70 protein-coding genes are annotated in these 81,345 nt (G+C 51.2%); 27 read left to right on the forward strand and 43 right to left on the reverse strand.

The window, feature by feature from the left end:
- Together BLR50_RS06445 and BLR50_RS06450 are read left to right on the forward strand one after the other, a co-directional pair.
- The coding region (locus BLR50_RS06445; protein ID WP_143008057.1) for an integrase core domain-containing protein at positions 1–280 on the forward strand (280 nt) is incomplete at its 5' end.
- A 174-nt stretch (positions 281–454) separates the two neighbouring features.
- Entirely contained in the window at positions 455–904 is a 450-nt protein-coding gene (locus tag BLR50_RS06450) for a DUF4489 domain-containing protein (RefSeq protein WP_092639753.1), read from the forward strand.
- 452 nt (positions 905–1,356) lie between these two features.
- Here BLR50_RS06450 and pulA read toward each other — a convergent pair whose 3' ends face one another.
- From pulA to BLR50_RS06465, 3 genes are all read right to left on the reverse strand, one after another.
- Complete coding sequence (pulA, locus tag BLR50_RS06455; protein ID WP_162840350.1) at positions 1,357–3,576, reverse strand: type I pullulanase; 2,220 nt, start codon at positions 3,574–3,576, stop codon at positions 1,357–1,359.
- A gap of 105 nt (positions 3,577–3,681) precedes the next feature.
- The gene (locus tag BLR50_RS06460; protein WP_092639757.1) at positions 3,682–4,485 is read right to left on the reverse strand and encodes an alpha/beta hydrolase; all 804 of its coding nucleotides are present in this window, start codon (positions 4,483–4,485) and stop codon (positions 3,682–3,684) included.
- A 214-nt stretch (positions 4,486–4,699) separates the two neighbouring features.
- Positions 4,700–5,326 (reverse strand): hypothetical protein, encoded by a 627-nt coding sequence (locus BLR50_RS06465; RefSeq protein ID WP_092639759.1) that lies wholly within the window; start codon positions 5,324–5,326, stop codon positions 4,700–4,702.
- A 236-nt stretch (positions 5,327–5,562) separates the two neighbouring features.
- Here BLR50_RS06465 and BLR50_RS06470 point away from each other — a divergent pair, with 236 nt between their 5' ends.
- Genes BLR50_RS06470 through BLR50_RS06480 form a run of 3 tightly spaced genes read left to right on the forward strand, consistent with a single transcriptional unit; the run spans position 5,563 to position 6,897 of the window.
- Complete coding sequence (locus tag BLR50_RS06470) at positions 5,563–6,402, forward strand: DegV family protein (protein ID WP_092639761.1); 840 nt, start codon at positions 5,563–5,565, stop codon at positions 6,400–6,402.
- A 59-nt stretch (positions 6,403–6,461) separates the two neighbouring features.
- A complete protein-coding gene (locus BLR50_RS06475) occupies positions 6,462–6,686 on the forward strand; it encodes a YdbC family protein (protein WP_092639763.1) in 225 nt (74 codons plus the stop codon).
- Between the two features lie 28 nt (positions 6,687–6,714).
- Complete coding sequence (locus BLR50_RS06480; protein WP_092639765.1) at positions 6,715–6,897, forward strand: hypothetical protein; 183 nt, start codon at positions 6,715–6,717, stop codon at positions 6,895–6,897.
- A gap of 59 nt (positions 6,898–6,956) precedes the next feature.
- On the opposite strand, the gene BLR50_RS06485 is transcribed toward BLR50_RS06480, so the two are convergent.
- From BLR50_RS06485 to BLR50_RS06495, 3 genes are all read right to left on the reverse strand, one after another.
- Positions 6,957–8,129, reverse strand: coding sequence for a permease (locus BLR50_RS06485; RefSeq protein WP_092639767.1), 1,173 nt, complete (start codon positions 8,127–8,129; stop codon positions 6,957–6,959).
- Between the two features lie 123 nt (positions 8,130–8,252).
- Positions 8,253–8,564 (reverse strand): ArsR/SmtB family transcription factor, encoded by a 312-nt coding sequence (locus BLR50_RS06490; RefSeq protein WP_162840351.1) that lies wholly within the window; start codon positions 8,562–8,564, stop codon positions 8,253–8,255.
- A gap of 93 nt (positions 8,565–8,657) precedes the next feature.
- Positions 8,658–9,341 (reverse strand): DinB family protein, encoded by a 684-nt coding sequence (locus tag BLR50_RS06495; RefSeq protein WP_092639771.1) that lies wholly within the window; start codon positions 9,339–9,341, stop codon positions 8,658–8,660.
- Positions 9,342–9,511: 170 nt separating this feature from the next.
- Between BLR50_RS06495 and BLR50_RS14780 the strand changes: the two genes are divergently transcribed.
- From BLR50_RS14780 to BLR50_RS06520, 4 genes are all read left to right on the forward strand, one after another.
- Positions 9,512–10,942: a collagen-like domain-containing protein gene (locus BLR50_RS14780; protein WP_205408675.1), complete on the forward strand. Its 1,431-nt coding sequence runs from the start codon at positions 9,512–9,514 to the stop codon at positions 10,940–10,942.
- Positions 10,943–11,062: 120 nt separating this feature from the next.
- On the forward strand, positions 11,063–14,029 hold the full coding sequence (locus tag BLR50_RS14705; protein WP_278277984.1) for a collagen-like domain-containing protein: 2,967 nt from the start codon (positions 11,063–11,065) through the stop codon (positions 14,027–14,029).
- A gap of 118 nt (positions 14,030–14,147) precedes the next feature.
- The gene (locus BLR50_RS06515; RefSeq protein ID WP_092639773.1) at positions 14,148–15,260 is read left to right on the forward strand and encodes a tetratricopeptide repeat-containing glycosyltransferase; all 1,113 of its coding nucleotides are present in this window, start codon (positions 14,148–14,150) and stop codon (positions 15,258–15,260) included.
- Positions 15,244–16,338 carry a tetratricopeptide repeat-containing glycosyltransferase gene (locus tag BLR50_RS06520; RefSeq protein ID WP_092639775.1) on the forward strand — a complete coding sequence of 365 codons (1,095 nt, stop codon included), beginning with the start codon at positions 15,244–15,246 and terminating at the stop codon, positions 16,336–16,338. Before BLR50_RS06515 ends, BLR50_RS06520 begins: the two co-directional genes overlap by 17 nt.
- An 89-nt stretch (positions 16,339–16,427) precedes the next feature.
- Here BLR50_RS06520 and BLR50_RS06525 read toward each other — a convergent pair whose 3' ends face one another.
- Positions 16,428–16,871 (reverse strand): chemotaxis protein CheX, encoded by a 444-nt coding sequence (locus tag BLR50_RS06525; protein WP_092639777.1) that lies wholly within the window; start codon positions 16,869–16,871, stop codon positions 16,428–16,430.
- 484 nt (positions 16,872–17,355) lie between these two features.
- Between BLR50_RS06525 and BLR50_RS06530 the strand changes: the two genes are divergently transcribed.
- The 3 genes from BLR50_RS06530 (at position 17,356) to BLR50_RS06540 (ending at position 19,997) form a co-directional block, all read left to right on the forward strand.
- Positions 17,356–18,438: an HD-GYP domain-containing protein gene (locus BLR50_RS06530; RefSeq protein ID WP_092639779.1), complete on the forward strand. Its 1,083-nt coding sequence runs from the start codon at positions 17,356–17,358 to the stop codon at positions 18,436–18,438.
- Between the two features lie 127 nt (positions 18,439–18,565).
- Positions 18,566–19,348 carry a ParA family protein gene (locus BLR50_RS06535; RefSeq protein WP_092639881.1) on the forward strand — a complete coding sequence of 261 codons (783 nt, stop codon included), beginning with the start codon at positions 18,566–18,568 and terminating at the stop codon, positions 19,346–19,348.
- The gene (locus BLR50_RS06540; protein ID WP_092639781.1) at positions 19,329–19,997 is read left to right on the forward strand and encodes a late competence development ComFB family protein; all 669 of its coding nucleotides are present in this window, start codon (positions 19,329–19,331) and stop codon (positions 19,995–19,997) included. The genes BLR50_RS06535 and BLR50_RS06540 overlap by 20 nt, the downstream gene beginning before the upstream one ends.
- Before the next feature lie 152 nt (positions 19,998–20,149).
- Here the strand turns inward: BLR50_RS06540 and BLR50_RS06545 are convergent, their stop codons facing one another.
- The 16 genes from BLR50_RS06545 to BLR50_RS06625 all read right to left on the reverse strand — a co-directional run bounded on the left by BLR50_RS06545 (position 20,150) and on the right by BLR50_RS06625 (position 37,206).
- Positions 20,150–21,268, reverse strand: a complete 1,119-nt coding sequence (locus BLR50_RS06545; protein ID WP_092639783.1) for a hypothetical protein — start codon at positions 21,266–21,268, stop codon at positions 20,150–20,152.
- Between the two features lie 301 nt (positions 21,269–21,569).
- Entirely contained in the window at positions 21,570–23,219 is a 1,650-nt protein-coding gene (locus tag BLR50_RS06550) for a peptidoglycan D,D-transpeptidase FtsI family protein (protein ID WP_092639785.1), read from the reverse strand.
- Positions 23,220–23,299: 80 nt separating this feature from the next.
- A complete protein-coding gene (gene purD, locus BLR50_RS06555; RefSeq protein WP_092639787.1) occupies positions 23,300–24,562 on the reverse strand; it encodes a phosphoribosylamine--glycine ligase in 1,263 nt (420 codons plus the stop codon).
- A 42-nt stretch (positions 24,563–24,604) separates the two neighbouring features.
- The gene (locus BLR50_RS06560) at positions 24,605–25,771 is read right to left on the reverse strand and encodes a phosphoribosylaminoimidazolecarboxamide formyltransferase (RefSeq protein WP_162840353.1); all 1,167 of its coding nucleotides are present in this window, start codon (positions 25,769–25,771) and stop codon (positions 24,605–24,607) included.
- A gap of 264 nt (positions 25,772–26,035) precedes the next feature.
- On the reverse strand, positions 26,036–26,749 hold the full coding sequence (locus BLR50_RS06565) for an IMP cyclohydrolase (protein ID WP_092639791.1): 714 nt from the start codon (positions 26,747–26,749) through the stop codon (positions 26,036–26,038).
- A 41-nt stretch (positions 26,750–26,790) separates the two neighbouring features.
- Positions 26,791–27,258 (reverse strand): GNAT family N-acetyltransferase, encoded by a 468-nt coding sequence (locus BLR50_RS06570; RefSeq protein WP_092639793.1) that lies wholly within the window; start codon positions 27,256–27,258, stop codon positions 26,791–26,793.
- Positions 27,259–27,281: 23 nt separating this feature from the next.
- Entirely contained in the window at positions 27,282–27,884 is a 603-nt protein-coding gene (gene purN / locus BLR50_RS06575) for a phosphoribosylglycinamide formyltransferase (protein WP_092639795.1), read from the reverse strand.
- A 49-nt stretch (positions 27,885–27,933) separates the two neighbouring features.
- Positions 27,934–28,968, reverse strand: a complete 1,035-nt coding sequence (gene purM / locus BLR50_RS06580) for a phosphoribosylformylglycinamidine cyclo-ligase (protein WP_092639797.1) — start codon at positions 28,966–28,968, stop codon at positions 27,934–27,936.
- Positions 28,969–29,061: 93 nt separating this feature from the next.
- The gene (gene purF, locus BLR50_RS06585) at positions 29,062–30,492 is read right to left on the reverse strand and encodes an amidophosphoribosyltransferase (RefSeq protein WP_092639799.1); all 1,431 of its coding nucleotides are present in this window, start codon (positions 30,490–30,492) and stop codon (positions 29,062–29,064) included.
- A gap of 151 nt (positions 30,493–30,643) precedes the next feature.
- Positions 30,644–31,354 (reverse strand): phosphoribosylaminoimidazolesuccinocarboxamide synthase, encoded by a 711-nt coding sequence (purC, locus tag BLR50_RS06590; protein WP_092639801.1) that lies wholly within the window; start codon positions 31,352–31,354, stop codon positions 30,644–30,646.
- Between the two features lie 26 nt (positions 31,355–31,380).
- Positions 31,381–31,884: a 5-(carboxyamino)imidazole ribonucleotide mutase gene (gene purE / locus BLR50_RS06595; protein ID WP_092639803.1), complete on the reverse strand. Its 504-nt coding sequence runs from the start codon at positions 31,882–31,884 to the stop codon at positions 31,381–31,383.
- A 416-nt stretch (positions 31,885–32,300) separates the two neighbouring features.
- The gene (locus tag BLR50_RS06605) at positions 32,301–33,239 is read right to left on the reverse strand and encodes an SPFH domain-containing protein (RefSeq protein ID WP_092639807.1); all 939 of its coding nucleotides are present in this window, start codon (positions 33,237–33,239) and stop codon (positions 32,301–32,303) included.
- Positions 33,240–33,344: 105 nt separating this feature from the next.
- Positions 33,345–33,791 carry an NfeD family protein gene (locus tag BLR50_RS06610; RefSeq protein WP_092639809.1) on the reverse strand — a complete coding sequence of 149 codons (447 nt, stop codon included), beginning with the start codon at positions 33,789–33,791 and terminating at the stop codon, positions 33,345–33,347.
- A gap of 239 nt (positions 33,792–34,030) precedes the next feature.
- Positions 34,031–35,659 (reverse strand): chaperonin GroEL, encoded by a 1,629-nt coding sequence (gene groL, locus BLR50_RS06615; protein ID WP_092639811.1) that lies wholly within the window; start codon positions 35,657–35,659, stop codon positions 34,031–34,033.
- A gap of 30 nt (positions 35,660–35,689) precedes the next feature.
- A complete protein-coding gene (locus BLR50_RS06620; protein WP_092639813.1) occupies positions 35,690–35,974 on the reverse strand; it encodes a co-chaperone GroES in 285 nt (94 codons plus the stop codon).
- A 269-nt stretch (positions 35,975–36,243) separates the two neighbouring features.
- Entirely contained in the window at positions 36,244–37,206 is a 963-nt protein-coding gene (locus tag BLR50_RS06625; protein ID WP_092639815.1) for a diacylglycerol/lipid kinase family protein, read from the reverse strand.
- A 239-nt stretch (positions 37,207–37,445) separates the two neighbouring features.
- Here BLR50_RS06625 and BLR50_RS06630 point away from each other — a divergent pair, with 239 nt between their 5' ends.
- Positions 37,446–37,892, forward strand: a complete 447-nt coding sequence (locus BLR50_RS06630; protein WP_242871703.1) for a GtrA family protein — start codon at positions 37,446–37,448, stop codon at positions 37,890–37,892.
- A gap of 279 nt (positions 37,893–38,171) precedes the next feature.
- Here the strand turns inward: BLR50_RS06630 and BLR50_RS06635 are convergent, their stop codons facing one another.
- The 9 genes from BLR50_RS06635 to BLR50_RS06675 form a co-directional block, all read right to left on the reverse strand.
- Positions 38,172–38,936, reverse strand: a complete 765-nt coding sequence (locus tag BLR50_RS06635) for an amino acid ABC transporter ATP-binding protein (protein WP_092639819.1) — start codon at positions 38,934–38,936, stop codon at positions 38,172–38,174.
- 108 nt (positions 38,937–39,044) lie between these two features.
- Complete coding sequence (locus tag BLR50_RS06640) at positions 39,045–39,749, reverse strand: amino acid ABC transporter permease (protein ID WP_092639883.1); 705 nt, start codon at positions 39,747–39,749, stop codon at positions 39,045–39,047.
- 27 nt (positions 39,750–39,776) lie between these two features.
- Positions 39,777–40,553: an amino acid ABC transporter substrate-binding protein gene (locus BLR50_RS06645; RefSeq protein WP_092639821.1), complete on the reverse strand. Its 777-nt coding sequence runs from the start codon at positions 40,551–40,553 to the stop codon at positions 39,777–39,779.
- Between the two features lie 216 nt (positions 40,554–40,769).
- Positions 40,770–41,015, reverse strand: coding sequence for a D-alanine--poly(phosphoribitol) ligase subunit DltC (gene dltC, locus BLR50_RS06650; protein ID WP_092639823.1), 246 nt, complete (start codon positions 41,013–41,015; stop codon positions 40,770–40,772).
- Positions 41,016–41,019: 4 nt separating this feature from the next.
- The gene (locus tag BLR50_RS06655; protein WP_092639825.1) at positions 41,020–42,507 is read right to left on the reverse strand and encodes an AMP-binding protein; all 1,488 of its coding nucleotides are present in this window, start codon (positions 42,505–42,507) and stop codon (positions 41,020–41,022) included.
- Complete coding sequence (locus tag BLR50_RS06660; protein ID WP_092639827.1) at positions 42,485–43,345, reverse strand: VanW family protein; 861 nt, start codon at positions 43,343–43,345, stop codon at positions 42,485–42,487. Before BLR50_RS06660 ends, BLR50_RS06655 begins: the two co-directional genes overlap by 23 nt.
- Positions 43,346–43,512: 167 nt before the next feature.
- Positions 43,513–43,872, reverse strand: coding sequence for a VOC family protein (locus tag BLR50_RS06665; RefSeq protein ID WP_092639829.1), 360 nt, complete (start codon positions 43,870–43,872; stop codon positions 43,513–43,515).
- A gap of 19 nt (positions 43,873–43,891) precedes the next feature.
- Positions 43,892–44,518, reverse strand: a complete 627-nt coding sequence (locus BLR50_RS06670) for a response regulator (protein ID WP_092639831.1) — start codon at positions 44,516–44,518, stop codon at positions 43,892–43,894.
- Complete coding sequence (locus BLR50_RS06675) at positions 44,515–45,606, reverse strand: sensor histidine kinase (protein WP_242871704.1); 1,092 nt, start codon at positions 45,604–45,606, stop codon at positions 44,515–44,517. The genes BLR50_RS06670 and BLR50_RS06675 overlap by 4 nt, the downstream gene beginning before the upstream one ends.
- A gap of 210 nt (positions 45,607–45,816) precedes the next feature.
- Here BLR50_RS06675 and BLR50_RS06680 point away from each other — a divergent pair, with 210 nt between their 5' ends.
- From BLR50_RS06680 to BLR50_RS06690, 3 genes are read left to right on the forward strand one after another with little or no spacing between them, the layout of a single operon-like run.
- Positions 45,817–46,755 carry an ABC transporter ATP-binding protein gene (locus tag BLR50_RS06680; RefSeq protein WP_092639833.1) on the forward strand — a complete coding sequence of 313 codons (939 nt, stop codon included), beginning with the start codon at positions 45,817–45,819 and terminating at the stop codon, positions 46,753–46,755.
- A gap of 13 nt (positions 46,756–46,768) precedes the next feature.
- Positions 46,769–47,911, forward strand: a complete 1,143-nt coding sequence (locus BLR50_RS06685) for an ABC transporter permease (protein ID WP_092639835.1) — start codon at positions 46,769–46,771, stop codon at positions 47,909–47,911.
- Positions 47,898–49,058 (forward strand): ABC transporter permease, encoded by a 1,161-nt coding sequence (locus BLR50_RS06690; RefSeq protein WP_092639837.1) that lies wholly within the window; start codon positions 47,898–47,900, stop codon positions 49,056–49,058. Before BLR50_RS06685 ends, BLR50_RS06690 begins: the two co-directional genes overlap by 14 nt.
- Before the next feature lie 65 nt (positions 49,059–49,123).
- On the opposite strand, the gene glgA is transcribed toward BLR50_RS06690, so the two are convergent.
- The 8 genes from glgA to glmU all read right to left on the reverse strand — a co-directional run bounded on the left by glgA (position 49,124) and on the right by glmU (position 62,753).
- Positions 49,124–50,809 carry a glycogen synthase GlgA gene (gene glgA / locus BLR50_RS06695; protein WP_341465413.1) on the reverse strand — a complete coding sequence of 562 codons (1,686 nt, stop codon included), beginning with the start codon at positions 50,807–50,809 and terminating at the stop codon, positions 49,124–49,126.
- Positions 50,810–50,961: 152 nt separating this feature from the next.
- Positions 50,962–52,089 (reverse strand): glucose-1-phosphate adenylyltransferase subunit GlgD, encoded by a 1,128-nt coding sequence (glgD, locus tag BLR50_RS06700; RefSeq protein WP_092639839.1) that lies wholly within the window; start codon positions 52,087–52,089, stop codon positions 50,962–50,964.
- 146 nt (positions 52,090–52,235) lie between these two features.
- Positions 52,236–53,447, reverse strand: coding sequence for a glucose-1-phosphate adenylyltransferase (locus tag BLR50_RS06705; protein ID WP_092639841.1), 1,212 nt, complete (start codon positions 53,445–53,447; stop codon positions 52,236–52,238).
- A 65-nt stretch (positions 53,448–53,512) separates the two neighbouring features.
- Positions 53,513–55,498 (reverse strand): 1,4-alpha-glucan branching protein GlgB, encoded by a 1,986-nt coding sequence (glgB, locus tag BLR50_RS06710; protein WP_092639843.1) that lies wholly within the window; start codon positions 55,496–55,498, stop codon positions 53,513–53,515.
- A 415-nt stretch (positions 55,499–55,913) separates the two neighbouring features.
- Positions 55,914–56,933 carry a hypothetical protein gene (locus BLR50_RS06715; protein ID WP_092639845.1) on the reverse strand — a complete coding sequence of 340 codons (1,020 nt, stop codon included), beginning with the start codon at positions 56,931–56,933 and terminating at the stop codon, positions 55,914–55,916.
- Positions 56,934–57,240: 307 nt separating this feature from the next.
- Entirely contained in the window at positions 57,241–60,720 is a 3,480-nt protein-coding gene (gene mfd / locus BLR50_RS06720; RefSeq protein ID WP_092639847.1) for a transcription-repair coupling factor, read from the reverse strand.
- Between the two features lie 42 nt (positions 60,721–60,762).
- Positions 60,763–61,368: an aminoacyl-tRNA hydrolase gene (gene pth, locus BLR50_RS06725; RefSeq protein ID WP_092639849.1), complete on the reverse strand. Its 606-nt coding sequence runs from the start codon at positions 61,366–61,368 to the stop codon at positions 60,763–60,765.
- Between the two features lie 14 nt (positions 61,369–61,382).
- Positions 61,383–62,753: a bifunctional UDP-N-acetylglucosamine diphosphorylase/glucosamine-1-phosphate N-acetyltransferase GlmU gene (gene glmU / locus BLR50_RS06730; RefSeq protein WP_092639851.1), complete on the reverse strand. Its 1,371-nt coding sequence runs from the start codon at positions 62,751–62,753 to the stop codon at positions 61,383–61,385.
- A gap of 414 nt (positions 62,754–63,167) precedes the next feature.
- On the opposite strand from glmU, the gene BLR50_RS06735 reads away from it, so the two are divergent.
- From BLR50_RS06735 to BLR50_RS06780, 10 genes are all read left to right on the forward strand, one after another.
- Complete coding sequence (locus BLR50_RS06735) at positions 63,168–63,497, forward strand: hypothetical protein (protein ID WP_092639853.1); 330 nt, start codon at positions 63,168–63,170, stop codon at positions 63,495–63,497.
- 35 nt (positions 63,498–63,532) lie between these two features.
- Positions 63,533–64,579 carry a V-type ATPase subunit gene (locus BLR50_RS06740; RefSeq protein ID WP_162840352.1) on the forward strand — a complete coding sequence of 349 codons (1,047 nt, stop codon included), beginning with the start codon at positions 63,533–63,535 and terminating at the stop codon, positions 64,577–64,579.
- A 50-nt stretch (positions 64,580–64,629) separates the two neighbouring features.
- Entirely contained in the window at positions 64,630–67,362 is a 2,733-nt protein-coding gene (locus BLR50_RS06745) for a V-type ATP synthase subunit I (protein WP_092639857.1), read from the forward strand.
- A gap of 90 nt (positions 67,363–67,452) precedes the next feature.
- Positions 67,453–67,887 carry an ATP synthase subunit C gene (locus BLR50_RS06750; RefSeq protein ID WP_092639859.1) on the forward strand — a complete coding sequence of 145 codons (435 nt, stop codon included), beginning with the start codon at positions 67,453–67,455 and terminating at the stop codon, positions 67,885–67,887.
- Positions 67,888–67,935: 48 nt separating this feature from the next.
- The gene (locus BLR50_RS06755) at positions 67,936–68,244 is read left to right on the forward strand and encodes a V-type ATP synthase subunit F (RefSeq protein WP_092639861.1); all 309 of its coding nucleotides are present in this window, start codon (positions 67,936–67,938) and stop codon (positions 68,242–68,244) included.
- 62 nt (positions 68,245–68,306) lie between these two features.
- A complete protein-coding gene (locus BLR50_RS06760) occupies positions 68,307–68,894 on the forward strand; it encodes a V-type ATP synthase subunit E (RefSeq protein ID WP_092639863.1) in 588 nt (195 codons plus the stop codon).
- 58 nt (positions 68,895–68,952) lie between these two features.
- A complete protein-coding gene (locus tag BLR50_RS06765) occupies positions 68,953–70,701 on the forward strand; it encodes a V-type ATP synthase subunit A (protein WP_092639865.1) in 1,749 nt (582 codons plus the stop codon).
- 154 nt (positions 70,702–70,855) lie between these two features.
- On the forward strand, positions 70,856–72,256 hold the full coding sequence (locus BLR50_RS06770) for a V-type ATP synthase subunit B (RefSeq protein ID WP_092639867.1): 1,401 nt from the start codon (positions 70,856–70,858) through the stop codon (positions 72,254–72,256).
- Between the two features lie 41 nt (positions 72,257–72,297).
- The gene (locus tag BLR50_RS06775; protein WP_092639869.1) at positions 72,298–72,918 is read left to right on the forward strand and encodes a V-type ATP synthase subunit D; all 621 of its coding nucleotides are present in this window, start codon (positions 72,298–72,300) and stop codon (positions 72,916–72,918) included.
- A 225-nt stretch (positions 72,919–73,143) separates the two neighbouring features.
- Entirely contained in the window at positions 73,144–74,391 is a 1,248-nt protein-coding gene (locus BLR50_RS06780; RefSeq protein ID WP_092639871.1) for a cation:proton antiporter, read from the forward strand.
- Positions 74,392–74,479: 88 nt separating this feature from the next.
- Here BLR50_RS06780 and BLR50_RS06785 read toward each other — a convergent pair whose 3' ends face one another.
- Positions 74,480–75,343, reverse strand: a complete 864-nt coding sequence (locus BLR50_RS06785; RefSeq protein WP_092639873.1) for a hypothetical protein — start codon at positions 75,341–75,343, stop codon at positions 74,480–74,482.
- Positions 75,344–75,485: 142 nt separating this feature from the next.
- Positions 75,486–79,019 (reverse strand): pyruvate:ferredoxin (flavodoxin) oxidoreductase, encoded by a 3,534-nt coding sequence (gene nifJ / locus BLR50_RS06790; protein WP_092639875.1) that lies wholly within the window; start codon positions 79,017–79,019, stop codon positions 75,486–75,488.
- A 532-nt stretch (positions 79,020–79,551) separates the two neighbouring features.
- Between nifJ and BLR50_RS06795 the strand changes: the two genes are divergently transcribed.
- Positions 79,552–80,907, forward strand: coding sequence for a hemolysin family protein (locus BLR50_RS06795; RefSeq protein WP_092639877.1), 1,356 nt, complete (start codon positions 79,552–79,554; stop codon positions 80,905–80,907).
- A gap of 184 nt (positions 80,908–81,091) precedes the next feature.
- Here BLR50_RS06795 and BLR50_RS06800 read toward each other — a convergent pair.
- On the reverse strand, positions 81,092–81,345 hold a 254-nt coding region (locus tag BLR50_RS06800), incomplete at its 5' end, for an integrase core domain-containing protein (RefSeq protein ID WP_143008058.1).

Raw genomic sequence — 81,345 nt, forward strand, 5'->3', positions numbered from 1 at the left:
TCGTTTCTCCAGCAGCAAGCGAGATAGTTTTACCCTGTTTGAACAAACGGCACTGAAACTGGGTATCAGACATAAACTTATTCGTCCTTATACACCCCGACACAACGGCAAGGTAGAACGTAGCCACCGTGAAGACCAAAAGCGTTTCTATGACATACACCACTTTTATTCACTCGCCGATTTTGATGTGCAGCTAGCTGCACATCAAAATCGTTCCAATAACATACCGATGCACCCTCTTTGCTGGCTTTCGCCACTTGAAAAGCTTGCTCTTTCCTAACACTGTCCAAGATGTTTGACAAACCTACAAGTGCCCACATCGTGTCCTGTCAAGCCAAGTGGGTTCTCTTCAATTTGCAGCACCGAATATCTATATATCCGACACATTTCGAGTCACTTATGAATAGAATAGAGCGAAGGACGTTCTTCAATTTAAGAAAACAAGGTGAACATTATGCCGTGCAACAACACTTTTCCCCGCCGTCAGGTGGCACTTAACGCAGCCAGCGGTGCAGTAGGCCCCCTGCCTATTATAACCACCCTGTTTGCCGAGCCCCTAAACGTAGTTTCCACCACCATTGATACCCGGAATATCGGCTTTTCCAACATCCTGTTACACTTTTCAGGTATTGTAAACCTGCCGCTGGGTATCTCGGTAACCCTTAACTTCCAGATTCGCCGTTCCAGCGAAAACGGCACTGTTGGGGTAGGTTCTACCTACACCTTCTCCACTCTGGTGGATGTGCTGGAGGCAGAGGCCTTCTCGTTCCAGTTCCTGGATGCCGATGTGGAACCCGGCTTCTACACCTATTCTGTTCAGCTATCTACCAACTCCATTATCGACATTACTCCCGGTGCCTCGGTTCAGAATGCAGTACTCAGCGCTCTGGCAGTTGCCGACTAGCCATTGCGCATAGGCCGAAAAGCAGCATCAAAACTGCTGCTTAAGGCTGTTAGGGTGTAGTTTAAAAGCATCGCGCTGCAGAGCTGATGGGAAAAACACATAAAACGGGATAATAAACAACAAACAGCGGCATTTTAAAACCTAGGTTTTAAAATGCCGCTGTTTGCGAAAACTTGCATGGAAGAATGCAAAGTGTGAAATAATCAGAGATGTCGTTGTGCTTTGCCTGTTAAAATATAAATATAAGCATAGTGATGGTTTTTTCTTCGATGCAGCCTGCAACAGGTGGCCAATGTCCCTGTCTGTTTTTGTATTTATAAAATCATATTTAGTCATACCGGTCTAATTACTTCTCTTGGCAGACCGGCAGCGACCTTTTTCGACAATTATAACATAAATATATTCTTGTTTCAATTAGTTGTACTGTTAAAAGGTAAAATTTTATTCTAATCTTACTGTTCTTTTACCAGAATCATGGCGCTGATCGGCGGCACAGCAGCCTCGCCGTTTGAAATCATATACAACGGGGTATTTCCGGCATGTGTGCCATCCGCATATACGCCGTACTGTTCCCCCGGGATGTCGGTTTCGGTGGTGAAGCGGCAGATAAAGGCTTCGTTTGTGGGGTTGATGATGACGACGATACGCTGGGCCGTATCTCCCGCGGCATCGGCGGTAAGCCGAAAACAGATGCGATTCTCCGGCTCGGTATACATAAACTTTAAGAATTTTGCGGTATCCTCGGCAGTGGTCATACGCAGCGCCTTGTGGGCACGCCTAAAGCGGATAAGCCCCTGATAGTACTCAAATACTTCGTGATATCGCTGCTTATTGCTCCATGTAATCTCGTTTACACTGTCGGGCGAGCGGTAGCTGTTATGCTCCGGCGTTCCGTCCGGCAGCAGCTTGCGCCTTAAAAATTCCTCTCCCGCATGCAGAAAGGGGATACCCTGTGCGGTAAGCACCAGCACCGCCGCCAGCTTGTTAAGGCTTATCAGTTCCTTTTCGCTCAAATCGGGGTTTGCCAGCATCAGCTTATCAAACAGCGTGTAGTTGTCATGGCAGGATTCATAGGTAACCGTTTGGGTGGGGCGCTTGGCAAACGGCGGCTTATCGGGGCGGTACATCACATGCGGGTGTGCGGTAGCGCCTACAATCCCTGCCTTAATAAGCTCTGAAAAACCCCCGTAGGTATGTGCGGCAAGACACCCGCCAAGGTAACCGCGCTCCTCCGAGCGGAAGGCGCTTCCCTTGATGGCGTCTCGGTAATCGTCATTAAACAGCGCTATGCGATCGCTAAGCTTCTCGGCATTATACTTGGTGGCGGCGAGATCTCCTCTCAGTGCGGACGGGCCGCCCTGCCAGCCCTCGCCGTAGGCCAGTATGCGGCTGTCGATCTCATCCAGCTTGTGACGGATATAATTCATGGTTTGAATGTCGTGCACACCCATCAGGTCAAACCGGAAGCCATCAATGCCGTATTCCTCCACCCAATAGAGCAGCGAATCGGTCATCAGCTTGCGTACCATGCTGCGCTCGCTGGCAAGCTCGTTGCCGCAGCCCGAACCGTTGGAAAATCTGCCGCTGGTCTTGCGATAGTAATAATCGGGCATTACAAGGTTGAGCGGCGAGGTTTCGGTAAAATAGGTATGGTTGTACACCACATCCAGCACCACGCCGATATTGTTGCGATGCAGCGCTTGGATAAGTGTCTTTAGCTCAAAAATGCGTGCGCTTGGGTCGGCGGGGTTGGTGCTGTAGGAGCCATCGGGCACAAAATAGCTAAAGGGATCGTACCCCCAATTGTAGCCGCCCGCAGCAAGATTCTCCTCATCCACCGTCGCGTAATCCATAATCGGCATCAGGTGAACATGGGTAATACCCAGTTCCTTGAGGTGTGCTATTCCGGTTTTCACCCCAAGCGGGCCCTTGGTGTTCTCCTCGGCAAAGCCAAGGAATTTACCCTTGTGCTCTACGCCCGAATCGGGAGATACCGTAAAGTCGCGCACATGTACCTCGTAAAGCACAGCATCGGTGGGGTTGTGGGGCAGAACATGGCTATCCTTTATCCATCCTCTGGGGTTGGTTTCGGAAAGATTGAGCACCACACCCAGCTTTGCGTTTTCGGTGGAGGCCTTGGCATAAGGGTCTACACACAGGGCGGTTTTCTCCGCCACCGTTACGGCATAAGCATAGCAAATGCCGTGCAGGTCCCCTTCTACCGTTGCCTGAAAAACGCCCCTTGCGCCGCGCGAAAGCTGCACACGCTTAAAGGGCTGGGAACCGGCCCGGGCGTAGAGTTGCAGCTCCACCTCGCTTGCAAGCGGCGACCAAAGCCTGAATGTTGTGCTCTTTTTTGTATACTCGGGGCCTAATGGGCCCCCGTAAAAGTAACGGGCATCAAACTCCGGTGTGTCAAACAGCGAATAGCCTGCCCGGGCAATCATCTCCTGCGCACCGCCCATGTTTACCTTTACAACGCTGCCCAGCTCCAGCTCCGCGGCAAGGCTTATATCAAAACCTGTTCCGTCAGTGTATAAAGATACCCCCGTCACCTCTGCGGGCGAGCCTGCAACGGCAACGCGCACCTGAGAGGCAGAAAAACCATCCGCGCCCTCCGCTTTGATTGAGAGCTTTTTAAAGTCCGTAATCCATGCTGAAATCAGATTCATAACGTTAACCACCATTTTTAAGGCTTTGAGAACTGCTTTTAGCCTGATAGATTCTACAATATGTTAGGGTGTCATTCTGTATGATTCATAGCTATGTAAACTTGTCTATACACCCATTTGGGTGAGAAACTCATCGGTTACCTTTTTATAACGGGGATAATCCACCGCTATAGAGTTGGCATGGGTGGCACCGGGTATCTCCTCATACCGGAACAGCTTGTTTGATTGGGCCAGTTGCCGCCCCATCTCGGTAGGCACCTTCTGATCCGCCCCGCCGTGGATGATAAGCGCAGGGATTTGAAGGCTCTGTGCTGCCTGGAGTATGTTTACATCCTTCACCCGTGCGCCGGAGGCTATCCGGATAAACGCCCTTGCCAGCGGCAGCGCCAACACAAGCAAGCGCGGGTAAGCGGTAATAATCTGGTGGCGGATAATCTCATTCCACGAGGTATAGCCACAATCGGCTATGCAGAAGCTTAGGCGGCTATCCTTAGCCGCCATCAGCAGCGAGATAGCTGCACCCATCGACTCCCCCATCACACCGAAAACGGGGTGCTCCACTCCGTCAGCCTTTGCAATTTCCTGAAGCTTTCCTATCCACGCCATGGAATCGCGGTGCTCGTAGAAGCCAAAGGTCACAAAACCATCATCACTTCTGCCATGACCCACATGGTCAGGAATGATTACGTTAATTCCCCTAGGCAGAAAAAGTGGCAGGTATTTAATCGCACTGATATAAGGGTAGGTATGCCCGTGGTTGAAAAGAACATACACGCCCTTGGGTTTTTTCGCACGGTAATAGTGCGCGCACAGCCGATAGCCGCGCTCACTTTGCAGGTATAGCTCTTCATTTTCAAGGTGATAATAGTCGGGCTCAAGCATATTGCCGCAGCTTTGCTCGCTTTTCAAAACCGCATCATAGTCCCGTTTTTGCGGGCGGAGAACCGTTTATGCGATTACTGCCGCCGCAGCCGAAAAAGCAGCCGCCAGCAGCACAGCGATAAGTATATATAACCACCACATAAATGAACCTCTGTCCGTATTAAATTGTCAGGTTGTATTGCTAATATTATAACATATTAACGGTATTATTTCACTGGTGGACGCAAATTAGGTTACAGAATCAGCGTTTACGTGGGATATAAACCGGCATACCGGTGCGGATATCGGTTACCGAAAGGGTACGGCTGCCTTTTCGCTCCAGCTTTAAGAGGGTGGAAAGGGCATTTACCGGGTCAAGCACCGCTTTATACTGCTCGCTAAGCTCGGTTTGATTCAGGATGGTTTTATCTGTGCAGTTGATTTCGGTATGCTCACAAAAACCCGCAAAGGTGATTTCTATGCAGTTGTTTACAATTTCGGCATTACCGGTAACCGGCAGGGTTCTCTTCAGATAGTTATGGTGCAGCAGCACGCGCCCCGGCCTGTGAGGGCAGATATAGAGGCCGATATCTGCGTTTTGGGTTAGCGCCCCGCTGAAACGGTTGATGGTGTCCTCCCCCGCCTCGGTATACCGGTAAACCGCATTAATCTGCCGGTTGTTTACACCAAGCGAAAGCGTTCCGTTTTCATACATGCCCTGAACCACCAACCCGCTAATCCGGTAGCTGCCGCCGAAGCTTACCTGTGTCACCCATTCCCCCGATTCCAGCAGGGATATCACATTCACATTTTCGGGCAGCTGCTTGCCAAACGACAGTATCTCGGGGTTCTTCATGACGGTAAAGCCTGGGGTATGTCCTGAACTCATAGGATATCCTCCCCATTGTAATTCTTTTTACAAATGTATATTGGTAAGGCTTACATTTTATACGAATTACAGAGAGTTAACCGTGGGCTAGGTTGGTACGACATCAACTGTTTTTGGAGAAAGGTTCAAAGTAATTGCTTTGTTTTCGTAAAGCTGATGAAAAGAACAGTAGTATTTTCCATAGAAAATATGATATAATAACCGCAAGGACACCCTGACGTTGGAGGAAGCAACCTATGATTAAAATCAGTGCAGACAGCACCTGCGATCTCTCACCCGAGCTTGTAAAGGCTTTAGACATTACAATCACACCGCTTGGAATTGTTGTGGGCGGCGAGAATTTTCACGATGGGGTAGACATCTTCCCTTCCGATATCTTCCGCTATGTGGACAAAGAGAACAAAACCTGCAAAACTGCGGCGGTAAACGTATATGAGTACCAGCAGGTTTTCAAACGGCTTTCTTCTCAGTATGAGGCGGTAATACATATCTGCATCAGTGCCGATTTCTCTTCCTGCTTTCAAAACGCCTCGGTTGCCGCGCAGGATTTTGATAATGTTTATGTGGTAGACTCCCGCAATCTTTCCACCGGTAGCGGGCATGTGGTTTTCGACGCGGCGCTGATGGCCCGCGAGGGGCTGGCACCCGAAGAGATTGTTCGCAGGCTTCAGGCTCTTGTTCCAAAGGTGGAGGCTAGCTTTGTCATCGACAGGCTGGAGTACCTGCATAAGGGCGGGCGCTGTTCCACTGTGGCCAAGCTCGGTGCAAATCTGCTGCAGCTTAAGCCCTGCATTGAGGTCATCAACGGGAAGATGACGGTAGGCAAAAAATACCGCGGCCGTTTTGACACCTGCCTTGAGGCCTATGTGAAAGACCGCCTCTGTGATCGTACCGACATCGATTACAGCCGCCTTTTTATTACCCATCCTCAGTGCACGCCCGAAACCGTAGCACTTGTAAAAAGAACGGTGGAACAGTATGCGCACTTTGATGAGGTCTATGAAACCAACGCGGGCTGTACCGTTTCCAACCACTGCGGGCCGTTTACGCTCGGCATCCTGTTTAAGCGGAAGTAGTATCCGTGCTTGGCTGTACAGCTTGCAGAATAACATAATTATAGAAAGAAGTGTTTTACATGCCCGATATAAAATACGAAATTGTAAAGGAATTAGGTGTTCTGGCCGAGGGACGCAACGGCTGGACCAAGGAGCTAAACCTTGTAAGCTGGAACGACCGTGAGCCGAAATATGACCTGAGAGAATGGGCCCCCGACCATGAGAAGATGGCAAAGGGTATTACCCTTTCAAACGAAGAAGCTGCCGAGCTAAAAAAGCTGCTCAATGCCATCCGCGACCTGTAGTTTCTGCTCTTGAAAGAGGTGAACCGTATTGAATTACGGTATATTTAAGGGCGGTAAGTTTACAGGCGGTGAAGACAGGCCTTCGGCTATCCGCCGCCATATGGGTAACGAGAAAAAGCCAAAACTGCGCAGACGTTTTGGCTGCCTGATGCTGGTGCTGCCTGTAGCAGCAATTCTGCTTTACCTTGTTCTACGGTCCGGCATACGTTGAAACCAGAACAAAAGCACCCGGGAGTTCAGAGGCTCCCGGGTGCTTTTTAGTCTATCGGTTTAGATGAATAACGCCGCGAGCTCGTAAAGGTACCCGCTTAGGATGCCGCCGAGCACCACAAAGGCCAGATACAGCCCGACAGCACGCTTTTTCATAAAGGTGCTGATGCCTGCGATTACCCATGCACTGGTAGCAGAGCCGGTGATGATAAAGGCCAGCATCGCCCCTTCACTCGCGCCGCTTTGCAGCAGCGAGGTGATAATGGGAATACCCGATTCGGTTGTTACATACAGTGGCAGACCAACCACGGCAGCAAGCGGAATTGCTGCAAGACTGCCCTTCCCCAGCAGCACCGAAACAATTGAGGACGGAATAAAGTAGTTGATTGCATAGCCGATTGCTACAAAGATGGCAAAGTTCAGCAGTATCTGCCGCAAGCCAAGGCTTACAAAGGTTTTTCCCAATTCTCGCAGCTTCAGCTTTTCCTTGATGATTCGCCAGTTCCTGCTGCAGCACTCTTTTATTCTGCAGCACAATGATTTTCTTTCATCATCTACAAAGATGGCATCAATTTTGCTGAGCGTTGCACTGTAAGAGGGCTCTCCACTCTGACAAGCTGAATCAGCCGAACCACATGAACACCCAGCAAGCGCGGGCTGTGATGTGCAGGCGCAGCTTACTGAAGGGGTGGGAGCACAAAAGGAACAGCTTGCAGCGGGTGCCGGGGTGCAGGAAGAGCAGCCGGAAGCAGCCGAGTTATCCTGATATCGCGTTTGGTTATCGAGATAATGGGTTTTTCTCTCGATCAGATGTGTTAAGAAGCCGGATGCCAACCCGATGACAATTGATGCAACGGTTAATGCTATGGCAAACTGCGGCCCGATTACACCCCAGATCATGATAAAGCCATCCGGGCTCATGAGCGGCGATGAGGTTAAAAAGGCCATAATAGGTCCCCACGGCAGCGTGGTGGTTAGCATGCCAAGGATAACTGCTGTGGTTCCGCAGGCACAAAATGGTGTAAAGGCACCTAGCAGTACACTGCCCACAATCGAAACCTTGGTTCTCTTGAGCAAAATCTGCTTGAGTTTATCGGAGTTCACATAGGTTTTCAACGCCACCGCCATCATTACCGCCAACAGCAGCGGCAACCAGTTGTGGCTGAAGGATTGAACAACAGCCAGCACCGTGTTCACCAAAAAATCCTTAACAGCAATCAGAATAGCCTCCAAAACAATTTCCTCCTTTATATCGTGTATCGTCTATTGACGATATACGATGGTACTAATATCTCTCATAAATGATAAAGCAGCTCGCATATATCGTAATATTACGATATACTACATCAAAAATAATTACTTTTCGGTAAGCAGATCGTCCTTCATCTCCTTTAAAAAGGCGGAAAGAACATCCTCGTTTAAAAAGTAACAGCTCCACAGCTCCCGCTTTTCCTTACGGATAAGCCCCGCGCTTTCCAAAACCGCCAGATGCTGCGAAACGGTTGATTGTGCAAGGCCGGTGTATTTTACTACATCCCCCACGCTTACGCCGCTTTCAAAGAACTCTATTCGGTCACAGCAGGTGCCGATTGCCTTTTCTTTCAAAGCCTTAACAAGCTGGTAGCGCGTTTTGTTCCCCAAAGCCGCACAGATTGCCGCAGTATCCAAGCCTTCTCCCCCTCTCCTGTAACTGATGCCCTCATTATATCGTATTTTTACGATATAGTCAATACTCTTTACCAAATTTGTGTGCAGAAATTATTATTTAATTTTACTGCATTTTACCTTAAGCTTCACACAGTCATTCAGATGTACAATCTGGTGACGGGTTATAGGCATTTGACACAGCCCCGCAACCGTCTTCTTTCCCCAGAAATCCAGCAGCCAATTTGATTGCGGGTGTTCTGTTACGCCGCCCTCATTGAGTATGCGGTCAAGCTGGTCCTTGCGCATCTTTCTCTTCAGGCTGCTTAACGTAAGAAAGCTAAGAATTTCGCGCGTTCTTCTCCCTACGGCAACGCGATATTCCAGCAGCGCGTCTTTATTAACTGCATTGCTAAAGGCGATAATCTCCTCATCGGTCATCGCATTTCCGGTATCCTTTACCGCGACGCCGAGCCGCTTCAGCCATGCATCATTCAGCACCTGTTCCCCGTCGGCAATCAGGATATTGGCGGTCAGGTCTTCAATCCGGGTAATGTGCCATATATCCCACGCAACGGTAACATCCTTCTTAGTAGGCATGGTGCGGAAGGCCGGCTCAGTAAGGCCGCTTACTACCTCATCCAGATACGTGGTCTGCCCCCCTCCGTAAACCGCTGCGGCGTGTACTAGGCTGTGCATCTTGTGCAGCAGCGCAACGGTTTCTTCAATATACTCAGGCTTCAGGATAATCTCTTTAAGCCGGGTCTGCATAGGATTCCAATCTGTTGTAACCTGAAACACCTGTCAATCCCCTTCCATGTCATTGATGACATTATAATGTATTGGGGCCCTATTGTAAATTGTCTGCGTGTTTTCCCCGATTTTCTATCAATTTTAACCCTTACCTTTACATCCTCATACAATGGTATAGACAATATTTTGGTCAAGTTTATATAAAGGAGATATGGGGTATGAGAAGATTTCCATATTCAGGCGGTATGCGGGTGGCTAACGCCCGGCAGCGGGCACCAGCCGTTATGAACTCTGCCGCCACCAAACAGGGGGCAAAACCCCGGAGTAACACAACTATCCCCGTAGCAGCTAATAATCTGCAAAATGCAGCTGAAGCTGCTGCCGTCATCGCTGCCCAAGCAGCAAATGAAGTAACAGCGCTTACAGTTAACACGATTACCCCTGCTGTTGCAGATAATCTGCAGGATGTGGTTAAGGACACTGCTGCCACAGCCGCCGAAGCAATTCAAGAAATACTTTTACGTTACGATTCCGTTTCTGATCAACACGATTCTTCAGGTGAGAATCTGCCGGTTTTACCGGCTGAACCCCCGCCTGCAGCGCTGCCCACCGCACCGCCGTCAGACGACTTTGCCGATTGCGGCGGTAATAGATGCTTACTCTGCCCGGTACGCTTTGTATGTACCAAAAGCCCGTTCTGCTGCTTTTTAACCGGTCCAACAGGCCCCACCGGGCCGAGCGGTACTCCCGGGGCTGCAGGGGCGACCGGACCAACCGGGCCTGTGGGACCAGGTGGTACTCCGGGCACACCAGGTTCCACGGGGCCTACCGGGCCTACTGGACCGCAGGGTACACCGGGCATTAACGGCCCAACCGGGCCTACCGGGCCGATTGGACCAACCGGGCCGGGTACTGGCGATACCGGCCCAGCGGGACCAACGGGGCCAACAGGGCCTCTTGGGCCTACTGGACCGACGGGGTCACTCGGTCCCACAGGGCCTACCGGGCCACAAGGCTTGCTGGGTGAAACAGGACCCACAGGGCCCTTCGGGCCTACCGGGCCTACCGGGCCTCAAGGCGAACAGGGTATAACAGGGCCTACCGGGCCTCTTGGACCTACTGGGCCGGGCACCGGAGACACCGGGCCGACGGGGCCGCTTGGGCCTACTGGGCCGACGGGGCCGCTCGGGCCCACAGGGCCCACAGGGCCTACCGGGCCACAAGGCGCAACCACCATGATTCGCGGCGTGGAGTATCAGGCCCAGACCCGTCAGGCTGAGGGGGTTGCCACCGGCAGCAATGTTTTGTTCGATACCATGGTAAACGGTCAGGATCTCACCATCACCTACAACAATGCTACCGGCGTTTTCACCATACCAAGAACCGGCAACTTTCTTGTGAACTGGCAGGTAGCCATCGACGGCTCCGATTTAGGCCCATCGGCGACCTTTACGTTAATTGAAACAGGTGCTGTAAGCATTAGCATCGCGGCCTCCACGCCGGTAATACTCGGGCAGGTTTCCGGCAGCGCGCTGGTTACCGTTTCAGGCTCTGCAACCCTGCGTCTGGCAAACAGCAGCGGGTATACCATCTTCCTTGCCGATATACCGGTTCAGGCAAACATTACGATTATAGATGTAAGCATCTGATGAATGCCAAATCGCAGCTTGTGTTACAAACATCCTCTAGCCGTATTGGTGATTAAAAGTAAAAGTTATTAATTGAAATTTGTTGAGCATAAAAGATAAGAGATTTTTAGGAGGATAAAAATGAGCAACAACGCATTGCAGCTGGAACGCACCATGACCGGTTCCGTTGCTGCGGGTGGAAACGTCGTGTTCAACACGCCCGTTTATACCGCCGGAAATATCGGATACAATCTGAATACAGGTGTCATCTCGCTGAATGACCCTGGTCGTTATATTGTCAACTGGTGGGTTGCAATACAATCTACCCCAGGGGGAGCATCTGCCGTCTTCGCGCTCTCTTCCTCTCTGGGAGATCGTATCAAAGGGAACTCTCCCAATAAAACAGATGAAGTCGTAGGTCTTGGCATCATCAATGTAACGGGCGATCCCGTAACGTTGTCACTGATTAACGCTACTACTGTGAATGTGACTTATTCCAGCCAGGTTCCGGTTCAGGCCACCATTATGATTGTTGAGGATGACGAGGGCATTATCGGGCCGACGGGGCCTACCGGCCCGCAGGGCCTGCAGGGTAATGGTGATACAGGACCAACCGGGCCTCAGGGACCAACCGGGCCCGGAAACGGCGATACCGGACCAACCGGGCCTACCGGGCCTATGGGTCCCACCGGTCCCGGCACCGGGGATACCGGGCCGACCGGCCCTACCGGCCCTGCCGGAATAGGTGATACCGGTCCTACCGGACCGATGGGGCCAAATGGTACCGCAGGCGCAACCGGCCCTACCGGGCCACAGGGCCGGCAAGGCTCACAGGGTGCACAGGGGCCTCTTGGACCTGTAGGGCCTGTGGGTGATACCGGGCCTACGGGAGCTCAGGGCATACAGGGTGTTCAGGGCCCGACTGGGCCTACGGGGCCAATGGGCCCAACCGGGCCGGGAACCGGTGATACCGGACCGATGGGCCCCACCGGGCCAACGGGGCCTCAGGGCAATCAAGGGCTTCAGGGGCCAACCGGGCCAACAGGCGCTCAGGGTAATCAGGGATTACAGGGACCAACCGGACCAACGGGCGCTCAGGGTGATCAAGGATTACAGGGGCCCACCGGGCCTACCGGCGCTCAGGGCAATCAGGGATTACAGGGGCCCACCGGGCCAACGGGCGCTCAGGGCAATCAGGGATTACAGGGGCCCACCGGGCCTACCGGCGCTCAGGGTGATCAAGGATTACAGGGGCCAACCGGACCCACCGGCGCTCAGGGTAATCAAGGACTTCAAGGACCCACCGGTGATACTGGCCCAACAGGGCCTATGGGACCCACCGGGCCGGGAGTTGGTGACACTGGCCCAACCGGGGATACCGGCCCAACCGGGCCTGGAGGGCCTACTGGTGCAATCGGGCCTACCGGCGACATTGGCCCAACCGGGCCTATCGGCCCTACCGGGCCAACCGGGCCAACCGGGCCAACCGGTTCCGTGGGGGCAAGCGGAGCTGTGGTAGGCGCCGCATACTACCTTGATAATACCGATTCGGGCTATATGGAGGATGTCAAGACGCTGCTGCGAGACCCTGATTTAAATCAACCGGAGGTTATCGTAAGCGTTAACAACACGCCGGAGGAGCCCTCCACTGTTCTGGGCAACTTTATCACGATAGCTGGCGACCCGGATATCTCAATCATTCCATCCGGCAGATGGCAGCTAAACCTTTGGGCAAGATCAGCCGCCGGATTAAGCTCTGTGATTACCTGTACCGTTTACTACGAAAGAGCCGCTTCCATTTTCCCACTGCTGACCTTCACAACACCTGTATTATCCCAAACCTTCCCCGTAAGCCCATACACGTTGAATTTGGATGAACCCAGCTTTACTATTCAGAAAACCGACCGGTTGTTTGTGCAATTCTCTGCATTAACGGAAAGCGGCTCCGATACGGTTTACCTGGCATATAACGGCACTCAGCGGTTTACCAACCTGGTTACACCCATCGCCGCCGGCCTGCCCGGACCAACAGGCCCAACCGGGCCGACTGGGCCTATGGGACCGACCGGACCTACGGGGCCGACCGGACCGGCGGGAACCGGCGATACCGGACCCACAGGGCCGACTGGGCCGATAGGGCCAACCGGAGCAAGCGGCAATATTGCTGGTGTGCTCTATTATCTTGACGATTCGGCATCGGGCATTTCAGGTTACTACAATCTGCTGCGTGATCCGAACACTTCTATCACAGAACAAGAAGATTCCGCTACTTCTAATGGTACCGAAGTTCTCATCGAATCCTATATATCGGCGTCCGGAGACCCGGGAATAGCCGCTATTCCCGCCGGGGTGTGGAATCTAAATGTTTGGGCAAAAACCAGCGGCGGTAACAGTTCCTATCTTGTATGCAGGGTATTCACCAGAACCCAGGCCGGCGCTGAAACCGAGCTATTCAGATTACAGTCACCGTCATTAACCACTTCTTATCCAGTAAATGCTTATTCGCTGCAGAGTGTACAGCCCAACAGAATCATTAACGCCACCGACAGACTTGTTTTCAAGTTCTATGCTTATGCAACCGACAGCGCCAGGACTATTACCTTTACGCATAACGGCACTGCCAGATACACCTATATGGTCACCCCCATCTCGGTATCCCTTCGCGGATCAACCGGGCCGACCGGGCCGACTGGGCCGACCGGGCCCGCTTCTGCTGCACTATACTACGGCTATACTACCAGCACAAATAATGCATTCCCGCCACTAACCACAGAGGTGGAGGCAATCAGGATAAATGTTTCAGCAAACAACCAACAGAAGATAAAGCTGGATTATTCCTTGGACTATACGATTAACTATTTAGATTATGCCAATTCCACTTCGATACAGGTTAGACTGTATCGCGATACCCAGCTGCTTTGGTCGAATACCAACGCATTGACTGAATCAGGAATGGGAGACCAAAGATACACCTTAAGCGGGACATTTGTAGATTCTGCGCCTTCAAGCTCAACCTTCTCATACAACCTGCAAACCTACGTTTCTGTTGCCAATAATGTAAGCTCGATTATAATCACGAATAGAAGTATTAATGCAATTGTTATCTAACCTTTATTGGGGGAGAGCCATAAAACGCTCTCCCCTTTGTTTTAGTAGTCTGGTATCAAGTACCTGACCCGCAACATAAAATGCTTATTAGGGACTATTCTGATAAGCGGGTGAAAAATTGAGCAGCTATAAAATCTGTGTATATGCCATCTGTAAAAACGAGGAGAAGTTTGTAGACCGCTGGATGGACGCGGTCAGCGAGGCCGATTTGGTAGTCGTTACCGATACCGGCTCTACTGACGGTACCGTGGAAAAGCTGCGGGCTAGAGGCGCGGTGGTTTATGAGGAAAAAATCAGCCCGTGGCGGTTTGATACGGCGCGTAATCTTGCCATGGATCACATCCCAGACGATATGGATATCTGTGTTTCCAACGACTTGGATGAGGTTTTTGAAAAGGGGTGGCGGCAAAAGCTGGAAGACGCTTGGAAGCCCGAGCACACGCGTGCCCGCTACCTGTTCACCTACAGCTTTCATCTTGACGGCACACCGAATAAGCAGTTTGACATGGAAAAAATCCACCGCAGGCACGGCTTTCGATGGGTGCACCCGGTGCATGAGGTGCTGGAATACAGCGGTACCGACCCGGATAATGTCGTAAGGGTGAATATGGTGCTCAACCACTACCCCGACTACGCCAAATCCCGCGGGCAGTATCTTCCTCTGCTTGAGCTCTCGGCCGCCGAAAACCCGCAGGATGACCGCACCGCCTTCTGGCTTGGGCGCGAGTATGTTTACAATCGGGAATACGATAAGGCAATCGAAGCCTTAAAACGGCACCTTGATCTGCCCACCGCGTTGTGGAACGAGGAACGCAGCGCCTCCATGCGCTTTCTTGCAAGAAGCTATGAAGGCAAGGGCGACCTGCAAGAGGCAAAAAACTGGTTGTTCCGGGCGATTGCCGAGTGCCCCGCTGTTAGAGAACCCTATATTGATACCGCACGTCTTGGCTACCGGATGCGGGATTGGCCGCTGGTGTTTTTGATGACGGAAAGCGCGCTTTCGATTACACAAAAAAGCGGCAGTTATCTAACAGAAGAGTTGTGCTGGAGCTACCAACCTTACGATTTCGGTTCGATTGCCTGCTTCTGGCTTGGGCTGTACGATAAAGCCGCCCACTATGCAAAAATCGCATGCAAATATAGCCCATATGACGAACGATTAAAAAAGAATTTAGAGTTGATTGAGTTAAAACAGAATGAAGGGAAGCCACAGCATGGAGAATCGTTATAAGGTTTGCGTATATGCCATCTGCAAAAATGAGGCGCAGTTTGTCGACCGCTGGATGGACTCGATGAACGAGGCCGACATGATAATCGTGACCGATACCGGTTCTACCGACGATACGGTCGAAAAGCTTCGCGCGCGGGGCGCCTTGGTATTTGAGGACGAGATTAAGCCTTGGCGGTTTGACGCAGCCCGCAATGCTTCACTCAGCCATGTGCCGGAGGATGCGGATATCTGTGTTTGCACCGACCTTGATGAGGTACTAAATACAGGCTGGCGGCAGCATCTTGAGCAGGCGTGGACGGATACCGCCACCAACGGCAAATATCTGTATAACTGGAGCTTGAAGCCCGACGGAACACCGGATATCCAGTTTACCTATTTTAAGGTGCACAGCCGCAAGGATTACAAATGGGTATGCCCTGTTCACGAGTGCATCAGCTATATCGGCAGCGGAGTACCGCAGGTAGTTTTTATCGAGGGTATGGTGCTCAACCACTATCCAGACCCTTCAAAATCGCGCGGATCGTACCTGCCGCTGTTGGAGCTTGCCGTACAAGAAGACCCGGAAAATGACCGCATGGCCTATTACCTTGGGCGCGAATATATGTACCATGAGCGCTGGCAGGAGTGCATCAACACCTTAACCCAATATCTGAAGCTGAAAACCGCCACCTGGAAGGAGGAGCGCAGCGCAGCCATGCGCTGGGTGGCAAAAAGCTGCTGCGGCCTGAAACAATATAAGGAGGCCGTACGCTGGTACTTTAGGGCTATCGCTGAGGCACCTCATATGCGCGAACCATATGTGGAGCTTGCCCGAGCCGCTTACGAGCAGGCCGATTGGCCGATGGTATTTTGCATGACAGATCAGGCGCTGCAGATTAAGCAGAAATCCCTAAGCTATGTAACCATGGGCTATGCGTGGGATCAAACCCCCTACGACCTTGCGTCACTTGCGTGCTACTATCTTGGCATGTACAGCAAGGCACTTGAATATGCTAGAGAAGCTGCTCGCCTTGCTCCCGACGACACCCGCATTTTGAACAACCTGCATTTAATTGAGAGTCGGGTTAATCAAGCCTGATGAAATAATTATCGTAAGCCATTCCCTGCCACCAAAAAAAACGCCTGCCGGCATTGTTGATGAAGGCAGGCGGTATAGTTTGTAAGCATTTATGAAAGCAGTACATGCTCATACAGCTGTCCAACCTCAGACTGAAGGCATAGATATACAACAGTATCGTCGATTTTTGCCGTATTATTACGGATTGTAATCTGCGGAGGCCGGATATCACAGTTGCAGTTATAGCTTGAAAGGATGGTTACCGCGTTTCCGCTGATGATATTTGAAATCTCTCCCAGCATCGAGGTGGCAAACTCATCGATTGCACCGCTCTCCATACCCGAGAGTGTTTTAACTATGTTAAGCGCCGTGGTTTTCGGAAAGCTGTAAACCACACTGCCCGTCAGGTCACCGATCAGTTCTATGGCTATCTGCACAGTCTCTTCGCCATCCGCTGCGGAATAAGTCTCAAGCTGTGCAATATCCAACCCTAGCATCATCTTAAAAACATCCCGGGTGGCTTCATAAAATGTACTCCCCTGCTGGTCTGTCATAAACGCTTTTCCTCCATAATAATAAGGTAATGTTCTATTACGAGCCGTTGTATCATTTTCTAACACGAAACGGACAATTACTATTAAATAGTACTAGCTGTAAATCGGTTTAAGAAATTTTTAATGAATTTATGTAAAACAATGTAGCACCACTTTCTATTTTAGTCAACTTTTTTCGAGTTACTTTTACATTATTCGCCTTCTTAATTGTTTGAAAATGCCTAAGGTTTGTGGTAGAATAAAAACATAAGTGTAATTTGACACAAGAAAATTTATATTGTCTTTTTTTGCTAAAGTGGATCACCTTATGCTGAATACCGGGGGTATAATCTAAACTTCTTCTGAGGTAGCAAGGAAAATGATGATTACCCATATTATCTTTCCAATTCTTTTACTATCTCTATCGAAGTTCAGTACGACATTTTAGGACATAATCGGTCTTTATCTTTGGCACTGACACATTTCTGAGGCCGGTTAGGATTGGATGAATATGATTTTTCTACCTACTCATCAACTTGCAGCTGGCATGGTAATATCACGCGATATCCGACTGTATGATTACGAGAATTATACTACCGTATTGCTTAGAAAAGGCGAGGCACTTACAGAGAACTACATTAAGCGCCTGATGGCCTGCGGCTTTGCAGGTGCCTATGTAAACGACGGTGTCAACGATGATGCCACCATTGAAGGCAGTATTAACGAAGAGCTTCGTATGAAGGCCGTTGCGGGAATTAAGCAGCTGTATGTTAATTTTAAGGGCACCAGCGATGCGATGGTAGTGAAACAGATTGATTCCATCGGCGAGATTACAGAAAATCTAATCCGTGATATCTCCAGCAACAGCCAGTTCATGGCCAATATCATCGACCTAAAGATGTATGACGATTACACCTATCATCATTCTCTCAGTGTTGCGGTTCTGTCTCTGGCCATGGGCATTACAATGGATTTTGATTTTAACACCCTGTATGAGCTTGGCTTATGCGCCATACTGCACGATATCGGCAAGCTGGATGTACCGTTGGATATTATCAATAAACCTGCCAAGCTTACCACTCAGGAATACGAAATTATTAAGCTGCATCCGGTATATGGGGCTAACTACTTTAAAGGCAAGAAGATGATTCCGCTTAACACCTATGACGGTATTCTGAGCCACCATGAAAAATTCGACGGAACCGGGTACCCATACGGCATAGCGGGTTCGAATATTCCCTTGTTCGGCAGAATACTGATTATAGCCGACGTTTATGATGCGCTTACCTCAAACCGCCCCTACCGCCGGCCCAATCTGCCCTCGGAGGCAATAGAGTATATCATGGGCGGTGTTGGTACATTCTTTGACGAAGAGCTTGTTAAGGTGTTTTTGAAAAAGGTTGCTCCCTACCCCGTGGGTACCTGTGTTCGCCTTAGCAACGGTATTATCGGTGTCGTGGTGAAAAACCATGAATCGCAGCCTCTGCGCCCTGTTGTTCGAAACATTGAGGATGAAACCCTGCTTTACGATCTCTTTAACGATTCTGAGATGCGCAGTGTTGTAGTAACCGGGCTTGGATATAACTGACACCTTAGGTAGCATAAATATTGGGTATGACCCTTCCTGCCGCTACGCGGCGCCGTACTTTTTTATTATTGGTTTTATGCCCTTTCTATCGGGCGTAAAGCCCAATAGAAAGGGCATGAATCTTTATATGAAGAAGATTACCGTTATCACCAACCAAAAGGGTGGCGTTGGAAAAACGACCACCACCTGCTCTATGGCGGGCGGGTTGAGTATGCGCGGCTACAAGGTGTTAGCCATAGACCTTGATCCTCAGGGGAATCTGAGCTTCAGTGTGGGCGCCGAAACCGACGACAGCCCCACAGTTTATGAGGTAATGAAGGGCCAGGTACCCATACGCGATGCCATACAGCAAACCAAAACCTGCGATATCCTCCCCTCTAACATTCTTTTGAGTGGTGCGGAGCTGGAGTTTAATCGTCCTGGGCGCGAGCATATCCTGAAAGAGGCCATGGGGGATATAGCCGATGAATATGATTATGTCTTTATCGATACCCCACCGGCCTTAAGTATTCTTACCGTAAACGCCTACACCGTAGCCAACAGCATTATTATTCCGATGGTTCCCGAGATTCTGAGCCTTCAGGGAATTTCTCAGCTGAAGGAAACCATTGATACCGTACGAAAATACTATAACCACAGTCTTACCATAGAAGGCATTCTTCTTACTAAATACAATAACCGAACCAATCTTACAAGGGATGTTGAAGACCTTGCGAAGATTGTGGCCCGGCAGTTGAATACCAGCGTTTTAAATGCAAAGATCAGGACAAGCGTTTCAGTGGCGGAAGCACCTGCCCACTGCGAGAGCGTACTGACCTTTGCTCCTCATGCTGCTGCCGCCAAGGATTATAAATCTCTGATTGATGAACTGCTGAAACGGGGTGAACCGAATGGGACGAAAGAGCAGTAAAACCGCTCATGTATTAAATCTTCTAACTGCCGGTGCAAACGACGAGGTGCTTACCGAAAGCGATCAGCCCGAAGAGGAGCTTTCTGTGGCCAAAATGGTGCAAAAACAGCCTGCTCGTGCCAAGAAAGCCTCTTCTGCTAAGGACACTTCAGAGCCAGCCGCTACCGCTAGGCAAACAAATCAGCCTGCTGCCCGTGCTATAACGCTGCCAAAGACAATGCCAGAACCTAGCCCGATACCGGCAGAAGCTATGCCTGAACCACAGCCTGCTCCGCCGTTACCGCCTACCGAAGCGACTCCACCAATATCCAGCCCTGCCCCCACGCCTGCGCCAAGCCCGGTTGCGGTGCAGGAACCGGCGCCGGTGCTCAATGCTCCCAATACACTTCATAATCTGGTCAACATCGCCGAGTATGCCATCGCAAATAAGGTGGATGAGATTATCGAGCGCATGAATGTGTGCCGCTGTAATTTATGCAAAAAGGATATCATTGCCGCTGCGCTAAACCTCGTTCCCGTACAGTACGTTTTAGCTGAAGACCTTCAGGGCAATGCATTGGAGCTTTACCTTGAGGAAAACGGCAAAGAAGTAACAGCAGCGCTGGTAAAGGCCTGCATTAAAGTTAAAACGAATTCGCGCCACCAATAGCATAAAACCCGTTAAGCCCGTTCTAATACAAATTTAGAACGGGCTTTTTGCTGTCTTTTATTCAATACATAAAAGGAAGGCACCCTTTAAAAGAGTGCCTTCCTACGACAGTTATTCAAGCTATAAGCTTATAACCAACCTGTTAGGGTTAATTATTTGCTAGCCTTCTTTACTGCTACGAAGCCAGCAGCTGCAAGAGCAACTACAGCAAATACGATAGCAATGTTAACGATGTCGTTAGCGCCGGTCTCGGGGATAGCGGGCTTCTCAGCGTCGCCCATAGCCTTGTCGCCGTAAGCAGCGAAGGTGCCGAGAGCTGTGCCAGCGGGAACGGTGAAGATTACGCTGTTGTGGTTAACAACGGCGCCTTCGATAGCTTCGCCAGTGGGCTTGCCATCAACGAGAGCGTATACCCATACTTTCTCGCCATAGAGGTTCTCGTTATCAGCGCTGATAGGCATGGTAACGGTAGCAGCATCCTTAACGCGGGTAGGCTGGAAAGCGATAGAAGCGATAGACTTGGTAGGAGCAGCTACAACGCCGGTCTTAGCCCACAGATAAAGAGAAGTATTCTGGTTGGTAACTTTTATGAAGTTTACAGCATACTTCTGAGCGTCGTAGTTGATGGAAAGGGCAGAACCCTTAGCCTGCTCAAATACGTCAACATCGATTACTCTTGCATCGGTTGCGGTAGGAACCTTGAGCTGATTCTTGCCAGTGAAAACATTCCACTTGCCGTTAGCATCCTTGAACATATCGTTGAAGGTAGCTCTGGAGTTGCCAACAGTGCCCTCAAACGTATAGTCAGCAGATACATTGCTCTTGTTCTTAGAGTCAGCCTGTACAACCTTAGCGGTTACTTTGAAGCTCTTGAAATCTTCAACAGTGAACTTCTCGCTCAGAGACTTAACAGTTAACTGAATAGCAACAGCATCTCTAGCAGTGTTCTTGAAGAGTCTGGTTTCAACGGTAACATCAGAATTGTTGGTCGCAGCAGAAACGCTCAGCGAGTAGTCGCCGGTGTTCTTAGCAGCATCAACGTCAACAGTATTGTTAACATAAGAGTCACCGAGTACGAAGCCGTCAGGTAAATCGAGGAAGAAGCTTACTGCTTCCTCACCGAACTCAAGCACGTTATTGTCAATAACAGAAGAGCCAACGTCGGTGGAGCCAGGGGTGTTAGGATAAAGAATGGTGGTGCCAGCGGATACAACTGTTGCAAGGCTGAGAGCCATAACAGCTGCAAGTACTAATGCAAGTACTTTTTTCATGGGTAATTTCCTCCTTAAAAAAATAGTTTTTGTTGGGTTAGTTTCTAACCACAGCCATAGTATAACCCATTAACATGAAAAAAGCAATAGGGTTTGTAATTTTTTTGTAGTAATTTTGTAATAATATTTTGTCTGATTTAACAATGCCGCCTAATCGCCAAATAAAATCGGTCTTTTAATGGCATTCATCACAGTATACTGCCTGTTTTGATTACTGTTTGTTACTCTTTTGTTATTAAATTTACACTTCTATAGTAATGCTTGTTTCGTTTTGCTTATAAATGTTTACCCGCATTTATAATCAGCTGTCCTTCTCCACCCTGCGCATCTCCAGGTTCTGCACCCTATCCGCAATCTCCCTGAAAACAGGGGCCGCGTAGTCGCCGCCGGAATTCATTCCCTCGTTGAGCACCACCACCACATACTTCGGGGTTTGTGCGGGGAAAAAGCCCGCAAACCACGCGTGCACAATCTCCTTATCCGCTTCATACACTCCTGTTTGCGCCGAGCCGGTTTTGCCGCCCGCACCGTTTTTGATGGGCTTTGCGTTCTTACCGCTGCCCTTTTCCACAACGTTTACCATCATCTGTTTTACCGTTTCGGCAATCGACTGCGAAATTATCTGATAAGCCTGCGGCCGCTCATAGGGGGTGGCAAGCTGTGAACCGGTTGTATCCGAGATGCCCTCCACCACCGAGGGGTACACCATTTTGCCCCCGTTTGCAAATACCGCCACCAGCTTGGCAATCTGCACAGGCGTTGCGGTAAGCTCCCCCTGCCCGAACGAGAAGTTGGCCAGCACCGCCTTGTTCTGCAGGGTTGCCATCTCCGGTAAAGAGCCGGATGCCGTTTTTATGCCCTGCCCCAGCTCATCCGCACGCCCGAACCCCATGCGCACCGCCATCTCGTACAGCTTGTCGTAGCCCGTTTGCTGCCCAAGGTTGATAAAATAGGGGTTGCAGGAATGCTCCAGCGCGCCGTTCATATCCAGCTCACCGTGTCCCGCGCGGTTGTGGCAAAAAAAGTTCAGGGTATCGACTGTTATATTCCCCCCGCAGGTATATTTATAGTCGGTGGTAATGCCCGCCTCCAGCGCCGCGGCAAGGCCGGAGAGCTTAAAGGTGGAGCCGACATTATAGGCCGCAAAGCAGCGGTTTACAAGTGGGGCATTTTTATCGTTTAGGCTTGCCGCAATATCGGTGGGTGAAAAGCTCGGGAACGAGGCCGCAGCGCGAATCTTGCCCGTTTCAGCTTCCATGATTACCACAGCGCCCTTCTGTATCATGCGGGCGCCCTCTTCCTCGGCAATCTGCTGCAGCTCTTTATCCAAGGTAAGCACCACGCCCTGCGGGTTTTCATAGCCTTCACGCGTAACCTCCGGGGCAATGCTGGCAAGCGGGTGCCGCAGCGCGTCAACCGTATAGGTAACTGAAAGCCTGCCGCTGTTTGCGGTAAGCAGCTCGTCATACGCACGCTCAATACCCATGGCACCCTTTCCCTCGCTGTCAAGATGCCCGATAATATGCGCCGCAAGCTGTTTTGTCGCATACCGGTGCTTAACGGTGAATACATCGATTCCCTTGGCATAGATATACGGGGTATCCGCCTTCTGCAAAAACGGCTTGCCGCTTTCAAACAGTGTGAGCGCCTTTATACGCTCCTCTGCGGGCAGCGCATCGGCAATTGCCGCGGCAGCCTCGTCACTGGGCAGGATAGAGAGCACATAGCTGCTTTCGCTGTTTACCAGCGGCTGGAAGTTACAGTCGTAGATGGTGCCGCGGCTTTCATCCACCGTAAGGGTATAGGAGCTCTGGCTTTTGGCCACCGATTGCAGCTCATCCCCCGTCGCCACCAAGAAAACGCGCAGAAAAAGCAGCGCAAAGCAAAGGATTACGCTCGAGAAGATCACCGCCGTGCGCTTCTGCGAACGTGACATGCCAAATTCGCTCATAAAAAATCACCCCATACCAGATTTGCATTTTAATCTAGTATGGGATAATTTTCTAAATTTATTTAGCTTTATGACTAAGCCTACTTTTTACCGATATCGGTGCGGAAATGCGCACCCTCAAAACGGATTTTATCCACCGCTTCGTAGGCCTTGGCAAGTGCTGCGGAAAGGTTCTTTCCCTTCGCGGTAACGCCCAATACGCGCCCGCCGGCGGTATAGTACCTGCCGTCGTCATACTTGGTGCCCGCGTGGTAAACCGTCACGCCGCGCATAAACGAAACCTCCTGCAATCCGGTAATCTCCTTGCCGGTTTCGTATTTCTGCGGGTAACCGCCCGAGGCCATTACCACACAGGCTGCGGCGCCCTGTTCCCATTCGATATCAACGGTATCCAGGCGTTCCTCCGCCACCGCCTCAAAGATGGTGAGCAGGTCGGTTTTTAAAAGCGGAAGTACCACCTGCGTTTCGGGGTCGCCAAAGCGGCAGTTGTATTCAATTACATACGGGCCCTTGGGGGTGAGCATCAGGCCGAAATACAGGCAGCCCTTAAAGGGGGCACCCTCCTTGCGCATAGCCTCAATGGTGGGCAGAAAGATGCGCTCCATACACTCTTTTGCAAGCTCTTCGGTGTAGTGCGGGTTGGGTGCGATGGTGCCCATACCGCCGGTATTCAGGCCCTTATCGCCATCCAATGCGCGCTTATGGTCCATGGAGGAAACCATCGGCTTTAGGGTTTTGCCATCGGTAAACGCAAGCACCGAAACCTCGGGGCCGGTTAAAAACTCCTCAATTACCACGCGGCTTCCGCTCTTGCCGAACGCACCCTCGTCGATCATGGAATGAATCGCCGCCTCTGCCTCGGGTAGATCCTGCGCGATGATAACGCCCTTGCCTAAGGCAAGCCCGTCCGCCTTGATCACTACCGGAAAACGGCCCTGACTTTTCACATAATCAATCGCCGCCTTGGAATCCTCAAATACCTCATAGGCCGCGGTGGGGATGTTATACTTCTTCATCAGATTCTTGGCAAATGCCTTGCTGCCCTCAATCTGCGCAGCTTTTTTAGAAGGGCCGAAGCTCTTGATGCCCATACCCTCCAGCTTATCCACCAAGCCCAGCACCAGCGGGTCATCGGGGATTACCGCCGCAAAATCAATATCATGCTGCTGCGCAAACGCGGCAATCATATCCACGTCGGTGGCCTTAAGGTTCACACACTCGGCCACCGCGCTGATGCCGCCGTTGCCGGGCGTGCAGTAAAGCTTGGTAATACGCTCGTTCTCGAGCAGCTTATTTATCACGGCATGCTCACGGCCGCCTCCGCCAACCACCAATACCTTCATCGTCTGCCTCCCTATCCTTTTCCTCATATGGTCGTCGCCGCATTAATGATGGAACAGCCGGATACCCGTAAACGCCATGGCAATGCCGTATTTATTACAGGTTGAAATAACATGGTCGTCGCGAATAGAGCCGCCGGGCTGTGCAATAAAGCTCACGCCGCTCTTGTGGGCGCGCTCGATGTTGTCGCCAAACGGGAAGAACGCGTCGCTGCCAAGCGCAACTCCCGAAACCTTGTCCAGCCATCTGCGTTTCTCAGCTAAGGTAAGCCGCTCGGGGCGAACGGCGAAAAGGTTCTGCCAAACGCCGTCGGCCAGCACGTCTTCGCACTCCTCCGAGATATAAACATCTATTGTGTTGTCGCGGTCGGCACGGCCAAGGCCCTCTTTAAACTTTAGGCCGAGCACCTGCGGGTGCTGGCGTAAAAACCAGTTGTCGGCCTTGCTGCCGGCAAGACGGGTGCAGTGGATGCGCGACTGCTGCCCCGCGCCGATGCCGATGGCCTGCCCGTCATAGACATAGCAAACAGAGTTGGACTGCGTATATTTCAGCACTATCAGCGAGATTACGAGGTCGCGCTTTGCGGAATCGGGCAGTGACTTATTCTCGGTGATGATATTCTCAAGCAGGCTCTCATCAATTTTTAGCTCGTTGCGCCCCTGCTCGAAGGTGATGCCGAACACATCCTTGTGCTCGATGGGCGCGGGGGTGTAGGTAGGGTCAATCTTTATGATATTGTAGCTGCCCTTGCGCTTACCCTTTAGCAGCTCCAGCGCCTCCGGCTCGTAACCGGGAGCGATTACACCGTCGGAAACCTCTTTTACAATCAGCTTGGCGGTGGGCACGTCGCAGATATCGGAAAGGGCGATAAAGTCGCCGTAGGAAGACATACGGTCTGCACCTCTTGCACGCGCGTAGGCGCAGGCAAGCGGCGAAAGCTCCATGTCACCCACAAAGTAGATCTGCCGAAGGGTATCGGAAAGCTCCAGCCCTACCGCGGCGCCTGCGGGGCTTACGTGCTTAAACGAAGCGGCGGCGGGAAGGTTGGTGGCCGCCTTCAGCTCCTTTACCAGCTGCCAGCCGTTAAAGGCATCCAGGAAGTTAATATACCCCGGTCTGCCGCACAATACCTCGATAGGCAGGTTCTCGCCGTTTTTCATAAAGATTTTCGCGGGCTTCTGGTTCGGGTTGCAGCCGTATTTCAGTTCCATTTCGTTACTCACTTTATCTGCACCTCTCTATTTATATTGCAATTTCTGTCTATGCCTTCTGTAGGGGCGCGCATTGCGCGTCTCTCCGATGAACATATGAATACCACGGACGGCCAATGACCGCCCCTACAATCCACCCTTTGACATACCGTAGAGGCGGGGCCTCCCGGATTAAAAACGGGGGGTGGGGGTGGGTTTCGAGAGGATAGAATTCAGGGGTTAATTTTATTACAAAAATATATTCTTTCCTCTTAAAAGCCAAATTTATCGATTCTTATTTACAATACGGGTTTGTGCTGTGCCATCTTTTAGGCTGATGTAACGCACAAACAGCGAAACCTTGTTCTGCTCGTTTAAGCTTTCCCATAAAAGGCCTGTAAATTCGTCGATGCCGCCCTTGATAGCCACCCGCTCCGGCTCGCCCTCAAACGAGGGGATGGGGTTGCCGTCGCAGCGGTAGGTGTGAATAAACCGGCCCTCGCCCGCCAAAGGCTGGGGGTAATCGTAGAAAAAACGCTCGGCAGAGGCTTCAATGCCGCTGCTGCTCTTTAAAATCGAGAGCTTGTACTCAAAGGTGCCGTCTTTTACCTTCACCAACCCCGAGACACGAGGCGTAAAGTTCGGCGGATCGGGCTCAAAGGTGCGGGTGCGCAGTGCGTCCTCAAACGCCTTGCCCTGTAAAAGATAATCACAAACCGTATCGGTCTGGTCGCCGTTGGTCACGACGGTTGTATCCCCCAGCACACGCACGGGGGCGTAGATGATAAGCGATGGGTCACTCAGCTTGGATTCATCGAACGCCTTGGTTTTAATACCGCCGTCACACTCTACAAACACACGATTGCGGCTGTTCTCGCTGCGTCCCATGATGAAATAGACAATCACGGCAGAGGCGCCGTCCTCGCTCTTACCGATGATAATCCCTCGGCCCGGGTAGGTATTCGCGGTTAGCTCTTTTTTCAAATCAAGCATCTGCATGGTATTAACCAGCCTTTCCGGTTTTACTGATGCACTCTTTATTATGTAAGCTGCAGCCGCATTTCCGTTTCCGGCTGCTGCCACACTTGAAAGCCCAGCTTTTCGTAAAGCGGCTTACCCGCCTCGGTGGCGGAAAGCTCGATATAGGATATGTTCATATTTTTAGCGCACTGTATCAGAAGCTCCAGCACCTGAGTGGCACAGCCCCTCTTGCGGTACTCGGGGTAGGTATATACATTTAAAACGGTTGCGGTCTTACCCGTAATAAACCTTGGGTTCGCGGGTTTTTCGTTGATTGCAAGATACGCTGTGGAAACCACCTTGCCGCTATCCTCACACAGGACGGCTAAAAAGTCGTGGTTCAGATGTGCGGAAAAATAGCCTTGCAGTTGCGCGCGCAGGGCTTGTTCGGCCTTGGGCTCCAGCCGCCCGAAATGGTGAGCCAGATACTCCAGGCGCAGCTTAATCAGGGTATCGATGTCCTTCGTTTCAGCCACTCGTACCGTCATATACAAACCCTCTTTCGATGAAGCTAGCGTGCCGCGTCCAGTTCGGCACTGAGCATGGCAACCGCCTTGGGCAGAATCACCCACTCGGCCTCCTGCATCACACGCTTTTGCAGTACCTCCGGGGTATCGCCCTCCTGAATCTCCACTGCCTTTTGCAGCAGAATTTTGCCGCCGTCGGTAACCTCATTCACCAGATGCACGGTAGCGCCGGTTACTTTAACCCCATAGCTGAGCGCCGCCTCGTGCACCTTTAAGCCGTAAAAGCCGTCGCCGCAGAACGAGGGAATAAGCGACGGGTGAACATTTACAATACGGTCACGGTACGCGTTTATTACAGCCGGGCCAAGGATGCACAAAAACCCTGCCAGTACCACCAGCTGAATATCGTGTTCTTTCAGCACCTTCGCCAGAGCCTCGTCAAACGCCTGTGCGGTTTCGTACTCCTTGCGCGCCACCACGGCGGTTGGAATGCCGTGCGCCCCCGCACGTTCAAGCGCGTAGGCCTTATGGTTGCTTGCCACCACAAGGGTAACCGTGCCGCAGGGGTTTTCGCCCCTGTCCTGCGCATCCAAGAGTGCCTGCAAATTGGTTCCGCCGCCCGAAACCAGCACCGCGATGTTTATCATACTTATCCCATGCCTTTCAAAGTGTCGCGAAATCTGGCGCGCCGCCTGTTTATGCGATGATTACGCCTTCATCACCCACAACAACCTCGCCGATTACCCTGGCGGTCTCGCCGGCTTCGGTGAGTACTTTCAGGGCTGTTTGAGCCTCGCTCTGCGGCACAATCACGCACATACCGGTGCCCATGTTGTAGGTGTTGAACATATCGCGCTCGTCAATGCCGCCCTTTTGCTGAATGAGCTTGAAGATGGGCGGAATCACAAGGCTTTTTTTGTCAATCTTCGCCGTTAAGCCCTTGGGCAGCGCGCGGGGGATATTCTCGTAAAAACCGCCGCCGGTGATATGGCTGATGCTCTTAATCTTTACCGCATCCATCAGCGCAAGAATTGCCTTCACATAGATGCGGGTAGGGGTGAGCAGCTCTTCGCCCAGTGTTTTGCCAAGCTCGGGGTAGTATTCGCCAAGGTTTGCGTTCTCGATATCGAATACCTTGCGTACAAGCGAGAAGCCGTTGGAATGCACACCGGAGGAGGCTAAAGAGATGATTGTATCGCCAGCCTTCACGTTCTCGTTATCCAGAATGCGCGCTTTATCCACCACGCCCACAGAAAAGCCCGCAAGGTCGTACTCGTCGGGGGAATAGAAGCCGGGCATCTCGGCGGTTTCGCCGCCTACCAGTGAGGCGCCTGCCTGACGGCAGCCGTCGGCTACGCCCGAAACGATGTCGGCCACCCGCTCGGGGATATTCTTGCCCACCGCAACGTAATCCAAAAAGACGAGCGGCTTTGCACCCGAGCAGATAATGTCGTTTACGCACATCGCCACGCAGTCGATACCCACGGTGTTGTGCTTATTCATTAAAAAGGCCAGCTTAAGCTTGGTGCCTACGCCGTCGGTGCCCGAAACCAGCACCGGCTTTTCAATGCCGGTTAAATCCAGCTCAAAAAGCCCGCCGAAGCCGCCGATACCCGAAAGCACCCCTTTGGTAAAGGTAGACGCCACCGAGCTTTTCATCAGTTCCACAGCCTTGTACCCCGCGGTAACATCCACGCCCGCAGCCTTGTAGCTTTCGCTGAAGCTCTTCATTTAATTGACCATCCTTTCGCTATTTCGGAAGTTTTGATCTGTCGGCGAAGCCGATTGCTCCATGTATATCCCGCTACACTGGGGTAAAACGGGTTAGTCGTTTTTAGCACTGATCTTGCTTTCAAACTTATCCTTGCTGATATTAACGGGCGTTTCCACCGGGTAGTTGCCCGTAAAGCAGGCGTCGCAGAAGCCGCAGCGCGCGCCCTCGGCAATCCGCCTTACGCTGTCGGTGCTGATGAAGCCGAGGCTGTCTACGCCGATCTCCTTCGCAATCTCGTCAATCGACATCTTGCAGGCGATGAGATTTTCCTTACTGTCGATATCGGTGCCAAAGTAGCAGGGGTTCATAAACGGCGGCGCGGAGATGCGCATATGTATCTCCTTGGCACCCGCCTCGCGCACCAGCTTTACAATCCGAGCACTGGTGGTACCGCGCACGATGGAGTCATCCACCAGCACCACGCGCTTGCCCGCCACGGTGGCCTTAAGCACGTTGAGCTTGATTTTTACCGCGTCCTCGCGCTGCGCCTGAGAGGGCTGGATGAAGGTTCTGCCCACATAGCGGTTTTTGATAAGCCCGATACCGTAGGGGATACCCGACTGCCGTGAATAACCGATGGCGGCGTCCAGCCCCGAATCGGGCACACCAACCACTACATCTGCCTGTACAGGGTGCTCCAGCGCAAGGTATGCGCCCGCCCGCAGACGTGCATTGTGCACCGAAGCCCCTTCTATTACCGAATCGGGCCGTGCGAAATAGATAAACTCAAATACGCACAGGCTGCCCTTCTGCCCCTTGCAGTGACCCTTGAGGCTGCGGATGCCGTTTTTATCCACCACCACAATCTCGCCGGGGTCAAGGTCACGGATAAACTCGGCACCGAGGCTGTCTAATGCGCAGCTTTCAGAGGCAAATACAATGTCCTCTCCGCGTCTGCCCATGCAGAGCGGCCTGAAGCCCACCGGGTCACGCGCCGCGATAAGCTTTTGCGGTGACATGATAATCAGCGAGTAGGCGCCCTTAATCTTCTCCATTGCCTTTTCCACGGCAGCCTCGATGCTGGGGGCATTTAAGCGCGCCTGTGTAATAATGTAGGCAATAACCTCGGTATCGTTGGTGGTGTGGAAGATGGCCCCGCCCATTTCAAGCTCCTCGCGCAGGGTATCGGCGTTCACAAGATTGCCGTTGTGCGCCAGCACCATCTTGCCCTTTACATGCTTAATCACCAGCGGCTGCGCATTTAAGCGGCTCTGGTTTCCGGTGGTGGAATAGCGTACATGCCCCACCGCCATATTGCCCTCGCCGAGCTTTTTGAGCACATCGGCATTAAACACCTCGGGCACAAGACCGATGTCTTTATGTGCGGTAATCACACCGTCGTCGTTAACCGCAATACCGCAGCTTTCCTGCCCGCGGTGCTGCAGCGCGTACAGCGCAAAATAGGCGCTGGCCGCAACCGGGCCGCGCTCCTTGGAATAGATTCCAAAAACGCCGCATTCCTCATGGATGGTATCAAACATGGTAAACCGCCATTTCTCCGGCTGAAAAACGAAAGATTCTTTATAGATGCTCTGTATCCCCTTTTGCCGGAACAGGGGATACAGGAAACATTCAACTATATCAAAATTACATTCAGGCCGTAACGCCAGACAATCTGCCAGCGCGGCAGGATTATTCGCCCAGCAGGCGCTTCATAATCTCGTGGTAGGCATCCTCTACGCCGCCAAGGTCGCGACGGAAACGGTCTTTATCCAGCTTCTCGCCGGTTTTACTGTCCCAGAAGCGGCAGGTGTCGGGCGAAATCTCGTCGGCCAGCACGATGGTGCCGTCAGCAAGGCGGCCAAACTCCAGCTTGAAGTCGATGAGCTCAATGCCAAGGTCTTTTAAATAGTCGGTTAAAATCTGGTTCACCTTAAAGGAGTACGCGGCTATCGTAGCAAGCTCTTCGCTGGTGGCAAGCTGCATGGCGTAGATGTGGTAGTCGTTGATCATCGGGTCGCCCAGTTCGTCATCCTTATAGCAGTACTCCAGCACGGTGCGCGCAAGCTTTGTGCCCTCGGGCAGACCGAGGCGTTTGGAAAGCGAGCCTGCCGCGATGTTGCGCACAATAACCTCAATGGGTACAATCTTAACCTTCTTTACCAGCGTCTCGCGGTCGGAAAGCTCCTTTACCAGATGGGTGGGGATGCCCTTGCTCTCAAGCAGCTTCATCAGGTGGTTGGTTACGCGGTTGTTGATAACGCCCTTTTCAGCGATGGTGCCCTTTTTCAGGCCGTTAAACGCGGTGGCGTCGTCCTTATAATCTACGATAAAAAGATTGGGGTCATCGGTGGCAAATACCTTCTTGGCTTTTCCTTCATAAACCTGTTCCAGCTTCTGCATGTTAAATTCCTCCGTATATTTAAATTTTAAAGATTCTTAAGCTTCTCCTGTACGGCCTTATCGGCGGCAAGTACGCCTTGCTCCATCTCGGCCTTATAAGCGGCAAGCTTGTCCGCAAGAGCGGCATCGCTAACGCCCAGTATCTGTACCGCCAGCAGCGCCGCGTTGTCGGCCCCGTCGATGGCCACTGTGGCAACCGGAACGCCCTTGGGCATCTGCACGGTGGAAAGCAGTGCGTCCAGCCCGTCAAGGGTAGACGATTTAATCGGAACCCCGATTACCGGCAGGGTGGTATGCGCCGCCAATACACCAGCCAGATGCGCCGCCTTGCCCGCCGCCGCAATGATGGCGCCGTAGCCGTTTTCGCGCGCGTTTTTAGAAAAGGCGCAGGCCTGCTCGGGGGTGCGGTGTGCCGACATCACATGCACCGTAGCCTCTACCCCAAATTTTTTAAGTGTTGCTATCGCGCCCTGCATGGCGGCAAGGTCGCTGTCGCTGCCCATAACAATCGCCACTTTTTTATTCTGCATTTTACACTCATACCCTTTCCAATGATGCTTCCTTTTATTATTGACCTAATCACACACCAAAATCACTTAAAAACAAATACAGGCTATGGTGGGATACACCATAGCCTGCAGCTATTCTATCGTCCTATCGCAGGATGCACTTAAGGCCTTGCAGATGCTCGACGCCCTTTTGGCTGCACTACACCCGCAGCAGTTTCCGGGGCCTATCCGCCTATTGTTTGAAAAAGCCATCGCACCCATATGGTTCATAACGAAGCACCCTCCGCAACATACGACATACGGACATATTACGCTATTAATCAGAATTCTATTGTAATGTATCCGTAAATTAAAAGCAATGTCATTTCGGTAAAATCGTTTAGTTGCAGTAAAACGCCAGCGCTTTAGGTGGGTAAATTGTGCACAAATACAAGCTGTTACTGCTCAATATTCTTATCGGTGAGCAGCTCCTTTACCGAGGTGGTTAGCCCGGCAAGCGACTGAATCTCGGAAGGGATGATAATCTTGGTAGCCTTACCGTCGCAGGCCTTCACAAGCGCTTCAAAGCTCTTAATCGCCAATACCCGGTCGCTGGGATTGGCTTCGTTAAGCATTTTAATACTGTCAGCCAGTGCCTTCTGTACCATCATCACCGACTGCGCCTCGCCCTCGGCCTCGCGGATCTTCTGCTCCCTTACCGCGTCGGCACGCAGAATGGCGGATTCCTTCTCTGCCTCAGCCTTTAAGATTGCCGACTCCTTCATACCTTCCGCCACAAGAATCTGGCTTCTCTTTTCACCCTCGGCGCGCAGGATGGACTCACGGCGCTCACGCTCGGCCTTCATCTGCTTTTCCATCGCGTCCTGAATCTCACGCGGGGGCAGAATATTCTTAAGCTCTACGCGGTTAACCTTAATGCCCCACTTATCGGTGGCGATATCAAGGATGGTGGTCATCTTGCTGTTAATCGTATCGCGGGAGGAAAGGGTGGCATCCAGCTCCAGCTCGCCGATGAGGTTACGCAGGGTGGTGGCGGTTAAAAACTCGATGGCAGACATGGGGTTTTCCACGCCGTAGGCATAGAGCTTCGGGTCGGTAATATAAAAGAACACCACCGTATCAATCTGCATAGTTACGTTATCCTTGGTGATTACAGGCTGGGGCCTAAAATCGGCAACCTGTTCCTTTAAGGTAACACGCTTTGCTATGCGATCAATAAACGGAACCTTGAAATGCAGGCCGGTCTGCCATGTTGTCTTATAGGTTCCCAAACGTTCCACTACATAGGCGCTTGCCTGCGGTACAATCTTGATGTTGGCAATGATAAATAAAAAGACAACCAGCGCGATAATCCCAATAATAATTTCACCAGGCATAGTTACTCCATTCTGCCGCTTTGCACCGGCACTTGCTTATGTATCCCTGCTCCGTCCCCATGCAAAGATGATTTGGGGAGGAGCTAAACTACCAGCTTATGAGCATTATTGCTCTTTCTTCGGCTTCTCTACAAAGAGCTTAACCCCTTCAATGCGCTTGATAACCACCGTTTCGTCGGCGGCAATCTCGCTGCCGTCCTCGCTGCGCGCCGCCCACGAAAGCCCGTTAGCAAACACCCTGCCAGTTTCGTGCAGATTGTTAATCGTCTGCTCCACAATTCCGGTGCTGCCAATAACCATATCTGCATTGGTTGCAACCTTTTTGGTACCGATGAGCTTTTTGGCAATCGGTCGTGTTGCTATCAGCAATATGCCCGTTCCGACAAAAAACAGGGTTACCTGCAGCCACACTGGCGCACCCAGCATACTGGAAACCAGCGCAATCAGCGACCCTGCCGCAAACCAGATAGAGATAAGCTGCACAGTAACGGCCTCCGCTACACTGAATACAATGGTGGCAATCAGCCACACAACCGGCATATAACCCTGCATAACAAAACCTCTTTTCAATGATTATACGAAATCTTCCCAATAGACAAATATTCAATAAAAAATCATAAACATATTATGGTTTATTATACCACAAAAGTACGTTTACAACAACAGATATTGAAATTGGCACGCAAAAAACGGCGCAATCGTTTGATGCAGTGTTTATCCTAATATATAAGCCAAAGAGGCGGGCATCGCTGCCCGCCTCTTGAATCTGTATTTTATTGAACCCTTGGGAATTAATACATACCGCCCATGGCTGCGGGGTTGGGAGCAGCCGCCGGATGCTCCTCGGGCTTATCAGCCACAAGGGATTCGGTGGTAAGAATCATTGCCGCAGCGGAAGCCGCGTTCTGCAATGCGCTTCTGGTAACCTTGGTGGGGTCTACAATACCCATCGAGAGCATGTCGCCGTAAGACTCGTTGTAAGCGTCGAAGCCGTAGCCAACCTTATCGGCGGCAAGCACCTTGTTTACAATTACCGAGCCCTCGAGGCCGGCGTTTACAGAAATCTGACGCAGGGGCTCTTCCAGCGCGCGAAGCACAATCTTCGCACCGGTTTTTTCGTCGCCCTCACTCTCGCCTACAACCTTTAATACGGCAGGAATAGCGTTGATGAGTGCGATGCCGCCGCCCGCTACAATACCCTCGGCCACAGCGGCCTTGGTGGCGGACAGTGCGTCCTCAATACGCATCTTCTTCTCTTTCATCTCAATCTCGGTAGCAGCACCAACCTTGATAACGGCTACGCCGCCCGAAAGCTTGGCAAGACGCTCCTGGAGCTTCTCCTTGTCAAAGTCGGAGGTGGTGGTTTCAATCTGCGCCTTAATCTGTGCGATTCTGCTCTTAACCTCGTTCTTGTCGCCCATACCGTCTACGATGATGGTGTTCTCCTTCTGAACAACCACCTGACGGGCGCGGCCAAGCTGTGCAACGGAAGTTTCCTTCAGGTCTAAGCCCAGCTCCTCGCTGATTACCTCGCCGCCGGTGAGGATGGCGATATCACGCAGCATCTCCTTGCGGCGGTCGCCAAAGCCAGGTGCCTTTACGGCAACACAGGTGAAGGTGCCGCGCAAACGGTTTACGATAAGGGTGGAAAGTGCCTCGCCCTCAACGTCCTCGGCGATGATCACCAGCTTCTTGCCCGACTGAACAATCTGCTCAAGCAGGGGCAGAATCTCCTGAATAGAGGCGAGCTTTTTATCGGTGATGAGGATGTAGGCGTCGTCGATAACAGCCTCCATCTTCTCGGTATCGGTAACCATGTAAGGGGTGATGTAGCCGCGGTCGAACTGCATGCCCTTTACAACCTCGGTGTAGGTCTCGGCGGTCTTACTCTCTTCGATGGTGATTACGCCGTCGGCGGTAACCTTATCCATCGCCTCGGCAATCAGCTTGCCGATGGATTCGTCGCCTGCGGAAACGGTAGCAACACGGGCGATATCCTCGCTGCTGCCTACCTTCTTGGAGTTGGCGATTACAGCTTCTACAGCCTTATCAACCGCCTTCTGAATGCCTCTCTTGAGCACCATGGGGTTAGCGCCTGCCGCAACGTTCTTCATGCCCTCACGCACCAGCGCCTGAGCAAGCAGGGTTGCGGTGGTGGTGCCGTCGCCGGCCGCATCGTTGGTTTTGGTGGCAACCTCTTTCACAAGCTGAGCGCCCATGTTCTCAAACGGGTCTTCCAGCTCAATCTCTTTTGCGATGGTAACGCCGTCGTTGGTGATGAGCGGCGCACCGAATTTCTTATCCAGAACTACGTTTCTGCCCTTCGGCCCAAGTGTGATTTTAACAGTATCAGCGAGCTTATCAAGACCAACCTGTAAGGATTTCCTTGCTTCCTCGCCGTAAGCGATAACCTTAGCCATTGTTTATGCCCCCTTAATTTTTCTAATATTTTAGTCAACTACCGCAAGGATGTCGGACTGACGAACGATTACATATTCGCAGCCGTCTACCTTAACCTCGGTGCCGGAATACTTGCTGGTAAGCACCTTGTTGCCCACAGCAACATACATTTTAACTTCCTTGCCGTCTACAAGCCCGCCGGGGCCAACAGCAATTACTTCAGCTACCTGAGGCTTTTCCTTTGCGGCGCCGGTAAGGATAATACCGCTTTTTGTGGTTTCCTCTGCTTCCACCATCTTGATTACTACCCTATCGGCAAGAGGTTTAATAGTCATTCTCTATTCCTCCTAGATTAGAATCTGCACGGGGTTCCATCATCCGCGCCCTGCGTATATGGATACCGTGTGCTTATTTTTAGCACTCAAAGTTATTGAGTGCTAATCTATGTACTATTGTATCCGTTTTTTTCGAAAAATCAAGGGGAGTTTATTTAACGGGTCTATTTTTTACAAATTGTTAAAAAATATAAGCCAATTCCTGAAAATAAAGAACGGGCGGCTGATTACAACCGCCCAAAAAATACAGTATATAATGATATCGACTTTTAACAAATACCCTTTGCACTGGCACTGCCCGCAAGCTTGGGCTGTGCGCCCTTTACATGCGCAAGCGGCAGCGAAAACGCGATGGCCCCGGGTAAAACCTCCGCCGACATCTCGCGGGTAACCTCGCATTCGCCGTCGTAGTTTACCACCGCATCCTGCGCCGACGAGATATGCAGGCTACGGGCACGGGTATAAAACACCACGTCGGAAAAGTTCTTATCATCAAGGTGCTTGCCGTTTTTGTATGTGCCAATCAGCTTTAAAAACCGTGCGCGGTTAATCTTTCTTACCATCACAATCTCCAGGAGGCCGTCCTCTAAGCTCGCGCGCGGCGCTGCATAAAAACCGCCCCCGTAGCACATGCCATTACCGCATACACCAATGGCAAAGTCCTCTGTGGGCAGGGTCTCTCCGTCTATCGTCAGGGTTAGTGTATTGCCAAGCCTTTGAAAGAAAAAGCACTGTATAATCGCCATGATATACGCCATGCTGCCGGTAACCAGCGGCATCTTTTTATAGCGCACCATGTTCATGCACACTGCCGAGTCAAAGCCGATTGAACACAGATTCGTACAGATACCGTGATTGGTTTTAATCAGGTCAAGATGGTGGACATCCCCCGCCAGCTGCGCGGCGATATCGTGAAAGGGAACCCCCGCAAAGCTGCGCACAAAATCGTTGCCCGTGCCGCAGGGCACCACCGCCACCTGAGCATTTGAATAGCCATAAGCCCCCGCTACCACCTCGCTGAGGGTTCCGTCCCCCCCGCAGGCATAAAAACGCGTTTCGCCACCTGCCTCACAGGTGCTTTTTACAAATTCGGCGGCGTCGCCAACGGCCTTGGTGATATAGATTCCATAGTCGGCACCCTTTTCTTTGCACACGGTATGTATCGTTTCAATCAGCGCGGTAACATGCTTGCCTTTGCCTGCCACAGGGTTTATGATAAAGATATGCCGCATTAAAAAACCCCCGAACCGTAAAAGATGTGTATAACTTCAGTATATAGCATTTTAACACATTTTCCAATAAGCAGCGTAAGATTTTTTATTTCCTTTGTACTAAAACCGTGGCAGATGAGCACCCTGCTTTCCGCAGACTAACAGACAGTCATAGCTTCTGATAATTTGTTTAGTAGACATTACGTTAAAAACTGATATAATAAAAAACCGAGATGTTTTATGTTTGGAGATGTTATAATTTGAAACAACTTTACGAGAAGTGCCTGGAGCTGTTTAAAAAATATAAGGAAACTATCCTCTACCTGGTGTTCGGGGGGCTGACTACGCTCATTAACATCGTTTCCTTCTGGGCGCTGAACAAGCTGCTTGTATTGAGCATGGATAAGGACACCGCACTGATGGTGAGCAACGCCGCCGCGTGGGTAATTTCGGTACTGTTTGCGTTTGTGACCAACAAGCTGTTTGTGTTCGAGAGCAAAAGCCTGCACGTTGGCCTTGTTTTAAAGGAACTGGTGCTGTTTGTGGGCGCGCGCCTGTTCTCCGGTGCCTTGGATATGGGCATTATGTACCTGTTTGTAAGTATTCTCGGCTTTAACGAGCTAGTGATTAAGATTCTCTCGAACATCCTTGTTATCATCATCAACTATGTGCTCAGCAAGCTGATTATCTTTAAGAAGAAAAAATAAACTGAAAATCAGCTATACCGCCAATTTTCGGTTTAGATGCACTGAAAGAAGTACTCTTGTGTGAATGGATTATATATAGAATTAACGAGGGTATAATCTACGCCTTGAAGTTCGCTTGTAGGTTGGTCGGCGGTATATATCTGCTCCGATGAAATAAAACTGATTAAGGAAATCCTCATGGTTTCTTACGAGGAGCTTTTTATATAACAAAAACGCAGCGTGAATGTACTGATCTTCAACGCTGCGTTTTAATAATTGTAGCTTAAAAATAATTCAACCCTATTGGTTAAAAAATCGGTTCAAAAACAGCTTGGTGCGCTCCTGCTGCGGGTTGTTGATCAGCTCCTGCGCGTTGCCCTGTTCTACAATCACGCCGTCGTCCATAAAGAGGATATGGTCGGCCACATCGCGTGCAAAGCCCATCTCGTGGGTGATAATCACCATCGTCATGCGCTCGCTGGCAAGCTCGCGGATGACCTTTAAAATCTCGCCCGTCAGCTCCGGGTCGAGTGCGCTGGTGGGCTCGTCAAAAAAGAGGATATCCGGCTTTAAGGCCAACGCCCGCGCAATGGAAACACGCTGCTGCTGCCCGCCCGAAAGCTGGTAGGGGTAGGCGTCCTCCTTATCCTCCAGCCCCATCTGCCGAAGCAGCCTGCGCGCGTTTTCCACGGCCTGCTCCTTCGTCTGCCCCGCCACATGAATAGGCGCCTCGGTGATGTTTCTGAGCACCGAGAAGTGGGGAAACAGGTTAAAGTTCTGGAACACCAGCCCGAAATAGGAGCGTATCCTTTTAATGTCTGCGGGGGGGGCATAAACCGCGGTGCCTGCCTCGTCGGTATGCACCAGTGTCTCACCCTTGTAAAGGATGGTACCGGTATCTACCTTCTCAAGCAGCGTGGCACAGCGCAGCAGGGTGCTTTTGCCCGAGCCGGAAGGCCCGATTACGCCCAGCACCTCTCCCTCTTCTACCGAAAGCGAGATGTCTTTAATCACCTCAAGGCCGTCAAACGCCTTGCCGATATTCTTCATTTCAAGCAAATTCATTTTAAATGACCATTCCTTTACGGGAATTGTGCGGTTTCGGCGAAGCCGAAATTTCAGTCTTCAGGCTGAAAAGCACAAAACCTAAAACCGAAAGATTTATCTTTCAGTTTACCGGTAGTAGTTCATGCGTTTTTCAATGAGCTCCATGCCCCACGCCACCACATAGTTCATGATATAGTAGAAGATACCCGCCACCACCAGCGGTATTACCGAAACCTGCGCCGAGGCCAGCGCCTGCGCGTTGGTGAACATCTCGCTTACCGATATTACCATCGCAAGCGAGGTATCCTTCACCAGCGTAATCACCTCGTTGGTAACGGGCGGCATGATGCGCTTGAACACCTGCGGCAGAATAATGCGCATAAAGGTCTGCTGTCGGCTGAAGCCCAGCACCTGGGCGGCCTCGTACTGCCCCGCGGGCATTGATTCAATGCCGCCGCGGTAGATTTCGGCAAAATAGGCCGCGTAGTTGAGCACAAACCCGATGACTACGGCCACAAAGCGGTACTCGCTGCTGATATTGATGTGAAAGATGTAGTAAGGGCCAAAGTATACCACCATCAGCTGCAGCATCAGCGGCGTGCCGCGCATGATGGAGATATAGATCTTTACCACCCAGCGCAGAATGCCGATTTTAGACATCCGCCCAAACGAAACCAGCAGCCCAAGCGGCAGCGAGAGTGCCAGCGTGAGCACAAAGATTTCAAGGGTGGTGAGCAGCCCCACTGAAAGCTGGGTGAATACCGCCGTCAGCTTTTGAGAGAATGTACTGCTCTGCGCAGCAAGAAGCGCCGCCGTATGTACCGTGAGCATCATGAAGGTTCCTTCCTTTTAGGGCTATTATTTACCGATGGTGGTAATATCCTTGCCGAACCAGTCGGTGGAGATCTTGGCGTTGGCGCCATCCTTAGCCATCTCAAGCAGGGTTTTCTCTACCTGATCGCGCAGCGCGGTATTGCCCTTCTTAAAGCCTACGCCGAATTCTTCGGCGCCTACTACCTCGTCAAGCACCGTGAAGCCCTTGCCCTTTTTCTCTATGTTATAGCGTGCCACGCACTCATCCATTACAACAGCGTCCACCGATCCGGCCTCCAGCTCCATCAGCGCCTTCATGTTGGAGTCGGTCTTTACAAGCTGCTTGGGCAGACTCTTGAAGTTTGCGTTGTTCTCGATAGCCGAAAGGGCGCTGGAATCCTCCTGCACACCCACAACCTTATCCTTGATATCCGCAAAGGCTTTGATGGGGGAATCCTTAAGCACCACAACAATCTGGTTGTTGTTCATGTAGGGCTTTGTCCACTCGTATTCATTCTCGCGCCCGTTGATGGTGAAGCCGTTCCAGATGCAGTCGATGTTGCCGGAATCCAGCTCCATGTTCTTAGAGTCCCAGTTAATCGGCTGAAGCTTCAGCTCCATGCCCATACGCTTGGCGGCTTCCTTCGCAAGGTCAAGGTCAAAGCCGGTGTAGGAGCCGTCGTCGGCTACAAAGCCCATAGGGGGGAATTCCTTATCAAACCCAACAGTAAAGGTTTTTTTGCCTGCGTTCTGAGCACAGCCCGAAAGCAGCAGTACCATTGCCATAACTGCCGCCAGAATTATACTAACTCTCTTTCTCATATACCATAATCCTCCGTACAAAATGTTCAACCACTCAGCCCATTGCCGTCAGACCATGCGCCGAATTTGCTGCTTTACTATTGTAATACATCATCTTGACAAAAGTCAATTGCAGAGACTAAAGCGCCTGTATCTTTTCAGATAAATAATTCAGCCGGCAGGAGTTCATTTCTGCCGGCATGCTATTTTATGGTGAAACTTTCGCGGCTGCGGCATTTAGCGGTTAGCTTCCACCAGCTCAACAATATTCCTCGGCGTACGCCAGCACTCCCGCTTCACCTGTGAGGGCTGAATAACAATGTTAAGCCGCTCCTCCAGCTCATCAAGCAGATTAATGAGGGCAAGCGAATCGAGCAGGCCGGTTTCAAAAAGGTCCAGCTCGTCGTTTTGAAGAATCTCCCGCTCTCCGCAAACCTGCGCGAGGATGGCTAAAACCTCTTCTCTCATACTGTTAACGTCCATAACACTACCCCTCTTCCCGGTTGAGCCGCATCTTGAGCGCCATCCGGTCACACTTGCCGTTTGCGGTAAGCGGCAGCGACACCATCAAATGTATACGGTTGGGCAGCATATAGGCGGGAAGACGCTGGGCCAGTTGCCTGCGTACCTCTGTGGCTGTAGTATCGGAGTCTGCCTTTGGCTGCACAAAGGCGTGCAGCACCAGCCTGCCGCCCTTCTCCTCCGCCACCACCGCACTCTTGGCCACGCCGTCCTGCTGATTAAGATTCTGCTCGATATCCTGCAGCTCTATGCGGTAGCCACCGCGTTTAACCTGTGTATCGGCCCTGCCGCTGAAATACAGCTCTGCGTTTTTCAGAAAGCCGTAATCTCCCGTTAAATAGGCGGGCAAGCCGTTATATTCCATAAACCCGCCCTGCAGCCCGCCCGCGTAACCCTTTGCCACCGCGGAACCTACAATCAATATCTGCCCTGTCTCACCGTTCGGCAGGGGGGCGAGCGCTTCATCCACAATAATAATATGGGTTTTCTCCCTTGCACAGCCCAGTGATAATCTCTGCTGCCGCACCATTTCGCCGTCAATCTCCGTCGCCGTCACCGCCACCGTCGCCTCGGTGGGGCCGTAGGCGTTGATTACCCGCAGCCCCGTAAAGCGCTCCTTCAAGCGCTGTACGGTAACAGGGTGCAGCGTTTCCCCGCAGAAGAAGATACACCGCAGGTTCGGCAGCAGGCGCTCGTTAAACAGCTCATCCGCAAGGCAGAGTTCGGCAAATGAAGGTGTCATCACCGCAATTCCCGCTCCGCTCTCTTTTAAGCGTGAAAAAAACAGGGGGTAATCCTGCTGAACCGTTTTCTCCAGTACAAACAGCGTTCTTCCGGTGGAGAAAGCAAGGTAGATGTCTGCTGCCGAAAGGTCGAAGGAGAACGCTGCCTGATTAAGCACCACAGCACAATCGGTCTCCCGAATTGCGGGGAGCTGCCGCAGCCATTCGATAAAGCCGTCAAGATTCCCGTAGCTCACCATTACCCCCTTGGGCATTCCTGTACTGCCCGAGGTAAATAGGATATAAGCAAGGCTATCCGCCGACGGTTCTTTAAACTGCCGCGCCGGATATTGCTGCTTTATACAGGCACTTTCCATATCCCGCAGGGCTAAAGAAGGCAAGCCCCTGATCTCAAGCTCCTCCACCGCCAGCAGCAAGGTACACCCCGCCTGCTCCGCCATCTGCTTGATGCGTGCAGGCGGGGTGCCGCTATCGGCCGGAACATATGCCCTGCCCAGCAGCAGGCAGGCCAGAAAGCACACCGGCATCATCGGCTGCTTATGCCCGTAAACCAATACCGGCTCCTCCCCCGGGGAAGCCTGCCGTATCGCCTCGGCTACCGCAAGGGCAGCGTTCACCAGCGCATCGTAGCTTAGGCACCCTTGTTGGGAGCTGTATGCTGTTCTGTTAGGGTATAGACGGCAGTTTTCAAGAATCTGCTGTAACAGCATCGAGGGTTTCCTCCTGCTTTATCTGTTCGGGCGGGATGAGACTATGGTCGTACAGTACGCGAGAATGGTTCTGTAAAACCAGCTCGCGCCCAAGGGTTTCACCCGTTAAACGGCTGATAATCCGCCTGTAAACGCGGCTGGTACGGTAATAGTCTTCCCCTTCTTTTACAAAGCAATGCCCCTCCTCTTCTATACGATAACGGTTGGGGTAAGGGGTCTGTGAGCGCAGCTCGCCGCAGAGGTCGGTCTCATCCAGCCACACCCGCAGCTGAACGGGCTGATTGGTGGTATTTTTAAATCGGTAGTCGATATTCTTGTAAAACACCGAGGTGCCGGTGCCAAACGGCACACGGCGTCCGCTGTCGGGGAAAACCGCGTCGCCGTGGTGGTGGAGCTCGGTTACCGTAAGCGGGCTGTTAAGCACCAGCCAGTGAACCATATTGGCAAGCTGACAAAGTCCGCCGCCCACATCGGCCTTCGGGCGGCCCTTCACCAAGGTCATGCCCATGCTGTAGCCCTTCGCCGCGCTTACCTTACCTACCGTTTTCCAAAAAGAGAAGGTCTCACCCGGGTAGATGGTTAGTCCGTCCACCTTAGCGGCGGCCAGCCTAAGGTTGATTACCTTATTGCGCTGCAGCTGCATATCCACCCCCGTCAGCTGTCTTAACAGCATGGAACGGTGCCCTTTTACGATATGCTCTAGGCTCTGCGGCGCATGGGCTTTCGCAAAGCGTTCGCCGGAGAGCAGGTCTTTTATATCTCTTAGCAGATATTCCTTCAGCAGCGAGATTTTATAGCACAGCGGCCCGCATTCACAAAACAGCATGCGTTTTTTCATAGCTATGTATCCCTTTCCGACATTGTACTGCAAATTAGCTTATATATTATTTTGAATTATATCAATATTTTTACATTTAATCAACAAAATTTTTTGATGAAAAAATAGCGGCAACACCTGCTAAAAAGTAAACATTGCTGCTATTCGCCTATGAAGAACCCTCACTTTTACTGCTGAGAAAATTCCACATATTCCGCTACGGTGCCGTCGGGGTGCCGCACCGTCATATTCCATCCGGTGGGAACCTTGGTGATATCCCGTATAATCTCCGCGCCGCTATTTAAAAGATACTCTTTGTATTCCGCAACCGAATCCACCTGAAAGGTTACCCTGGTTTGAGCAAAGGGCTTGAGAGCCTCCTCCGAGCCGCTGAGTATCAGCACTTGCGCCACCTGCGCCAGCGTTAAGCCCGTCTGCTTATATTCAAACCGCAGCCTGCATTTTTCCCCATAAAGCTCTTCGTAAAAGGCAACAGTATCGTTGATGTCCTGCGTGTATACCCTGCAAAGGGTTTGCTTGATTGTCATTTGTCATTACTCCTTTATACTACTGTCTTACGTTGCGGTAATAGAAAATTGCCAGCTGCGTGCGGTCGCGCAGGTGCAGCTTTTCAAGAATCACGCTGATGGTGTTGCGCACCGTACCCTCGCCCATGTAAAGCGATGAGGCTATCTCCTTATTGCTCTGTCCGTCGGCAATCAGGGTGAGGATTTCGGTTTCCTTTTCCGTAAGCCCAAAGGCGGCAAAGTCGGTGTGCGTGCTTTCCTGCATCAGCTGTGGCAGCTTTGCGACAATATCCTCGCCGAATACGGTCTGTCCGCTGTATACCGCCTTCAGTGCCGGTACAATGCTCTCGAAATTCTGCTTTAATATGTACCCCTTCGCACCGATCTTGAGCGCGCGGATGATGTATTCGTCGTCGGCAAAGGTGGTTAAAAAGAGCACCCTTGCCTGCGGGTGGGCTTTCAGTATAACATCCGCAGCCTCCAGCCCTGTCATGTTGTCCATGCGGATATCCATCAGCAGAATATCGGGCTGTTGGTCTTCATAAAGCGAGACAGCCTCCCGTCCGCTGCCGCCGGTGGCCGCTACCTCAATATCCCCCGAGGCCTCTACAATGGTTTTCAGCGACATGCTCACCAGCCGGTCGTCATCCACTATTACAATCCTCATATCTGCAATCCTGCCTTTCCCGCAGCGGTTTCATTATCCGGGCCCTTCGGCACCGAGATAAACAGCTCAAAGCCGTTTTCTTTTGTGATGTGCAGGATGCCCCCTAAGCTGTCTACCCTGTCACGGATATTCTTAAGCCCAAGCCCCTCATTGTTTATACGGGTTTTCATGCTGCCGTTATCCCGTACAATCAGCTGGTAAAGGGCGGGGTGCTCGCGTATAATCACCTGCACCTGTGTGGCGTTGGAATGCTTTGATACGTTGGAGAGCGACTCTTTTAATATCGCGATAAACGCATATTTTACGGCGCGCTCCGGGTTCTCCTGCACGTCGTATTCCAGTGTTGCGGGGCAAAAACGAAAGCCGTTTACCAGCGCCTGCACCTCTGAAAGCAGGTCTACCGATTCATCATGCAGGTCGTGGATGCTCTTGCGCACACTGTCCATCCCCTTCGAGAGGGTGTCCTTTAGTTGCCTAAGGCTCTCGCGCTGAGCCTCATCCTTAGTGATTGCCAGCAGCGCGCCAATCTGCAAAATGGCGCTGGAAAGCAGGTGCCCCACCGTATCGTGCATCTCGCGCGAGATTCGGTTGCGCTCGCGCAGGGTGGCAAGGTTCACCTCATAATCCTGCTTCTCCAGCAGCTCTCTGTTCTTCTCCTGCAGGCTGATGGAAAGCTCCTTTGCGCTGTCGCGCAGGGAGATAAACTCGCTTCTGAGCCTTTGCTGCGTCGCGGTCTGGTATTTCATCAGGCAGGCAAGCCCGCAAAATACGGCAATCAGCGCCGCATTCAGCAGGCCCACCGCGCTCACCTGAAGCGCAAGCGGAACAGCTGCCAGAAACACCGCCCATTTAGGCTTTAAAAACCCGATATCGTAACAGATAAGCGGCAAAAAGCACAGGGGCTGCTTTATAAAGATACACAGCGCCGAATAGGCCAAAAACAGGATGAGCTTTACCCTATCCTGCCCAAGGTATTCATTGAGTGCAGTAACCATTACGGCTAAGATTACCCACGCCACCGCATACAGGCTGCCGCTGACAGGAAGAAACACCAGCATACACAGCACAAAAAGGATTGTCTTGTTCAAAAGCCCGTACACCTTGCGCACCCCCTCTAATCTATTGTAAATACTAGCATAAAAAGAGCAGGGCTACAACCACCTGCTTAAACATCCGTCATTCGGGGTGATGACATTTGTCATGTCCAAACGGGAGGCATCTCACTCCCAAACGAACCGTCAAGGGTTTATAATTCAATCATAGATTAAACGCACGACATGGAAAGGACTGTGACCGGTATGGTAGTAAAGGTAGAAAACCTGGTAAAGAGATATGGAGACCTGATTGCGCTCGACCATCTGAACCTCTCGGTTGGCGAGGGCGAGGTGTTCGGTCTGCTGGGCCCCAACGGCTCGGGTAAAACCACCGCAATCAACTGCATTTTATCGCTGCTGAAATATGATAAGGGCGATATTGAGGTATTTGATAAGCCCATGACCCCCACCGCCTACGAACTTAAGCGCAACATCGGCATCATCTTTCAGAACGTGGCGGTATTTGAGGAGCTCACCGTTTATGAGAATATCGACTACTTCTGCGGGCTGTATGTAACCGATAAACTCAAGCGCAAGCAGCTGGTGGAAGAAGCCATCGACTTTGTCGGCCTAAACGACTTTTGCAAATTCTACCCCAAAAAGCTCAGCGGCGGCCTGCTGCGGCGTTTAAATATCGCCTGCGGCATCGCCCACAAGCCAAAGCTTATTATCCTAGATGAGCCCACTGTTGCGGTAGACCCGCAGAGCCGCAATAATATTCTTGAGGGTATTCAAAAGCTCAACCGTCAGGGCACCACCATCATTTACACCTCGCATTACATGGAGGAGGTAGAGCAGATCTGCACCCGCATCGCCATTATGGATAAGGGCAAGATCGTAGCCTCGGGCACCAAAGAGGAGCTCAAGGGGATGATTAAAACCGGCGAAAAAATTACGGTAGAGATCTTTGGTGCCGAATGCGCACAAACCGTAGGTATTAAAAATATCGCAGGAGTAAACTCGGTGGAGTGTGTTGGGAACACACTGGTGGTAAAGTCGCAGCGCGGCAAGAACAACCTCACCGAGGTTGTAGAGTACTTAAAGCAGCACAGCATCGGCTACGGAAAGATTTTCTGCGAGCTGCCCACCCTCAACGATGTTTTCCTTGAGATTACCGGCAAACAGCTTCGTGATAACGCATAAGGAGGATTAGGCTGTGTTTCTTCATATATTTACAACCAGGTTGAAATGCCTTATGCGCGATTTCGGGATGATGTTCTGGACCGCACTCTTTCCTATTTTGCTGGCAACCCTGTTCGGGCTTGCATTTACCAATCTCTCAAGCCTTGACACATTTAAAGAGATACCGATAGCGGTAGTGGATAACGCCGCCTACCAGATGAGCCCGGGGCTGAAGCCGGCACTTGAAGGGGTATCAAGCGAAGGCGAGAATAAGATGTTCCTGCTTACTGCCTGCAGCGAAGAAAAAGCAGCACAGCTTTTAAAGGATGACAAGATCAAGGGCTACCTGCTGCCGCTTGAGGGCGATAAGCTTCGTGTGGTGGTAAAGGAATCGGGCATTTCGCAAACAATCCTAAAATCCTTCGCCGACCATTACCTGCAGGTGAGCTCTGCATATAAAGAAATCCTTATGCAAAACCCCTCTGCCATTCAGGCCCTCATGGACACTACACAGAAAGATGTAAACTATTTTAAAGAGGTAAGCACCGACGCGAAACCTGACGATACCCTTGTTTACTACTTTGCGCTGATTGCCATGGCCTGCCTTTACGGCGGATTTCAGGGCCTAAAGGAAGTTTCGGCGGTTCAGGCAAACCAAACCTGTCAGGGGGCGCGCGTAAACCTTGCCCCGGTGCACAAGATGAAGGTGTTCGGCTACTCGCTGCTAGCGGCGGTTCTGATACAAATTCTTACCATTCTGCTGCTTATCTGCTACCTCTATTTTGTTATCGGCGTACAATTCGGCGATAAGCTTGGGTATATTATACTGGCAGTCGTAGCAGGAAGCTTTATGGGTGTAGCCTTCGGTGCCATGGTAGGCGCCGTTATGAAAAAGCGTGAAGGAATTAAGATTGCTGTTATTATCGGCCTTTCCATGATTTTCTCGTTTCTCTCCGGCTTGATGTTCCCCGCCATAAAGTATATCGTGGCCAGAAACGTGCCTATCCTTTCGTATCTCAACCCTGCCAGCCTCATCTCTGATGCGTTCTATGCGTTATACTATTACGACACCCTGAATCGTTACTTCTTAAACATCGGTCTGCTCTTCGGCTTTTCAGGGCTGCTGTTTTTGATTGTTTACTTCATCATGAGGAGGCAGAAATATGCAAGTCTTTAAGGTTTATTTCAAGGTTATACGCAAAAACCTTTCTATTATGCTGGTTTATGTGATAATATTCCTCTCCCTTGCCGTAATGACCACGCTTTTTAATAAGCCCGCTGCGGTTACAGAATTCTCTTCTACCAAGTGCCGTATTGCGGTAATAAACGACGATGCAGGCGCCGTATTCGCACAAGGGATGGAGAATTATCTTGCCGAAAATGCTGAAATAGTAAGTGTTAAAACCGATAAGCAGAGCCTTCAGGATGCGCTGTTTTTCGGAGACGTGGAGTATATCCTGCACATTCCAAAGGGCTTCAGCGAGGACTTTTTAAAGGGCGGCCATAATATCCTGCTTGAGAAAACAACCAAGCCCGATTCCACCGCAGCCGTTCAGCTCGACTTTCTGCTCACCCGTTACCTGGGGCTGGCTTCCACCTACTCCGCTGCTCTGCCCGATATTACAACCACGCAGCTGATAACCAATGTGAAAAACGACCTGAAAAATACCGCCGAGGTAACGCTTTCCACCCAGCAGAAAGCTGTAGACAATACTGATAACACCTTTTATAGCTACTTTATCTACCTCACCTATTCTATGATGGCTGTGATGATTCTTGGGGTTACCTCCATCATGATGGTGTTCATGAACTCCGATGTTCGAAAGCGCAATATGGCCTCTACCCTGCCAAACCTAAGCTTTAACCTGCAGCTGTTTTTAGGCAATATCGTGTTCTCGGTTGCTGTATGGGCAATTTTATGCGGCTTTGTTTATGTGCTGCACCCCGCTCAAATCGGCAATGCCGATATGGTTATGCTCTTTGTAAACTCTTTGGTTTATACCCTTGTCTGCCTGAGCATCAGCTTTTTAATCGGCAGCCTTATCAAGAGCAAAAACGTACAGAACATTATTGCTAACGTCTTCTCCCTTGGTTTAAGCTTCATCAGCGGCGTATTTGTACCTCAGGAGCTTCTGGGGGATACGGTAACGAAAATCTCAAGCTTTACCCCCACCTACTGGTATGTTAAGACCATTCTTAACCTGAAGGCCGCCTCTGATACGCTGCCGATTGTTTACGGTATTCTGATTCAGCTGGGCTTCGCGGCCGCATTCCTGATTATAACGCTTGTTATCTCCAAGAATAAGCGCGCCACCAACGCGTAATAATTCAACCATAGCAAAGGCCGCAGGGTGCTGTTCCCTGCGGCCTTATTGTTATACTTAACTGCTTAAATAGACTGATACAAATCCTTATAAGCCTTTGCTGATTTCCCCCATGTAAAGTCGGAGGTCATGGCCGCACGCTGCAGCGCTGTCCACGCCTCTTTATTGAGATAACAGCCCCTCGCACGCTCCACCGCACCCAGCATATCGTGGGCGTTGTAGGTTTTAAAGGTAAAGCCGTTGCCGTCGCCGCTGCCAAAATCGCGGATGGTATCCTTCAGCCCGCCCGTTTCGCGTACAATCGGCGCCGTACCGTAGCGTGCCGCTATCATCTGGGCAAGGCCGCACGGCTCGCTCTTAGAGGGCATCAGGAACATATCGGCGCCCGCATAGATCTTATGGGCGAGTGCCGGAATAAAGCCCGCGATAAACCGCACGTTCTGCGGGTATTTATCCTGCATGCTGCGGAAGAACTCCTCATACATATGCTCACCGGAGCCAAGCACCACCACCTGTGTGCCGACGCGCAGCATATCCTCAAACACATACTTAATCAGGTCTAACCCCTTGTGTGCCACCAAACGGGATACCACCCCGATGAGCGGCGTGTTCTCCATTGGCTGCATTGAAAGCTCGCGCAGCAGCGCCTCTTTGTTGACGGCCTTTTTATCAAGGGTGTTTACATCGTAGCATTCATAGATCAGCGAATCGGCGGCTGGGTTATACATATCGGTGTCCAGCCCGTTTAAAATACCCGAGAGCTTGAATCGACGAGCCTGCAAAAAGCCATCCAGCCCATGCGAGAACCATGGGTCAAGAATCTCCTCCGCATAGGTGGGGCTTACGGTGGTTACGCGGTCGCTCATCTCGATAGCGGCCTTCATAAAGTTTATTGCGGCACCATACTCCAAGAAACGAGCGTCGCGCTTGTCAACGCCCAGCACGTCCCCCAACAGTTCCATGCCGTACATTCCCTGATACTGGATGTTATGGATGGTGAACACGGTTTTTACCCGCTGCAGGCTAGGCACCCCGCGGTAAAACAGGTTGAGGTAAAGCGGCACAAGCGCCGTCTGCCAGTCGTTGGCGTTTAGAACATCGGGCTCAAAATCTATATGGCGCAGCATCTCCAGCACTGCCTTAGAGAAGTAGGCAAACCGCTCGGCATCGTCAAAATAGCCGTATAGCCCGGGGCGCTTGAAGTAGTACTCGTTATCGATTAAATAATAGGTAACCCCATTCTCGATGGCCTCAAAGATACCGCAGTACTGCTTGCGCCAGCTTAAATCCACCTCAAAGCTGGTAAGAAAGTGCAGGCCTTCACGCAGGGCGGGCTTGATATCACTGTAAAGTGGAATTACCACACGGCAATCTACGTCCTCGTCTTTCAGCGCCTTAGGCAGAGAACCCGCCACATCGGCTAACCCCCCCGAGGCGATAAACGGCTGCGCCTCGCTGGCGATAAACAACACCTTTAACGGTGCCGGTGCCGAAACCGGAGGCATCGTCGGCTCCATAATCGGGTGCACCATTTCTGCAACAGGCGTCTCCACGGCCTTGGCGGGCTTTGGTGCCTTTTTAGCCTTGGGCGCCGCGGATTCCGCCGTTTTTTTTGCAGCGCGTTTTGCGGGAGCTTTTTTCTCCGTTGTTTCGGCGGCTGCCTTTTTTGCCGCACCGCTCTTGGCAGATGCCTTCGCCGCGGGCTTCTTTTCCTCCTGCGCCTTTTCCTGCTTTCCTTTTGTTTGGCTCATAATCCGTCGTCTCCTTTACTGAGGCTTGTTTGAAATAAGATCCTTTTGCTATACAAACAGGCCTGCCATCCTTATTCCACCGCCTATGTATACGGTTATCTGTTTTATGATAGCATACAAGAGGGCAGTAAACTGTCGCAATATTAAAGCAGTTACACCACACTGGCCTTGGAGATAAACACGGGGTAGGAAAGGTAACCCATCAGCATTCGGTTGTCCTTTATAGTCACATCCTTATCGGTGATGCAGTAGTTCAGCACGCTCTTTTCGCCGATGCTGGTATCCTGCATGATAATAGAGTTGGAAATCTTCGCACCTTTGCCAACGGTAACCCCGCGGAACAGCACCGAGTTTTCAACCTCTCCCTCAATCATACAGCCGTCGGCTATCAACGAGTTGGTTACCTTGGAGTTGAGGCCATACTTGGCGGGCATATCGTCGCGCACCTTGGTATAGATGGGGCCGTTGTTGATGAACAGCTCGTCGCGTACTTCTTTGTTCAGCATCATCATGTTGGCGTCAAAGTAGTCGCGCATGCTGTCAATCTTGGCGCAGAAGCCCTTGTATTCATACCCGTAGAGCCTCATGGCAGAGGCCTTCGCCTGCAGCACGTCCTTTTCCATGCTGAAAAGGTTGCGGCTCATGTTCTCGGTTACCAGCCGCTCCAGCAGCGCCTTTTCCATAATCATCAGATTAAGCGATACGTTGCACTCGCCCTGAATGCCGGGGTTAATCATTACATCGGTAATCCGCCCGCTTTCGTTGCAGCTGAATACCGTGGCATCGCGGCAGTTTTGGGCATTGAGCTCCTTTCTCTGGTAAACGGCGGTAATCTCGGCCTCTTTTTCGATATGCTCGTTAAGGATGGTTTTGATATTGTAATTGCAGATCGTATCACAGTCGGCCAGCACCACATAGCGCGCGTCGGAATGCTTAATAAAGCCCATAATGCCCGCCAGTGCCTCAATACGACCGCGGTAGATACCCGAAACCCCTGCATTGCCGAACGGCGGCAGGATATACAGCCCCTCGCGCTTTCTGGCAAGGTCCCACTCACGGCCGGAGCCGAGGTGATCCATCAGCGACTGATAGTTGCTTTTGGTAATAACCCCCACCGACTGGATGTTGGAGTTTACAAGGGATGAAAGCGTAAAATCTATAAAGCGGTAGCGCCCGCCAAACGGCACGGATGCCATCGTTCTTTTTTCGGTCAGCTCCCTGAGCATCTCATCGTGCATATTGGAGAAGATAATCCCCAGAATCTTTTTTCTATCTTGCATAGTAAGATCCATGCCCTTTCTTTTAGGCTTTATGCCCAAAAGAAAGGGCATAAAACCGATTATAAAAAGTGTCGATGCCGCTTTGCGGCAGAAGCGGTTATACTGCGAAAGACATTTTTCAACGCTTAAAAGAATGTTCTTTCAAGCTATTCCTCCTGCCGGTCGGCGTCGATCATCTGCTTGGGTTTCACCACACTGCCCGCTTTGAGCTTTGCCCCGGCGCCGATAACGGCAATGCCCCAGTCGTCCTTGTTTTCCACCTGCTCGGGGCGCATACCCACCACGCAGTTTTCGCCGATTATAACATCCTCGGCCACAATGGCATACTGCACCACCGCGCCGCTTTTAATAACCGTACCGGGCATGATGATACTGTCGCGCACCACAGCGCCCTTTTCAATAGTAACCCCGGCAAACAGCACCGAGAAATCCACCGTACCGAAGATATTGCAGCCCTCGGCAATCATAGCGTTCTGAACGTTAGCCTCCTCGCCTACATAGTGCGGCGGCATAACGGGGTTGCGCGCATAGATCTTCCACGAAGGGTCGTGCAGCTCAAGCGGCACCTTGGGGTCGAGCAGGTCCATGTTGGCCTCCCACAGGCTGTCGATGGTGCCTACGTCCTTCCAGTAGCCCTCAAACGGGTAGGCCACAAGCTTCTGCCCGTCAGCAAGCATGGCGGGGATAATGTCCTTGCCGAAGTCTTTGGAGGCGTTCTGGTCGCGCTCGTTCTCCTCCAGATACTTTTTCAGCTTCTTCCACGAGAAGATGTATACACCCATCGAGGCAAGGTTGCTCTTGGGCTTTTGGGGTTTCTCTGCAAATTCAAAGATCCTGCTGTCCTCATCCGCTGCAATAATACCGAAGCGGGAGGCCTCCTCCCACGGCACGGTGATTACCGCAATGGTGCAGTCGGCGTTCTTTGCCTTATGAAAATCGAGCATCTTCTCGTAGTTCATCTTATAGATATGGTCGCCGGAAAGCACCGCAATGTACTCGGGGTCGTAGCCCTCGATGAAATGGATGTTCTGGTAGATGGCATTGGCCGTACCGCGGTACCAGTCGGAGCCGGTAGCCTTCTGGTAGGGGGAAAGCACATGTACACCGCCGTGGCTGCGGTCTAAATCCCACGGCTGGCCGTTTCCGATGTATTCGTTAAGCTCCAGCGGCTGGTACTGAGTGAGGATGCCGACGGTGTCTATGCCGGAGTTCACACAGTTGGAAAGTGTAAAGTCGATGATGCGATACTTTCCGCCGTAGGGTACCGCGGGCTTTGCAAGGTTTTTTGTGAGCACATGCAGTCTGCTGCCCTGCCCTCCGGCAAGAAGCATTGCAATCCATTCCTTTTTGCGAATCATAGTTTAGTCTTCTCCTTTTTCTGCCTGATATTGCGGGGGAGGATTCGTTGGGCATCGGCAATGAATTACACCTTGCCTTTTCCCTTTTTTGCGGTGGTTTCCGCGGTTTTATGCGAAGGCTTTTCTGCCCGCAGCGCCGACCTTGCCGCTGCGGCCGATGGCCTTAAATACAAGATAGAGGAGGGCGGGATATCCAGCTCTGCCGACTGTGCAAACCCGTGCCACGGCTGCTTTTCGGCGGTGTACTGGGTAAGCACCGTGCAGCCGGTACCGCCGTATTCGGTGTCATCGGTGTTAAACACCACACGCCAGCGGCCCTTATAGGGAAGCCCCACACGGTAGCCGCTGCGCCTTACGGGGGTAAAGTTGCACACTATCAGCAGTTCTTCACCCGCAGCCTCGCCCTTTCGGCGAAAGATGATCATGCTGTGCTGCGTGTCGTCACCCGCCACCCACGCAAAGCCCTCGGGGCTATCGTCGTTCTGCCATAGCGCAGGCGTTTGCAAATAGTAATGGTTCAGGGTTTTTACATAGTGCTGCAGCTTGCGGTGCGGCTGAAAATCCAGCAGCAGCCAGTCGAGGCCCTTTTGAAAGTCCCACTCAATAAACTGCCCGAACTCCTGCCCCATAAACAGCAGCTTCTTACCGGGGTGCGCTGCCATAAACGCCAAAAACGCGCGCATCTGAGCAAACTTTTCTTCATACTCGCCGGGCATTTTAGAGATGAGCGAGCACTTGCCGTGCACCACCTCGTCGTGCGAGATGGGCAGGATATAGTTCTCGGAAAAGGCATATACAAACGAGAAGGTAAGCTTGTTATGGTTATATTTGCGGAACAGCGGGTCGGTAGAAACATACTGCAGCATATCGTTCATCCAGCCCATGTTCCACTTAAAGCTGAAGCCTAAGCCCCCGTCATAGGGCGGCTTGGTTACCATCGGCCACGCGGTGGATTCCTCGGCAATCATCATGGCATCGGGGAACGCCTCGTATACCGCCTGATTGAGCTTTCGCAGAAAAGCAACAGCCTCCAGGTTCTCGCGGCCGCCATTTATGTTCGGTGTCCACTGCCCGCGCTCGCGCCCGTAATCCAGGTAGATCATTGAAGCCACTGCATCTACGCGAAGCCCGTCGATATGGTAAAGGTCAAACCAGAACAGTGCACTTGATACCAGAAAAGACTGTACCTCGGTTTTGCCGTAGTCGAATACCCGCGTGCCCCAGCCCTCGTGCTCCATCTTCTGCTTATCGGCATATTCATAGCACTTGGTACCGTCGAACTCGAATAACCCGTGTTCATCCTTGGGAAAGTGCGCCGGAACCCAATCCAGTATTACACCGATGCCCGCCTGATGAAAGCGGTCTACAAAGCGCATAAAGTCATGCGGCGTGCCAAAGCGAGAAGTGGGCGCAAAATAACCTGTCACCTGATACCCCCACGAGCCGTCGTATGGGTATTCGGTAACCGGCAGCACCTCTATATGGGTATACCCCATCTCTTTTACATAGGGCACAAGCTCGTCGGCCAGCAGCTCATAGCTTAAAAGGCTGCCGTCGGGGTGGCGCTTAAACGAACCCAGATGCACCTCATACACGTTCATCGGGCTTTTAAAGATATTGCGGTTATGTAGCCCCTGCCTATAGCGCTCATCATGCCAGGTATAACCCGAAAGGTCGTAGGCCTTGGAGGCCGTTTGCGGGCGGGTTTCGCAGTGATAGCCAAACGGATCGGCCTTCAGCAGCTCCCGGCCGTCGGCGGTGAAAACGCAGTATTTATAGCTGTCATACTGCTTGATACCGGGGATAAAGCACTCCCATATTCCTTCCTCGGTAAGGCGGGTCATGAGGTTACGCTCTTTATTCCAGCCGTTAAAGTCGCCCACCACCGAAACCTGAGCGGCGCGGGGCGCCCACACCCTGAACATCGCACCTTCCGCTGTTAAATGGCACCCCAAAAAGTGATACGCCCGGTAGTTCGTACCCTCATGGAATAAAAACACCGACAGATCATTTTCACCTTTATTAGGGGCTGTGTTGTCCTTCTTTTTCATTCGCTCTCTCCTCGACATCCGTAACCCTATCTATTATGAACGAAATCGCTTGCCATTTTTGGCGACTTTTGTTTTTCATAATAATTAACGTTATTGTTTTTACTCCCCCAAGCTTACAGCTTAGCAGGAAAGTTTTTCTTTTATTTTACCACATCCATACCATTTTTCAATAGTTTTTTAGTAAAAATAAATTAAGTTTGTATTTCATTTTGCCTGATGTTTATCTAAAATTCACATATGAATTCCACATTCCCATCAATTTTAACCAATGTGGTATTCGAGCTTTCAGCCGTGCGCAAAACATACATATTTTATTCGGGAATTTATGTAATTATTACCCATATTCAAGTATTCCCACACAACAACAAAAAGCCCCCGGAAGTTCCGGGGGCAACGATGTTACAATATTCGGCTGTTAAGCTTGCTTAATGTTGTTAGGGCTGAAATAGCTGATAGCAGCCTTATCCTCGGTTACCGGAAGGTCTTTGCCCAAAGCCGTGATCTTATCAGAGAGCTCGGTACCCTTCAGGGCTGAGAGAATGCTTGACTTCACCTTCTCAAATTCAGCGGTGTCGCTCTTGGTATCCTTGCGGACAGCCACAAACACATAGTCCTCTTTATCAAAGATAAACGGCTCATCGTTCTTCGCGGCAAAAACTGCGTCGCGCAGGGTCTGCGGGTAGTTTGAATCGTCCTTCTTCACGATCATCTTATAGTTGTCGTCGGTATCGTTTGCGGTTACCTCATACTTGGGGTTAATCTCCTTGTTAAAGGCAGCGGCAGCCTCGGTAATCTTCTTACCGGACTTAACACTTGCAAGGGCGTTGTTGGCGGCGGTTTTGGTCTTGGTCTTGGTGGCGTCGTCCGCTCCGCTAACGCTGGTGCCAAAGGCATAGATAATCGCATAGTTGTTTACAAAGTAATCCTTCAGGGTTTCCTCTTTAACCTCTTCAAGGCCGCCCTTGCCGTAGTATTTGTCAAAGATGGCGGTGTTCTTCTGCTCCACCGTAATGGCGCTCTTCAAAGTCTCCTTGCCGATACCGTTCTTCTCGTATACAGTGCCGTAAAGGGAAATTGCATATTCGGTGGATTGATCAATGGAGGCCTGATCTTCGGCGGTAAGGGCAAGGCCAAGCTTCTCGAACTCACGTTCAATGGCTACCTTGCGTTTGCACTGCTCGATGGTCTTGTTATAAATCCACACCTTGGCGTCCTGATCCTCAATCTTCTGCTTGAGCACGTCGGTCTTGGTATCGGTAATCTTGCTGGCGGCCTGCTGATAGGCGCTAAACTGATAATAAAGGTACAGGCCGGTGGGTATCTGCACGCCATCAACCGTAACCACCCATTTGGCATTGGCGCCGGCGCAGGCGGTAAGCGCAAACATCATCATTGCAGAGAGTGCCAGAGAAATAAAACGGATTACTTTTTTCATGGTCTATCTACCCTTTCAAATATCAAGGAATCGGGGTGAAAATCCACCCATAATACTAGTCAGCGATTGCTGGAACAGGAGGATACGATGATCAAGTCGTAAGGCAGCAATTCAAAGCCGCGAAAATTCGTCACTGAGCGGATTATGAATTGCTTTAATCAGCGTTTCCTTTACACAATACTTGTAGATTATACACCTTTTGCATAGGCTTGTCTATACCGCCCATGAGGCAAAGGATTGAAGTTTTTTTGAATTTTTTCAGTGCTTTATCGCAAAAAAGATTTACATTCTTTTGTTAGCCTAAAAATTATTGCTGCTTCAGCGCGGCTTCATCCAGCGCGTTCAACACGGTGGTGATGGTATCCACCGGCTGCTCGTTCTGAAGCATCTTTACCGCGATATAGGGCTTGCTGCCCGCGTTTACCAGTACCCGCCCCTTTAAAGCCGCAACCAGCATACTTGCCGTCTGCATCGAAAAATGCTCCATGTAGAGGATTAAACTGTCGGCCTTCTGGGTGATTTCGCTGATGCCCAAACGCTGCGCCTTGTTGCGCACCAGCGCTACGTCAATCAGCCCCTTAACCGCCTGCGGTGGCTCGCCGAAGCGGTCGATGAGCTCGTCGATTACATCCATTACGTCGTTTTCATCGCGGATGCTCGCAATACGGCGGTAAATCTCAATACGCTGGGTGAGGTTCTCGATGTATTTTTCGGGGATATGCGCCTCGATGCGCACATCGATGAGGCACTCGCTGCTGCCAAGCTGCGGAGCCTCGCCGCGCTCCTCCAGCACCGCGTCGTTTAACAGCTTTACATAAAGGTCGTAGCCCACCGATGCCATGTGCCCGTGCTGCTGGGCACCCAGGATGTTGCCCGCACCGCGGATTTCAAGGTCGCGCATCGCGATGCGGAAGCCCGAACCGAACTTGGTAAACTCGCGTATCGCGGTAAGGCGTTTGGCGGCGATATCGCTTACCACCTTGCCGCGCCGGAAGGTCATGTAGGCAAACGCACGGCGTGAAGAGCGCCCTACCCGTCCCCTCAATTGGTACAATTGCGAAAGGCCCATGTAGTCTGCGTCCTCGATAATCAGCGTATTGCAGTTGGCAACATCCACGCCCGTTTCAATGATGGTGGTACACACCAGAATATCTATTTCATGGTCTACCAGCTTGCGCCAAACCTCCGAAAGCTCCTCCTCGCCCATACGCCCGTGCGCTACGGCAATGCGCGCCTCGGGTATCTCATTTAAGATGCGCGCGCCGCACTGTTCGATAGAATCGATGCGGTTGTGAATATAGTATACCTGCCCGCCGCGTCTGAGTTCCCTTCGCATGGCCTCGGCCAACACGCCGTCGTCATGCTCCAGCACATAGGTCTGCACGGGGTGTCTGTCCTGCGGAGCTTCGTCGATCACCGACATATCGCGTATGCCCGACATCGCCATATTTAAAGTACGCGGGATGGGGGTAGCCGAAAGGGTGAGTACATCCACGTTGGTGGCAAGCTCCTTCAGGCGTTCCTTCTGCGCCACGCCAAAGCGCTGCTCCTCGTCTACAATCACAAGGCCGAGGTCTTTGAACTTTACGTCCTTCTGCACCAGTCGGTGGGTACCGATGATAATATCCACATCACCCCGTGCGAGCGCGCGCAGGGATTTCTCCTGCTCCTTGGCCGAGCGGAAGCGTGAAAGCAGCTCCACCTTGATAGGGTAACCCTCAAACCGTTTGAGCACCGTCTGGTAATGCTGCCATGCCAGAATCGTGGTGGGCACCAGCAGCGCGCACTGCTTGCCGTCCTGCACACACTTAAACGCGCCGCGCAGCGCCACCTCGGTTTTGCCGAAGCCCACGTCGCCGCACAAGAGCCTATCCATCGGCACCCCGCTCTGCATGTCACGCTTAATCTCCGAGATACAGCGCAGCTGGTCGTCGGTTTCATCAAACTCAAACCGCTCCTCAAACTCGCGCTGCCACTCGTTATCAGGCGAAAAGGCGTACCCCTTGAGCTGCATACGCTTGGAATAAAGCGCTATCAGCTCCTTGGCCATATCTGCAACGGCCTTTTTCACCTTGGCACGGGTGCGCGACCACTCGGTGCCGTTAAGCTTGTTCAGCCGCACCCCGCCGTCTTCCTTGGGGCCGATGTATTTCGAAACAAGGTCAAGCTGCGTTACCGGAACATATAATATATCCGAGCCCTGATAGCGTATCTTGATATAATCCTTGATTAAGCCCTGTACCTCAAGCTTGTGAATACCCTCAAACAGGCCGATGCCGTGCGAAACATGCACCACATAGTCGCCAATCGTCAGGTCGCTGAGGTTGCGGATAATCTCCTTTGCCGAACGCTTCACCTTGTTGCGGCTCTTAGAAACGCTTAGCGCCCTGCCGTGGGTAATCAGCACCGCCTTCGCGTCGGGCAGCTCGAAGCCGGAGGAAAGCGCTCCCTCCGCCACAATCACCCTGCCGTTTTCAAGGCTGCCCGCAGTTTCATGGGTAACGGCGGGCAGGCCCTCGCGCTGCAGGTCCTGCATCAGTGCCTTGGCGCCGCGCTGGGTTGACGCCAGCACCACGCAGGCAAAGCCGCGCTTTAAGTACCCCTCCAGGTCCTCTTTCAATAACGAAAGCTCGCCGCCCCAGGAGGAAAGGGAGGTAGCGTTGATATGAATAAGCTCCTCTATTCTGATATCAGCTATGCTGCGCGCAAAGGTGTTCAGGTGCACAGCGGCGCCCTTTTCAAACCGCAAGGCAAACTCGTCAAAGCCGGCAGTATAGGTATCCAAACCCTTAAACAGGATACCCTCGGCAAACAGCTGCTTGATATCCTCGTTCAGCTGCCAGGAAACGTTCTTGAGGGTATCTTTAATCTTAAAGGTTTCAGACACAAACAGCATATCCTCGGGGCAGTAGTCAAAGATGGTAGCAGGCTGTGGGTAGATGAGCGGCAGGTATTTATCAAGGCTTCCCTGATAGGTGCCGGTTTCCATCTGTACAAGGTCCTGCTCGCAGTTTTGCCTTACATCGGCGGCAGTTTTGCCGCGCACCTTGGCCGCAAGCTCACGGATATCCCTGCAAAGGCGCGCAAAATCGGTGCAGATAACCTCGGTAGCCGGGGTGATATGCACCTTCTTCATGGTATCGGTTCGGCGCTGGCTCTCGAGCTCAAAGCTGGAGATGGTGTCGATCTCGTCGCCCCAGAACTCGATTCTTACAGGGTTCGGCAGGTCGGGGGGGAAGAAATCGAGGATACCGCCGCGGTGGGAAAACTGGCACACACCCTCCACCTGGTCGCTTCGCTGGTAGCCCGCCCCCACCAACGCCTTCAGTGCGTCGTTCAGGGTGCAGGTCTCCCCCGTTTTCAGGGTAACCGAGGCCTGTTTTAACCGCTCGGGCGGTACGGTAAGCTGCATGGCTCCCTCGGCGCTTGCCACAATCAGGCGGTAATCCCTTGCCAAAATCCGCCCCAGCACCGCCAGACGCGCGTGCTCAAACTCGCCGGAAACCCCCTCCATATGCCTAAAGGTAAAATCGCGCGAGCAGAACAAAAGCGCCGCATCCTCACCGGACATGGCGTTATAATCCTCACATAAGCGCCGCCCCTCGGCCTCATCGGCCACAATACATAGCGCTCTTCTGCCGCTTTCGGCGGTAAGCGCGTAAATAATGCCGGCCTTGTGGATGGGGGAAAGCCCCACCACGTCGCAGGGGACTCGTCTTTCACAGGCCGCTGCCCGAAGCCTTGGGTATTCCGGCAGCCTTTTTACAATGTCGTAATACAGTTGCATAGTCTTACCTTTCGGATATTATAGAAACTGCGCTTTTATTTTTTAAGAATTAAACTTTCCCATGGCAGCTTCAATATCGCCCGTAAGCATTATTCTCACCGCTTCGGCGGCTCTTTTAAAAACCTCCTCCAGCTTAGCCCCCTCTTCCTTGGTAAAGCGGCTGGTCACCCATGCGGCAAGGTCGTAATCGGGGTACGGCTTTGCTCCGATACCCAGCTTCACACGCGGGAATTCATCGCTGCCGGTAAGGTAGATGATATTCTTCATGCCGTTGTGCCCGCCGTCGCTGCCCTTGCGGCGAATACGCATTCGGCCCACATCCAGCGAGATATCGTCGAAGATAATCACCACTCGCTCGGGCGGCACCTTGTAAAAGTGCATCGCCTCCACCACCGCCTCACCGCTCAGGTTCATATAGGTTTGCGGTTTCAGCAGCAGCACCCCTGCTCCATCGATAGAGCCGGTGCCGCAGAGCGACTTAAACTTTAACCTGTCCACCTTAATGCCATGTGCCTGTGCAAGCTCATCCAGTGCCAGAAAGCCCGCGTTATGGCGGGTGAATTCATACTGTTTGCCGGGGTTTCCCAACCCGACTATAATATACTCCACGCTGCCCGCGGGTTTTGTCTTATCCTGTTTTAAAAACATTGCTGTAGCTCCTGTTACTTCTTATTATAGCGCCCGTTTGCGTAGCCCTTTTTGTTCACCTGACGCGCACGGGCAATGGCCATATCACCGCTCTCCACGTCCTCGGTGATGGTGGAGCCTGCTGCGATATATGCGCCGTCGCCAACGGTAACCGGGGCAATCAAATTGGTATTGCAGCCCACAAAGGCATTGTTACCTATGGTAGTTCGGTATTTATTCTTGCCGTCGTAGTTTACGGTAACCACACCGCAGCCGAAGTTCACCCCGCCGCCCACGTCGCTGTCGCCGATATAGGTAAGGTGCGCGATGCTGGTTTTCTCGCCGACTACCGAGTTCTTCACCTCTACAAAATCGCCAATCTTGGCGCCGTCCTTAATATCGCAGCCCACACGCAGCTGGGTGAACGGGCCAATCTTCACCTTATCACCTACACGGGAACCATAAACCTGCGAGGCATTGATTACCGTGCCGCTGCCGATTCGGCTATTTTCAATCAGCGTGTTGGGGCCGATGGTGCAGCCACTGCCGATGATGCAGCCCGGCTTGATGATGGTGCCGGGCAGGATGTCGGTGTCCGGGCCGATCTGTGCGTCGGCGGCGATCACAACACCGTCAAGGCTTACAAAACGCACACCCTTCTCCATCTGTGCGCGGATGCTCTTTTCGTTTGCAATGCGGTTAAGCTCATAAAGCTGAATGGGGTCGTTTGCGCCCAGCACAATCTGCTCGTCCTGCGCGTCAAACGCATCGGCGCGCCCGCCGTTTCTCAAAATAACATCTATCGTATCGGTAAGGTAAAACTCCCCCGCCGCGTTTTGGTTGGTTAGGCCGTTAAGTGCCGTAAGCAGGCTGTGCGCATTGAACACATAGGCCCCAGAGTTAATCTCGCTAATCAGCGCCGTTTCGGCATCGGCATCCTTCTGCTCCACAATCCGCTCCAGACCGCCGTTGCCGCGCACAATACGGCCGTAGCCAAAGGGGTTTTTAACCCGGGCGGTGATAACGGTTACATCATTTTTCCTTTTAATATGAAATTCGCGCGCCGCACGGATGGTTTCCCCGCCGCAGAAGGGTGCATCGCCGTTTAATACCACAATCTCCCCGCCCATATGCTGCTCGATAAACGAGCGGGCCTGCATCACGGCATGCCCGGTGCCTAGCTTCTCGCGCTGTACCGCAATCTTACAGGTGGCTGAAAAGAATTCTTGCATTTTATCGTTTTGTGGGCATACTATACACAAGTCCTCAATTCCCGCCTGCCTTACAGCATCGGTAACCCAAACCGCCATCGGCTTAAACAGCACCTCCAGCATCGGCTTGGGGCTTGCACTTTTCATCCTTTTGCCTTCACCGGCGGCTAATATAATCGCTCCCGCTGTTCCCATGTTCTTCAAGTCCTTTCTCTGCCGACAAATGTTCTTCTATTTTAGTTCAGTATTTTTACCTTGAATCGTAATGGCTGCTCACCTTATTATATTCGCTGGATGATAAAAAAACAAGCAATTACCATGTTCAGGAAGGCTTTGCAGAACATCTTCTGATTACAGTAAAATCGTATGAATAGTACAAAACAAAATTGAAAGTCAAGATTGTTACAATATTCACAAATCAAGCTGCTTAAACCAGCTTGTTTTTCGCGAAATAGCTATTGATATTTGCAGGTTTTAGGAATATTATTAAGGCATTAATTCCAACAGTAATAGTTGTACACCTTGTTTTTTTAGATTATACCATTTAAAATAGGTTTATTGTCATATTTTCTCGTTCTTTATACCGAAACCTGTCTCGGGAGGTGCCTTATGGAAACCAATGATCTAAACATTATACGCCAGCTGCTTGACATGGATAAGAAAGCGCGCATGCTGGTTGAAAATGCCGAAAAGGAAAGGCAGAAGGCTGAATCGAATTTGGCAGATGAAAAAGCGCGTGTTGAGGCAGACATCCTGTCTAAGGCACAGAACCGCATTGTTAAGCTGAAAAACCAAACTGCCGATGAAACCTCAAAAGAAACAAACTCTATTGAGGAAGAAGGCCGGCAGATGATGCAGCGGTTAGAGGCAAACTTTGCACAACACCACACACAGTGGGAGGATGAACTGTTTAAGCGCTGTGTTTCAATGAGCAGGTAAGCATTACTTATCACAGTATGGGGGGCGGGTACGGCTTGATTACAGATAATTTAAGCTACACCATTTTAGCAAAGGCCAGAGCCATGTATGGCAAACGGCTGAAGCCCGAGAACTATAAAGACCTTTTGCAGAAGCATTCGGTCAGTGAGGTTGCTGCTTATCTGAAAAACGAAACCTCTTATTCCAAGGCGCTTTCCGGCATTCAGGAGAACCTGATTCACCGTGGACAGCTTGAAAACCTCATCCGCAGAGACACCCTTATGAAGTTCCTGCGCCTTTCTCGGTACGATAGTTCCCGCGATAACGGCTTTTACCACTATTACATGCTTAATATTGAAGCGGAACAGATTTTGGCGTGCCTGCGGCTGTTAAACTCCGGCCTGCTCGAAAGCTATATTGAAACCCTGCCCGGTTACCTGCTGAACTACATCACATTTGACATTATTAAGCTTGCTCATGCAAATAACTTTGACGAGGTTTTAGAATCGCTCAGAAAAACCGAATATTATGAGGTTTTGCTGCCCTGCAAGCCGCAACGCGGCGAACTGCCCGATATCTTCGAGTGCGAGTACCGCCTGCGGCAGCATTTTTACGACAAAGCCTTTCTTTTAATTAAGGGCCGCTACCATGGTGAACAGCGCAGGCAGCTCACCGAGCTGTTTGTATCGCAGATGGAGCTTGCCAATATCACCAGCATCTATCGTCTAAAGCACTTTTTTAGGGCGGATGCTCAGACCATTGAATCACGTATTCTTAAAACCCACAACGCTAAAATCGACCGTGAAATGGCAGAGCTTATCAAAGCTCAAGACACCAAGGAGATGCTTGCCCTTTTAGACCGTAAAAGAAAAAACAATTTTTACGCGGCCGACGATTTTGAGTTTATAGAGCATGCCAACCAACAGACACGCCTTTCGGTGAACAAGCGGTACCTTTATTTCTCCCGTTATCCTTCGGTAGTATTTGCCGCTTACATGCTTCTGTGCCGTATAGAGATTGAGAATATTACAACGATTATTGAAGGTATTCGTTACAACATGCCTCCGGCCGAGATTGAAAAGCTTTTGGTGATACAGGTTTAGGCGTGTCGGCCGTGCCGGCATAGAATATCCGGAAAGGTGGTATTCAGGGTATGTCCATAGCACGAATGAAGCTCGTGAATATTGAGGGAAATGTCCGTCAGCTAGACGCTGCCGTGCTGAAATGCTCCTACGGAAACAACTTTCACCCCGAGCAGGCTTCCATGTATTACGAGAGCATGGGAGCTGTTGCAACATATAATGAGGAAAACCCCTATACATCCTTATTGCACCGAATTACCGAGATTGGACTGCATGCGGGTATCGATCTTTCGGCCGAGAATGCGCACGGGTATTATACCTTTAACCTGAACTATATCGAGAATCTGCCCGCCAAGATTAATAATATCAAGCATTATTCCTTCGAGGTGCGAGAGCTCTTAGAGACGCTGGAGGGCAAGCCCCTTGAAAAGGGCGACATATACAACTCCGAATATATTAAATTCCGGTTCGGGCGCTTGCCGATGAAGAATTATAAGCGTTTGAAAAAGCAGACCTCCCGCAACTTCATCTTCTACCCGCTGCAAACCGATAAGGGCTACGAGTGGGGGGTTTACATCACCTCCAAAAGCATGGCGGCGGCCGTAGATAAATTCTTTGTTACGCACAATTTCGAGCGTATCGGCGTACCGCGCGATATTTTTTTAAACCCCGACAATATCCAGAACTACAACAAAGAGATTGTAGAGATAGACCGTACGGTGCTTGAAACCTATCTCGAGCATTTCGACACCGAGCTGCTTGAGCTGAACAGCCGGAAAAACAATCTGGCGGAACGCATCGCGCGCCATGAACAGACGCTAATCCAGCTCAACCATATCGAAAATCTTGATATCGCCTTTGATGAAATCTTTGCCTGCAAATATATTAAGGTTCGCTTTGGGCGTCTGCCGATAGACAGCTATAACAAGCTTAGATATTACGACGATAAACCGTTTGTGTTCTATACCTTTGTAAACGACGGCGAGTATTGCTGGGGTGTTTATTTTGCGCCGGCCTCCTATTCCGTAGAAATCGACGCCATCTTCAACTCGCTTTACTACGAACGCTTGTATGTGCCCGATACGGTGCATGATACTCCCGAGGCCTCGCGCGCGCAGGTAACCAAACAGCTTCACGAAAGCAAGGAGGAGCTGGCCGAGGTTCTCAGCGATATTAAGGCCAAGGTTAACCGCCGCAAACTGTACTTTTACGAAAGCTTTGCACGCATAAAGTTTTTAAGCGATTCGTTTGAAATGCGTCGTTATATCTCGGTCATCAACGACACCTTTCACATTATCGGCTTTGTTCCGGAGAAGGAAGCGCAGGCCTTTAAGAGCAACCTGGAAACGCTTGAGGATGTTACGGTCAGTGTGAAGCCCTGTGAAACCGACACACGGTTTACCCCGCCCACCAAGCTGAAAAACGGCTTCTTCTTCAAGCCCTTTGAGATGTTTGTGGATATGTTCGGTATGCCAAGCTACCACGACATAGACCCCACCGTTTTTGTAGGTATTACCTACACCCTGCTGTTCGGCCTGATGTTCGGCGATGTGGGGCAGGGGCTGTGCGTAGTACTTATCGGCAGCATTTTATGGAAAACCAAACGAATGCCGCTGGGGCGCATCATGCAGCGCATCGGCCTTTCCTCCGCCTTTTTCGGCCTCATTTACGGCTCGGTGTTCGGCTACGAGCACCTGCTTGATCCGCTTTATCACGCCTTGGGCTTTGCACAAAAACCCATTGAGGTTCTGGCCCCCGAAATGACCAACATCATCCTGCTTAGCGCAGTAGGCCTAGGCGTAATGATTATTATCGCCGCCATTATTACCAATACCGTAATGGGTATTAAGCAGAAAAACCCTTCCCGCGCGCTGCTCAGCCAAAACGGCATCGCCGGTCTTGTGTTCTACTGCACGGTACTTGTGGGTGCGGTACTGAATCTTGTTTATAAAATCAACATCTTTAACCCCGCGGTTATTCTTTTGGGCATTGTTCTGCCGCTGCTCCTCGTTTTTTTACGGGAACCGATTGCAAAATTCTTAAAGCGCAGGCAGCAGAATGATATAACCGGCAAAATAGTGGGCGAAGATGCCTCGGTATGTAAGGCGCTGAAGAAGGAAGACCTGAACACCCCCATCAGCCAGATTTTAGGCTGCCATTACCTTCAGGCCCGCTTCGGGCGGCTGCCGCGCGACAGCTATGAAAAGCTGCGCTATTACGATGAAAAGCTGTTTATCTTCTACGTTACCGAAACCGATAAAGACTACTATTGGGGCGTCTATTTCGCCCCAGGGGATTCAATTCGCGAGGTAGACGGCATATTTACCTCCCTTTACTTCGAGCAGTTGCGTCAACCCTCTACCCTGAAGGGGCTTTCGGACGAAACCCTCGCCGACATAGCCAAGCTGATGCGCGTTGAAACCAAAGCAGCCGAAGCTGTGCAGGGCAAAAAGAAAGAGCGCGAAGGGCTCGCAGGGTTTATTATCGAAAACTTCTTCGAGCTGTTTGACGTTATATTAAGCTACGTTACCAACACCATGTCGTTTTTGAGGGTAGGCGGCTTCATTCTAAGCCATGCCGGTATGATGGCGGTGGTGATGACACTCTCCGAGGCAGCCGGCGCAGGCGCCTCCCCCATTATCGTTATCATAGGCAATGCCTTTGTAATGGCAATGGAAGGCCTGATTGTTGGCATTCAGGTGTTAAGGCTTGAGTTTTACGAGATGTTCTCGCGTTACTTCGAGGGCGACGGCAAACCGTTTACCCCCATTACCGTCAGCTCTATGCGCCATAATTCAGACTAGCTCACTGTACCTTTGCGCAAGAAGGAGTAATCCTTTTTAAATAAAACTATTCATTTGCTGTGTCACAGCAGTACTGAGGAGGAAACAATAATGAACGTAATTATTTATCTGTTACCGCTTTTGGCTATCATCCTGTTGTCTATGCCCCTTATCCCCGTATACAGGGGTGTTACCACCGGCGTAAAGGCAAAACGCGCAGTAATCTTTAATATCGCCGCCTTCTTTGGCGTTTGCCTGATTGCCATCCTGCTCCCCTTCGGCGGGCTGTTAAGCGCTGCCGAAACAGCAAATGCTGCGGCTGCTGCCGGTTCTTCCGCAGGCTTAGGATATCTAGCCGCCGCACTTGTAACCAGCGTTTCCTGCATCGGTGCAGGTATTGCCGTTGCCGCCGCCGCTCCCGCCGCCATCGGCGCGTTTTCCGAAGACCCCAAGGCTTTCGGTAAGGCACTGATCTTTGTGGCGCTTGGCGAAGGTATTGCGCTGTACGGCCTGCTTATTTCCATTCTTATCTTAAACAAGATCTAAGTTTCACACTGTCCTGGTTATTTTAAACCGGAAAGGCCTGTTCGCAGCATGAAATTCTTTGTAATCAGTGATAATGTAGACACCCTTATCGGCCTGCGCCTTGCGGGCATGGAAGGTGTTGTGGTACACGAACAGCCGGAGATAGAGGCCGAGCTCAAAAAAGCTGCAGACAACCCCGAAATCGGTGTTGTGCTGATGACCGAAAAGCTGTTAAGCCTATGCCCCGAGCTGGTGTATGATATTAAGCTTAACCGCCGCCAGCCGCTGATTGTAACGGTGCCGGACCGCCACGGTGCGGGCCAGGTAGGCGATTCCATCAGCCGTTATGTGCGCGAGGCCATCGGTGTTAAGCTGTAATACCTTTTTATAGACAGGTGTTTTACCAAATGGCATGAAACCGGAAAGGCATGGTCATAACTATGGCGAAACTGGATGAAAAACTTCAGCGCTTTGAAGACGCTGTGCTCAGTCAGGCCAAACAACGGTGTGACGAGATTCTCAGCGGCGTTGAGCAGGTTAAAAAAAGAGAGCTTACAACCACCGAGGATGCTGCTCTTTCCAATGCCTATGAGTTAATTCAGGGCGAGGTTACGGGAATTACGGTAGAAAGTGCCAGAGAGATTTCGCAGCGCAGATTTGCGCAGAAACAGGAATATCTGCACCGCCGTGCGGCCCTTGAGAAAAGCATCTTTGACAATGTAAAGCAGCGTATTATTGCCTATACGCGCACCGAGGAATACAAGAGCTACTTAAAGGCTGCTGCCGAGAAGCTGAAGGCAGAGTTTGCGGGTAAGGATGTTACCCTTTCGCTGATGCCGGGCGATCAGCCGCTTGAGCAGCTGGTTCGCAACAGCTTTCAAGCGCCCTGCAAGGTTGTGTTTACCGATGCCATTACCCTCGGGGGCATTGTTTTAACCGATAACTCAAACGGTTATATCAGCGACCTGAGCTTGGATACGGTATTAAACGACCAGCGCGACTGGTTCTACCAAAACTGCAGGCTGTAATATTTAACGCGGTATTCTAATCTGATTGATATAATCCCACCAGAAAGGGATGAAAAGGATGAATAACACAGTCCATTCCATCAACGGGCCGGTAGTCACCGTGCGCAACACGACCGACTTTTCCATGCTCGAGATGGTTTATGTAGGTGAAAAGCGTCTGGTAGGCGAGGTTATCGGTATTACCAATCAGGCGACCACCATTCAGGTATATGAGGTTACCACAGGCCTTCGCCCCGGTGAGCCGGTTTACCCCACCGGCAGCCCGATGAGCGTAACCCTCGGCCCCGGTATTATCACCAATATGTTTGACGGTATCGAACGCCCCTTGAAGGTGCTCGAAAAGGAAACCGGCGCATTTATCGGTGAGGGCTGCAACGTGCCTTCCCTTGATGTAGAACGCACCTGGGCCGTTACCATTACCGTAAAAACGGGTGATAAGCTTATGGGTGGGCAGGTTTATGCCACCTGCCAAGAAACCCCCGTAGTAGAACACCGCTTTATGGTTCCCCCCACGCTAAACGGCACCGTAACCTTTGTTGCTCCGAACGGCGATTATAAGCTCAACGATACCATTGTAAAGCTGACTGATGAAAACGGCAAGGAACACGAGCTCACCCTTTGCCAGAAGTGGCCTATCAGAGTTTCGCGCCCGGTAAAATCGCGTCTGCCTATTACCAAGCCGCTGATTACGGGCCAGCGTGTTATCGATACCTTGTTCCCCATCGCCAAAGGCGGCACAGCTGCCATTCCGGGCGGCTTCGGCACCGGCAAAACCATGACACAGCATCAGCTGGCAAAATGGTGTGATGCCGATATCATCGTATACATCGGCTGCGGCGAGCGCGGCAACGAGATGACTCAGGTGCTTGAGGAGTTCTCTGAGCTGATCGACCCGCGTACCGGCAAGGCGCTTACCGACAGAACGGTGTTGATTGCCAACACCTCCAACATGCCTGTGGCAGCCCGTGAGGCTTCGATTTATACCGGCGTTACCCTTGCGGAGTATTACCGCGATATGGGCTACAACGTTGCCATTATGGCCGATTCCACCTCCCGCTGGGCCGAGGCGCTGCGCGAGATCTCCGGCCGTCTGGAGGAGATGCCCGCCGAGGAAGGCTTCCCCGCCTACCTGCCCTCCCGCCTTTCGCAGTTCTATGAGCGCGCGGGCGAGATGGTTACCCTTAGCGGAGCGGAGGGCTCGGTTTCAATTATCGGCGCTGTTTCCCCCCAGGGTGCCGATTTTTCAGAGCCCGTTACCCAAAACACCAAGCGTTTTGTGCGCTGCTTCTGGGCGTTGGATAAATCACTGGCTTATGCCCGCCATTATGCCGCTATCAACTGGAACACCAGCTACAGCGAATATATCGACGACCTTACCAAGTGGTATAACGATAATGTAGACAGCAATTTTATGAAGCGCAGGCAGGAGATTACCTCTCTTCTGCAGGAGGAAAACAAGCTGCTGGAGATTGTAAAGCTCATCGGCGCCGACGTACTGCCCGACGACCAAAAGCTGATTATCGAGATTGCCCGTGTCATCCGTGTTGGTTTTTTGCAGCAGAACGCATTCCATAAGGAAGACACCTATGTGCCGCTGCCCAAGCAGATGAAGATGATGGAGGTTATCCTGTACCTCTACAATCAATCCAAGGCACTGGTGGCCAAGGGGATTCCCGTAAGGCTTATCAGCGAGACCGGCCTGTTCGATAAGCTGGTAAAGATGAAATACGATATCCCCAACGACCGTTTGGACATGTTCGACAGCTACTATAGTGATATTGATACTGCCCTGAAAGGTATTCGCTAAGCATAAATAAATGCTGGTTGTTTGCGCTTGTAAGGATAGTGGCAAGTTTGAAAGATAGATCTTTCACGCTCCAGGTTTTGTGCTTTTCGATTGTTATTCGGAAATTCGGCTTTACCGAAACCGCACAAACACCCTGAAAGGAATGGTTATATATATGAACACTCAATTGATTGGATTAAGCGAAATTAATGGCCCGCTTGTGGTACTGGATAACATTCCTTCCGTCAGCTTCGATGAAATTGTGGAGCTGAAGCTTACAAGCGGCGAAACCCGTACAGGGCGTGTGGTTCAGGTAGACGGGCACCGGGCGGTAATTCAGGTTTTTGAAGGTACCCGCGGCATCTCGCTAACCAATACCACCACGCGGCTTACCGGCCACCCCATGGAGCTGCCTGTTTCAAAGGAGCTACTCGGGCGTATCTTCAACGGCGCAGGCAGGCCTGCCGACGGGCTTGGTGAGATTTATTACGACAAGAAGCTTGATATCAACGGGCGGCCTTTAAACCCTGTTTCACGCGTTTACCCCAGAAACTATATCCGTACCGGTATCTCATCCATCGACGCACTGATTACCCTGATTCGCGGCCAGAAGCTGCCGATCTTCTCGGGTTCGGGCATGAGCCACAACAAGCTTGCCGTGCAGATTGTGCGCCAGTCGCAGATTGCCGAAGAGGAGGGCTCCTCCTTCGGCGTGGTATTCGCCGCGATGGGGGTTACCAACGACGTTGCGGATTACTTTAGGCGTTCATTTGCCGAGAGCGGCGTTCTTGAAAAGGTGGTTATGTTCTTAAACCTTTCCAACGACCCGATTATCGAGCGTATCCTCACCCCGCGCTGTGCCTTAACCGCTGCGGAATATCTGGCCTACGAGCACAACATGCATATCCTTGTAATCCTAACCGATATGACCTCCTATGCCGAGGCGCTGCGCGAATTCTCCTCCTCTAAGGGTGAGATTCCCGGACGAAAGGGCTACCCCGGCTACCTGTATTCCGACCTGGCCTCGATTTATGAGCGCGCTGGTATTGTAGAGGGCAAGGGCGGCTCGGTAACACAGATTCCGATACTCACCATGCCCAACGACGATATCACCCACCCGATACCCGACCTTACGGGCTACATCACCGAGGGGCAGATTGTGCTGGACCGCAGTCTCGATCAGGCCGGTGTATACCCCTCTATCTCGATTCTGCCCTCGCTTTCTCGTTTGATGAAGGACGGTATCGGCAAGGGCTACACCCGTGAGGATCACTCTGCCGTTGCCAACCAGCTGTTCGCAAGCTACGCAAAGGTGCAGGATGCGCGCGCACTGGCTTCGGTTATCGGCGAGGAGGAGCTCACGCCGGTTGATAAGCAGTATATCCTGTTCGGCAGGCAGTTTGAAAAGCACTTTATCACACAGGCGTTTGATGATAACCGCACCATCGAGCAAACGCTCGACCTGGGCTGGAGGCTGTTAAGCATCCTGCCGCGCGAAGAGCTTGACCGTGTAGATAACGAGGTGCTGAGCCAGCATTACAATGCCGATGCTGCACAGGAATTCAAAGAGAATTAGCTTTAAGGCTTGCGGCATTTCTTACGAAAGGATTGGTTATAATGGCCGGACAGATCTTCCCTACCAAGGGTAACCTGATTGCCGTTAAAAAGTCGCTGGCACTTTCCACGCTGGGGTTTGACCTGCTTGACCGCAAGCGCAACATCCTTGTGCGTGAGATGATGCAGCTGATAGACCGTGCCAATGAAATCGGCAAGGAGATTGACGATGCCTACACTAAGGCGTATAAATCCCTGCAGCTTGCCAATCTCCACATGGGTATTGTAGAAAACGACGCGCAGGCTGTTCCCGCATATAACGGCTTATCCCTCTACTCCCGCAGCGTTATGGGGGTGGAGATTCCTAAGATATCGCTGGAGCGTGTGCGTGTGGAGCCCCATTACGGGCTGTACAATACAAGCTCCCACTTGGATCAGGCCTATGTGGAGTTCAGAAACCTTTTGCAGCTCACCGCAGAGCTGGCAGAGGTAGAAAACAGCGTTTACCGTCTGGCTCAGGCTATTAAAAAGACGCAGCGCCGCGCAAACTCGCTTAAAAATATCATCATCCCCCGCTTTCAGGAGATTACCAAGTATATCTCAGGATACCTGGAGGAGAAGGAACGCGAAGAATTTTCGCGCCTGAAGGTGCTGAAAAAAACACTGCACGATGAAGGCTTGTAGTTATCCCATTATTCACAAAATAAAGCTGAAATAATACTTGTTTTGCAATTTTGTTTGTGCTATATTAGTATCTGGTTTTGTTTTGATGCTTGTATTGCTTGTTAGTTACAATGACGTGACTTCTATCAGCAATGATAGGAGTTTTTATTTGCCTTTTGGTAAATTTTGGCTCCTTCACGCTTATACACATCAGCAATCCAGTTTAGTAAAAGGGGATCGGCATGTATGGATTCTTTCAACTTTTTAATCGACCTAGCATTAATTCTGATAAGCACAAAGGTACTTGGTTTATTAACGAAGCGTTTTCAGATGCCGCAGGTAGTCGGCGCACTGTTGGCAGGGCTCATTTTTGGCCCGGCTCTGCTGAATATGATAAAGGAAACCGATTTTATTGCCAAAACCTCAGAAATCGGCGTAATCGTACTGATGTTTACCGCCGGCCTTGAGACAGATATTAAAGAGCTGAAGAAAACCGGTAAGGCCTCGTTTATCATTGCAACGCTGGGTGTGCTCGTTCCGCTGGCAGGCGGCTTTGGCCTTGCTGCTCTGTTTAACACAACCCCGTCATCAGATGCCTCCGCAAGCCTGTTCTTGCAGAATATCTTCATCGGCGTTGTACTAACCGCAACCTCTGTAAGTATTACGGTTGAAACCCTTAAAGAAATCGGCAAGCTCAGCACCCGCGCGGGCAACGCCATTTTGGGCGCGGCGATTATCGACGATATCCTCGGCATTATCGCACTCACCATCATTACAAGCTTTGCCGACAAAAGCGTAAACGTATTATTCGTACTGTTAAAGATTGTTGGCTTCTTCGCTTTCTCGGGTGTGATCGGTATTGCGTTTAATTACATCTTCGGGAAGATTGTTAACCATTACAACAAGGATATGCGGCGTTTTATTATTATCGCGTTCTTCTTCTGCCTGCTGCTTTCCTATTGCGCCGAACAGTTTTTCGGTGTTGCCGATATTACTGGCGCATACATTGCAGGGCTTATTATATCCAACAGTCCGAAATCCAACTACATTGCCTCAAGGTTCGATACCCTCTCCTACATGTTTCTTTCCCCGATATTCTTCGCCAGTATAGGATTAAAGGTTTCGCTGCCCCATATGACCGTCGCCATCGTTATCTTTTCGGTGCTGTTGGTACTGGTGGCCACGATTACCAAGATTATTGGCTGTGGGCTTGGCGCTAAGCTGTGCCGCTTTACCAATCACGAGGCCATACAGGTGGGCTGCGGCATGATTTCGCGCGGCGAGGTTGCGTTGATTGTTGCCGATAAGGGTGCCGCGCTTGGGCTTATGTCCGCCACCTTCTTCGGGCCGGTGATTTTAACCGTTATTATCACCACCATCGTAGCACCGATACTGTTAAAGCTTGCATTCCGTCCCAAGGGCAATATCGAGGATAAGCTCGAAACCAATTCGCTTGTTGAAGACTATGTAAAGATGGACGAATTCAACCAATAGCTGTGCCTTAAAAGTCTTGTGTTGATTTTATAACGATAAGTTACCAAAAGCGGCTGTTGCAACTATTGCAGCAGCCGCTTTATTTGCTTTAAAACAGTTTTTCTAATAAATAAGTGTTCAGTTGCTCCGGCAGCGGGCAGCAGTAGTACGGGTCATAGGCCAGATAGGTTTTGCCCTCGGCTTTTATAATGGTAAAGGTTCTTTCATGAAGTCCGTCTTTGCTCACGGCATCTACCTCCGCCGCCCGGTAGCTTTCAGGGCAATACTGCTTCTCTATATCCTCCTCTGCCTCACTCAGCTCGACGAACGGATTGCATATCCCGCCGTCCAGCTCAACCTTTGCCGCCTTATCTGTGGTAGATTCTAAACCGCGGATATTGTCGCCGTAGTGAACGGTGAATTCAAAGTTTGCAAGATTCTTATAATAGGCTTTTGTTGTATCAAGCTGCGAGTCCAGTACGAATAGTTTTGCTATATCCAATTCCGACCTGCTGAATGCAACCATATCGTTTCCGGCACCGTTTTCAACCTGGAATATTGGTTGTAAATTGTTGCTTTCCTGCGTTTTAACCGATGCAATCGGGGTTCCTTTTCGAATAAGCTCACGGTCACAAGACCAAAAATCTATATACCTCTTTCCGTTTAAAACAAGCTCGCCCTGCTCTTCGTTGTATTGTGCACGAACACCGTTATCTGTGTATTTGTAGGTAACTGCATTATTCACTTCCACTGCAGAGACTGCAAATAATACGCCCAACGGCAGCGCGACGGTATAGCAGATGATTGACCCTATTAAAAAGCCCTTCTTTCTTTTTCCGCTGCGAGCTTTTTTTGCTGAAAAGATAATTATAAAGATTGTGCCCAGCAAAAAAGACACAATCAATAAACCGAGCAAACACAATACGAGAAACATGATAACAGACATACCTAAAAGCACAGATATTCCGGCCAATAACGTCACTTCCCTTTTGCTGGCTCTTGCCTATACCCATATTTTTTTATTATATCAATATTTATGAAACAGTTCAACCTCTATAAAATACAAAAACCCCGCCCGGCAAATGCCGGACGGGGTTTTAATGCATGGTGAATGCTTATTCTACATCGTAGAGCTTGGAGAGTTTTACAAGGTGGTTGTACTTCTCAACTGCAGTCTTATCAGCCTGCGCGAAGAGTCTCTCTGCTCTTTCGGGGAATGCGCGGGTCAGCGAGCTGTAGCGAACCTCGGTCTTAATGAAGTCCTGATAGCTTGCGGTAGGCGCCTTGCTGTCAAGCTGGAAGGGATTCTTGCCTGCAGCCTTCAGGCGGGGATCGAAGCGGAAGAGGTGCCAGTAACCGGCTGCAACCGCATTCTTAATCTCGCTCTGGCTGATGCCCATGCCGCCCTTGATACCGTGGTTGATACAGGGAGCATATGCGATGATGATAGAGGGGCCGTTGTAGCTCTCGGCCTCGTTGAAGGCCTTGAGGCACTGGTTGTAGTCGGCGCCCATACCAATCTGAGCAACGTATACATAACCGTAGCTCATGGCGATAGCAGCAAGATCCTTCTTCTTTACTTCCTTACCAGCGGCAGCAAACTGAGCCACAGCGCCGGTAGGAGTACTCTTGGAGGACTGGCCGCCGGTGTTGGAGTAAACCTCGGTATCGAATACCAGAATGTTTACGTCCTCGTTCTGAGCAATTACATGGTCAAGACCGCCGAAGCCGATATCATAAGCCCAGCCGTCGCCGCCCAGAATCCATACGCTCTTCTTGGCGAGGTAATCCTTATCCTTTAAGATATCCTTTGCAAGTGCGCTGCCGTTCTTTTCAAGCTCGGCAACCAGCTTATCGGTAGCGGCGCCGTTGGCGTTGCCGTTCTCGTAGGTTGCAATATACTCGGCAGCTGCAGCCTTAAAGCTTTCACCTGCAGTTTCGGCCAGAGCCTGAACCTTGGCGGAAAGACGGCTTCTGAGCTGCTTCTGGGCAAGATACATACCGTAGCCGTACTCAGCGTTATCCTCAAACAGCGAGTTCGCCCATGCGGGGCCAAAGCCCTTGTGGTTTACGGTGTAAGGAGTGGAGGGAGCCGAACCGCCCCAGATAGAGGAACAGCCGGTGGCGTTGGAGATATACATCCTGTCGCCGAACAGCTGGGTCATCAGCTTGGCGTAAGGGGTTTCACCGCAGCCTGCGCATGCGCCCGAAAACTCGAGCAACGGCTGCTTTAACTGGCTGCCCTTGATAGTGGTGGGCTTAAACTTCTCCAGCACCTCGGCCTTGGGAGCAAGCTCTACGCCATAGTCAAATACGGGCTGCTGATCATTCTGTGTTTCGATGGGCTTCATTACAAGCGCCTTGTTGCCGCCCTTGCCGGGGCATACGTTTGCGCAGGATCCGCAGCCGGTGCAGTCAAGCACCGATACCGACATGGTGAACTTATAGCCGGGCATACCGGTCATATCAGCCATTTTTGTGCCCTTAGGTGCCTTTGCAGCCTCGTCCGCTGTCATGACAATGGGGCGCATAACCGCGTGCGGGCAAACCAGTGAGCAGAAGGTGCACTGGATGCAGTTTTCGGGAATCCACTCGGGAACATCCACCGCAATGCCGCGCTTCTCGTAAGCGGCGCTGCCCTGCGGGAAGGTGCCGTCCGCCATATCCACAAAGGTGGAAACGGGCAGCTTATCACCCTGCTGCTTATTTACAGGAATCTCAATCTCATTTACAAACTTCACAAGGTCAGGACGATTGCCGGTTGCGGCATGAGCCTTGGTGTTATCGGTAGCGTCGGCCCAAGAAGCGGGAACCTTCACCTCAACAATGCCGTTTACGCCGGCATCGATGGCTGCATGGTTCATCGCAACAACCTTTTCGCCCTTCTTGCCGTAGGAAGCGGTAGCCGCATCCTTCATATACTTCACGGCTTCATCAATCGGGATGATGTCGGCGAGCTTGAAGAAGGCCGACTGCAGAACGGTGTTAATACGTCCGCCAAGGCCGATCTCCTTACCGATCTTCACACCGTCGATGGTGTAGAACTTGATGTTGTTCTTGGCAATAAAGCGCTTATCCTTCGCGGGGAGGTGTTTCTCAATCTCTGCGGCATCCCACTGGCAGTTCAGAAGGAAGGTGCCGCCCGGCTTGATATCCTCTACCATATCGTAGTGGCCAACATAAGCGGGATTATGGCAGGCAACAAAGTCTGCCTTGTTGATAAGGTAGGTGGAGTGAATGGGGGTTTTACCAAAGCGCAGGTGCGAGATGGTAACACCGCCGGACTTCTTGGAGTCGTATGCGAAGTATGCCTGTGCATACATGTCGGTATGGTCGCCGATAATCTTGATGGAGTTCTTGTTAGCACCAACGGTACCATCGGAACCAAGGCCCCAGAACTTGCAGCTTGTGGTGCCCTTGGGGGTGGTGTCGGGGTTTTCGCCGATGGGCAGTGAAAGATGTGTTACATCGTCCTCAATGCCAACGGTGAACTGCTTCTTTGCGGTATTGTTGAAAACAGCGATAATCTGCGCGGGGGTGGTGTCCTTCGAGCCTAAGCCGTAGCGGCCGGTGAATACGGGGATATTGGCGAATTTGCTGTCCTTAAGGGAAGCAACCACGTCAAGATAAAGCGGCTCGCCGAGTGCGCCGGGCTCCTTGGTGCGGTCGAGCACGGAAATCTGCTTTACGCTTGCAGGAATCGCGTCGATTAAATGCTTTGCAGAGAACGGTCTGTACAGACGAACCTTTACAAGGCCGTACTTGCCGCCCTTGGCATTCAGGTAGTCGATGGTCTCATCGATGGTCTCGCAAACAGAGCCCATCGCGATAATGATGTGCTCGGCATCGGGTGCACCGTAGTAGTTGAACAGCTTGTAATTGGTGCCGATTTTGGCGTTTACAACATCCATATATTTCTGAGCAAGCTCAGGAACAGCGTTATAGTAGGAGTTGCAGGCCTCTCTTGCCTGGAAGAAGATATCAGGGTTCTGAGCGGTACCGCGAAGTACGGGGTGCTCAGGGTTTAAGGCACGGCGGCGGAACGCGTCAATAGCGTCCATATCAGCCATGGAAGCGAGGTCTTCATCACTCCATACCTGAATCTTCTGCAGCTCGTGAGATGTTCTGAAGCCGTCGAAGAAGTTTAAGAACGGAACGCGGCCCTTGATGGCAGTAAGGTGTGCAACGGGGGTTAAGTCCATAACCTCCTGCACGCTGCTTTCGCAAAGCATTGCAAAGCCGGTCTGGCGGCAGGCATATACGTCGGAGTGATCGCCAAAGATCGAGAGTGCGTGTGAAGCAAGTGCACGGGCCGAAACGTTCAGAACGCACGGCAGCAGTTCGCCCGCAATCTTATACATATTGGGGATCATGAGCAGAAGACCCTGGGAAGCTGTGAAGGTGGTGGTTAAGGCACCCGCAGCCAAAGAGCCGTGAACAGTACCTGCAGCACCGGCTTCAGACTGCATTTCGGCTACCTTTACCTCGGTGCCAAAGATGTTCTTGCGGCCATCAGCAGCCCACTTGTCGGTAACCTCTGCCATAACGGATGACGGTGTAATCGGGTAGATTGCAGCGACATCGGTGTAGGCGTAGGAAACGTGTGCGGCAGCATTATTGCCGTCCATGGTTTTCATTTTTCTCGCCATAATTTTTTATATCCTCCTTATTGGTTTGACAAAAGTAGTATACGGCACCTTGTACCGCAGGGCATAGAAACGAAATTTATGATAAAAAAATAACAAAGTGGGCAGTTGGAATTCACCACCTGAAATTATAACTTGTTTAGGTTTTAAAGTAAATATCTAAATAGCATATTAATATATTAAATTTAAGTGAATTTTGGACATTTTCCTTGTTTTTAAGGGTGAAAAAGGTACAGTCTTTGTCTTGTTATGCTTTATTTTTATCGTCAAATTCCACTGTTTGGCACAATAAAGCCATTCCCGCCCTTATTATCTAAAACTGAAATGAATTATCGGTTGGTGATATTGCACCGAAAGGCAAAAGCACTAATTTCTGTTTTTGTTTTTTTCAATAATTCCCACCGGTAAGTTTGACAGATTGCATTAAAATAGATATATTATAAATTGTATAAATATCGGGCCGCTTCGTAATTGCGTTATGCAGGTATTTTAAAAAAGCGGTATACCCGGTACACATAAAGGAGTTAAACACAACATGGTAGACCCTGACGGTAGTATATTGTATCTCGCCCTGCTGCTGGTGCTGATACTAATCAACGCATTCTTTGCAGGCAGCGAGATTGCCATCATTCAGGTAAACGATAATAAAATTCAGCATATGGCCGATGAAGGCGACAAAAAGGCGGTTCAACTGCTCAGGCTGGTTTCGGAACCTTCCTCCTTTCTGGCCACTATTCAAATCGGCGTAACCATCTCGGGCTTTTTAGCCTCCGCTGTGGCGGCTGACAGCTTTGCCGGGCCGATTGTGGCGTCACTCAAGGGTAGTGTTCCCATTCCCGAATCGCTTTTAAAGATTCTTACGGTTGTAATTATTACTATTATTTTGTCCTATTTTACGCTGGTATTCGGGGAACTGGTGCCAAAACGCATTGCGCTGCAAAACCCCGAAAAATTTGCGTTTCGCGCGGTGGGGCCGCTTCTGTTTTTATACAAGGCTACCAAGCCGTTTGTGTGGCTGCTCTCCAAATCCACCAACGGTGTGGTTCGCCTCTTTGGTATCGACCCTCATGCCGAGCCGGAGCATGTAACCGAAGAGGAAATCCGCATGATGGTGGATGTGGGCAACGAAAAGGGTGTAATCGAGGAAAGCGAGAAGGAGATGATCAACAACATCTTCGAGATGGATGACATCACCGCCGCCGAGATTATGACCCACCGCACCGATATCTTTGCCGTTTCGATTAGCGATTCCATCTCCGACGTGGTAAACCTTGCACTGGAGGAAGGCTACTCGCGCATTCCCGTTTACGAGGATGACCTTGATAATATCCTCGGCGTTATCTATGTAAAAGACCTGCTGCGGTTAATCGGGCAGCAGGATATAAGCGGTGCGAAGCTCTCCGACTTTATCCGCCCCGCGCTCTATGTGCCCGAGAGCAACCATGTAAAAGAGCTGTTTAAGGAGTTTCAGGATAAAAAGGTGCAGTTTGCGGTGGTGTGCGACGAATACGGCGGCACCAGCGGCATCATCACCATGGAGGATCTGCTCGAGGCCATCGTGGGCAATATTCAGGACGAATACGACCACGAGGAGGAGGAGATTACACAGGTAGACGACACCACCTTTACGGTGGATGGCACCACCAACATCGAGGAGCTTTCCGATATCCTTGACATAGCACTTCCCGACGAGGGCGACTACGAAACCATCGCGGGCCTGATTATCGACATGCTCGGGCGCATTCCCGCCGAGGATGAGCACCCCACCGTAATCGTGAACAACGTAGAGTTCACAGTGCTAGAGGTAGAGGAGCGGCGCATCGTGAGCGTGAAGGTAGTAAAGCTACCCCCGCCACCCGAGGAGGACGCGGAGGAGAAGAAGGAAGACTAGTTTTAAACTTAAATATCGCTTAGAATACCGCAGGCGCCCTGTGAATGAACTGCATCCCGTCAAGAGGACAGCGAAAAAACATAAAATTTTCCCGACCAGTGGTGTGAACTGCATCCCGTCAAGAGGACAGCGAAAAAACATAAAATTTTCCCGACCAGTGGTGAACAAAACCACTGGTCGCTTTTTATGCAGCGAAGTAGAGATTAAATTTCTCTAACGGTGTCAGAACACCCAAGTTGCGTTGCACACGCCGGGTGTTGTAATAGCTGATGTAACTCTCAATCATCTGAATAAGTTTCTGCTTGCTGGTGAATCTCCGACCGTAATAGCGTTCGCGTTTCAAAATGCCCCAGAATCCTTCCATAGGACCGTTGTCGATGCAATGTGCCACACGGGACATGCTTTGCGTCATACCAGCTTTTTCGAGTTTGTTGTGAA

Source organism: Acetanaerobacterium elongatum (assembly GCF_900103835.1).
GTDB classification, from domain to species: domain Bacteria; phylum Bacillota; class Clostridia; order Oscillospirales; family Ruminococcaceae; genus Acetanaerobacterium; species Acetanaerobacterium elongatum.

Excerpts from the sequence above, each read along its gene's own strand:
- BLR50_RS06450 (WP_092639753.1), top strand. The coding sequence starts at position 455 with ATGCCGTGCAACAACACTTTTCCCCGCCGTCAGGTGGCACTTAACGCA.
- pulA (WP_162840350.1), bottom strand. The coding sequence starts at position 3,576 with ATGAATCTGATTTCAGCATGGATTACGGACTTTAAAAAGCTCTCAATC.
- BLR50_RS06465 (WP_092639759.1), bottom strand. The coding sequence starts at position 5,326 with ATGAGTTCAGGACATACCCCAGGCTTTACCGTCATGAAGAACCCCGAG.
- BLR50_RS06470 (WP_092639761.1), top strand. The coding sequence starts at position 5,563 with ATGATTAAAATCAGTGCAGACAGCACCTGCGATCTCTCACCCGAGCTT.
- BLR50_RS06475 (WP_092639763.1), top strand. The coding sequence starts at position 6,462 with ATGCCCGATATAAAATACGAAATTGTAAAGGAATTAGGTGTTCTGGCC.
- BLR50_RS14780 (WP_205408675.1), top strand. The coding sequence starts at position 9,512 with ATGAGAAGATTTCCATATTCAGGCGGTATGCGGGTGGCTAACGCCCGG.
- BLR50_RS14705 (WP_278277984.1), top strand. The coding sequence starts at position 11,063 with ATGAGCAACAACGCATTGCAGCTGGAACGCACCATGACCGGTTCCGTT.
- BLR50_RS06520 (WP_092639775.1), top strand. The coding sequence starts at position 15,244 with ATGGAGAATCGTTATAAGGTTTGCGTATATGCCATCTGCAAAAATGAG.
- BLR50_RS06525 (WP_092639777.1), bottom strand. The coding sequence starts at position 16,871 with ATGACAGACCAGCAGGGGAGTACATTTTATGAAGCCACCCGGGATGTT.
- BLR50_RS06530 (WP_092639779.1), top strand. The coding sequence starts at position 17,356 with ATGAATATGATTTTTCTACCTACTCATCAACTTGCAGCTGGCATGGTA.
- BLR50_RS06535 (WP_092639881.1), top strand. The coding sequence starts at position 18,566 with ATGAAGAAGATTACCGTTATCACCAACCAAAAGGGTGGCGTTGGAAAA.
- BLR50_RS06540 (WP_092639781.1), top strand. The coding sequence starts at position 19,329 with ATGGGACGAAAGAGCAGTAAAACCGCTCATGTATTAAATCTTCTAACT.
- BLR50_RS06545 (WP_092639783.1), bottom strand. The coding sequence starts at position 21,268 with ATGAAAAAAGTACTTGCATTAGTACTTGCAGCTGTTATGGCTCTCAGC.
- BLR50_RS06550 (WP_092639785.1), bottom strand. The coding sequence starts at position 23,219 with ATGAGCGAATTTGGCATGTCACGTTCGCAGAAGCGCACGGCGGTGATC.
- purD (WP_092639787.1), bottom strand. The coding sequence starts at position 24,562 with ATGAAGGTATTGGTGGTTGGCGGAGGCGGCCGTGAGCATGCCGTGATA.
- BLR50_RS06560 (WP_162840353.1), bottom strand. The coding sequence starts at position 25,771 with ATGGAACTGAAATACGGCTGCAACCCGAACCAGAAGCCCGCGAAAATC.
- BLR50_RS06565 (WP_092639791.1), bottom strand. The coding sequence starts at position 26,749 with ATGCAGATGCTTGATTTGAAAAAAGAGCTAACCGCGAATACCTACCCG.
- BLR50_RS06570 (WP_092639793.1), bottom strand. The coding sequence starts at position 27,258 with ATGACGGTACGAGTGGCTGAAACGAAGGACATCGATACCCTGATTAAG.
- purN (WP_092639795.1), bottom strand. The coding sequence starts at position 27,884 with ATGATAAACATCGCGGTGCTGGTTTCGGGCGGCGGAACCAATTTGCAG.
- purM (WP_092639797.1), bottom strand. The coding sequence starts at position 28,968 with ATGAAGAGCTTCAGCGAAAGCTACAAGGCTGCGGGCGTGGATGTTACC.
- purF (WP_092639799.1), bottom strand. The coding sequence starts at position 30,492 with ATGTTTGATACCATCCATGAGGAATGCGGCGTTTTTGGAATCTATTCC.
- purC (WP_092639801.1), bottom strand. The coding sequence starts at position 31,354 with ATGCAGAAGCTGGAACAGGTTTATGAAGGAAAAGCCAAGAAGGTATTT.
- purE (WP_092639803.1), bottom strand. The coding sequence starts at position 31,884 with ATGCAGAATAAAAAAGTGGCGATTGTTATGGGCAGCGACAGCGACCTT.
- BLR50_RS06605 (WP_092639807.1), bottom strand. The coding sequence starts at position 33,239 with ATGCCTGGTGAAATTATTATTGGGATTATCGCGCTGGTTGTCTTTTTA.
- BLR50_RS06610 (WP_092639809.1), bottom strand. The coding sequence starts at position 33,791 with ATGCAGGGTTATATGCCGGTTGTGTGGCTGATTGCCACCATTGTATTC.
- groL (WP_092639811.1), bottom strand. The coding sequence starts at position 35,659 with ATGGCTAAGGTTATCGCTTACGGCGAGGAAGCAAGGAAATCCTTACAG.
- BLR50_RS06620 (WP_092639813.1), bottom strand. The coding sequence starts at position 35,974 with ATGACTATTAAACCTCTTGCCGATAGGGTAGTAATCAAGATGGTGGAA.
- BLR50_RS06625 (WP_092639815.1), bottom strand. The coding sequence starts at position 37,206 with ATGCGGCATATCTTTATCATAAACCCTGTGGCAGGCAAAGGCAAGCAT.
- BLR50_RS06635 (WP_092639819.1), bottom strand. The coding sequence starts at position 38,936 with ATGAATTTGCTTGAAATGAAGAATATCGGCAAGGCGTTTGACGGCCTT.
- BLR50_RS06640 (WP_092639883.1), bottom strand. The coding sequence starts at position 39,749 with ATGCTCACGGTACATACGGCGGCGCTTCTTGCTGCGCAGAGCAGTACA.
- BLR50_RS06645 (WP_092639821.1), bottom strand. The coding sequence starts at position 40,553 with ATGAGAAAGAGAGTTAGTATAATTCTGGCGGCAGTTATGGCAATGGTA.
- dltC (WP_092639823.1), bottom strand. The coding sequence starts at position 41,015 with ATGGACGTTAACAGTATGAGAGAAGAGGTTTTAGCCATCCTCGCGCAG.
- BLR50_RS06655 (WP_092639825.1), bottom strand. The coding sequence starts at position 42,507 with ATGCTGTTACAGCAGATTCTTGAAAACTGCCGTCTATACCCTAACAGA.
- BLR50_RS06660 (WP_092639827.1), bottom strand. The coding sequence starts at position 43,345 with ATGAAAAAACGCATGCTGTTTTGTGAATGCGGGCCGCTGTGCTATAAA.
- BLR50_RS06665 (WP_092639829.1), bottom strand. The coding sequence starts at position 43,872 with ATGACAATCAAGCAAACCCTTTGCAGGGTATACACGCAGGACATCAAC.
- BLR50_RS06670 (WP_092639831.1), bottom strand. The coding sequence starts at position 44,518 with ATGAGGATTGTAATAGTGGATGACGACCGGCTGGTGAGCATGTCGCTG.
- BLR50_RS06680 (WP_092639833.1), top strand. The coding sequence starts at position 45,817 with ATGGTAGTAAAGGTAGAAAACCTGGTAAAGAGATATGGAGACCTGATT.
- BLR50_RS06690 (WP_092639837.1), top strand. The coding sequence starts at position 47,898 with ATGCAAGTCTTTAAGGTTTATTTCAAGGTTATACGCAAAAACCTTTCT.
- glgA (WP_341465413.1), bottom strand. The coding sequence starts at position 50,809 with ATGAGCCAAACAAAAGGAAAGCAGGAAAAGGCGCAGGAGGAAAAGAAG.
- glgD (WP_092639839.1), bottom strand. The coding sequence starts at position 52,089 with ATGCAAGATAGAAAAAAGATTCTGGGGATTATCTTCTCCAATATGCAC.
- BLR50_RS06705 (WP_092639841.1), bottom strand. The coding sequence starts at position 53,447 with ATGATTCGCAAAAAGGAATGGATTGCAATGCTTCTTGCCGGAGGGCAG.
- glgB (WP_092639843.1), bottom strand. The coding sequence starts at position 55,498 with ATGAAAAAGAAGGACAACACAGCCCCTAATAAAGGTGAAAATGATCTG.
- BLR50_RS06715 (WP_092639845.1), bottom strand. The coding sequence starts at position 56,933 with ATGAAAAAAGTAATCCGTTTTATTTCTCTGGCACTCTCTGCAATGATG.
- mfd (WP_092639847.1), bottom strand. The coding sequence starts at position 60,720 with ATGCAACTGTATTACGACATTGTAAAAAGGCTGCCGGAATACCCAAGG.
- pth (WP_092639849.1), bottom strand. The coding sequence starts at position 61,368 with ATGTTTTTAAAACAGGATAAGACAAAACCCGCGGGCAGCGTGGAGTAT.
- glmU (WP_092639851.1), bottom strand. The coding sequence starts at position 62,753 with ATGGGAACAGCGGGAGCGATTATATTAGCCGCCGGTGAAGGCAAAAGG.
- BLR50_RS06735 (WP_092639853.1), top strand. The coding sequence starts at position 63,168 with ATGGAAACCAATGATCTAAACATTATACGCCAGCTGCTTGACATGGAT.
- BLR50_RS06745 (WP_092639857.1), top strand. The coding sequence starts at position 64,630 with ATGTCCATAGCACGAATGAAGCTCGTGAATATTGAGGGAAATGTCCGT.
- BLR50_RS06750 (WP_092639859.1), top strand. The coding sequence starts at position 67,453 with ATGAACGTAATTATTTATCTGTTACCGCTTTTGGCTATCATCCTGTTG.
- BLR50_RS06755 (WP_092639861.1), top strand. The coding sequence starts at position 67,936 with ATGAAATTCTTTGTAATCAGTGATAATGTAGACACCCTTATCGGCCTG.
- BLR50_RS06760 (WP_092639863.1), top strand. The coding sequence starts at position 68,307 with ATGGCGAAACTGGATGAAAAACTTCAGCGCTTTGAAGACGCTGTGCTC.
- BLR50_RS06765 (WP_092639865.1), top strand. The coding sequence starts at position 68,953 with ATGAATAACACAGTCCATTCCATCAACGGGCCGGTAGTCACCGTGCGC.
- BLR50_RS06770 (WP_092639867.1), top strand. The coding sequence starts at position 70,856 with ATGAACACTCAATTGATTGGATTAAGCGAAATTAATGGCCCGCTTGTG.
- BLR50_RS06775 (WP_092639869.1), top strand. The coding sequence starts at position 72,298 with ATGGCCGGACAGATCTTCCCTACCAAGGGTAACCTGATTGCCGTTAAA.
- BLR50_RS06780 (WP_092639871.1), top strand. The coding sequence starts at position 73,144 with ATGGATTCTTTCAACTTTTTAATCGACCTAGCATTAATTCTGATAAGC.
- nifJ (WP_092639875.1), bottom strand. The coding sequence starts at position 79,019 with ATGGCGAGAAAAATGAAAACCATGGACGGCAATAATGCTGCCGCACAC.
- BLR50_RS06795 (WP_092639877.1), top strand. The coding sequence starts at position 79,552 with ATGGTAGACCCTGACGGTAGTATATTGTATCTCGCCCTGCTGCTGGTG.